Consider the following 114,884-nt stretch of genomic DNA (forward strand, 5'->3'; position numbering starts at 1 on the left):
TCCATGCAGCGCATCGTCTGGATGGAGTCGATGACCACGAGATCCGGCTTTTCTTTTTCGATCAGGCCGCAGATCTCGTCCACATCATTCTCCGCTGCCAGAAAGATGTTATCCTGCGGCACTTTCAGCCGGGCAGCGCGCAGCTTGACCTGCCGCACCGATTCCTCGCCAGTGATATACAAAACGCTGTGCTGGTTGGAAATGGCACCGCACAGCTGCAGAAGCATAGTAGATTTGCCCACACCCGGCTCACCGCTCAAAAGCACAACGCCGCCCAGCACAATGCCGCCGCCAAGTACACGGTCCAGCTCCGAAATGCCGGTCAGAATACGGCTTTTTTCTTCGGTCATGCTGATCTCAGAAAGGCGTTTTGCGGTCAGGGTGGTCACCCCTTCCGGGCGGGCGGCTGCCGCCTGTTTGGCTGCGGCAGTACCTGCTTTGGGGGCTTCCGCTACAACGTCCTCGTTCATCGTGTTCCAGCTGCCGCAGCTTGGGCAGCGGCCCATCCAGCGGGGGCTTGTCTCGCCGCAGTTGGAACACACATATACAGTTTTCAGTTTTGGTTCCTTCATCAAAAAAGCTCCTGTTACATTGTCTTGGCTTTATTATTCTCTATTGTAGCATATAACAAGCAAACCCGCAAGAAAAGCCCTTGCTCAAAGCCTGCTTCCAATGCTTGCAAGCGCTGCAGAAATGCCGCACAGCGGCACAAATAACGTCAGCGTCAGCAGATACTGCCGGATGAATCCATGTGGCCGGACGATCTCCCGGTCAGGCCCTGCTGCAAAAAAGGAACAGACGCGGATCTGGCTGCTCACCCGCAGAGAATCTGTGCCGAGCGTGCACAGCCCTGCAGAAGCAGCTGCCGCAGGCAGAAATGCAAGCAGCAGAAGCCACGTTTCCTTTTTCAGTGCCGTGTCGGAAAGCAGCTGCACAAACAGCGTCCCGTTTCCCAGCCCATAGAACATCGTAAACAAAAAGATCAAAACCGGCCCCAGTGCGGAAAAGCCCATCAGGAACAGAAGGGTCGCGGCCGCAGCCAGCGTAAGATATTCCATTCCGAAAAGGCTGGCCGCAGTATGTGCATTTGCAGCAGCAAACAGGCCGCGCCAGCTTTGCAGGTAATATTGCAGCCAGTCCGGCCGCTGCTTTTCGCAGAAAGCCAGAAGCACGCCAGCTGAGCCAGAGCCGATCAGAAAGGCACAGACGAGCAGCCAGCAGGTTTTCTGCCGGGTTTCCGTGTGATGTCTCTGCAGCGGTGAAGGCACTTCCGGTGCGGATCGTTCTGGCGGCAGTGTTTTCTGCGGCTGCGGCAGAAGCGCAGCTTCACCTGTGGGAAGCTGCTGCGCGGCTTCTGGCAAATGCGCTGGCGTTCCTGTTTGCTGATAGACCCACATGATCGAACCTCCTCGTTTTATTTGTTCAGCTGCGGCGCTTTTTCTCCCGGGTCACCATGCCCAGCAATCCGCCAATACTGCCGCACAGGATCAGCACAGCAAACCGCAGCAGCGGCGGCTCTTCCGTAAGCGTACCGGAAGGAACGCTGAGCACCACGAGCAATGCCGCATAAAACAGGCCCTGTACAAGCCCGCACAGCAGGCCGCGTTCCTTTTTGCAAAATGCAGCGATCCAACCGCTGCAAAGGCTCCCTGCACCAACGGCTGCTGTTGCCAGCGGCGGTGCGGCGGCACCAGAATAACCCTGTGCTGTCATCAGCGCTGCCATTGCGGCCAGCCAGCCCGCTGTGACCATAACGCCGACTGCCCCCGCCAGCAGAAGAACCCGGAGTTCCGCCGGGAAAAGTTTTTTCTCAGACATAAAAACGCGCCTCCCTGCCAGTAATCTATGCAGGAAGACGCGTTTGATATGCTTTTAATTGTTTGAAGAAAAAGCTTACTTCTTGTCAGCCTTGTCCATGTTCAGCTTTTCAACAGCGGAAATTGCAGTCTTGGTGAAGCGGATCTTCACACGGTCAGCACCGGTCTCCAGAACAAAGGTATCGTCCTTGATTGCAACAACACGGCCAATGACACCGCCAATGGTGGTGACCTGATCGCCGATCTCCAGGCTGCTGCGCATTGCGGCATCCTTCTTCTCCTGCTTCTTCTGGGGACGATAGATCATGAAGTACAGCAGAACCAGCATCAGAGCCAGTGTGAAGAACAGGCTGATGTAGCCTTCGGAAGTGGTAGTCAGAAATTGCATGGGGCAAAATCTCCTCTCAAAATTCAGATAAGCTTATTATACCTTTTTAAACGACCTGTTGCAAGGCTTATTCTCAAATTCGGGTATCCAGAAGCTTTACATATTTATCGTGGAAAGCCGTGAAGGTGCCTGCATCCAGCTCATCCCGGATGCGCTCCATCAGATGGTTATAGAACCACAGGTTGTGCATGACGGCAAGGCGCATTCCCAAAATCTCCTCCGCTTTGAACAGGTGGCGGATATAGGCACGGGAATAGCTGCGGCAGACCGGACAGCCACAGGCAGGATCAATAGGGCGTTCATCGCGCTCATACTTTGCATTCTTGATGTTGATGATACCGCCCCAGGTATTCAAGTGGCCGTGGCGTGCATTACGGCTGGGCATCACGCAGTCAAACAGATCCACGCCGCGGGAAACTGCCTCAATGATATTGCCCGGCGTGCCCACGCCCATCAGGTAGCGGATCTTATCCTTGGGCATGTGGGGCTCCACCTGACTGATCATTTCGTACATCACCTCGGTGGGCTCGCCCACAGCCAGACCGCCGATGGCGTAACCGTCCAGATCAAGATCTGCGATCTGCTTCATGTGCTCCACACGCAGATCAGCAAAGGTGCAGCCCTGATTGATGCCAAACAGCAGCTGATCGGGATTCACGGAAATGCCCTCGTGCTTCAGGCGGGCCATTTCAATCTTACAGCGTTTCAGCCAACGGGTCGTTCGTTCGCAGCTGGCCTTGGAATAATCGTGCTGTGCGGGGTTCTCTACGCACTCGTCAAAGGCCATGGCGATGGTAGAACCAAGGTTTGCCTGGATCTGCATACTCTCTTCCGGGCCCATAAAGATGCGGTGGCCGTCCAGATGGGAGGCAAAGGTCACGCCCTCTTCGGTGATCTTGCGCAGCTTTGCCAGACTGAATACCTGAAATCCACCGCTGTCGGTCAGAATGGGGCCGTTCCAGCGGGTAAATTTGTGCAGACCGCCCATATCGGCTACCAGCTTGTCGCCGGGGCGCAGATGCAGGTGGTAGGTGTTGCACAGCATGACCTGTGCGCCAATGTCTTTCAGGTCCTGAGCAGACAACCCGCCCTTGATGGCACCGGCGGTAGCCACGTTCTGAAAAGCGGGCGTCTGCACCGTGCCGTGCACGGTCTTGAACTCGCCCCGCCGGGCGTCGTGTTCCTGCTTGAGCAGCTTATAGGTCGTCAAAGAAGGCATAGTTTTTGTTCCTTTCTGTGCACGGAAAACAGCCGTGCGATCTTCATGAAAAAGCCCGGGATCAGGCTCATCAACAACAGAATAGCGGGAAAAATAATCAAAGAATCAGCATCGCATCGCCAAAAGAGAAGAATCTATAGCGTTCCTCCACAGCCACCTTATAGGCCGCCATGGTCTTTTCGTAGCCATACAGGGCCGACACCAGCATGATAAGGGTGCTTTCCGGCAGGTGGAAGTTGGTGATCAGGCCGTCGATGCAGTTGAACTTCACGCCTGGATACAGGAAGATAGAAGTGTTGCCGCTGCAGGCGCGGATCTCGCCGTACTTTGCGGCAACGGCTTCCAGCGTGCGGCAGCTGGTGGTACCCACGGCGATCACACGATGACCGGCGGCTTTGGTATCGCGGATCATCTGCGCCGTTTTTTCGTCGATGCAGTACCATTCGCTGTGCATTTTGTGATCCGCGATCTCGTCCTCCTGTACAGGGCGGAAGGTGCCCAGACCCACATGCAGGGTCACTTCGGCAATGTTCACGCCCTTGGCACGGATGGTATCCATCAGCTCCGGTGTGAAATGAAGGCCGGCCGTGGGCGCTGCAGCACTGCCAAGCTCCTTTGCGTAAACAGTCTGATACTGGCTCTGATCCTCCAGCTGCTTTGTGATGTAGGGCGGCAGAGGCATTTTGCCAAATTCGTCCAGCTTTTCATAAAGGGTCTCGGTATCGTAATAAAATGTAACGTACTTGTTGCCGTCCTCCATGGTCTCGTCTACCACGGCGGTCAGGCTGCCGTCACCAAAGCTCACCTTCGTGCCGGGCTGCATCCGCTTGCCGGGCTTTGCAAGGCATTCCCACTGGTCGCCTTTGACCTGACGCAGCAAAAGCAGCTCACACACAGCACCGGTTGGCTGCTTGACGCCCACGATGCGGGCAGGCAGGACCTTGGAATTGTTTACCACCAGCAGGTCGCCCGGCTCTAAAAATTCCGGTAGATCGTGGAAGATCTTGTGCTGGATGCTGTCGTCTTTCTGGCTCAGCACCATCAGCCGTGCAGAGTCTCTGGGGTCAGCCGGCTCCTGTGCAATGAGTTCTTTGGGTAAATCATACCAAAAATCTTTTTTTAACATAGCGTGCAATTTGCCTTTCCGATGATTGACACGGACACCGTATCAATGATATCATAAAATCTGTATAAACAGTATCTATTATATTGCATCGCTGTCCGGTTTGCAAGCCGTGAATCTATGTAATAGAAATATTTATTGAGTTCGCTTTCACGAAAGGAAAGGTGCTGGAAATGGAAAAACAGTATAAAGTGGGTATCGTAGGTGCGACTGGTATGGTCGGTCAGCGTTTTGTGACGCTGCTGGAAAATCACCCCTGGTTCAAGCTGACCGTTCTGGCTGCATCCGGCCGCAGCGCCGGCAAGACCTATGAGGAAGCTGTCGGTCCCCGCTGGGCCATGACCTCCCCCATGCCGGAAAGTGTCAAGAAGATGGTAGTTTTGGATGCATCCAAGGTGGAAGAGGTTGCTTCTCAGGTGGATTTTATCTTCTGTGCAGTCAACATGCCCAAGGATGAGATCAAGGCTCTGGAAGAGGCCTATGCAAAGGCTGAGTGCCCGGTGGTGTCCAACAACAGTGCAAACCGCTTTACCCCGGATGTGCCCATGGTGGTGCCCGAGATCAACGCCGACCACATCGAGATCATCCCCGCACAGCGCAAGCGTCTGGGCACCAAGCGCGGCTTTATTGCCGTCAAGTCCAACTGCAGCCTGCAGAGCTATGTTCCCGCCCTGCACCCGTTGATGAAGGATTTTGGTGTCAGCAAGGCTCTGGTGTGCACCTATCAGGCCATTTCCGGTGCAGGTAAGACCTTTGACCGTATGCCCGAGATCGTGGACAACGTGATCCCCTACATCGGCGGCGAGGAAGAAAAGAGCGAGCGCGAGCCGCTCAAGCTGTGGGGCCACATTGAGGGCGACCATATCGTGAACGCCGAAAAGCCGGTGATCACCGCACAGTGCTTCCGCGTGCCTGTCTCCGACGGCCACACCGCTGCCGTGTTTGTAAGCTTTGAGAAGAAGCCCACCAAGGAGCAGATTTTGGAGGCATGGGCAAACTTCCGCGGCCCCGCACAGGAGCTTGACCTGCCCAGCGCACCCAAGCAGTTCCTGCATTACTTCACCGAGCCGGATCGTCCGCAGCCCAAGCTGGACCGCAACACCGAGAACGGCATGGCTGTGTGCATCGGCCGCCTGCGCGAGGACACCCTGTTTGATTACAAGTTTGCCTGCATGAGCCACAACACCCTGCGCGGTGCTGCAGGCGGCGGCGTTCTGCTGGCAGAGCTGCTGGCCGCAAAGGGCTATTTCGACTAAGTATATTTTGCGCAAAAGCGCATACAAAGGAGTTTTTAGTCTATGAAGAATCCTGTCTTTACCGGCGCGGGTGTTGCCATTATCACCCCGATGTACGAGGACGGAAGCATCAACTTTGACGAGCTGGGCCGCATTATTGAGGATCAGATCGCGCACCATACCGATGCCATCATCATCTGCGGCACCACCGGCGAGTGCTCTACTATGACCGATGAGGAGCAGCTTGCCGCCATCAAGTATACGGTGGAGGTTGTCAACCACCGCGTGCCCGTCATTGCAGGCGCTGGCTCCAACGATACTGACCACGGCTGCGCACTGGCCGCAAAGTCTGCCGAATGCGGCGCAGACGCTCTGCTGATGGTGACTCCCTATTACAACAAGACCACGCAGGCTGGTCTGGTTGCTCACTTTACCGCCATGGCTGAGGCCGGAGGCATCCCGGTGATCATGTACAACGTGCCTTCCCGCACCGGCCTGAACATTGCCCCGGAGACTGCTCTGGAACTGAGCAAGCATCCTCTGATCAACGGCATCAAGGAAGCTTCCGGCAACATCTCTCAGGTAGCCAAGATCGCACAGCTGTGCGGCGACGAGCTGAACATTTATTCCGGCAACGACGATCAGGTGGTTCCCCTGCTGGCTCTGGGCGGCAAGGGCGTGATCAGCGTCGTGTCCAATGTCAAGCCGGAGCTGGTGCACAACTGCTGCAAGGCATTCTTTGACGGCGATACCGCAAAGGCCCGTGAGCTGCAGTTGGAAATGCTGCCGCTGGCAGATGCTTTGTTCTGCGAAGTGAACCCCATTCCGGTGAAGTACGCCATGAATGTGCTGGGCTGGGAAGCTGGCGAGTGCCGTCTGCCTCTGGTAGAGCCGAGCGAGGCACACAAGGAGTATATTGAAAAGGCTCTGCGTGCAGAGGGTCTTATTACAGAATAAGTTTTTGGCTGCAAAATGCCCGGCGGAGCGCTCTGTCCGGGCATTTTGCGATATGCCGATATGCAAAACGGGCAGGAAAGGATAAAAATTATGACGGATATTGTGATTCAGGGCATCGGCGGCCGCATGGGCCATGTGCTGTGTGATATGATCGCACAGCGCGAGGACTGCCGTGTGATTGCAGGCATCGACATAAAGGATGGCGAACAGAACGGCATCCCTGTGTATGACAGCCTGGAAAAGCTGGACGGCAAGGGCGATGTGATCATCGATTTCAGCTCTCCGGCCGCTGTGGAAAAGGCTCTGCCCTACTGTGAAGCTCACAAGTTGCCCATCGTGGTGTGCACCACCGGCCTTTCGGAAGAGCTGCAGCTCAAGGTGGTGCAGCTATCCCGCACGGTGCCGGTGTTCAAGAGCGCTAATATGTCCATGGGCATCAATGTGCTGTCGGAGCTGTGCAAGCGCGCTTCGGCTATTCTGGGTGTGAACTACGATGTTGAGATCGTGGAGCAGCACCACCACAACAAGCTGGATGCACCCAGCGGCACCGCTCTGATGCTGGCCGATGCCATCAATGAGCAAAACAATGGCGAATATCATTATGTTTACGACCGTTCTTCTGTCCGCCAGAAGCGCGACCCGAAGGAAATTGGTATCAGTTCCGTGCGCGGCGGCAGCATCGTGGGTGATCACGAAGTGCTGTTCTGCGGCCCGGACGAGGTGATCACTCTCAAGCACACCGCTTACTCCCGCAATATTTTTGCAAACGGCGCCGTGAATGCAGCAGTTTACCTTGCAAAAAAGGAGCCGGGCCTGTACAATATGGGTGATATGATCGCTGCACTTTAAAAAGCCTGATTGCTTTGCTTTTGGCAGAAACATGGTGGAAGGATGTGGACGCGGATGAGCAAACAATCCCCGCAACAGCACCGGCGCAGACCGACTGCAAAACGCCGTGCCAGAAGGCAGGCTTTCTGGACAGCCGGAGCGATGCTGATCGTATTTCTGTTCTGCCTGCCATTGCTGCCAAAGTTCTTTCTGCAGGAAAGCATACCGACGGCAGAACCGGTGAGCACGGAAAGCTCTTCTGCAGGTTCTGCCACTGTATCACAGCCGGAAGAAGCAGAGCCTGCGCCAGAGCCGGAACCGCAGCCGCTGGTTCAGACTGTCCGCTTTTCTGCAACAGGAGATAATCTGATCCACGCTCCCATTTATAAGCAGGCGCAGCGCCGCGCTTCCGGAGAGGAAGCTTACAGTTTCGATTACTGTTACGAACATATTGCGCCTTTTTATGCACAGCATGATGTGAACTGGATCAATCAGGAAACACTCTGCACGGATGAATTGGAACCATCCTCCTACCCGTGCTTTTCCACTCCGGGCGATTGCGCCCGTGCGCTTTACCGGGCGGGTGTGCGGGTGTTCAGCCTGTCCAATAACCACACCCACGATAAAGGCGCTTCCGGCATTGCCGCTACCCTGCGCTTCTGGGGCAGTATGCCGGAGGATGTAGTGACCACCGGTTTGTGGAAGGGAGAAAGCGACTACGGTCATATCCCGCTGCAGACTGTCAATGGTGTAACGATCGCATATCTTTCCTACACAGAGCATACCAATGGCATCCCGCAGAACAGCTCCATGCAGGCCAATGTGATCTATACCAGCCAGACCGATGTGATCGAGCAGCAGGTAAAAGCGGCACGTCAGCTTGCAGATTTTGTGGTGGTGGGTGTGCACTGGGGCGTAGAAAACAGCCATGCCATCGCAGATCCGCAGCGAACTCTGGCGCAGAACCTTGCAGACTGGGGTGCAGACTTGATCATTGGCACCCACCCGCATGTGCTGCAAAATGCACAATGGCTGACTGCAGCAGACGGCAGACAGGTGTTCACGGCCTATTCTCTGGGCAATTTTATCAGCACGCAGGAAAAGCCTGATCAGCTGGTCGGCGCAATTTTATCGGTCCAGCTTGAAAAAACGACCGAACCGGACGGCACTGTCCGTTGCAGCGTGCTCTCTCCCAGACTTCTGCCGACGGTGACCCACTATGATGCAGGCAAATCCAATGTGCGTACCTACCTGTTCCGCGATTATACCGAAGCCCTTACAAAGGCCCACGGAGTACGGCAGGCGTATCCAGATTTCAGCCTGGAAATGATTCAGTCCATTGCCCGGGAAAATATCGACCCGGAGTTTTTGCAGCTTACCTGAATATTTTTGTATTGTTGAAGCCCGCCTTTCGGGCAGAACGGAGGATCCTTATGTACGGAGTATCGAAGATCAATATTGAGCCGAGCCTCATGATGATCAGTGTGCAGGATGTAGAGTTCAAGGGCAACAGCCTCGCACGTTACCTGCAGATCTTTGCAGATAACGGTGTGGTCGTAGATATGATCAGCCAGAGTGCACCCCATGGCACCACCATCGATTTCAGCTTTACCGCTTCCAGCAGTGATCTTCCGCTGGTGATGAAGGCTATTTCCGTTGCAAATCTGGACAAGGATGCCAAGGCTTCTCCGCTGATCAGCGTGGGTTATTCCAAGCTGAACCTGTTTGGTGAAGAAATGGTCACCAGCTGCGGCGTGGCTGCCCGTGCACTGAATTCTCTGGCAATGGCCGGCATTGAAGTACTGCTTATCACCACCAGCGATCTGGATATTTCCCTGCTGGTCCACGCAGAGAATGAGGATGCAGCTTACGAAGCATTGAAGAAGGCTTACGAGCTGTAAATTCTGCAAGCAAGCGAGCAATCCTCCATCAAGTGAAAAAATGCCGGTGCACTCCAAAACAGAGTACACCGGCATTTTCATGTTCAATATTTTTACAGAGTGACTTTGTGGTAGATCTTCTTGCCCTTCTTGATCACAATACCCTTTGCCAGCTGCTCAGCAGAGAAGCCAACGGTGGGAGCGGCTACCTTCTCGCCATCCACCAGAACACCGCCCTGCACGACCAGACGGCGTGCCTCGCCGTTGGATGCTGCCAGACCAGCCTTGACCATCAGGGTCAGGATACCGATGGAGCCATCGGTCAGGTCGGCCTCGGTCAGCTGAGTAGAAGGCATGTGCTCGGTATCCATTGCGCTGCCGCTGAACAGTGCGCGGGCAGCATTCTGGGCCTTTTCGGCCTCTTCTTTGCCATGGACCATGCTGGTCAGCTCGTAAGCCAGAATTTCCTTAGCTTCGTTCAGGCGCTGATCCTTCCATGTGCTCATCTCGTCGATCTGCTCCAGCGGCAGGAAGGTGAGCATACGGATGCACTTCATCACATCGGCATCGCCCACATTGCGCCAGTACTGGTAAAACTCGAATGGACTGGTCTTGTTGGGGTCCAGCCAGACAGCATTGCCGGCAGTCTTGCCCATCTTCTTGCCCTGAGAGTCGGTCAGCAGGGTGATGGTCATAGCATAAGCGTCCTTGCCCAGCTTGCGGCGGATCAGCTCGGTGCCGCCCAGCATGTTGCTCCACTGGTCGTCGCCGCCGAACTGCATGTTGCAGCCGTAGTGCTGGAACATGTAGTAGAAGTCGTAGCTCTGCATGATCATGTAGTTGAACTCGAGGAAGGACAGGCCCTTCTCCATGCGCTGCTCGTAGCACTTGGCGCGCAGCATGTTGTTCACGGAGAAGCAGGCACCCACATCACGCAGCAGTTCCACGTAGTTCAGGTTCAGCAGCCAGTCTGCATTGTTCAGCATCAGTGCCTTACCCTCAGAGAAGTCGATGAACTTTTCCATCTGCTTTTTGAAGCATGCGGCATTGTGGGCGATATCCTCTTTGGTCAGCATCTTGCGCATGTCGGTACGGCCGGAGGGGTCGCCGATCATGGTAGTGCCGCCGCCAATCAGGGCAATAGGCTTGTTGCCTGCCATCTGCAGGCGCTTCATCAGGGTCAGGGCCATAAAGTGGCCTGCGGTCAGGCTGTCGGCAGTGCAGTCAAAGCCGATGTAAAAGGTTGCCTTGCCATTGTTGATCAGGTCGATGATCTCTTCATCAGTGATCTGGGCTACCAGGCCGCGGGCCTTGAGTTCTTCGTACAGAGTCATGATTTTTTCCTCCTGTTTGTGGGCAGAGGGAAAAATAAAACACCCCCTGCCAAAAATGAATTTGGCAGAGGGCGAGAAAATTCGCGGTACCACCTCTGTTTGCCGCTTCCTCACAGAAACGACCTCACGAGTGCACACCCCAGAGTAGAGAGACACTCCTGCGTTTGTAACGCTCGCACGCGGCACAGCCTACTAACCTGAACGGCATTCAGCCTGCAGCTCCGGGAGGTACTTCCCCTGCTGCTCTGCGGCCCCTTACACCAACCGGGGTTTCTCTGGGCAGAACACTTCAAGGTACTTGTTCCCTTCATCGCCATTAACAAGGACTACTTTATCACAATGCTTCGGGCTTGTCAACCCCTTATCTGCAGCGGCTTATTTTGGCTTATTTTGCGCCAAGACCCAGCATTTCGCGGGCATTGGCACGCGAAAGCTCGGTAACGTGGTCGCCGGAGATCAGCCGGGCCAGTGCTTCCACCCTGCCCTCCTCATCCAACGGATGGATCTCGGTATAGGTGCGGTCATTGGCTACATTTTTCTGAATCAGCAGATGGCAGTCCGCCAGTGCAGCGATCTGGGCTGTATGGGTGATGCACAAGATCTGGTGGCCCTGTGCGCTCTGGCGCAGTACCTCACCAATACGCCCGGCGGCTTTGCCAGAAACACCGCTGTCGATCTCATCATAGATCACGGTAGGCACGGCATCCCTATCGGCCATTGCATTTTTGATGGCCAGCGTGATGCGGCTCAGCTCGCCGCCGGAAGCAATTTTTGCAAGGGGTTTGGGCGCCTCACCGGGGTTTGTGGAAATGTAGAACTCGATGCTGTCCTGCCCATGGCTTGCCAGCGGGCCGCGGGTATGGCGCAGTGTCATGCGCACGCCCGGCATGTTCAGAAAATCCAGCGTGCCGGAAATACGCTTGTTCAGCTCTTCAAAAGCGCGCAGGCGCGTCTGGGTCAGTGCTTCTGCCTTTTCGCGGGCCAGCGCATAAAGGCGGAGCTTTTCTGCCTGCAGGTGGTCATGCCGCTCCTGCGAGGACTGGATGCGCTCCAGTTCTTCCCTTGCATTCTGTCCAAAAGCGATCACGTCTTCTACCGTATCACCATATTTGCGCTTGAGCTTGTAGATCAGATCCAGACGCTGTTCAATCTCGTCCAGCTCCGCATCGTTGGTATCATAGGAATCCAGCCGACCGATCAGATCTGCGGCAACATCCTTTGCATTGTAATACAGATCCAGCAGCTGACTGGATGCACCGGCAAGTGCATCATCCAGCTGCGCGGCAGCATCCACTGCATTGGATGCCTCGCCCAGCAGATCGACTGCGCCGGAGGCCTCGTCATCGCCCGAAAGCAATGCATAGCTCTGTGCGATCTTATCCCGGATGGCAGATGCATTGGCAAGGATCTTGCGGCGGCTTTCCAGCGTCTGTTCCTCTCCGGCGGTCAGCCCGGCATCCTCGATCTCCTGCACCTGATAGCTCAACAGATCGATTCTGCGCTGCTTTTCAGCTTCGTCGGTGATCATGGCATCCAGCTCCCGCTTGATGCGCACAAGCTCCCGGTACAGGACATAATAGTCCTGAAACTCCGCGCTGTTCTGCGCATAATCATCCAGAATGCCCAGATGTCTTGCCGGGTTCAGAAGGCCCACAGAGTCGTGCTGACCGTTGATATTGATAAGTCCTCCGCACAGCTCCCGCAGAACCGCAGCCGTTGCAGGCATTCCGTTGATGCGGCAGGTGCTTTTGCCCTCGGCTGTGATCTCGCGGCTGAGCATCAGTGCATCCGAGCGCTCGTAGCCCGCCTTCTCAAGGCTGTCCAGTACCGTACCGGGCACCTCCTCAAAGGCTGCACGGATCACCGCCTTGGAGGCCCCTGTGCGCACAAGATCCTTTGAAGTGCGGTTTCCCAGGATCGCATTGATGGAATCGATCAGGATCGACTTGCCGGCACCAGTCTCACCGGTAAGAACATTCAGGCCCGGCTTGAAATGTACTTCAGCCTTCTGGATCACAGCAACATTTTCAATTTGCAGGCTGCTCAGCATATCTTTTCTCCCGCGTTATTTTTATCCAATGTGTCTCGTCAGTTCCGAGCAGATCGTTTTTGCATCACGCTCCGACCGTGCAACGATCAGGAACGTGTCGTCGCCCGAAAGCGTGCCGACCACATTTTTCCACTGCAATGCGTCAAAAACCTCGCATGCGGCGTTGGCCATGCCAGAATAGCACTTTACCAGCACAACATGTCCGGCGTAATCCACCCCCAGCACGGATTCATGAAAGATCGTTTCAAACCTTCCCTGCGTTTTGGGGTTGAAGCTTTCGTTCCGGCTGGAGACATAGCGATACCCCTCTGCCGTGGCAGCTTTTACCAAACACAGCTCCCGGATATCGCGGGAAACGGTGGCTTGTGTTACCTCGAATCCCTCTTTGGAAAGGTGATCCAGCAGAACTTCCTGCCGGCTGATCGGGTGTTCCTGCACAAGCCGGAGAATCACCTGCTGACGTTCTCCCTTGCTTTTTACATCTTCCTTACGGCTGCGCGCCATCGTAAACTCGCCTCCCCTTTATCGTCTGCTGCGAAGCTTCTGGTCAATGGCCTGGAACTGATCTGCTTTTCCGAAGGTGATCAGCTTTACCACCTGATCGGAGAGCCTTACTTCAGCCGTTGCGCCGGCCTTGAGCGGACAGCCAGCTCTGCCATCGCAGCTGATAAACACTTCATCATCGGCCACCTGTCCCACACAGATATTCAGCTTGCGCTCCTGCGCAAACACCATGGCCGGGCTGGCCAGACTGTGCGGACAGATAGGCGTTACAACAACGCCCTTCGTCTGGGAATCCAGGATCGGCCCGCCCGCCGCCAGCGAATACGCTGTGGAGCCGGTGGGCGTTGCAACGATCACACCGTCCCCACGGTAGTGCTCTACTAAAATATCATCGCAGTAAATGCTGAAATCGATTGCCTGCTGCAGGCGGCCCTTTGTGACCACCACGTCATTCAGGGCGTGGCCCTCCCAGCCATCGTGGCCAAGAACGCGGACATACAGCAGCATCCGGTTGTCTACGCTGAACTCTCCCCGTGCAACAGCGGAGAGCTTGGCTTCCATCTCGCTGACTTCGCAGGTAGCCAGAAAACCACAGCGTCCCAGATTGATGCCCAAGATCGGCTTTGCGTACCGAAGCGAAAGATTTGCCTCATGCAGAATGGTGCCGTCGCCGCCAATGGTCAGGATCACATCTGCCTGCTCAAGGCATTCCTCCAACGGCAGATAAACCACTCCGGCCGTGCTGCAGCTTGTGCGTGGCTGTTCACACATCAGAACAGCTGCACCATGGTTCATTAGAATCTGCGCCGCGCGCAGTGCGATCTCGTTGGCAGAGGTCTTGCCGGGATTCGGCGAAATATAGATCGTCATGCGGGAAGCTCCTTTTTCTGGTCTGATGGCAGCTCAGCGGTCCAGCGTGCTGTGGCTTGCCGCCACCACCTGCTCTGCAACGCTGTCGTCCAGCACGGAAGGTTCACCGCTCTTCTGCACGAACATCAGGTATTCAATGTTGCCCTCAGGTCCCTTTACCGGGCTGAAATCCAATCCGCGTACAGCAAAACCGTTTGCAGCAGCATAGCCCATGGCATTGTGCAGCACTTCACGGTGGGTAGCAGGGTCGCGCACCACACCGTTCTTGCCAACCTTTTCGCGTCCAGCTTCAAACTGCGGCTTGACCAGACAAACGCCCATGGCATCCGGCGTTGTGATTGCCTGTGCCACCGGGAAAATATGGTGCAGCGAGATAAACGAGACATCCACACTGAAAAACTCGATCTGCTCGGCAAGATTCTCCGGTTTGACATTGCGGATGTTCGTGCGCTCCATGTTCACTACGCGCTCGTCTGTGCGCAGACTCCATGCAAGCTGTCCATAGCCGACATCCACCGCATAGACCTTGACGGCACCATTCTGCAGCATACAATCCGTAAAGCCGCCGGTAGATGCTCCAATGTCCATGCAGACCTTGCCATTGGGTGTAAGCGGGAAACACTTCATAGCTTTTTCCAGCTTCAGGCCGCCGCGGCTGACATAGCCAATGTCGTGTCCGCGCACTTCCACCTTGGCATCTTCCTTGATCATCTCTCCGGCCTTGTCAACCTTTTGCTCATTGACAAAAACGATGCCGGACATGATCAGCGCCTTTGCGCGCTCACGGCTCTGTGTCAGACCATGCTGAACAAGATATTGGTCCAATCGAATCTTCACAGTAAATTTTCTCCTTTCGTCACGGCCATCTGCACGGCCTGTACAAGATGCGCTGCATCCAGACCGGTTGCCTGTTTGATCTGTGCCACACTGGCATGCGGAAGACACGCGTTCCGCACTGCACAATGGATAAAGCGCCCATTCCATCCGTTTTGCTGCAAAGCATATTCCAGATGTTCACCAATGCTTCCGTTTGCAATGCATTCTTCCGCAAACAGGATTATTTTATATTTCGACAGATCAGCGATTATTTTATCTGTAAAGGGATACAGCTTTACAGCCTTTATCACATCACACGCAATACTTTTCTGCTGTAATTCACGTTCTGCCTGCAAAAGGTCGGCCAGTTCGTCGGCGTAACTCACCAGAACGATTGTTGCATCATCCGCTTTGCGCAGGAAATCATAATCTTCGCCGGTGCAGCCAAATTCCGCCAGAGCTGTATCCTGCCCACCGCGGGGATAACGAATTGCCCGTGGACCATGGAAGCGGTCACTCAACAGCTGCTGCAGCCAGTAATTCAGTTCCTGATAATTGGAAGGCGCATACAGCGGCATTCCAAGCTGGCTCAGGAAAGCGGGATCGTAAATGCCCTGATGCGTTTCGCCATCCGCTGGGACAAAACCGGCGCGGTCGATGGCAAAAACTACATTCTCCCGCAGCAGATTTACGTCGTGGATGATCTGATCATAGGAACGCTGCAGGAAGGTGGAATAAATGCATACCACCGGCAGCATGCCCTGACTTGCAAGCCCGGCAGCAAAGGTCACAGCGTGCTGCTCTGCCATACCGACATCAAAAAAACGCTCCGGGTGGCTGTGCGCAAAAAACTGCAGGCCGGTGCCATACTTCATTGCTGCAGTGATGGCGCAGATATTCGGGTTCCGGTCGCCTTCCGTCACAAGAGCATTGCCAAATACCGTCGAGAACGATTCCTTTGGTGCCACCTCCGGGTCGGGCATTCCATCCGGATCAAATGCCGACACGCCGTGATAGTTGCCGGGGTTTACCTCGGCCGGCTGATAGCCCTTGCCCTTTTTTGTGATCACGTGCAGAAAATGTGGTCCTTGCCGGTTGCGGATGGTGCGCAGTGTGCGTTCCAGCTCTTCCACGTTGTGGCCATCCACCGGCCCGATGTACTGGAAGCCCATATCCTCGAACATGGTAGAGTGGTACATTGCCCGACGCAAAAGCGTCTTACACTCGGTGATGTTTTTTTTCAGTGGAGCGCCCACCAGCGGTACTCCATCCAAAAAGCTGCGCACATTATCCTTGGCATCAAAATAGGCCGTGGTCGTGCGCAAATGAGTCAGATAGCGGGCAAGTGCACCGACATTTTTAGAAATGGACATCTTGTTGTCGTTCAGGATCACAAGAAGGTTGTCCAGCTGTTCAATGTTGTTCATGCCCTCGTAGACCATGCCGCCGGTAAAGGCACCATCGCCGATCACCGCGACCACAAGCCCTGCTTCATGATGCAGCTTTTTGGCCCACGCCATGCCGATCGCAAGCGAAAGCGCCGTGTTTCCGTGCCCGGCAATGAATGCATCGTGTTCACTCTCGTTCGGGTTCGGGAAACCGGAGATTCCGTCGAGCTGGCGCAGTTTATCAAACTGTCCGCGCCGACCCGTAAGGATCTTGTGTGTGTAGCACTGGTGACCGACATCAAACACGATTTTGTCCTGTGGTGTATCCAGAACACGGTGCAGCGCAACGGTAAGCTCTACCACGCCAAGGTTTGAGGCAAGGTGGCCGCCCGTCTTGGAAATATTCTCCAGCAGAAACTGGCGGATCTCCGTGCACAGCTGTTTCACCTGCTGTTCATTCAGTTGCTTTAAATCTCTGGGCTGATTGATGCTGTCCAGCAGCAATGCTCCCATAAATCACACGTCCTTCAAATGAAGATTTTCTGTTGCTGCAGTGCGTTCCTGCGTGAAAAAAGAATGTCTCAAGCCAGCGGATACAGGAAGCCGACGGCTGCGCCAACCAGTACGCCTGCCACGACCTGCAGCGGCGTATGGCCGACCATCTCCTTCAGATGCATGTTCTGCAGGAAAGGAGCATTCTTCTCGCTCACTTCGATCCACTGATCGATCATCTGGTTCAGGACCTTGGCCTGCTCGCCAGTCTCATGCCGCACGCCCATGGCATCGTGCATGGTAATGATTGCCACCACGCTTGCCACTGCAAAAATGGCAGAGTCAACACCCACACAGCGTCCGGTTGCAATGACCATGGCACAGACCGTTGCGCTGTGGGCACTGGGCATACCGCCATCACCCCACATGCGTTCCAACTGGAACTTGCCCAGCAGGATAAAATTGATGATGGTTTTAAGCACCTGCGCCACAAGCCAGCCGAGCAGTGAAACCGTAAGGATCTGATTGAAAGACAGGATGTTTTGAATAAGCTGCATAATCTTTTTCCTTTATTCTGTATGGATTATTTTTAGTTTTTACGCACAAGAAGCTGCTGCGCAAGCTGTTCCAGAAACGCAGCTTTTTCGCCAAAATTCCGGTGCAGTTCCGTGCAGGTCTCCTGATTCAGGTCATGTGCAAGCTTCATGGCACCTTCCGCACCATAAAGGGTCACAAAGGTAGTCTTTCCATTTTCGCTGTCGCTGCCAATGGGCTTTCCCAGCTGTTCCGGTGTGCTGGTAACATCCAGCACATCGTCCACGATCTGAAAAACAAGGCCCAGACCATAAGCATACTGTTCCAGCGCTCTGCACTGTGCTTCATCCGCTTTGGCCGCAGCCGCACCCATCTGAATGGCTGCATTGATCAGCGCACCCGTTTTATTGCGGTGGATCAGCCGAAGCTGGTCTTCTGTTGCGGCCAACGCTTCGTATTTCAGATCCAGTTCCTGCCCATAGACCATGCCGCGGCTGCCAGCGCCTGCACCCAGTGCCCGCGCTGCCTGTACACAGACAGACGCATCTGCCGGGGCATTGGCGACTGTCTCAAATGCTTCTGTCAGCAGCACATCACCGGCCAGCATGGCAGTTGCTTCGCTAAACGCCTTGTGGCAGGAAGGACGGCCGCGGCGCAGATCATCATTGTCCATGCAGGGCAGGTCATCGTGAATGAGCGAATAGCAGTGCAGCATTTCTACAGCAGCTGCAAACTGCTGTGCCGCCTGCATACTGCCGCCCAGCATATCGCAGACGCTGAGAACAAGAACTGCACGGATCCGTTTGCCGCCGCCCATCAGGCTGTAGCGTGCCGCACGGCACACCTCGGATTCTTCCGGCAGAAAACGGCCGCAGGCCTTTTCCAGCGCGGCCATTGCCTGCGCCAGATAATTCTGATACTGCTCCTGATAGTCCATTAGCTTTCCTCCTGCACTGTGCCCGCAAGCTTTGCGTCGATCTCGTCAATCTGCAGCGATGTTTTTTCCAGTGCAGCATGGCAGTACTCCATCAGAGAAGCGGCCTCTGCATACAGTTTGACCGAATCTGCAAGGGTCGTATCCTCGCTCTGCATCTGTGCAAGGAGCGTATTCAGCCGTTCCATGCCTTCCTCAAAACTTTTGGGTGTTCTCATTGATCTCCTCCACCGCTTCCACCCTGCACTTTGCACGGCGGGAAGCGCTGCGAACATAGATTGTTTTTTCCGGCTGCAGATCATCTGCATTTAAAATAGTACCGTTGGCTGCTGTGACCATCGTGTAGCCGCGCGCCAGCACCTTGTATGGATCCAGCGAACCAGTAAGTGCTGCCGCATGACCCAGCTGCAATTCTGCAGAATGCAGGCGTTTCTGCATCTGCTGACGGATGGCATCCTGCACCTGCTGCAGCTGACCCTGACTTTTTTGCCAGTTTCGGCGTGCAAGGCCCTGCTCCAACACAAAGTTGTATTGTTCCAGACCATTATAGCATAAATCAAAACGTTTTTGCATATTTTTGCGAATATTTTGCTGCAAATCCAGCAATATCCGTTCCTGCTCTGCCCGATCCGGTACAGCCAGCTCTGCTGCAGCCGAAGGTGTTGGGGCACGGCAGTCTGCCACAAAATCCAGAATGGTATAGTCGATCTCGTGGCCGATTGCGCTGATCAGTGGTTTTTTGCAGCGGTATGCAGCCCGGGCGATCATCTCTGCGTTAAAGACCCACAGGTCTTCCCGGCTGCCGCCTCCGCGTGCAACGATGATCTCGTCCACCTCTTTGCGCTGATCCAGCTTTTTGATGGCATCGGCCACCTGCTGCGCGGCTTCAAACCCCTGCACTGTCACCGGACACAGCAGCAGCCGTACCGATGGCCAGCGCCGTGTGAGCACATTGCGGATATCCTGCAATGCGGCTCCCGTCTTGCTGGTGACAACACCAATGCATTTAGGGAATGCCGGCAGCGGCTTTTTATGTTCCAGGGCAAACAGGCCCTCCTGCTCCAGCTTTGCTTTGAGCTGCTCCAATGCAAGCTGTGCGGTGCCAATGCCATCCGGGAACATATCGTTCACGTACAGCTGAAATGCGCCATCGCGCTCATAAAGGGTAGCGCGGCAGCGCACGACTACACGCATTCCCTCTTCCGGGCGGAAAGCAAGGCGGCGTGCATCAGTGCGGAACATTACCGCTTTGACGCTGCAGACATCATCCCGCAGAGAAAAATAGCAGTGCCCGCTGCGCGCATTCTGTACAAAATTTGCGATCTCGCCGCGCAGGGCAAGGTCAAACAAAGCATCGTTGGCATCCAGCAGCGTTTTTACATAACGGTTGAGTGCTGAAACGGTAATCACTTCAGCCATAATCCGGCCTCCCGCGCTGCCAGGATCGAAACACCGATGGCATTATCGCTAGAATACTGTCCCGGCACAAAGTAGACCTGCGGCAGACGTTTCTGCACCCATGCACGGATGATATCGCTGCTCATCACTCCGCCAGCACATACCACCGGCAGGCCGGGGTATTCCTTCTGTGCAGCTTTGGTCATTTTTACCACTGTATCCGCCACACAGAGCAGGCAGTACTTGCACACATATTCCGGCGTTTTGCCTGCGGCAAGCAGGGCATTGCACTGGTTTTCCAGCCCGGAAAGGCTGCATTGCATCCCCTTCACGCTGGATTTTGGCTTGATCTCCTCAGTGCACTGTGCAGCCAGACGGGAAACCTCGGCACCCGCCGGGAAGCCAAAGCCAAGCCTGACCCCCACACGGTCCACAGCCTGTCCGGCATAAAGGTCTGTGCTGGTGCCAAGCGTTGTGATCCGGCGCACCTGATCGCAGAGCAGCAGGTCCGTGGTGCCGCCGGAAATATGGAACAGCAGAACTTTTTCAGCAAACAGCTGTTCCCCCTTAGCTGCAAACAGCGCTGCGGCAGCGTGACCCTGCTGATGGGTCGTCAGCACAAGTGGGATCCCTTTTGCATGTGCAAAGGCCGTTGCAGCATTGACACCTGCAAGAAAGCAAGGCATATAGCTGCCTTCTACCGGGCGGGGCTTTTGCGATACGCCCACAGCATCGATCTGCGTCAGATCAAATTCCTGCGCCAGTTCCTGCATCATCTCCGGCAGCGCGACCGTATGATGAAACAGTGCATCGCTTTGCCGCAGGCCCAGCTGGCCCGCTTTTACCGGCAAAAAGCGCTTCTTTGCGCAAACAACCTCTCCAGCTGTATCAAACACTGCCAGAGAGGTTGCATAGTTGCTTGTATCAATGCCAAGCGTATAACGGCTCACTGTTCGGCTTGCTCCGCATCCAGACCGTGATCCCGGGCCACTGCGCCAAGCAGACCGTTCACGAACTGGTAATCTTCGTCCGCACCATACTTTTTCGTCAGTTCCACCGCCTCGTTGATGGCAACACCGGGCTTATTCTCGCCGCCAAACAGCATCTCGGCAACTGCCAGACGCAGGATGGTCAGGCTGACACGAGGCAGGCGCTCCATGGTCCAGTTGCGCAGATGTGCACGGATCTCATCATCCACCTCGGCAGAATGATCGTAGTATGCGTTCAGCAGATGCTTGCTGAAACCATCCACAGGGTGCTCTTCATCGTTTTCTTCATGGCTGGTAATGGCCTCTGCCAGCGGGATATCACCAAAGGTCTGCGAAAATGCCAGCAAAAATGCATTCTCGCGTGCTTCTCTACGGGGCAAAATATTTTCCATAATGTTCCTCTCGCAGCACGAAGCCTCTCCGGCCAGAGCACAGAGAGGATCGGCTTCCAATTCTGAATTTTATTTTACTTCTCTGCTGCAGTGGTTTCTGCAAGGCCGGCAATCACCAGATTGACGCGGCTCACAGTGACATTGGTCATGTTCTGCACAGCGTTCTTCACGTTTTCCTGCACCTTTTCGGCCACAGCAGGAATGCGTGCGCCAAAGCTCATCATCAGGTTCAGAGTGATGTTTGCGGTACCATCCCGCATTTCCACCACGACCGGAGACTGGATGCTGGATGCTTCCAGCAGATCCTTGAGCTTTTTATTTTGTCTGCCGCAGGAAACCTCGGCAACGCCGTCAATTTCCAATGCTGCGCAGCGTGCGATCTTGCCAATGACTTCGGTGGAGATCTGAAGGCTGCCGCCCCGAAGATCTGTATTCTGAAAATCCATTGTGTTGTCCTCCATTCAAAAGCGGGCACAGCCTGCTTTTTCTTGTTTGAAATGGTCCTGCCTGAAACGATCAATGCCATACGCAGGACAACATCATTCTTTATTGATAGAGTTATTATACCATCAAAGCGGGTGCGATTTCAATACTTGTTTCGGAAAACTCTGCCGCACCTTCTTATTTGACCTCCACCACCGTGATGTTCTGGGCAGTCACAGTGCTTTTGTTCAGCACCACATCCCGGATCTGTGCCACCTGTGCCGCTGTGAGCGGTTCACCGGAGGTCATCACGGTAAGGTCTGCCCGGCCGGACTGCAAAAAGCACAGGCAGTCTGCAAAACCTTTGGCTTTGATCAGCGTTTCGATCTCATTCTCCGCATTCAGATCTTCCAGATTTGCGGTCATCTGGGCGGTATATTCCTTCTTTTCCTCTGCGGAAAGCGACGAGGATTTCATCGTTTTCTTGATGGAATCCATCGCCTCATCGTGGGCCTTCTGTCGCTTAAGCCGAGCCTGCTCAAAAAACTTTGCACCGCTGTCACTGGCAACGCTTACAAGCTGCGCTTCACCATAGTTTTTGTTGGCGCTGGACACCGCTTCGGCCTCTGTGGGCAGCTCATCCAGAACCGTCTGCGCCTGTACCGGGACATCCTCAGCCTCTGCCGCGACCATTGCAGCATTGTCCGGCAGCTCCGTGGGCACATCGCTGCGGGCGTACTGCCAGTTCAAGTATACGGCGATCACCAGTGCGGCAGCCAATGTAACAGCTGTGGCCCTGCGGGTATTTCTGGAAAGTGCTCTCATAAATCGTTCCTCCTTATAAAAGCTGCAGGGTCTCAGCCCTTGCGCTGTTCCACACAAATGCGGTTGGATGGCAGATCCAGCAGTGCGCTTACCAGTTCGGTGATCCGGGCAGCAACGCGGATGTCTCCGCCGCCCTCGCACAGCACGGCCACACCGCACACCTGCGGCAGACATACCGTTTCGGTCAGGGCTGAACCATCTTCCAGCAGGACATGGGTCTGCTGGGACTGCATTTCTCCGGACTGTGTATCCAGCGCATAAATGGCTTCTTCCCCAGTCTCCAGCGTGACCATCACGGTCGTTTTGCCCGCACCGCTCATCTGTGAGATCAGATGTTCCAGCCGGTTCTCCAGCTGTGCCTGATATTCCGTGCTGCTCTGGGCAGACTTTGTGTTTTTTGTGCTGCCCGCTGCCGTGTTCTGCGGAAAAAGTTCCGACAGCAGGATCAACAGCATTGCCAGAATGCCTACTGCCGCAGCAAGCCTTGCTCTGCCCTGTTTCCCTTTACATTTCCGGGCAAAATCTTTCACGGAATCTCCGAACGAAATGCCCCCTGCTTGTTTCATTCGGTGCCCTCCTGTACTTCCAGTATCGGTGCCATGCCAAGCTCCTGCTGCAGATATGCCGCGATCCGGCTCTGCTCTGCGGATGTGCACGCCGCCGGGAGGATCACAAGCACCTTTTCTGCCCGAACGGTCTGTTCTGTCCGGGTCAGTGTGATCTCCAGTTTCACCTTTGTACCAAAGCGCCGCTCACACTCTGCGCAAAGATCCGCTTCCAGCCGTTCCTGCGTTCCCTGTAAGAGCGATGTCTCCGTACTCTGGATGCTGACCGCTGCCGGAGCAGCCGCCGCTGCACTTTTCAGTTCCAGCTTCATCTGCGGAGCCAGCCGGAACAGGATCACTAGAATATATAGCCCGGCAACGGCTTTTATGCATCTGCCCGCCCAGCCTGCGCCCGCCAGCAGCGTCGTGATCTCCGCACAGATACAGGCAATGCAGAACGCCGATGCCGCCGTCTGAAATGCGTGCATTTCCTATCCGCCTCCCGTCATCATCAGAAGCCCCACGCCTACCGTCAGCAGTTCAAAAAACAGTGCCGTTACTGCTGCCATGCATTTTACCGCTTCGGCCATGCAGTCAAACAGCGCCTGACAGCGCCGGTTCTCCGCAAGGCCGCACAGAAGCCTGCATCCTGCAAGGAATAGCAAATGGAGCAGAAGCTGCAGATACAATGGCAGAAATTCGGCCCCGATCACGGCAAGCGCCGCAAAACCCAGACTGCTTTTGAGCAGCTGCATCCCGGCAAGAAATACTTCTGCCGTATCGCTCAGAGCCTGCCCGATCACCGGCACGCCGCCGGTAAGCAGCTGGCCCAACCGCAGTGCAGAACGGTCCAGCTGAACTGTTACCGCTCTTTGCAGCCCTAACAGCACTGCAAAAATCCGCCCAGCCCAGACAAGCCCCCTGCGCAGCAACGCGCCCATGGCACGGCACGTTTCCGAAAGCCCCTGCTGGGTGCTGATGCAGCACGCCATGCTTACCGCAAGGTAGCTCTGCAGCAGCGGACTGACCACAAGCACCGTACCCTGTGCCAGAAAGCACAGTCCGGTCAGCAGCAGACCGCTTGCCGCTGTGCTGGCATTTACCTCTCCACCGGCAGCGAGCACACCGCTGTACACCGGAAGAAAACCCAGAAGGTAGTTTTTCCACCCCTCCATCCGCTCACAGATCAGCTGTGCAAGGCTGATCAGATCTCCCCACAAAAGAGTGCCGCAGCCCACAGCCGCAGCTAGCTCCAACAAGGCGCTGTCGGCTGCTCCTCCCACCAGAAATGAAAGCACGATCAGCAACAGTAAAAACAGCAGAACATCCGCATAGCAGTGTGCCATCTGCCGGATCATCTCTGCCGGTGATCCCGGCAGGAGCGCGAGCAGAGATTTGAGCGGATCTTTGGCAAAGGACTCTGCACTTTGCGGAGCTTTTTCCAGATAAGGCTGCCAAAGCTCCTGTCCGGGTAGGCCCTGCAGCTGTGCCGCAGCGGCATCAGGTGCAAAAGCCAGAAAGCATACGGTGCACAATACAAACGCTGCCGCTTTTTGCAGGAATTTTTTTATCATGCGGCAAGCCCCCAGATCTTCTGGCAGATCTCTTCCAGCAGAGGAAATGCTGCCGCCAGAACCAAACATCGGCCCGCAAACCCGGCGCACCATGCCAAAGTATCCGCACCAGCTTCTTCACACAGGGTCCGCGCGTAATCGGTCAGCAGCAAAATTCCGGCACAGCGCAGCAGGCAGGCAAATGCAGGCCCGTCCACCCGGCGGCTGAAAGCCAGTACATTCCGAAGCAGCTCCTGCACCGCCGCTCCAAGCTGCAGCAGCACAAACAATGCTGCGCCAACGGACAGCAGAAACGCATAGGCCGGTGCATCCTTCCGCAGCAGAAGCTGCGCCGCTGCAAAGACGACCACTGCCCCCAGAATGGAAAAAGATGTACTCATAGTGCAAACAGCGACTTGATGATAACGAACAGTGCGCTGATCTGCTTGACAAGGATGGAAAGCACTACCACAAGACCCGCAAGGGTCGTCATCATGGCCTGATCCTCCCGGCCGGAACGGATCAGCAGCTGGTTCAGGACGGCCACGATAATACCGATCGCTGCAATTTTGAACACAAGGTCGATCTCCAAGTTTTCGTCCTCCTGCCACTACAAAAGAATCAGTGCTGCCACCGCGCCGGCTGCAAGGCCAAGCCTGCACGGTAAGCCCTGCCCGGATGCCGCTTTCTGCTGCGCCTGGTGCAGGAATGCTTCAAAACGGGCAGAGTAATAATCCAGTCGTTCGCATTCCTGTGCCGCTTCGCTTTGGCCAAAGCCGGCAAAGCACTGCTCAAAGCAAAGGCGTTCCGCATCATCAAATCTTTCCGGTGCCGGAATTTCCTGCAGTTTTGGTGCTGCATCGCTTTCCAGCAGCTTTTCCTGCACGAGACACCGCTGCAGCTGTTCCAGATCCAGCCTGCGGTAAGCAATCTCCTGCCGGATGCGCTGCAACAGCTCCACGGTGCGCTGCAGCTGCAGGATATGCTGCTCCGTTCTGGCCTGAAATGCAGAACCGGTCAGCCACCCGCACAGCAGGAGCAGTGCAGCCGCTGCCCAATGAAAAAGCCGCATCATACCGTGCAGACCTGCCGGACTTTTCCCGGCGCTGTGCAGCCGTGCAGCAGTACAAATACACGCAGCATTCCATGCCGCTGCAGCGCCTGCACCTGCGGCCGCCGGGCGGCTTCTTCCACGCTTGCGGCATGGACGCTTGCAACAAAGTCCACCCCGCTGTAAAAGCCCTGTTCCAGCGCTGCAGTTTCGGCAAGCGTGCCCAGCTCGTCCAGCAAAATGACCTGCGGCGAAAGCGTGCGCAGTGCCATCTGCACGGCCCGTTCCTTAGGGATGCCGGATAGCAGATCCAGCGGCGGCATCTTCTCGGAATCACCCGGCGGAAAGATCTCGCAGCGCTCGTCCACCACGCAGGCTCGCCGCTGCATCCCGGCCAGTTCTCGTGCGATCTGACGCAGCAGCGTCGTCTTGCCGCTGTCCGGCTCGCCGACCAAAAGCATCCCAATAAAATGCTTTTTCAGTTGCACCAGAAGTTCGTCCGGCAGCTGTACCGGAACCGCCCTTGCAATGCGCAGGTTCAACCCCTGCACCTGCTGCAGAACCGTCTGGCCGTCGCGATCCACATAGCGTCCTGCCACACCCACCCGGCAGCCGGAGGGTGTGGTCAGAAATCCATGCGCAAGCTCCGTCTGGTGCGCATGTACCGCGCCGCCGCACAGGGTGTGAAAGATCTCTTCGATCTGAAACTGATCCAATACACACTCCCTCAGCTGCAGCGGGCACTCCGGCAGGTCCTGCAGCGGGAGCTGCCGACCCGACAGTGTAACAAAAACACCACAGCCTGTCCGGAACCGAAGTTCATGGATCTGCGCTGCCGTCTGTGCTGGCAGCTGGCCCAATGGCCCGGCCAGCCATGAGGGAAGCAGGCGTATCGCCCGATAATACTCATCCACACTGTCCTCTCCTTTTTCAGGCTCATTGCCTGCTATGAGTATATGCCTGTCCCTGCCGGATAGAACCTGCGGACATAAAAATATCCCCGCAGCACAAAACTGCGGGGATATCCATTGGAGCGGTTTTATCAGGTGTTTTCGTCGCTGATCATTGCCAGAAATTCTGCCTCGGTCAGTACCGGGATGCCAAGCGCCTGCGCCTTGGTCAGTTTGGAGCCTGCTGCCGTGCCTGCCACGACATAGGCCGTTTTCTTTGAAACAGAACCGCTGGCCTTACCACCGTTTTTCACGATCAGTGCTTCCGCCTCATTGCGGGAAAGAGTTTCCAGCGTGCCGGTGACCACCAGCGTTTTTCCTGCCAGCTTATCACCCTTCGGTTCGCCCTTCCACTGCATATTCAATCCGGCATCGGCCAGACGATGGACAAGGTCGGTCGTTCCCTCTTTTGCAAAGAATTCTACGACGCTCTGCGCCATTACGCCGCCAAACCCATCGATCTCGCTGATCTGCTCTGCACTTGCTTCCCGGACAGCCTGCAGCGTACCGAAATGCTCTGCCAGCAGGGCTGCAGCTTTATCGCCAATGTTGCGGATGCCAAAGCCGAACAGGAGCTTATCCAGATTGTTCTGCTTGGAAGCCTCGATGGCGTTCAGCAGGTTATCGGCGCTCTTTTCCTTGAACTTATCCAGCGTCAGCAGCTGTTCCCGTGTCAGCGTGTAGATATCCGCTGCGGAGTGCACCATGTCCTTCTCCACCAGCTGGGTGGCAACTGCTGTGCCAAGGCCCTCGATATCCATTGCATCGCGGGAAGCAAAATGGATGATATTGCGCAGTGCCTGTGCCGGGCACTCGGGGTTAACACAGCGCAGAGCTGCTTCATCCTCCAGATGAACGACTGGTGCACCGCAGGAGGGGCAGACCGTGGGCATCTCATAGGGCTGTGCATCCTCTGCGTGATGGGTAACACCGATCACTTCCGGGATGATATCACCCGCCTTGCGCACCTGAATGGTATCGCCGATGCAAAGGCCGAACTGATGGATAAAATCCTCATTGTGCAGGGTCGCGCGGGCAACGGTAGTACCCGCCAGAAAGACAGGGTCAAAGCAGGCCGTCGGGGTAAGAACACCGGTGCGGCCAACTGCGACCTCAATGCTGCGCAGCGTTGTCTCCTTTACCTCTGGCGGATACTTAAACGCAATTGCCCAGCGTGGGAATTTGTTGGTGGAACCCATCAAATCGCGCTGTGCAAAATCGTTCACCTTGATCACTGCACCATCCATATCAAAATCCAGTTTGGCACGGTTCTGGCCGATCTGCTCGATCTCAGCAATGGCCTGCTCAATGTCATGCACGATATGATAGCGCGGCGAGACCGGCAGGCCAAGGCTCTTGAGGTAATCCAGGCTTTCGGCATGTTTGGTAAGCGTTTTGCCGCGGATCTGCTGCACATTGAAAACAAAGATAGAAAGGCCCCGGCTTCCGGTGATCTTTGCATCCTTCTGGCGCAGCGAACCGGCAGCCGCATTGCGCGGATTCTTAAAGGGTGCCGCGCCCTGCAGCTCCTGCTCTGCACACAGCTTCTGGAACGCGCCATGCGGCATATATACCTCACCGCGCACTTCCAGAAATTCGGGTGCATCCTTCAACTTTTTGGGAATGCTGCGAATGGCGCGGACATTGGCGGTCACATCCTCGCCCACCACGCCATCGCCGCGGGTAGAGGCACGAACCAGCTCACCGTTTTCGTATTCCAGACTGCAGGAAAGGCCATCGATCTTGATCTCCACCACATACTCCGGCTCTATGCCGGCTTCCCGCACGCGGCGGTCAAAATCCCGCAGCTCATCATACGAAAATGCATCCAGCAGGCTTTCCATTTTTACCGCATGGGTCACCTTGGGCAGCTTGCTGCTGGCCGTGCCGCCTACCTTCTGGGTAGGCGATGATGCCGTGACCAGCTGCGGAAACTGCGCTTCCAATTCTTTCAGTTCCCGGGTCAGAGCATCATACTCAAAATCTTCAAGCTCCGGGGCATCCTGGTCATAGTAAAGCCGATTGTTTTTCTCAATCACAGCGCGCAATTCTTCCACGCGCTTTTTTGCCTGTTCCAACTCCAAAAGTTCCACTCTCCCGCTATCCGGTTTCTCCCGCGCTGCCGTCCGGCACTACCGCCTGAAAATGCATCGCAGAAAACTATTTTGATTATAACACATCCAGCCGCGCTCTGCAAAGAGAAAGCGGATACAATTTGTATAAGTGCTTTGAAATCTGCACGTGTAATCGTTTTCAATCATCGCTGCAGATTGATTTAAAATCAACGCATGGAGATACTCTTTGTTTATTCTTTTGATAAAGCAACGTATTATCGTGTGATTTCTCCACATCCATGACGAGTGAATCGTCCTGTGGTATCGTTAAGTCGCCAGCCTAAACACACACAGAAAGGGCAACGCATTCGTCGTGAATGCTTTAGGCCTTTGCCCCCCGGCATCGTCCTCATGATGGTCGTGTTCCGTTCGTCACCACGGCAAAGAAAGCCGGTGTGGATGAGCATGTCATTAAAAAGATTGTCGGCCACTGTATTGATGATGTTGCCGAAAAGTCGTATACTAAAAGAGGCATTGAGTGGATTCGTCATTTCATGCAATGCATCGTACCATCCTAGATTTTGTACTATTATTTTAGGAGAAAAGCTGTTCCGATTTGTGAATTAAGTATCATACCGTTTCAAGAGGAGATCAAGCCGCCATGGATTGGGAAACATTAAGATCAAGCTGTCTTGCCTGCACCCGCTGCGAGCTGTGCAAGACCCGCACCAATGTGGTGTTCGGTCAGGGTGTGGAAGATGCCGAAGTTCTGTTTGTGGGCGAAGGCCCCGGCCAGAATGAGGATGAGCAGGGTCTGCCCTTTGTGGGGCGCAGCGGCCAGCTGCTGGACAAATATCTGTTTGCCATCGACCTTGACCGCACGAAGAACTGCTATATTGCAAACATCGTCAAGTGCCGCCCGCCGCAGAACCGTGACCCCCAGCCTGCTGAGAGCGAAGCCTGTATGCCCTGGCTGCGGGAGCAGTTCCGCCTGCTGAAGCCAAAGATCGTGGTCTGCCTTGGCCGCATTGCCGCCCAGCGGATGATCCGAAAGGATTTCTCCGTGACCAAGGAGCATGGCCAGCTGTACGAAAAGGGCGGCATCCTGTTCATGGGAACCTTCCACCCTGCCGCTCTGCTGCGCAGCCCGCAGAACAAGCCTGCAGCCTTTGCTGATTTTACTGCCCTGCGGGACAACATTGAAACGGTATGCAAACATACCTATCATAAAGACTGAATCATTCCCGTTGCAAGAACCAAACACCTTCCTTTTGCATACTCTAAAACAAAAAGAGAGGTGTTCGATTATGGAAACTGCACGACATGATTCCATTGATTTCTTTCTGGGTGCCACAACGCCTGCCGGTTTCAAGGGCTATTTTGAACCGCTGCGCCACGAACCCGGTATGCAGATGTACCTGATCAAAAGCGGGCCGGGCTGCGGCAAATCCACCCTGATGAAGCGGCTTGCCCGTGCTGCCGAACAGCGCGGCGAACTGACGCAGCGCATCCACTGTGCCAGCGACCCGGACAGTCTGGACGGCGTGATTCTGCCCGGGCAGCACAGGGCTATCGTGGATGCCACTGCACCCCATGTGGTGGAGCCGGATGCTCCCGGTGCAGACGAAGTGGTGGTGAGTTTGTACCACACCATCGATGCAGAAAAGCTGCACCAGTGCACCGATGAGGTCAAGGCGCTGTTTGCCCGCAACGCCCTGCTGCGCAGCCGCGCTGCACGATATATTGCATCGGCAGGCAGCCTTTTGCTGGACAGCCGCCGCGCCGAAGCCTGCAGCGCCAATTTTGACAAGGTGCGCCGTTATGTCAAACGGCTGTGCACCCGGGTGATGCCGCGCACGGAAGGCATTGGCAGCGAAGAGCTGCGCCTGCTTTCCGCCGTCACCCCCAAGGGTGAAATGTTTTATCAGGGCACTGCACAGGCATTGGCGGATAAGTTTATCGTGTTCCGGGATGATTACGGCGCGGTGTCCCGCCTGCTGCTGGAGCTGATCCGCGCCGAAGCCCTGACGCGGGGCTACCACATTATTACCTGTCCATGCGCCATGCACCCGGAGGATAAGATCGACCATATCCTGATCCCGGAGCTGAAGCTTGCCTTCCTGACGGATAATCGCTGGCATCCGGTGCATCTGCCCAGTGTGCAGGCTGTGCGGTGCACCCGCTTCCTTGACAGGGAAAATCTGGCAGCGTACCGGGCACGGCTGCGCTTTAACGAGCGTGCTGCCGCCGAACTGCTGGAACAGGCCAGTGCCCTGATGGCACAGGCCAAGAGTTGCCACGATGAGTTGGAGACCTATTACCGTGCAGCGGTGGATTTTGGCAAAGTGGATGAAGCGGCAGCAGAATGCATGGAGATGTTCGGCCTGAAATAATCAGTTTACGTCGACGAACCGGGAGTTTCTCTGAAGACCGTCCGCTGAGGTGGGACCCTGTTGCCGTGAGGCAATAGGGCGGGCGATGGAATGGCCCGAATCGTGTCTGAAGAGAAATTACCGGTTCGTCAGTGTATCCCAAAAGCGGAGGTGAAATGCTTTGGCAACGGTTCATCTGCCCATCCGGCAGCTGGTGGAATTTCTGCTGCGGACCGGCAGCATTGACAGCCGGTTTACGGGGTTTGACCGTGCACTGGAAGGTGCCCACATCCACCGCAAATTGCAAAAAGCTGCCGGAGACGGCTATCAGGCTGAGGTATTTCTCTCCGTAGAGCGGCAGGCAGAGGGCATCACTTTTACCCTTGAGGGCCGGGCTGACGGCATTTTTACCGATGAGACTGGCACGGTAGTCATTGACGAGATCAAGACCACCGCTGTGCCGCCGGAAGAGATCACTGAGGATATGAACCCCTGCCACTGGGCACAGGGCATGGTGTACGGTGCCATTTATGCCGCACAGCAAAGCCTGCCGGAACTGAACGTCCGGCTGACTTATTATCAGATAGACACCGATCAGATCATTCGCTTTATCCGCCGCTTTACGCAGCAGGAGCTGGATGAATTTCTTGACAAATTATTGTGTCAGTATGCTCCGTGGGCGCAGCGCCGGATAGAGTGGGATGTAAAGCGTACTCAGAGCCTTGCGGCACTGCAGTTCCCGTTTGCGCAGTACCGGCCCGGACAGCGGGCTATGGCGGGCGAGATCTACCGCGCCTGCCGCGCTGGCAAGACCGCCGACTGCAAGGGCGGTACGCGGCTGTTCTGTCAGGCTCCTACCGGCATTGGCAAGACCATGAGCGCGCTTTTCCCCGCGCTGAAAGCCATGGGCGAAGGCAACGGAGAAAAGCTGTTCTATCTCACGGCCCGCAACACGACCCAGACTGCCGCCGAGGATGCCTTGACCCGGCTGCATACGGCCCAGCCAGAGCTTGCCCTGCGCAGTGTGACGCTGACCGCCAAGGAAAAGGTCTGCCTGCATCCGGACGCAGAGGGACATCCCGCCTGCCTGCCGGAGCTTTGTCCCTACGCCAACGGCTACTACGACCGCATCAAGGATGCACTGACAGCTCTGCTGGACGGTACCGGCAGCTTTGACCGCGCAGCGCTGGCCGGGGCGGCAAAGCGTTTTTCGGTGTGTCCCTTTGAACTGGGGCTAGACCTGAGCGAGTGGTGCGATGTGGTCATTGGGGATTACAATTACCTGTTCGATCCGGTGGTGCACCTGAAGCGGTTCTTTGATTCTTCCGGCGAATGGTTGTTTTTGGTCGATGAAGCACATAATCTGCCCGACAGAGCCAGAGCAATGTATTCTGCACGCTTTTGTAAAAGCAGCCTGACCGAGGCAAAACGCGCATTGGGCAAGGGCAAAAGTGCTTTAAAGACCGCTCTGACCAAAGCAGACAAAGCCCTGCTGGAAGCCCGGAAAGCCTGCATACAGCTTGCACCCCGGCACAGCAGCCAGACCGATGCCGCAGACCCGGCACAGACCAGTCTTTTGCCTGAAAACACTGCCCCCGCACTGGAACTGCCCGAACCGCTGTATGCACAGGACAGTACTGTATTTTTGCAGGAGCCGCCCTCTGCCCTGCTCAGTCCGCTGCGGGCCGTACAGGCACCTTTGCAGGATTGGCTGGAAGCGAACCCGGATGCCGAAGTACATGCACAGTTGCTGGAGCTTTATTTTGCTGTACAGGACATCGCCCGTGCTGCCGAACGATACGACAGCCACTTTGTCACTCAGCTTACCGCGCGCGGCAGAGAGCTTGAATTGCAGCTGCTGTGTCTGGACCCGGCACCTTTTGTGGATGCCAGCCTTGCCGCAGGGCGCAGCGCAGCGCTGTTCAGTGCAACACTGGCTCCGCCCTCGTTCTACCGCAGTGTTCTGGGCTGCAGCGATGCACGTGCCGTCGCACTGGACAGTCCCTTCCCGGCTGAAAATCTGGGGCTGTATTGCCTGCCGAATATCTCTACCCGCTACCGCGACCGCGAAGCCAGCGTGCAGGCAGTTTCAGATGCACTGGCCCGGCTGGTGCAGGCCAGAACGGGAAACTACTTTGCCTTTTTCCCAAGCTACGCATATCTGCGGCAGGTACACGAAGATTTTGCAGCACGTTACCCGGGCATTCGCACCCTTGTGCAGGAAAGCCGTCTGGATGATGCCGCTCGGGCTGAATTTCTGGCTCAGTTTGTGCCGGACCCGGCCGAAACGCTTCTGGGTTTTGGCGTGATGGGCGGCATCTTTGGTGAGGGAGTTGATCTTGCAGGCAGCCGCCTGATCGGGTGCGCCATTGTGGGTGTGGGCCTGCCGCAGGTAAATCCGCAGCAGGAAATGCTGCGCCGTTATTATGACGCACAGAACGGCTTTGGATTTGATTATGCCTACCGCTATCCCGGCATGAACAAGGTACTGCAGGCCGCAGGGCGCGTGATCCGCACGCCGGAAGACAGAGGTGCGGTGCTTTTGCTGGACGACCGGTTTGCCCAGCAGGAATACATCCGGCTGTTCCCTCCTCACTGGCGGCATATCCGCTATCTGCGCAGCTGCGAAGAACTGGCCGCTGCCCTGCAGGACTTCTGGAATAAATGAGACCCAAACAAAAAGGCACTGCCGCACCCAAAACAGGAGCGGCAGTGCCTTTGATTCTTTTTTGTTTTATTTTGCTGCTTTCCGGTTCTGCAGGCTATCCCACGAGGGCATTTCATTGCGCAGCTTTTCCCACATGGGCATTGCCGTGCCGGTCTGCCTGCGCAGAGCATCGAACGCTTCGTCCAGATACTTCATTTCGGACACTGCGTGCATGGCGTGATCCGAAACGCACAATCTGCCCAGCGATGTTTTTGTCATGGTAAACACCATCGCTTCCATCTTACGGCGGGCCGATGTGCCGGGCTGGAAATTATCGGTGTTGTTGGCATCGTTCACCGGGATGCCCGCATCCTTGAGCATCAGGCAGGCTTCATAGGCGGCATCCAGAATGGCGCCGCGCTGCTGCTTGGTGGCCCGGTGCAGATCGCCGTTGCAGGCATAGCACACATAGCACGCCGGCAGAACGAATGCAATGTGGCACTTGAGCCATTCATCCATATCGCCATAGAAGGTCAGCTTGTATTTTGCACCGTCAAAGGCGGTCTTGAGCCGGGTTCGGAAGGTGCCAGAAAGCGGAGTTGTGGCACCGCCCACCGTCATGCCAGCACTGGCGTACACACTGACCACATGGTCGTGTTCACGGCGGCCTGCCGTGCCCTGAAAGCCGAATGCGATCTTATCCGCCGGGCGCTGCATGAATTCCAGCACCTGCTTTGCCTGCGGGTTGTTGCCCACAAACACAAAATACTGGCTCTTGTTGGCCTTGAGCACAGGAAGCACATCCGGCAGCTGGCCCGCCTGCACGACCACAAAGACGAGATCATAATAATCATCCGGGGCAAGAGTGTCCACGGTTTTGATCCGTTCCGTTGTGGTCTTGCGCTGCACCCAGTGGCGAATGACCAAACCCTTCTGGTCGATCATTTCCTTCCACTCTCCGCGTGCAAGCAGCGTGACAACGTTCTTTTTGTTCTGCATCAGCACATGGGCCAGCTCGCAGCCCAAAACGCCCGCACCGTAAACCAGAATCCTCATCCAGATACGCCTCCCTTATGTGTGTTAAGGTTTGCTTACTTTTTCAAAAACGAGAAAAAGCCTTTTTTCTCGTAAGGTGCACTGCTTACGCCCCTGACCTCATAGCCGGTTGCATTGATGGCATCCAGCAGCTTCTGCTCGTCCAGCGGCTGTTCCGAGTGGATCACCGTCTGGGCTTTTGCCTGCGAGGACGACACCTTTTTTACCTCCGGGAAGGCCTTGCGCACGGCTTCGTTGACATGGCTCTCGCACATGCCGCACATCATACCATCTACTTTTACGATCGTTTCAATCATTTTATTCCCCTCCAGATCTTCTGCGCGCATCGGCCCGTTGACGCGGAATCTGTTAGGAAACGCTAACCGTAGTTTCAAACAAAACGCCGTCGGGAACTGCCCGGCAGCGGTGCGGAGCGGTTCCCTGTTCTGTGGTGGGTCTGCTCAGAAAATGCACGCATGATTTCTTGTCTTCATCATATCACACCAGTGGGCTAAATGCAAGATGAAAAATACCCCATCCCGGTTTTTGCGCTTTTCACTCATGCACCCGGTATCCTGCTGCCGTGGTCAGTATTCAATGCCCTGCCGGGCGGAAATTCCCCTCTGGTAAGGGTGGCGGTGGCACTTCATCTCGGTGGCATAGTCGGCGGCATCCAGCATCCACTGCGGCGCAGCATGGGCAGTAAGCACGCATTCCTGCTCTGCCGGGCGTTCCAGCACAGCCTTTTGCAACAGGGCTTTATCCACCATATCCAGTTCCCATGCGCTGCCTGCTTCGTCCAAAATCAGCAGGTCGGCAGGGTCGGCCATGGCAGCTGTGAGGTTCGCATTCTGCAGCTGGCGGGTGGCTTCCTTTTCCGCTTCGTTCATCTGGAACACGAATTTCTGCCCCGCCTTGCCGCGGTACACCTTTGCACCCAGCTGTTCCAGCAGCGGCACCTCGCCGCTTTTGCCGCCTTTGAGGAACTGCAGGATCACCACCCGCTTTCCGCTGCCCATGGCCCGCAAAGCAAGGCCCATGGCAGCGGTGGTCTTGCCCTTGCCATCACCGTAATATAGATGTAACAGCCCTGTACGCTTCATGGTCATTTCTCCTTTTGTCTTTGCGTTTATGGTAACACAAACCCAGCAAAAAAGGAAGAGGAAGCACCCGAAGGCGCTTCCTCTTTCAAACAATGCGATATTTACTGATACAGAGGGAAATCCCGGGTCAGCTTCAGCACACGGTCACTGATCTCGTCCTTCTTCTCGTCGTAGTGCCAGATGCAATCGGCGATGCAGTCGGCGATCACCTTCATCTCGGCCACGCCCATGCCGCGGGTGGTAACAGCCGGGGTGCCCAGACGCACGCCAGAAGTCACGAACGGGCTGCGAGTCTCGCCGGGGACAGTGTTCTTATTGGCGGTGATGTGCACGCTGTCCAGACGTGCTTCCAGCTCCTTGCCGGTGCACTCCTCGTCACGCAGGTCGATCAGCATGAGGTGGTTATCCGTACCGCCGGACACCAGCTTGACACCGCGTGCCTGCAGCTCTACTGCCAGAGCTTGTGCATTCTCCACGATCTTGCGGGCATATTCCTTGAACTCCGGCTTCAGTGCTTCACCAAAGCAGACAGCTTTTGCGGCGATCACATGCTCCAGCGGGCCGCCCTGGGTGCCGGGGAACACGGCAGAATTGATGCGCTTTGCAAGAATGGGATTGTTGGTCAGGATCAGACCGCCGCGGGGGCCGCGCAGGGTCTTGTGGGTGGTGGTGGTAACAACATCAGCATACGGCACAGGGCTCTGGTGATAGCCGCCTGCCACCAGACCGGCAATGTGGGCCATATCCACCATCAGATATGCACCATAGCCGTGGGCGATCTCAGCGATCTTCTCAAAATCGATGGCACGGGGATATGCAGACGCACCGGCCACGATCAGCTTGGGGCGCACCTTCTTAACCTGCTTTTCCAGCTCAGCATAGTCGATCACGCCGTCGGCATTGACACCGTAAGAGACAAAGTTATAGTTCTTGCCGGACATGTTCACCGGAGAACCGTGGGTCAGATGGCCGCCCTGAGACAGGTCCATGCCCATGACAGTATCGCCCAGATCCAGCAGAGCAAAATAAACTGCCAGATTGGCCTGTGCACCGGAGTGGGGCTGAACATTGGCATATTTTGCGCCGAACAGCTTGCAGGCACGCTCGATGGCAATGTTCTCCACCTCGTCCACATAGACACAGCCGCCATAGTAGCGCTTGCCGGGCAGGCCCTCGGCGTACTTGTTGGTCAGGATGCTGCCCATTGCGGCCATGACGGCGGGAGAGACGATGTTCTCACTGGCGATCAGTTCAATGTTCTGGCGCTGACGGTTCAGCTCGCGATCCATGGCTGCGGCCAACTCCGGATCAACGGTATTGACCAGACCGATGGTGTCCATCATTTCATTGTACATAATATTCTACCCCTCTCAATTTCCGGAGAAAGCCCCGGATCTCTGGATCTCTTCAAGCCACCCTGCTCCGCGCACGAACCGAATTGCTTTCTTTTATCATAGCAGAAAGCTGTAGAATCTTCAACTTCCATTTTGACAAAAGGCTTGCTTTTTTCATCTGAAGTGTTTATTATACTTGTATAAAAATGCAATGTCGTTTTTGTATATTTTTCAAGTCAGTCAACCTTCAGATGAAGCGAGGTGTTCTCTGGTGACGGTCAGTGAAGCAAAGCAGTCCCAGCGCAAAGCGGGCCGTGCCGCACGCAAGGCTCTCGGCCCGGAAGAACGCAAGGCTGCAAATGCCGCTTTGTGCGCATTCCTCTGGCAGCTGGCTGCCGTGCAGAATGCGCAGACCATCCTGCTGTACGCAGCGTTTGGTTTTGAAGCCGACCTTGCTGCCTTTGCCGCCGAAGCAGCAGCTCAGGGCAAAACGCTGGCCTATCCGGTGTGCGGCGAGGCGTATTCCCTTACAGCCGCTGTGCCCGGCCCGGACGGCTGGGAGATGGGACAGTACGGCATCCGCACCCCCATCCTGAGCCGGTCGGAGATTCTGCTGCCGGAAGCGCTGGATCTGGTCCTTGTACCCTGCACGGCTTTTGATGCAGACTGCTTCCGGGTCGGCATGGGCAAGGGCTATTACGACCGGTATCTTCCCCGCTGCAAAAACGCGGTAAAGATCGGCATTGCATTTGAGGCACAGCGGGTGGAACATGCTGCCGTAGACGAGCACGACCAGCGGCTGGATGCCTATGTAACAGAGAGGGGTATTTACAAATGGAAATGACTAAGCTGAGCTGTGAGAAATTTCTCGCAGAGCTGGCCAGCAAAGCCCCCACGCCGGGCGGCGGCGGAACGGCGGCGCTGGTGGGTGCTGCCGGTGTAGCGCTGGGCAATATGGTGGGCAACCTGACCACCGGCAAAAAGAAATATGCCGCCGTGGAAGCAGACATTCAGGCCCTGAACACAAAGGCCGATGCCCTGCGCAAAGAGCTGGAGGTGCTGGTGCAGGCCGATGCCGATGCCTTTGCGCCGCTGGCTGCGGCCTACGGCCTGCCCAAGGACACACCAGAGCAGGCTGCACACAAAGCCGCCGTGCTGGAAAAGGCGCTGGATGCCGCCTGTGCCGTGCCACTTGAGATTATGGAAAAGTGCGCCGAGGGCATTGCTCTGGTGGAAGAATACGCCGCCAAAGGCAGCGTGATGGCCGTCTCGGACGCAGGCTGTGCAGCCGCTCTGTGCAAGGCAGCCTTGCAGGCCGCAAGCCTGAATGTGTTCATCAACACAAAGCTGATGGCAGACCGTGAGCGCGCTGCTGCGTTGGACGCAAAAACAGACAAACTGCTGGATGAATTTGTGTCGCGGGCAGACGCTGTTTTTGCATCCGTGACGAACAAATTGCGGAATAAGTGAGGAAAAATATTATGGCAACGATTTTGAAGGGCGCACCCGTTGTAGCCGCTATGAACGAACGCAATGCGGCGCTGTGTGAGCAGCTCAAGGCAAAAGGCATCACTCCCACGCTGGCCGTGGTGCGTGTGGGTGAGCGGGAGGACGACCTCTCCTACGAGCGCGGCGTGATCGCCCGCTGCGGCAAGGTGGGTGTGGAGGTAAAGCAGTTTCTTCTGCCCGCCGATGCTTCGCAGGACGATCTGCTGAAGGTGATCGCCGAGGTGAACGCAGAGGATACCATCCACGGATGCCTGCTGTTCCGTCCGCTGCCCAAGCAGTTCAATGACCGCACTGTGCGTGCGGCGCTGGCTCCGGAAAAGGACATTGACGGCATCACGGACGATTCTCTGGCCGGTGTGTTCACTAATACCGATCTCGGCTATGCTCCCTGCACCGCGCAGGCCTGCCTTGAAATCCTGAAGTATTACAACATTCCGCTTTCCGGCAGGCGCGCTGTCGTAGTGGGCCGCAGCCTTGTGGTAGGCAAGCCCGCAGCCATGATGCTGGACCGCGAGAACGCCACCGTGACCATCTGCAATTCCCGCACGCAGAACCTGCCCGCCATCTGCAAGGAAGCGGATGTGGTAGTAGTGGCCATGGGCAAGATGGGTGCCGTGGGTGCCGACTGCCTGCGTGAGGGCCAGATCGTGGTAGACGTGGGCATCCATGTGAACGAAAAGGGCAAGCTGTGCGGTGACGTAAAGTTCAGCGAAGCAGAGCCGGTAGTGGATGCCATCACGCCGGTACCCGGCGGTGTGGGCACTGTGACCACCTCGGTGCTGGTGGGCCATGTCGTGCAGGCTGCAGCAAAAAAGGCCGGGCTGTAACGAATGATAGAACTATAAAATAAAAGACGCTTGATACACTGCTGTATGCTTCCCTGCCGGGAAAACATATTCAGACAAGACCAAGCGTCTTTTTTGATTGCTATATTTTAGCCGCGGACAATGAGCAGCAGCAAAGCCGAAGCCACACACTGCATGATCAGCCAGCGGGCCACCACCTGCTCGTCGCTCCAGCCCTTATTCTTGCGGGCGTGGTCGTGCAAAGGGGTGCGGGTGTTCTTGAGGATGGAAATGTGCAAAAAGCGCTTCAGGCTGATCTTCAGGATGCCCAGACTGCCATCCACGATGAACACGATGGCTGCCAGCAGGAAGGCAAACGGATGGCCGCATTTGAGGGACAGCATTGCGATAAAGAAGCCCATTGCGCGGCTGCCGGCATCGCCCATCAGCAGGCTGGACGGCTTTGCGTTGGACCACAGATAGGCCAGCAGCGCGCCCATGAACACAACGCCTGCGGTGCCGTACTCGGCCAGCTCTGTTTTATAGGCCAGCAGGTAGGTTCCGATGGTCACCACTGCAACACTTGCCGAAAGGCCGTCCACGCCGTCGGTGCAGTTGACCACATTGATGCTGGTCCAGATCAGAATAACGATCAGCAGCAGGTACACAGCATACGGCAGAGTGAAACTCCACTGCAGGAAATTCACACCGCAGCCGTTGAAGTTGAGGTAGGTCACACCTGCAACAATGGCAATGGCAAAATCAATGATACCCTTTTTATACTCGTTCCATGCAGTTTCAGCAGCATCATCAAAGTAGCCGGACAGCATGGATGCAATGAGCAGGATGGTGTAGATGACGTATTCCACCTTGAACGGCAGGAATGCCAGCGATACCAGTGCGATGCACAGCACGAAGATCAGGCCGGAACCACGGGCCTTACCCTTGGAAAGCGCACCGTTCACCGCAAACTCGCGGCCATGGTCGTGCGGAAGCTTATCGTGAAAAACGGAGTCCATCAAAGCCGTAAGGGCAAACGCCAGCAGGAATGCCAGAGCATCGACACCGCGCTGTCCTACGACCGAAAGCAGTGATTCGATCATATTCAAAGTTCCTCTTTCTTTTATGTTTGTGAGAGAAGTGTATCACGCTATCCATAAAAAATCAATCATTCCCGGAGAAAAATCCACGTTTGATTGACTTTCTGCAGCACCGCACTTATAATAGTATATCAGTCTGTCGAAAAAGTTTTTGTTTCTATAAAAGGAGAACTCATGTCCATCTCTCTTGAGCAGCTTTCGGCGCAGATGCGCCGGGGCGAACAGGTGCCGCTGCGGCACACCATGCAGGTGGTGCTCACACTGAGCATCCCATCCATCCTGCAGCAGATCGTGGTAACTGCGGTAGAGTACATCGACGCAGCCATGGTGGGGCATATCGGTGCATCTGCTACGGCATCCATTGGCATCGTCAGTTCCAGCACGTGGCTCATGCATGGAATGCTGGCCGGTCTATATATGTCCTTTGCCATTCAGGTGGCACAGTATCTGGGTGCAGACCGGCAGGACGATGCACGCGGTGTATTGCGCCAATCTATGATCTTCAACCTTGTGGTGGGCCTTGCAGCTGCGGCCTTCGGCATTGGCATCAGCCGCTTTCTGCCCGGATGGCTGGGTGCCGACCCTTCCCTGCAGGCGGATGCTTCGGCCTACTTTGCCATCTGGTCGGCTTCCCTGCCCTTTTTGATGATCATGGGAACCTACTCCTCCATGCTGCGTTCCTCCGGCGATGCCCTGACACCGGGCCTTATCAGCGTGCTGACCTGCGTGCTGGATGTGATCTTTAACTTCTGCCTCATCAATCCCACCCGTGAGATGGTGGTGTTTGGCCGCACAATGACCGTCTGGGGCCTTGGCTGGGGGGTACCGGGCGCAGCACTGGGCACCGCCCTTGCTACCGCTATCAGCGGTGTGCTGACCCTTGCCATCCTACTGCTGCGGGACGGCCCGCTGTGCATCCACAAGCCCGGCTCCTGGCACATTACCAAAGCCTGCCTGCAGAACCTGTGGAAGGTAGGCGCACCGCTGGCTGCAGAGCGTGCAGTTCTTTCCTCGGCGCAGGTGCTGCTCATCCGCATCGTATCCGGCCTTGGCACCACCGCCATTGCTGCCAACAGTCTGGGCGTGAGCGCCGAAAGCCTGTGCTACATGGCAGGCTATGGCATTCAGGATGCATCCCTTGCACTGGTGGGGCAGGCCGTGGGCGCAAACCGTCGGGATATGGCAAAAAACTTTGCCTGGCTGTGCACCGGCATGGGCATAGGCATCATGGCGCTGACCGGTGTTGGCATGTACATTTTTGCGCCAAACCTGATGGGTATTTTCACCGCAGATGCGGCAGTTATTGCGCTGGGCGCACAGGTGCTGCGCATTGAAGCACTGGCCGAACCGATGTTCGGTGCCAGTATCGTTGCCAGCGGTGCCATGCAGGGTGCCGGAGACAGCACGGGATGCTTTGTGCTGAACCTTGTCAGCATGTGGGGCATCCGGCTCACGCTGGCTTCCCTGCTGGCTCCGCATTTTGGGCTGATGGGCGTATGGATGGCCATGAGCTTTGAGCTGACCATGCGCGGTGTGCTGTTCCTTGTGCGGCTGGTACGCGGCAGGTGGCTGGACAAAGGGGCATTAGCCTGATCGACCGCTGGCGGATATATTTTCCTCTAAATAACAGCTCCCCGGCCGGGAACCGCACTGCGGGACCTGACCGGGGAGTTTTGCTGTGGTTATATGATTTGAGAAGAAGAAAAAATGGAGAACAAGTTACTTTCTGCCGTGCAGGATGGGAGACAGCGGCTTGTAAATCAGCATGCACAGCACTGCATCCAGCAGGCCTTTGACCAGCGTGAAGGGCATATTGAAGATGACAAGGCACTTGATGAGGCTGTCTGCAGAAGGCAGGATGGCCTGATACATGCCGAGGATGGCTTCCAGCGGCATGTGGTAGAACTGTACATAGGCCGGATAGGTGATGAAGTAGTTGGACGGTACGCTGAACACAGCCATGGCTGCAGCGCCTGCAATAGCACCAATGATGGCGGTCTTGCGGCTCTTGTGGTGCTTATAGATAACGCCTGCCACAGCGGAGAAAACCGCACCCAGCATGAAGTTGCACAGCTCGCCCACGCATGCAGTGGAAGTGCCCTTGATAACGATGTGCAGCAGGTTCTTCATAAAGCTGATGACCACACCGTACACCGGGCCGAGAGCAAAGGCACCCAGCAGAGCCGGCAGGTCAGAAAAGTCCATCTTGACGAAGGACGGAATGAGCATCGGAATGGGAAACTCAATGAACATCAGGATAAAGGCCACCGCACTGAGCATGGCGGCAACAGTAAGATTATGAGTCGTGCTTTTTTTCATGGTAATGATCCTTCCCGGGGTAAGATGCCCCTTACAAAAATTGTTCCGAAAGCTCTTTTCGTATCTTGTTTTTTGGAACGGGAAGGACAAATAGAAAAGCGCCCTGTTGCAACAAAAACACTGCAACAGGGCGCGTAGACAACGATTTGCCTGCCGTTTCTTGCATCCGGACTATACCGTTGGTCCCGGAGTTGCACCGGGTCAGCACCCTTGCGGGTGGTCGCGGACTTTACCGCCAGTGGGGAATCTCACCCCGCCCTGAAACGAACTTTCTGGCACAAAGTATAGCGTGGCAGGCCCAGCTTGTCAAGAGGGCATCTTAAAATTTGTGCAAAAAATGTCAAAGTAACTCTTTCAAGCTCCCTTCTCTGTAAGCTCTTGCCCGGGTGGGTGCGGTATGGTATCATAGATGGGTCGTATAAAATTCAGGAGGTTATCATGATCTTTTCTATTCGTGATCTTTCGTTTGAGCTTGGCTCTGTACTGCTGGAGGGTTGGTTTGCACTGGCTGCGCGCGCAGGGTGCGCGCTGCTCATTCTGCTTGCCGCATGGCTGGTACGCCGCTGGCTGAGCAAAAAGGGCATTCCGGCACTGCTGGCCCGCAAGTGGCACTTTAACGGCACTCCCATCCTGCTGCGCAGCTTTGCGGTACCCATCCAGCGCATGTGCACTGCGGTTGGCGTATATCTGGCGGCAGCTTCCCTGCCCTGGGCCATTCCCGGCATTGCCAAGCTGCTGTTGGTCTGCTTCCGCCTTGTCATGACCCTGCTGGTCTGCGAAGGCCTGTATGCGGCATCGGATCTGGCCGACCTGCTGCTGGCTTCCTGCAGCCCGGAGATCCGCTCCAACAAAACACTCTGCTCTTTGCTGGACACCGCCTACAAGGTGCTGGTGATCGTGCTGTGCGTGGCAGCGTTGGCACAAGAAGTGGGCTTTCCCATCGGCAGCATTGTCGCCGGTGCCGGTCTGGTTGGTCTGACCATCTCGCTGGCCGCACAGGAAAGCGCCAGCAACCTGTTTTCCGGCATCGTGATTCTGCTGGACAAGCCCTTCTCGGTGGGCGACTGGATCACTGTGGGCGATGTGGAAGGCGAAGTGATCGACATCAACTTCCGTTCCACCCGCATCCGCTCGCTGGATAAAACCATCAATGTGGTGACGAACAGTAAGATCTGCTCTTCCACCGTGCAGAACGCCGCCCTGCGCACCATGCGGCCCTACAAGTTCAATCTGGGTGTCACCTATGGCACCACCCGCCCGAAGCTGGAACAGCTGATGAAAGACTTGCAGACCATGCTGGACGCAAGCCCTTACACCAACAAGGGTACCAACATCGTACAGCTTGCAAACTTTGGTGATTCCAGCATCAACATTCTGGTCTCCGCCTACCTGCTGACCAACGCCTACGCGGAATTTTTGCAGATGCAGAACGACCTGAACCTGAACATTATGGACATCATGCAGGCCGACGGTGTGGATTTTGCGTTCCCCTCCACCAGCGTGTATATCGAAAAGAACTGAGCAAACCTGTAAAGGGGCTGTTGCAAAATAGCGCCAACGAAAAGCGGAAAGCAAAAATCTCATCTTTTTCCCTCAAAAAGAGTAGAATTTTTCGGAACTGAAAATGCAAAAAGCTGAGCACCTGCTTTTTCACAGATGCTCAGCTTTTCTATACTCATTTTTTGAAATCTGCCTTTGAGGCCTCAACATTCTGCCCGTTTTGTACGGTGAATGCGGCGGCTATTTTCAATCAGTCAGCTCAAGACTGGCAGGCAGTGATCAGGCTCATCTTGTAGACCTCGTCGGCGTTGCAACCACGGGACAGGTCGTTGATGGGAGCGTTCAGACCCTGCAGGATGGGGCCGTAAGCTGCATAACCACCCAGACGCTGAGCAATCTTATAGCCGATGTTGCCGGCCTCGATGCAGGGGAAGATGAAGGTGTTGGCCTGACCAGCCACCTTGCTGCCCTTGCACTTGACCTGTGCAACTTCGGGAGCAACGGCAGCGTCAAACTGCAGCTCACCGTCCACAGCCAACTCGGGATCCATTTCCTGAGCCTTGATCACAGCGTCATGGCTCAAAGCAACGGTGCCGCCCTTGCCGGAGCCCTTGGTGGAGAAGCTCAGCACAGCAACCTTCGGATCGATGCCGAACAACTTTGCGGTCTTAGCGGTCTCAATAGCAACCTCAGCAAGCTTTGCAGAAGCGGCGATCTTGACCTCGCCGGTAGCCTTATCAATGGTATCGGTATAGTCGATGTTAACAGCGCAGTCGCCCATGGCAATGCGCTTCAGGCCCTCTTCACCGCAGTCACGGTCCAGAATGAAGCAGGAGCTGACCAGATGTGCGCCCTTCTTGGTCTTGACCAGCTGCAGAGCGGGACGAATGGTGTCGGCAGTGGAGTAAGTAGCGCCGCCCAGCAGGCAATCAGCCTTGCCCATCTTCACCAGCATGGTGCCGAAGTAGTTGGACTTCTTCAGCAGAGCGGTGCACTCCTCAGCGGTCTGCTTGCCCTTGCGCAGCTCCACCATGGTGTTGACCATCTCATCGAAACCGGCATAGTTCTCGGGGTCGATGATCTCGGCAGCGGAAATATCAAAGTTACCGGCGGCAGCAGCAGCCTTGCACTCAGCCTCGTTGCCCACCATGACGACCTTCAGCACGCCCTCGGCCAGCAGCTTTGCAGCGGCCTCCAGAATGCGGGGATCATTGCCCTCGGTGAAAACGATCGTCTTGGGATTTGCCTTCAGCTGTGCTACCAGCGGTGCAAACATATCAGCCATTGTGATTACCTCCGAATTTACTTTCCAATATTCACATCCAGATATCTGTTGGACACAAGGATGCCTTTCTCTTTTATTCTAGCACATACGGCAAAAAGTTCAAGACAAAATTGGCTTTTTGTGCTACAATTTTTGCCTCACGCATAATCGTTATTTTCCTGCCAAAGTAGTAAAACACGCCCTGCGTATTCCTCCACAATTTCCCGTAAACCACCTTCCACAAATTTCAATTTTAAGCTATGCACTTTTCATTCACGATTTTTCTTTTTTTAACTGCAGAAAGTTCCAGTCAGTTCATATATTTTTTGCGTTAAAACGCAAAAAAAGAGCCATCCTCCCGATTCTTCGAGAGAACAGCTCCATAGTATTGGCTTTATAAATATCAGATAGAAATGGTGTTACACACGTCGATCAGCACCGGGTCAAGCGTCTTGGTCATTTCAAGAGCTTCATCCACAGGGTAATCCACCAGCTTTTCGCCCTTCATGCCGACGATGCGGTTATACTTGCCCTGCTCCAGCAGGCACACGGCATGGTAGCCCATTGCAGAAGCGTTCACACGGTCACGCAGAGTGGGAGAACCACCGCGCTGGACATGGCCCAGAATGGTGGCGCGGGAGTCGATGCCGGTGCGTGCCTGAATCTCGTTTGCGATCTCCTGTGCATGGCCGACACCCTCGGCAACGATAATAATGAAGTGACGCTTGCCGGTCTTCTGAGTCTCAGCGATCTTATCCAGAATATCACGCTGCATGTCAAATTCCTTCTCCGGCAGTAGAACAGCCATAGCGCCGGAAGCAATTGCAACATTCAGAGCAATATAACCGGCGTTGCGGCCCATGACCTCGACCACACTGCAGCGGTCGTGGCTCTGGGTGGTATCGCGCAGCTTGTCGATCATCTCCAGCGCGGTATTCATGGCGGTATCGTAGCCAATGGTGTAATCGGTGCAGGAAATATCGTTGTCAATAGTGCCAGGCAGACCGATCATCGGAATGCCGCGGTGGGCCAGCTCACGAGCGCCGCGGTAAGAACCGTCGCCGCCAATGACCACCAGCGCATCAATGCCCAGTTCGCGGCACTTCTCTGCACCCTTGTCCTGACCTTCCTTGGTCTTGAATTCCAGACAGCGGGCGGTATACAGAATGGTACCGCCTGCAGAGATGATGTTCGACACACTGCGCAGGTTCATTTCAAAGCATTCGCCGTTCAGCAGGCCATTGTAGCCACGCTGAATGCCGATCATGCGGTAACCCTTATGCAGGCCGGTACGGACTACGGCGCGCACGGCAGCGTTCATGCCAGGAGCATCACCACCGCTCGTCAATACGCCAATCGTTTTGATCTGCTTTTCCATACGAGAGTTTCCCTCCAATTTGTTTCTTCATTTACCCAATGGTATCACAGCGTTCTCCGTTTTAACGCTGTCCAAAGCACTTCATTTGCCTTGAATCATTATAACACAAACGCCTTATTTTGGAAACAGCCATCCCGCCGGATTTGCGTTAAGATTCGTGCACGGAAATGTCATTTTGTTGCAATGTTGTCCGTTCCGACCAGCCTTTCCAGCTCTTTGAACAGCAGCGGATGGCCGGATGCGTACAGATGGCGCGGCACACGCAGATACTGCTTGGTATCGGTCAGATACAGGAGCACCGGCATGTCCCCATCAAAAATGCCAAGCAGATTGACCACCTTTGCATATTCCCTGCTGCTGCGGGAAGGCACACGGATATACAGCTTCTTTGCTGCCGTTTTCATCGGGTCCGGCCTGCCGTTATCCAGTCGGGCCGGATCGTAATTTTCGACCGGGACGATGCTCTCTGCCAGCAGCTTGGAAGCTTCATCCTCCCGTACCGACAGTCTGCCATCGATCACGACGACTGCATTTTCGTGCAGTGAATCCCGGAAAGCATCCAGCACCTTTGGGAATACGATCACTTCCATGGTGCCGGTCAGGTCTTCTACGCTGGTAAAAGCCATCATGCTGTTGGACTTTGTGGTCATTATGCGGCTTTTTACCACCGCGCACACAATGCGCACTTTTTCTCCATCCTTCACATGGGCATCTTCCCCTGTAAGATCCTTGATGGTGTGGGATGCAATGCGTGCCGATTGTTCCCGGTAAGCATCCAGCGGATGACCGGACAGATACAGACCGCTGACTTCCTTTTCCTGCTGGAGCAGTTCCTTATGGCTGTACTCCGGCAGCTGCTTTATTTCATAGTTATCCTCGGAAGCACCGCTCTGTGCTTCCCCGCTCATCACCGAGAACAGATCCAGCTGTCCATCCAGATTGCGCCGAGAGTCGGTCTCAATGCTCTTCAGAATGCCCTCTACGGCCTCCACATGGCTGTGGCGGTTGTTGCCCAGATGATCGAATGCGCCGGCCTTGATGAGGCACTCCACTGCCCGGCGGTTCAGTTCATTGCCATGCATCCGCTTGCAGAAATCGTACAGGCTGGTGTAAGGCTTATTCTGCCGCCCCTTCACCACATTCTCGATCAGGTTGCGGCCCACATTTTTGACCGCATTCAGGCCAAAGCGGATCTGACCGCTTCCATCCGCCGTAAAGCCGCCGTTGGAAACATTCACATCCGGCGGCAGCACCTTGATGCCAAGGCGGGCACACTCGCCGGAATATTCAATGACCTTATCCGTGTTATCCAGCACACTGGTCAGCAAAGCCGCCATGAACTCACTGGGATAATGGCACTTGAGGTAGGCCGTCTGGAATGCCACATAGGCATAGCAGGCCGCATGGCTCTTATTGAACGCATATGAAGCGAAACTGGACATTTCATCGTAGATCTCATTGGCCACTTTCTCAGAGATGCCGTTTGCCACACAGCCGGGGCATTCGTTGCCGGGATCGGTGCAGCCGTACACAAAGTGCTCTCGCTCGGCCTCCATGACGGCATGTTTCTTTTTGCTCATGGCACGGCGGACATTGTCTGCCTGACCAAAAGAAAAACCTGCCAGCTCCCGGAAGATCTGCATGACCTGCTCCTGATAGACGATGCAGCCATTGGTCACATCCAGAATGTGGGCCAGCTGTGGGGTCTTATAGCTGATTTTGTCCGGCTCGTGGCGGTTGCGCAGGTAGGTGGGGATCGAATCCATGGGGCCGGGACGGTACAGGCTGATCAGAGCGATAATGTCTTCTAGGTTCTGCGGCTGCAGGCCCACAAGCACCTGCTTCATGCCGGAAGATTCCAGCTGGAACACACCCTCGGTGTCTCCCTGTCCCAGCATCCTGTAGGTGTCCGGGTCGTCGTAATCCAGCTTCTGGATGGAAAACTCCGGGTGGTGCTTCTGCACAGCAGTTTCCGCGTCATGAATGACGGTCAGCGTGCGCAGGCCCAGAAAGTCCATCTTCAAAAGGCCAAGTTCTTCGATCTCGGTCATGTTGAACTGGGTCACAGGCAGGCCGTCGTTGGTGGCCAGCGGCAGATAGTAGTCCGTAGGCTCCGGGGTAATGACGACACCCGCCGCATGGGTGGAAGCATGGCGGGGCATGCCCTCCACCTTCAAGGCCGTGTCGATCAGCTCTGTGACCTGCGGGTCGGTATCGTACATCCGCTTAAGTTCCGGCGATACCTCCAACGCACGCTTCAGCGTCATTTTCAGCTCCATGGGCACCTGCTTTGCCACAACATCTACCTGCTGATACGGAATGCCCATCACGCGGCCCACATCGCGGATGGCGTTGCGGGCGGCCATGGTGCCAAAGGTGACGATCTGAGCCACATGGTCGGCACCATATTTCCGGTTGACGTAATCGATCACTTCCTGACGGCGCTCGTAGCAGAAGTCCACATCAAAATCTGGCATACTGACGCGCTCTGGGTTCAGGAAGCGCTCAAAGATCAGGTTATAACGGATGGGGTCGATATCCGTGATGCCCACGCTGTAAGCCGCAATGCTGCCTGCGCCGGAGCCACGGCCCGGGCCTACCGGGATACCCTGACTCTTGGCGTAGTTCACGTAGTCCCACACGATAAGATAGTAGTTCGTGTAGCCCATCTTTTTGACCACGCCGATCTCGTATTCCAGACGGTCTTTGTTGGCCTGCGGAACATTGGGGCCGTAGCGGCGCTCCAGACCTTCCCAGCAGAGCTTTTCAAAAAACGCCTGATTATCCATACCGTTCGGCGCTTTGTAATATGGAATTTTAGTGTGTCCAAAATCAAAATCAAAGTTACACTGTTCGGCAATTTTGGCGGTATTCTCGCAGGCTTCCGGCACCATGGAGAACAGCTCGTACATTTCGTCTGTCGTTTTGACATAGAACTCGTCGGTCTGGAACTCCATTTTATCCGCATCCTGAATGGTCTTGCCGGTCTGGATGCAGAGCAGGATGCCCTGCATTTTGGCATCCTCCTTGCGCAGATAGTGGGAGTCGTTGGTGGCTGCCATGGGAATGCCGGTCTCCCGTGCAAGCTTGATGAGCTGCGGCAGCACAGTATTATCCTCTTCCAGACCATGGTCCTGAAGCTCGATATAATAGTTTCCCTCGCCGAAGAGGTCTCGATACCACAGCGCTGCTGCTTTGGCGCGCTCATAATCGCCCGCCAGAATAGCCTGTGGAACTTCGCCTGCCAAACAGGCCGACAGGCAGATCAGACCTTCGTGATATTTTTCCAGCAGTTCCTTATCAATGCGGGGCTTGGAATAAAAGCCCTCCACAAAGGCGGCCGACACCATTTTGATCAGGTTTTTGTAGCCGGTCTCATTTTTGCACAGCAGGATCAGGTGGTTGTTGCCGTCGATCTTATTTACCTTGTCAAAGCGGGTGCGGGTGGCCACATACACCTCACAGCCGATGATGGGCTTGATGCCAGCCTTTTTTGCAGCCTTATAAAACTGCACGCAGCCGTACATCACGCCGTGGTCGGTGCAGGCAATGGCGGTCTGTCCGCACTCTTTTACGCGATCCATCAGCTGGTCAATGCGGCAGGCACCATCCAGCAAGCTGTACTCTGTGTGGATGTGCAGATGGACAAAAGGCCGGGTATTGGCTAATGCTTCGCTCATGCTTTTGCCTCCTGTTCCAGATTCTGCCGCAGATTTTCGGCTAATGCCTCCAGCTTCTTCATCCGGTGCGACAGGCCGGATTTGCTCACGGGTGGCTCAAAGCAGCCGCACAGCGCTGTGAGCGAAAGATCCGGGTACTGCATCCGCTTGGCAGCGGCCTCCTGCAGTACCTCCGGCAGAGTGCTAAGGGCATCCTGCTCTTCCAGAAAGCGGATGGCCTTCAGCGTCTGCGCATTGGCGCGGGCCGTTTTGCCGAGGTTTGCGGTGTCGCAGTTGGTCTGTCGGTTGGTCTGGTTGCGCACCTGTTTGAAGGCTTTTTGTGCATGCATTTCCTCTGCAGCGTTTCCAGCGCCCATAAAGCTGAGCAGCCGTTCCACATTGGCCCCGGTCTTGACGTAGATCAGGTTCACGCCGTTGCGGCGGGTGCGGTGTGGTGCAAACTCATGCTCTGCCAGCAGCGCTTCAAAGTCCCGTGCCAGATTGGTGCGGGAGGTAAGAAATTCCAGATTATATTCTTTCTGCGGATCAATGACCGTTCCACTGCACAAAAAAGCTGCGCCAATGTACGCACTGACGCAGGTCTGACAGCGGATAAGGCGGGGATCGATCTGCAGGCTGGTCTCGCTGCCCGTGGTGCCGAACAGCTCATGCACCCGGGCCACCTGCTCCGGCGCGCGGATGTTGAACTCATACAGCACGCCGCTAGGTCGCTGCTTGTGCAGGATCTCGCCCTGCACGCCGCAGCGTGCGAACAGCTGCTGGGCAGCCTGCACCGTCTCCTGCTGCTCGGTCTGCACCACCAGACCCTTTGCATCAAAATATTTGGCAAAGCACGCAATGCCATAAGCTGCCGCACGCACACAGCAATCCTTCTGGATGCTGCGCTGCGCGATCTCCTCCCGCGCGCGGGATGCAAAACTACTCATACTTCCTCGAATTCTGTCAGCGCTTGGCATCGCGGTGCTGCACGCCCGGCTCGTAGCCGAGTTGCGTGCAATACTCCGCGATCTTACGCGCAAATGTAATGGAACGGTGCTTGCCGCCGGTACATCCCACCGCAATGGTCAGCTGGCTTTTGCCCTCCTTGACGTACAGCGGCAGTGCATACTGCAAAAAGTTCTCATACCGCTTGAGCAGTTCCTGCGCTTCCGGGTGGCTCATGACAAAATCCACCACATCCTGATCAAGGCCGGTCTTATGCTTGAGTTCCGGCACGTAGAAGGGGTTGGGCAGGCAGCGCACATCCAGCACAAGGTCTGCCTCCGGCGGGATGCCGAATTTGAATCCAAAGGACATCACGGTCAGGCGCATGGCACCCTTGGCTCCACCATTTTTTGCAAAAAGATCGCAGATGCGTTCTTTGTTTTGTGCTGTAGAAAGCAGAGCAGTATTGATGACGTAATCTGCACGCTCCTGCAAAGGCTTCAATATTTTGCGTTCCTTTGCAAAGGCCTCCCGGGTGGAAATGCCCTCGGCAATGCTGATGGGGTGGCGGCGGCGGGTCTCGCTGTAGCGGCGCATGAGTACATCGTCCGGGGCATCCAGAAATAGAATTTTATAATCCACACCCTGCTCATCCAGCTTGTCGAGCGCACGCTCGATCTCTTCGCTGGTGCGGCAGCCGCGCACATCCATGGAAAGAGCCACCCGCTCCAGCTGGCTGTCGCCCGCTTCCGAGAATGCAGTGATGCTGGGCAGCAGTCCGGCCGGAACATTATCTATACAGAAAAAACCGATATCTTCCAGCGCATTCATAGCCACCGACTTGCCTGCACCGGAAAGTCCGCTGACGATCAACAGCTCCATAATCTGATCTACCGCTCCTTTTTTGCTTTTTCCGTTATCGGACGACCCGGATCTCTTTTTCAAGGTCGTAGCCCGTCTTTTCCTTTACGATGGCGCGCACCTCGTCACAGAGTGCCAGCACATCAGCACAGGTAGCGCCGCCAAGGTTTACCACAAAGCCGCAGTGCTTATCGCTGACGGCTGCGCCGCCGTGGCGATAGCCGCGCAGGCCGCACTGGTCGATCAGCGCAGCCGCAAAAGCACCCGCCGGGCGCTTGAAGGTGCTGCCGGCGCTGGGCTTATCCAGCGGCTGCTTTTCCACACGCTTGGCCATCAATTCATCCATTTTTGCACGGATGTCCGCTGCGTTTCCGGGCTGCAGATGGAACTGTGCCGAGAGGATGCAGCCGCTGTTCTCTTCAAAAATGCTGTGGCGATAGCGGAGATCCAGCTCTGCGGCAGGCACTTCTCTGACCTCGCCTTCTGCCGCCAGATACCGCACTGTGGTGAGCACGTCCTTCATCTCGCCGCCGTAGGCACCCGCATTCATATACACTGCGCCGCCCACCGTGCCGGGGATGCCGTAGGCAAATTCCAGCCCGGACAGACCATGCTTCAGTGCCGCCTTACACAGTGCCGCAAGGCGGACACCTGCGCCTGCGGTCAGGACTGTATCTTCCACCGCGATCTCTGCGTCCAGTGCCGAAACATCGATCACCACGCCGGAAAAGCCTTCGTCCGCAAACAGGATGTTGCTGCCGTTGCCCAGCAGGTAATAGCGGACAGCCTGCTCTTTGCAAAGAGCAACTGCACTGCAGAGCTGCTGCTCGTTTTCCGGCATGACAAACAGCTGTGCCGGGCCTCCGATTTTAAAGGTACAGTGCGCCGCAAGCGGTTCATTCTCCCTGAACGGGATCGCTTCTGCCTGCAGTTTCTGCTTGAATCGTTCCATGATAACTTGCTCCTTTTGCGGTGTGGGATCAATCCATTTTATCGTCCAGACCCAGACGGATCAGCAGTTCACGCGCTGCGTTGTAACCCATCTTCTTCTGGCGGTTGTTGATGGCTGCAGTTTCCAGCACGACAGCCAGATTGCGGCCCGGTGAGACCGGAATGCTGGTGCTGGGAATGCTGACGCCCAGAATGTCGTAGTATTCGTTTTCCAGACCGGTGCGCTGGTAGTTCTTAGTGGGGTCCCATGCTTCCAGCTGAACCACAAGGTCAAGGCTTTCGCTCAGCTTGACCGCGCCCACGCCGTACACACGGGCCACATTGACGATGCCAATGCCGCGCAGCTCAATGAAGTGGCGGATATTCTCCGGGGCAGTACCCATGATCTGGCGGTTGGACACCTTGCGCAGCTCCACCGCATCATCTGCCACAAGGCGATGGCCGCGCTTGACCAGCTCGATGGCAAGCTCGCTTTTGCCAATGCCGCTGTCGCCCAGGATCAGGATGCCTTCGCCGTACACTTCCACCAGCACACCATGGCGGGTGATACGCGGTGCCAGTTCCAGATTCAGCACACTGATCAGGCTGCCCATCAGAGTGCAGGTGGTCTCATTGGAACGCAGCAGTGCAACACCATGCTTCTGGGCCAGCTCCTGCATCTCCGGGAAGGGAGTCAATTCCTCGCTGCGGCAGACGATAACAGCCGGCGGCTGCTGACGGAACAGCTGATCCAGCGCTTCGTAGCGTTTTTCCGGTGAAAGGCCGGACAGAAAGTTCATCTCGGCCAGACCCATGATCTGCAGACGCAGCTTATCAAAATAATCGTAATAGCCCGCCAGAAACAGACCCGGGCGGTTCACTTCGGCGATCTCCACACAGATCTGATCCAGTTCCTTCGGCGTATAGACAACTTCCATGCTGACACGGTCGGTCAGCGTTTTGAGCGAGACATTGAATGTGCCCATTCTTGTTCCTCCTGTGCTCCCTTTTGCTGCACAGCCCTGCCTGCTGTCAGGTACCGTGCAGGATTCCTTCTTATTATTATAATAGAACGATCGGTAAAAAACAATATTGTGCGGGCGGCTTTTTCGCAGCCCGGCAAGAATGCACGCAGCAGCGCAGCCATGTACTGATTTTTTACATTTTTCTTACCTTTACACGGATTTTACATTCCCTCGATTTTGGATTTTACATTGCATCTGTATACTCAAAATCAGGAGAAACACATCAAAAACACGTCAAACCAAAGTGAGGAAATCTTTATGACCATCTTCAATGTCTTTTCCCTGCTTGGAGGTCTTGCCCTGTTCCTGTTCGGCATGGACATCATGGGCAAAGCACTGGAAAAGCAGGCCGGCGGCCAGCTGCAGAAGATCCTGAGCAAGCTGACTGACAACCCCCTTAAAGGCTTTTTCCTTGGCCTGTGCGTCACCGCTGTGATCCAGAGTTCCAGCGCTACCACGGTCATGGTGGTCGGCTTTGTCAACAGCGGCATCATGGAGCTGCATCAGGCCATCGGCGTGATCATGGGCAGCAATGTGGGCACCACTGTCACCAGCTGGATCCTGAGCCTTTCCGGCCTGCAGGGCGACAGCCTCCTCATCAATCTGCTCAAACCCACTTCTTTCAGTCCTTTGCTTGCATTTATCGGCATTTTGCTGTATATGTGTAAGAGTGAGAAGAAAAAAGGCGTGGGCACCATCCTCATCGGCTTTGCCGTGCTGATGACTGGCATGACCACCATGTCTAACGCCGTCCTGCCCCTGCAGAACGAGGCATGGTTCACCAGCCTGTTCACCCGCTTTTCCAACCCTCTTCTGGGCGTTCTGGTGGGTGCCCTTGTTACCGGCATCATCCAGAGCTCCAGCGCCAGCGTGGGTATTCTGCAGGCATTGAGCGCCACCGGCGTGATCACCTACGGCAGTGCCATTCCCATTATCATGGGTCAGAACATCGGCACCTGCGTTACCGCGTTGATCTCCTCTGTGGGTGCCAACAAGAATGCACGCCGTGCTGCCATGGTCCATCTGTACTTCAACATCATCGGTGTGACCATCTTCCTTGTCGGCTTTTACGGCCTGAATACGGTCTGCCACTTTGCTTTTGTGAACACCACCATCGAGGCATGGGGCATCGCTGTGGTGCACTCGGTGTTCAATATCGTGGCAACGCTGGTGCTGCTGCCCTTTGCAAACCTGCTGGAAAAGCTGGCCATCCTTACCATTCCGGATTCGCCGGAAAAGGAAAGCTTTGCGCTGCTGGATAACCGCCTGCTGAACACCCCTGCCGTGGCCGTGGAGCGTGCACGCTCTGCAACTGCTGAAATGGCAGAGCTTGCCCGTGTGGGCGTGATGCAGGCCATGAGCCTGACTCATGATTGGAACGACACCCTTGCGCAGAAAATCCGCGAGGAAGAGACGCAGGTAGACCGTTACGAGGACGCTCTCGGCACCTATCTCGTCAAGCTTTCCAGCCGTGAGCTGAACCATGCCGACAGCCAGAGCGTAAATACCCTGCTGCACACCATCAGCGATTTTGAGCGTATCAGCGACCATTCCGTAAACCTGATGGAATCTGCCGAAGAGATGCACACCAAAGAAATCCAGTTCTCGCAGGATGCCCGCGACGAGCTGCAGGTGCTGGAGGATGCGGTGCAGGATATTCTGAACCGCACCACTGATGCTTTCCGCAAGGGTGATCTGCATCTTGCCAGCAAGGTGGAACCGCTGGAAGCCGTGGTCAACGAGCTGGTACGTGCCATCAAGGCCCATCACATTGCCCGCCTGCAGGCCGGCAGCTGCTCCATTGAATATGGCTTTGTGCTGGACGACCTGCTGACCAACTATGAGCGTGTGTGCGACCACTGCAGCAACGTAGCCGTTGCACAGATCGAGGTTGCACAGGACAGCTTTGATACCCACGCATACCTCAACGAGCTGCGTCACGGCAATGACACCAAGGAAAGTGAGGAATTCCATCGCCGTCTTGACCGTTACCGTGAACGCTATCTCTTCCCTGAAAATCAATCTGCGGAGGATTTTGACAAATGATCTATATTGTTGAAGACGATGCCGCCATCCGGGAGCTGGAACAGTATGCCCTGCAGTCCAGCGGATACGAAGTGACCAGCTTTGAAAGCTCTGAGCCGTTCTGGCAGGCCATGCACGCTGCAGAGCCGGAACTGGTGATCTTAGACGTGATGCTGCCCGGTGAGGACGGTTTTTCCATCCTGAAAAAGCTGCGCAACACCCCTTCCCTGCGCAGGCTGCCCGTCATCATGGTGACTGCAAAATCCAGTGAGCTGGACACCGTGCGCGGGCTGGACTGCGGTGCCGATGATTACATCTCAAAGCCTTTTGGCATCATGGAATTTTTGAGCCGGGTGCGCGCCGCCTTGCGCCGCTCGGCTCCGGAAGCACGTCCCAACGTACTCAGCTTTCACGAGATCCTGCTGGACAATGCCCGTCACAACGTGACTGTGAGCGGAACGCCGGTGGAGCTGACCTACAAGGAGTACAGCCTGCTGCGTTTGCTGCTGGAGAACACCAATCTGGTGGTGACACGCGAGACCATTCTGCAGGTGGTGTGGGGCACCGACATTTCGGTGGAGAGCCGCACTGTGGATATGCATATCCGCACCCTGCGCAAAAAGCTGGGGGATGCCGGCAAATACATCTGCACTGTGCGCAAGGTGGGTTACAAGCTGACCGATGAAGAGGAGGCCGGTGAAGAATGAAGCTGCGCAGCATGGAAGAAAAGATCAGCTACCGCCTGTTCCTGATGGGCTTCCTTGGTCTGCTGTTCACGGCGGCGCTTTGCATCTTTGTTTTTCACAAGGCATTCACGGCTCAGGCATGGACCAGCCTTGAGCGGGAAGCCGATCTGGTAAGCGCCGGTTATGATCTGGTGCAGGACCCGCAGCAGCTTTCGTCCTTTGTTACCAATGATCTGCGCATCACCCTGATCTCGCAGGACGGCAGCGTGCTGTTTGAATCTGCTACCGATCAGCCCATGGAGAACCATCTCTCCCGCCCGGAGATCCGTCAGGCCATGACCGAAGGTGTGGGCCGGGACATCCGCGACTCCCAGACCATGGGCTACGAGACCTATTACTATGCCGTACTGTTGCCCAACGGTGAGATTTTGCGCATGGCACAGGATGCAGAAACGGTCTGGTCTATTTATGATTCGACCCTGCCTGCCATCGTGCTGAGCTGCGTTGCACTCATGCTGGCCGCCGCTGTGCTGGCAGCTCTGCTCACCCGTGCATTGGTCTCCCCTGTGCTGAGCATGACCGAAGATCTGGATCATATTCAGGACAATGTTCCCTATAAGGAGCTTGTCCCCTTTGCCGAAAGCATCCACTCTGACCGCATCCTCCGTGAGAACAACGAAAAGATGCGGCAGGAGTTTACTGCCAATGTCAGCCATGAGCTGAAGACCCCGCTGACCAGTATTTCCGGCTATGCGGAGCTGATCGAGACCGGCATTGCAAAGCCTGAGGATGTGCCGGGCTTTGCCCAGAAGATCCATGTGGAGGCCAGCCGTATGATCCAGCTGGTGAACGATATCCTGCAGCTTTCCAGTCTGGACAACGCCAGCGAAGCCGGTTCTGAGCCGGAGATGGAAACAGTGGATCTGCTTACCGTTGCCAAGGACTGCGTAGAGCGCCAGAAGCTGAATGCCCGCCGGGCTTACATCTCGCTGAACTGTCTGGGCGAAAGTGCTCTTGTGCACGGCAACCGTGCCCTGCTGGACGAGCTATGCCAGAACCTGTGCGATAATGCGATCCGTTATAATCGTCCCGGCGGTAAGGTACAGATCACCACAGCCTGCAGCCGCGACGGACACTGCACCCTGACTGTGGCCGATAACGGCATCGGCATCCCGAAAGAAGCACAGTCCAGCGTGTTTGAGCGCTTCTATCGTGTGGATAAGAGCCGCAGCAAGGCTACCGGCGGTACCGGTCTGGGCCTTGCCATCGTCAAGCATATCGCACGCATCCACAACGCACGTATCAAGCTGGAAAGTCAGGTGGATGTGGGCACTACCATTACTGTCACCTTCCCCACTGCCAACTGAATCACATCGGTAAAAATCTCACGTCTGCCTTCAATTGCGGGCAGGCGTTTTTTATTGTGATCTTTTCTCTGCCCACACCGTTCTGCAATGCACTGCGCTGCTGCAGATGCACAAGGTCGATGCCCTGCTGCCAGAAAGACTGCACCGTCTGCGTGCACAGTTCTGCCAGCTGTTTGCACTGTGCGGCGCTGGGCTGCGGCGTATCATAGCTGCGCTGACAGTCCAGCCGCAGACTGGCAGTTTCTTCCCGCAGGGTGACAGACACGCTGCATCGGCGGACCGTTACCGGCTCACCTTCCAGCCAGAAAGTATGCACGCCTCCCATTTCCAGCAAAAGCCGCGCTGTTTCCGCCTGCCGGGCCTCCAGCTCAATGCTGTTTTCCACTCGCCAGAGGATGCTTGTATCTGCAAGTGCCACTTCCTGTTTCTCTGCCCGCAGCTGCGGCAGAAGCATTCCGTCCTGATACTGGTAAAGCCTCGGCATCTGGTCTGTGCACTGCTTGAGCAACTCAAGCAGTTTGTTCGGAAATTCCTGCTTTTCCGCTGGAAGTTCCTCCAAAAATCCATCGTCCATTTCCAGCACAGAAACTTTTGCCGATACCCTGCCCTGCCTGTTTTCCAGCACCGTACGCTCATACGCTGCAAGCAGCTCTGCCGATGCATCTTGATCGATCAGCAGATAATCGCACAGGCGGTAATCCGCCTTTTGCGGCAGTTGCTTTTGAGCCGCCGCAAGCGCTTTTGCCAGCGTGTCCGCCTGCGCCAACTGCAGCTGCACAGCCCCAGAAGCCTCGGATGCATCGGCGGCGGCTTCCGGAGCCTGATACAGCAGCCCTACGGTGATGGACTGTTCCTTCTGAGCAAGATACAGCGCACGAACCATGCTTTTTTCGGTGGTCTCGCAGCGCAGAAAAATCAGGCACCACCCGATCAAAAGCACCGCACTGAGAGAGCGCAGTTTCTTCTGCTTCATTTTACCGCTCCTTTCCCGCACTGCACCGCGCGCTGCCACACGGTACGCACTGCCGCACAGAGAAAGCCGGTGCGGAAGATCGCGCAGGTGAGCCAGATGAGCAAAAGCAGTGCATCCATGCGGGAGAAAACATCTGCACTCCATGCCCGCAGCAGTTCCTGTTCCGGGTAATCCGCTGCGCCAAATACGAGGCACATCCCGGCAGTAAGACCCGCCTGTGCCAGAAAGGTGAGCCATGGCAGCCAGGACATGCTGCGCGGCTCTTCATAACCTGCAAGAAGCGGCCAGAACAAATACTCCGCATACAGCGGAACACGCGGCCAGCGGGCCAGTTGCACAGCATCTGCCGTCAGCAGGTGCGCCCAGTCCATCTGCCCGGCAAGCCCTGTCAGACAGACCAGCCCACCCAGCAGCACGAACCACCACAGCACCCGTGCCGGAGCATCCCAGCCGGAAGGCGGAATACACCACCCTGCCCAGAGCAAAAGCGGCAGCAGGCCGATCAGCGCCATGGAGCGGAACTCCTGCTGGCAGATGTTCTGGGCCTGCATTACGGTTCCAAACAACTCTGCCAGAAACCATGCTCCTGCGGAAAACAGCCAGACCCACTGCATGGCTGCCCGCTGCCAGCAGGCAGAGAACACCCCACTGATGCATGTGAGCAAAAGAGCCTGAACCGCTCCATGAATGATCATCCCACGCGGAGAGATACCGGTCTGCATTTCTTCTGCCAGCGCAGCTGTCCACACGCTCAGTGCCAGCACGGGAGCAGAAAAGCCTTTCTGTTTTTGTATCATTTTCCCTCCCGTTTCTGCCAGATATTAAAGTCGTGCGCTGAAAGACGGCGGTAGTTGCGGCGGATGATGCCATCCTCTTCCATGGGCCGCTGCGGGAACGGATGCGCCGCCAGATATGGCACCTGCAGGCAGGCTGTGCCGGAAAGACTGAGCAGAACTGCAAAAAAAGCCCCCGCAAGGCCCACCGGCCCGGCAAGACCTGCAGCCAGCACCACACCCAGACGCAGCAGCGTAGCAGGCTCGTACAAAGAGGGCGTGACGAACACCGCGATGGCCGTGATGCTTGCCACAAAGATCACCGGCGTGCTCATAAGCCCGGTGGCAATGGCAGCATCGCCGATGATCAACGCGGACACCAGACTGACCGAATGCCCCAGCGACTGCGGCATCCGCAGACCTGCTTCCCGGATGACCTCCAAAATGAGTATGACCAGCAGCATTTCCGCAAACAGCGGCAGCGGTGTGGCCTTCTCCGCCGCTTCGATCTTGTACAGAAGCTGCGGTGGGATCAGCTCCGGCAGGTAGACCGCCAGACAGACGAATACACCCGGCAGAAATACTGTGAGGTAGAACGAAACATATTTGAGGATGCGCAGAAAAGAGGAAAACACGGCGGTGGATGCATAATCGTCCAAGCACTCAAAATTTTCGCAGAAAAGAGCCGGAAGCACCATGGCAGAGGGACTTCCGTTGACCAGCACCACGATCTTGCCCTCACAGATCTTTGCCGCCGCCACGGCAGGCCGCTCGGTGTAGCTTACCGGCGTGAACAGCCGCGCCTTGCCCGGCAGCAGCCACGGCACAAAGTAACTGGAATCCAGCAAAAGCTCCGGCTTTGCAGCGGCAAGCGCTTTGCGCACACGGATCACCATGGCGGAGTCTGCCCTGTTTTTGCAGTAGCAGATGGCGTATTCCGTTTGCATTTCGGTATCGGCCTGCGCCACCTCCTGCACCAGATGTTCGGTACGGATGAGCCGCCGCAGCAGGCTCAGATTGACCCGCAGCAGGTCGGCAAAGCCTTCGCGGGAGCCGCGCAGATTGCCCTCCCCGGAAGGCTCGTCTACCGAGCGGAACTTCAGTCCCTGCACCGAGAAGGCAATGCCCTTTGCGCAGCCGTCCAGCAGTAAGACCGCCATGCCTGCCGTCATTCGTTTGATCAGATCAGCCAGATCTGTTACCGGCTCACTTTCTGCCGGAAATGCTGAGCCGTGCAGGATCAGCTCAAAGACCTGCGGCCCGGTGCAACGCTGGCCTGCCTGCTGCGGCGGTGCCTGACGGCTGGCCGCATCCAGTAAAAGCTCCCACAAAGAATTCAGGCTTGCCATGCCGTCAAACAGCAGGATGCTTCCCCTGCAATGATAAATCGTGATCTCCTTGGCATAATAATCCGCAGAGGTGCCAAACATTTTGTCCAGCACCGCAAGATTTGCCGCAAGGCTCTGTGATAACTGCCGCATCCAACCACTCCTTTGCACAGCAGTATGCCCGGCTGCAGCGGCATCCATTCCGCCAGAAACGACAGGAGGTCTTGTTACTTGAAGCTTCTGATCTGCCGCACTATCATCATTTATCTGTGCGTTCTGTTTGCCATGCGGCTGATGGGCAAGCGCCAGCTGGGCGAACTGCAACCCGAAGAACTGGTGTCCACCATTCTCATTTCCAATCTGGCATCCATCTCCATTGAATCGGAAGAGGTGCCCATCACATCCAGCCTGATCCCACTGTTTCTCATTGCAGCGCTGGAACTGCTGGGCTCCGTGCTGAGCTTCCGCAGCCAGAAATTCTTCAACTTTCTTTCCGGCAGACCAAAGACGGTGATCTTGGACGGGCAGATCGATCAGAAAGCCTTGCGGATGCTGCGGCTGACCACAGCTGACCTGATGGAAGCGCTGCGCGGTAAAAATATTTTTGACCCACGGGAGGTCTCCTACGCAGTGATCGAGACGAACGGCACCCTTTCGGCAGCACTGCGGCCAGAAAAAGAGCCAACCCGTCTTGCTGACCTGCAGCTGAAGGTGACCCATACCAACGCCACCATTCCCTTTGTGCTGGACGGACAGGTGCTGGAAGACAACCTGCGCTGGTGCGGCAAGGACCGCACGTGGCTGGAACGCACGGCGCAGGCCAACACCCTGCTGCCGGAAGAAATTTTGCTGCTGATCGGCAACGAGACCGAGGATTATTTTTTGCTAAAAAAAGAGAACCGCCGTGCCGGCGGCTCCCATTGAGGTGAGCGGATGAAGCGGATCTATGCATGTATCGCCATTGTGGCCGTACTGTTGAGCGTGGCCTTTTACAGCAGCTGGAAGGTGCAGAGCTTTGCGGATGTGATCTCGGCAGACCTTGACACCGCCGCCGAAGCCATCCGCAATGCCGACTACCCTGCCGCCCGGCAGGCGCTTGCTGATGGTGCCGACCGGTGCGACCAAATGCGCACCAAAATGAACCACCTGCTGCGCACAGCAGATTTTACCGAGCTGGAAGCTGCGCTGCGGGCGGCGGACGGACACCTGGAAATGGGTGCCCCAGAGGAAGCCTTTGGTGAGCTGCGCCGCGCACAGGTACAGGTGGAAACACTGGAATGGCTCTCGCACCGGCTGGTATAAACAAAAACACCGGCCCTGCCCCATTGGGCGAAAGCCGGTGTTCTGATGCGAATTATTTCTGTGGTTCCTTGCGGTCGCCCATCAGCTTTTTCAGCTCATTGAAAAAACTTTCCACGTCTGCAAACTGACGGTAGACCGATGCAAAGCGAACATATGCCACTTCGTCGATCTTTTTCAGTTCCTGCATGGTCAGCTCACCGATGCGCACGCTGGGGATCTCACGGTCGTAGGAGCTGAGCAGCGTCTGCTCAATGCTGCTTACCGCACGCTCCAGCGATTCGTAGCTGACCGGCCGCTTGGCGCAGGCACGCACCATGGCGTTGAGCAGCTTCTGCCGGTCGAACGGCTCACGGGAGCTGTCCTTTTTGATGACCACAAGCGGAACAGTCTCCACGACCTCATAGGTCGTAAAGCGCATATGGCAGCTCAGGCATTCGCGGCGGCGGCGGATGCGCTCACTGTCTTCGGTGGGGCGGGAATCGATCACTTTGGATTCCTCGGCTCCGCAATAGGGACACTTCATGTTCTGTTCCTCCTGTCCGGTCTGACCGGGCTGTGTTTTTAGGCTTTGGTCTTGGGCTTGCGCTCACTCCACAGCACCCACGCAGAGGTGGAAACGCACAGCGAAGTGTACACGCCGCTGATCATGCCCATCATCAGTGGGAACGCAAAGGTAAAGATGCTGTCCAGACCATACAGCTTTGCCACGATGCACATAACGCCCAGCGCCATCACCGTGGTAATGGTGGTGATCAGGGTGCGGCGGGCGGACTGGTTCACCGAGTGGTTCACCAGCTCTTCAAAGGATGCCTTTTTGCCCATCAGGGTGCGGTTCTCGCGGATACGGTCGTAGACCACAACGGTATCGTTGATGGAGTAGCCAAGAATGGTAAGCATGGCGGCAATGAAATTGCCGTCCAGCGCGGTGCGCAGCAGCACGAAGGTGCCAAACACCACCATCAGGTCGTTCACAAGCGCCAGCACTGCCATCATGCCGCCGGTCAGGCCGCCGATGTTCTTGAAGCGCAGGGCGATGTACAGCAGGATCAGCACCAGTGCAAACACCACGGCAACCAGACTCTTCTGCAGGAACTTGGTGCCCATGGCAGCGCTGACGTTGCTCAGCGACAGTTGTTCAAAATTGTTGTTCGGGCAGCTTTCGTTCAGGCTGTCCAGCAGCTTGGCCACCTGCTCGGTAGTCACTGTTTCGGTACCGGGCATCGAGATTTTCAGGGTCTGGCCACCGGTAGCAACATTCTCGCCGGTCTGCAGGGTCAGGCCGTTATTCTCCAATGCAGTGGATGCAACCTTCTGCACATCCGACATGGTAAAGCTGCCCTCGTAGCTCAGGGTGATCATGGCACCGCCGGTGAACTCGGTATCCAGATGGACACCCAAAACCACAGCGCACAGCACGATGGCTGCCATCAGGCAGGAGGAGATCGTCAGGAAGCGCTTGCGCAGGCCCACAAAGTCGATGGGCTTCTTCTCGGCTTTTTCCTTGCCGGGCTTTTCCGCACCGTAGAGCCAAGGGTTGCGCAGTGCCTTGATGGATGCCGCACCGCGGATCATCACACGGGTAGCAAACACGCCAAACACAAAGTTCAGCAGCACGCCGGTGAGCAGCGTGTAACCGAAGGCATAAATAGTGCCTGCGGTGGAGGGGCCAAAGGCAAAGAACACAAAGTGGAGTGCCTTTGCAAACATGCCGTCCGAGGGGCCAAAGGCACCCATCAGCACGATGGCCACGATGACGATGGTCACGTTGCCGTCAACGATGGGGGTCAGGCCGCGGGCAAAACCGCTCTTGAGCGCGCCATCCAGAGACTTGCCGTTTTTCAGCTCTTCCTTGATGCGTTCTGCCGTGATAACATTGGCATCCACGCCCATGCCGATGGCAAGGATGATGCCTGCGATGCCGGGCAGGGTCATGGTAAAGCTTTCAAACACCGGGAAGTAACCGGAAACGAACGCCAGTGTTGCTGCCACCTGACCAGCCAGTGCAATACATGCAAGGAAGCCCGGCAGACGGTACAGCATCGTCATGAACACCACGATCAGTGCAAAGGCGATCAGGCCGGCCAGAACCATGGCGCTCAGGCTGTTCTCTCCCAGACTGGGGCTGACGGTGGAATAGCTGTCCACCGTCAGTGCAAAGGGCAGTGCGCCGGAGTTGATCTGGCGAGCCATCTTGACGACCTGCTCCTGCGTGAAAGGATTGGAAGCCGAGCTTGTAATGATGGCAGAGCCATCGGTAATAGCAGTATTGACCGTAGCCGTGCTCACGTTTTCATCGTCCAGCCAGATGCTGATGGTGCCGCCCGATGCAGCCAGTTTTGTGGTAGCATCGCCAAATGCCTTGGCACCGTCATCGGTGAACTTCAAGGAGACGAAATATTCCGAAGCACCGCCATTGCTGACGGGGCCATACTGAGCTGCGGCGCTCTCAATCATGGAGCCGTCCAGGATCAGCTCACCGTCCGCACTGCTTCCCCCGCGGAAGGTCAGATAGGCGGTGGTACCGATCTCATCGATCGCAGCTTCCGGGTCAAAATCTGTCTCACCGGACTGCCACGGGAATTCCAGGATCAGGCTGTCGGAATTGTTGTCCACATACAGCTCATAGTCGGTCACGTTCAGCGCTACGAGACGGTTCTCAATGACGAGCTGGGCTGCTTCCAGCTGTTCTTCGGTAGCATCGTAGCCATCCGACGGCACAAAGGTGACGTTGACACCGCCCTTGATATCCACACCGAAGCGGATATCCTTTGCACCTTTGATGTAGGTCGTGGTCGTATCGCCGTACTTGGCATACACACCGAAGAACGCAGTATACACAAATACCACGATCAACAGCACTGTGGCGATCAGATGCCATGCTTTTCCTTTTGTTTTCATAAAATTCAGGGAACCTCCAAAAGCAGCAGTTCTTGCAGCTGCCGCCCGTATTCTAGTGCGGACCGCCTGCTCCGGCGGGCCTTATCATTTCCGCAAGGGGGCCGTCGTGCCGGCTTTCTTGCGACAAAACTCCCCTGACGGCCCAAACGGGCCGCACAGAGGAGATAAAATCAAAAAATGTTAGTCTGCCTTGTCAGCCAGCAGTTTTTCTGCCACAGCCAGACGCACACAGATGCACAGCAGTTCGGAAGCGGTTTCCACCTCGTCCAGACTGGGATAGGTGGGCGCAATGCGCAGGTGAGAATCCTCGGGGTCCTTGTGATAGGGATATGCAGAACCGGCACCGGTCAGGGTCAGGCCCGCATCCTTGCACAGACCCGCCACGCGCTTTGCACAGCCGGGCATCACATACAGGCTGATGAAGTAGCCGCCCTTGGGGTCCGTCCAGTGGGCAATATCCCCGCAGGGGATGAGGTTGTTCTTGAACGCGGTCTTGACGGCATCAAAGCAGGGCACCAGACGACGACGGTGCTTTGCCATGTGGGCCAGCACACCTTCCTTGTTCTTCAGGAAGCGGACGTGGCGCAGCTGGTTCATCTTGTCGTAGCTGATGATCATGACCGAGAAGCGCTTGCAGATATACTTCATGCTGCTCTCGCTGCAGGCAATGGCAGAGACACCTGCGCCCGGGAAGGTGATCTTGCTGGTGGAAGTGAACATGAACACACGGTTTTCGTTGCCGTACTTCTTGCTCTCGTTCAGCAGCACCGGAGTCTCGATGATCTCATCGGTCAGGTGATGGACGATATAGGCTTCATCCCAGAAGATCTTGAAATCAGGCGCAGCGGTCTTCATCTTGGCAAAACGCTCGATGGTCTCATCGCTGTAGGTGTAGCCATCGGGGTTGGAATACTGCGGCACACACCAGATGCCCTTGATGTCAGGATCCTCGGCCACCAGCTTTTCCACAATGTCCATATCCGGGCCATTGGGGGTCATAGGCACGCTGATCAGCTCAAAGCCAAACTCCTCGGTAATAGCAAAGTGACGGTCATAGCCGGGCACCGGGCAGAGGAACTTGCGCTTCTCCACCTGAGACCAGGGGCACGGAGACTCCGGGAAACCGAACACATAGCCGATATTGACGAGGTTATACATCAGCTGCAGGCTGGAGTTGCCGCCCACGAACACTTCCTCCGGCTTTACGCCAAAGACATCCGCAAACAGCACGCGGGCCTCCTGCAGGCCTTCCAGCTCGCCATAGTTGCGGGCATCCGTGCCAGCATCGGTGGTGTAATCGTTCATCTTCAGCAGGTCCATGGCCAGATCCATCTGGTGAGGGCCGGGCTTGCCGCGGGCCATATTCAGCTTGAGGCCCTTGGCCTGAAATTCCTTGTACTTTGCTTCAAGCGCTGCCTTTTCGGCAGTGAGTTCATCACGATTCATTGCAAGATAATTTGCCATTGAAAACACACTCCTTTATCGTACTTCCTGTTACCCATAGCGCCAGAGCGGCATTTTGCGGAGCATTCCTGCCAGGGAGCGTTCCCCATGCCATTCCAGACCTTAATATTATAGTACATTTTGCCCTCGGAAACAAGAATAATAAAGCAAAAAGCCCTGCCAAAAGCAAAAAGCTTTTGAAACAGAGCTTGAATGCCGGGTCTTTGCTCCCCTGCTGTACGCTAAAAGCGTCAGCTCAGAGCGACCTGATTTTTATAGCGCTTGCGCACCGCGCCGTATTCCAGATGTGCTTCGCCGCCTTCCACGGTATCTTCATCCACAGTTACGCGGATGATGGTAGCATCGGTGGGCACCTCGTACATGATGGGCAGCAGAATGCTTTCCATCACGCTGCGCAGGCCGCGGGCACCGGTCTTGCGCTCGATCGTCTTGCGGGCAATGGCGTGGAGTGCTTCGTCAGTGAAGTTCAGTTCCACATTATCCATGCTCAGAAGTTCCTTATACTGCTTCACAAGGCTGTTGCGCGGCTCCTTGAGCACGCGAACCAGAGCGTCCTCGTCCAGATCGTCCAGCACGGTAATGACCGGCAGACGGCCGATCAGTTCCGGGATCAGGCCGAACTTGACCAGATCGTGGGGCTCCACCTTGCGCAGCAGAGCCTTCTCCGCTTCGCTGGAATTATCCTTCAGGCTGCTGCCGAAGCCCAGTGCGGACTTATCGGTGCGGCGCAGGATATACTTATCCAAGCCATCAAATGCACCGCCGCAGATGAACAGGATGTTGGTGGTGTCGATCTGGATGAACTCCTGCTGCGGGTGCTTGCGGCCGCCCTGCGGAGGAACATTGCTCACAGTGCCCTCCAAAATCTTCAGCAGGGCCTGCTGCACGCCCTCGCCGCCCACATCGCGGGTGATGGAGGGGTTCTCACTCTTGCGGGTGATCTTGTCGATCTCGTCGATATAGATAATACCGATCTGTGCCTTCTGCACATCAAAATCCGCTGCTTGGATCAACTTGAGCAGAATGTTCTCCACATCCTCGCCCACATAACCGGCTTCGGTCAGGGTGGTGGCATCGGCAATGGCGAAGGGAACGCCCAGCATTTTTGCCAGAGTCTGTGCCAGCAGGGTCTTGCCCACGCCGGAAGGACCCAGCAGCAGCACGTTGGACTTCTGCAGCTCCACATCGCTGCCCTTGCCGCTGAGGATGCGCTTGTAGTGGTTGTAGACCGAGACGGCCAGCACACGCTTTGCCTCGTCCTGACCGATCACATACTGATCCAGACCTTCCTTGATCTCGGCCGGGGTCAGGATGTTGATATCCAGATCGTCCGCAGGCTGGATGTGTGCACGGTTTGCACCGCGGGCCGGTCGGGCGCTTTTGGGCTGATCCGGCTTGTCGGAAAGCAGGTCGTGGCACAGGCCGATGCATTCGCTGCAGATATTGACACCGGGGCCGATGATCATACGCTCCACTTCGTCCTGATGCTTTCCGCAGAAGCTGCAGACCAGATCCTTTTCGTTTTTGTCTCTGCCGGAATTGTTATTTGCCATAGCTGTTTTTCCTTATCCTGGGTAAATTAAATGTCGGCGGCTCAGCGGTGGGCAATGACCTCATCGATCAGGCCGTATTCCTTTGCCTGCAGTGCGGACATATAGTTGTCGCGCTCGGTATCCAGCTGGATCTTTTCCAGCGGCTGGCCGGTGTACTCGCTGAGCATGCGGTTCATCTTATCGCGGATATACACCATGTGCTCGGCATGGATCTTGATATCGGTGGTCTGGCCGGAAAGGCCGCCGCCCTGCCCGCCGATCAGCGGCTGATGGATCAGAATTTCCGAGTTGGGCAGTGCAAAACGCTTCCCCTTGGTGCCGCTTGCCAGCAGGAAGGCACCCATGGAAGCTGCCATGCCCATGCAGATGGTGGAAACATCGCACTTGATATACTGCATGGTATCGTGGATGGCCATGCCGGCGCTGATGGAGCCGCCGGGGCTGTTGATATACAGGCTGATGTCCTTGTCCGGGTCCTGCCCTTCCAGATACAGCAGCTGTGCCACAACAAGGCTGGCGGAGGTATCGTTGACATCCTCGCTCAGAACGATGATGCGATCGTTCAAAAGACGGGAGAAAATATCATAGGAACGCTCGCCATGGGACGACTGTTCCACAACGTAAGGAACAAAACTCATAAAGTTCGCCTCCTGAAATGGAATATAGTATTTGCAAAATTGACCGATACGGTTTCCCTGCCGGTTCTGCCGTATCGGTCAATTTTTACAACCTTTGATTGAAACCGTGCAGCATACTGCCCGCTTCAAAGGAACACAGGAGCTGATTACTCAGCGTCTGCAGCCTTCTCTTCCTCAGCAGCCTTCTCCACGATGTTTGCGTGGCTCTTGATGAAGTCGATGGCCTTGTTGATGGCCAGATCCTTCTTCAGGTCGTCAACATTGACCAGCTCACGAACCTTGTCCTCTTCCATCTTGTACTGGTCAGCGATGCGCTTGATCTCAGCGGAAACTTCCTCCTCGGAAGCCTCGATGTTCTCAGCAGCAGCAACAGCCTCCAGAGCCAGACGGATCTTGACCTGCTTCTCAGCCTGCGGCATGAAGGAAGCGCGGAACTGCTCCATAGTCTGGCCCATATACTTCAGGTAGTCCTCGAGGCGCAGGCCCTGCTGCTCCACGCGGAATGCAAAGTCGTTGACCATCTCGTCCATGCGGGTATCATACATTGCCTGGGGGATCTCACCCTCCATGCTCTCGATGACCTGATCCACCAGAGCGTTCTCAACAGCCAGATCGTCCTGCTTGTCCAGCTGCTCCTGATTGTTCTTGCGGATGGAAGCCTTGAACTCGTCCAGAGTGTCGTACTCAGAGCAATCCTTAGCCAGCTCGTCATCCAGAGCAGGCAGCTCCTTGTACTTCACTTCGTGCAGCTTGATCTTGAACACAGCAGCCTTGCCAGCCAGTTCGGCAGCCTGATACTCGGTGGGGAAGGTAACATTCACGTCGAACTCTTCGCCAGCGGAGTGGCCCACGATCTGATCCTCAAAGCCGGGGATAAAGCTGCCGCTGCCCAGAGTCAGGCTGTAGTGCTCGGCCTTGCCGCCCTCGAAAGCCACGCCATCGACGAAGCCCTCGAAGTCGATATCAGCGATGTCGCCGTTCTCAGCAGCGCCCTCACGGGTCAGCTCACGGGCATTGCGCTCCTGCACACGCTTCAGCTCAGCTTCAACAGCCTCGTCAGAAACAGTATGGACAGTCTTTTCAACCGTCAGACCATTGTAGCTGCCAACCTTGACTTCGGGCTTGACAGCGACCTTGACGGTCAGGGTGACACCGTTGGTCTCATCAGCAGAGTCAACAGTGACCTCCGGACGGCCGACCGGCTCAACGCCAGCTTCCTTGACAGCAGCCTCGAAAGCCTCGGGGAACAGCTCATTGATGGCATCATAGGTAAAGACATCAGCGCCGTACATCTTCTCGATCAGAGCGCGGGGAGCCTTGCCCTTACGGAAGCCGGGAACAGCGTACTTCTTGCCTTCCTTCTTGAAAACATCGGCAACAGCCTTCTTGAAAGCCTCTGCGTCGATGGAGAACTGCAGTTCTGCCATGCTCTTCTCGAGCTTTTCACACTTGATGAAATTCATTTGTTTTTCCTCCACTCAAAAATTCTATTGCGCAGGGCAGGAAGTTTTTGCCCTTTGCAACCGCGCACTGCGTCCTGGATGAACTTGCTTTTGCAATATGCGGGGACGCGCGCGCTCAATTGGGTGCAACAATCGCGTCAAAAACTATTATAGCACGCTCCTGACACAATTGCCAGCCCAAATTGTTAATTTTTATTGGTTTTAACGGTTCAATTGATGCGGTACGGGCAAAAACGCAGCCCATCGGCACTGACCAGCTTGTAGTGGATGCCATCCACATCGCCCTGCACCGCATAGCGGATGGCATTGCCGTGCAGATGGCCATAGTAGCAGGTCCTGATGCTGTATTCCTTTAAGGTGGCCACGATCTCCGGCGCACTGGTGCCGGTATACACCGGCGGATAGTGCAGGAACACCAGCTTTTCCAGCCCGGGTTCGGCGGCATCAAGGCTCATGCGCAGCCGTCCGATCTCGCGGTTCATCACCTTTTCGTCGTGGGCCTCGCCTGCATCAAACAGCCAGCCGCGGGTACCGCACAGTGCATACCCCTCTACACTGTAGGAGTTGTTGTGCAGAATGTGCAGGGTATCAAAGCCTTCTGCTTTGAGGTAGGCATTCATCTTGTTCACGGTAGACCACCAGTAATCGTGGTTGCCCTTCATGATGATCTTCTGCCCGGGCAGGCTCTGCAGAAATTCAAAATCCTTACGGGTATCGGTCAGGCGCATGGCCCAGCTGATATCGCCCGCCAATACAATGGTATCCTCTGGTTTGATGAGCTTGCGCCAGTTTTTCTCAAGGCGCTCCACATAATCATTCCAGCCGGGAAAAATATCCATCGGCTTGGAAGCGCCCAGAGAAAGGTGGGTATCGCCAAGCACAAAAAGTGCCATGTTTTTTCTCCTGTTCTAAATGCAGCAGGATGTGTTATTCCTGATAGCCCAGCGCCACCTCGGCGATCTGCGCAGGATCGATCACGGTGTTAAAGCGCTCCGGCTTCTGGCGCAGTGCGGCAAGGCTTGCCGGTGCGGTATGCGCGGTAGCTGCTTCCAGCTGCTGCATTGCTTCAAAATCATTTTCCGGGGCGGTGCGGCCCAGTGCTTCCAGCACACTGCGCGGGAACTTGAAGGGAGACGCGGTGGACAGCACCACCATGGGCACGCCCTCGCGCTTTTTCTGCGCTGCCACATGGAACGCAACGGCGGTGTGGGTATCACACAGGTAATTGTCCTTCTCGTAGCGGACACGGATCTCCCCTGCCACTTCTTCCTCACTGCTCCAGCCGCAGGAGAAGTTCTCCTGAATGGCAGCCAGCGTCTCCGGACGCACAGTATAGCTTCCGGTCTCGGCAAGGCTCTTCATCAGGCCCGCCACCTCGGCATCACTGCCGGTGACATGGTACAGAAGGCGCTCGAGGTTCGAGGACACCAGAATGTCCATGCTGGGCGAGGTGGTCTTGAAAAACTCCCGCTTTGCGGTGTAGGTGCCGGTGGTGAGGAAATCGGTCAGCACGTTGTTCTCGTTGGAAGCGCAGACCAGCTTGCCCACGGGCAGGCCCATGCGCTTTGCATAGTAGCCTGCCAGAATGTCGCCGAAGTTACCGGTGGGTACGCAGAAGTCCACTTCATCGCCGAAGGTGATCCTGCCCGCCTTGAGCAGCTGGGCATAGGCGGCAAAGTAATAGACGATCTGCGGCACCAGACGGCCCCAGTTGATGGAGTTGGCGCTGGACAGGCGGATGTTCCGCTTGGCAAGCTCTGCTGCAATGGCAGTGTCACCAAAGACCTTCTTCACACCGGTCTGTGCATCATCAAAGTTGCCGCGCACAGCGTACACTGCCACGTTGGCACCCTCCTGCGTTGCCATCTGCAGGCGCTGGATCTCGCTGGTGCCGCCCGTGGGATAGAACACTGCGATCTCCACGCCCGGGATATCATGGTAGCCGTCCAGAGCTGCCTTGCCGGTATCGCCGCTGGTCGCCACAAGGATCAGGGTCTTTTCCGTGCGGCCCAGATTCTTTTTGGCTTCCACCAGAAGCTTCGGCATCAGCTGCAGAGCATAATCCTTGAATGCACAGGTAGGGCCATGCCACAGCTCTAAGGCATAGGTGTCCCCTTCCACCGGGGCAAGATAGCCTGCCTTGCCGCCAAAGGCCTCTCCGTAGGTCTTGTGGGCAGCTTCGGTCAGGAAATCCTGCGAGTAGTCGGTCAGATATTCTTTGATGACGGCAGCTGCCATGGCCGGGTAGTCCAGCTCGCACAGTGCCTTCACATCCACCTGCGGAAAGCTTTCCGGTACAAACAGACCGCCCTCGTTGGACAGGCCCTGTGCGATTGCTTCCGAGGAAGTCACTTTGCGGTTTTGGTCTCTGGTACTAAAAAACTGCATTGTTGTCGCTCCTTTTTCGCCGTAGAACGTGAAAAGCACGCTCTTCTGCTGTGGCAGAGAAGCCCTCTGCCCGTACATTTTCCCACCGGGGCCGTTGCTTTACGTGAGAAAAGCGCCCCTTATAATATGTACCATCCAGCGCCCGCTGTCAAGAGGGAACACTTCTGCCACGTCAAATCGTACCGGTGCATCGCTCAGGCCGTTCTGCTGCAGATAATACTGTGCCGCACAGATCAGGCGGCGCTGTTTGGGCCGGTCCACCGCTTCTGCCGGGCTGGCCAGAGAGCCTTCCGCACGGGTCTTGACCTCACAGATGACAATGGTCCCATCCGGCTCCTGCACCACAACATCCAGCTCACCCATCCGGGTGTGGAAGTTGTGTGCCAGCAGCCTGCAGCCCTGCTTCTGATACCAGCGGGCCGCAGCTGCTTCTCCCCTGCGCCCTGTCTCGGCGCGGTTCACTTTCCGTTCTCCGGCCAGTAGCCCTGCTTTTTGAGGAAGCTGCGGCGGTAGAACGGCTGGATGCCGTACTGGGCAATCATCTCATAGTGGAGCTTGGTCGGGTAGCCCTTGTGCTTTGCCAGCTGATACTGCGGATACTGTCTGTCCAGTTCCAGCATATAGCGGTCACGGCTGACCTTGGCAAGGACGGATGCTGCGCCGATGCTGGCACTGGTGGCATCGCCCTTGACCACCGGCTGTGCCGGGACCAGCAGCCCTGCCGGGGTGCGGTTTCCATCCACGAGAACAAGGTTCGGCACGATGTCCAGCTCTTCCACAGCCTGCTTCATGCCGCCCATGGTGGCGTTGAGGATGTTGTCCCGGTCAATGATCTCCGGCCCCACAAAAACAATTTTGTAGGCCAACGCCTTTTCAATGATCTCATCAAACAGAGCTTCCCGCTTTTTCTCGGTAAGCTTTTTGGAGTCGTTGATGCCAAAGACCGGATTCTCCGGGTCCAGAATACAGGCCGCTACGCACACCGGGCCGCACAGAGGGCCGCGTCCGGCTTCGTCCACGCCTGCAAAGCAGCCGTACTGACTGCGTACAGCGGCATCGTATTCATACAGCGGAGCCGAGATCTCCTCGTCGGAACGGCGCTTCATTCGTCATCCTCCTCGGCAAAATCAGCCAGATCATCCCGCTGCGGCGGACGCTCCAGCGAGATGCGGCCCCACTTGCAGGCGCGGAACTCGTCCACCAGCATAATGGCGCAGCGCTCGGTGTTCACCTCGCCGCCGCGCACCAGCAGACCGCGCTTGCGGCCGATGGCTTCCATCAGCTCGTAGGGCGGCAGGGCCAGCGTTTCGGCATCCAGCTTGTAGCGCTGGGCCACAAGGTCGGGGTAGTTGCGGCGCACCTCGTCCAGCAGGTTCATGGCCAGCTCTTCCACATCCAGAATATCATCCTTGATGGAGCCGATAAAGGCCAGATTGGACGCAATGGTCTTGGAGTCGAACTTCTTCCACAGTACGCCGGGCATATCCAGCAGATCAAATTTGTCGGTGCTGACCCACTGTTTGCCCTTGGTTACGCCCGGGCGGTCTGCCGCCTTGGCGCGGGCAGAGCCTGCAAAGGTGTTGATGAAGGTGGATTTGCCCACATTGGGGATGCCGCACAGCATCACCTGTGTTTTGGCACCGCCCATGCCGCGGTTCTGGCGGCGTTCCAGCAGGCCCGCCAGTTCTTTTTCAATGGCAGCCTTTACCGCATTGGCACCGCCCTTCTGCTTGGCGCTGATGGCCACACAGCCAGCATCTGCCGCACGGAAATACTTGATCCACTCTTCCGTTACAGCCGGGTCTGCCAGATCGGCCTTGTTCAGCGCGTATAGTTTCGGCTTGCGGGCCGTGATGCGCTCGATCTCCGGGTTCAGGCTGGAAAGCGGGATGCGGGCATCCAGCAGCACAAGGCTTGCATCCACATGCTGGATCTCCTGCTCCATCATGCGCAGAGTCTTGGTCATGTGGCCCGGGAACCACTGAATATTGTACTGGTTTGCAAAGCGGGTATCCATTTCGTTCATTTTACCACCCCAAAATCTGTAAAGGGCATAAAGCACACAAGCACCTTGCCCAGAATATCCCGTTCGTCGATGCAGCCCACATAGGTGGAGCGGCTGTCCAGCGACTGGTTGCGGTTATCACCCATCACGAACACCGTGCCCTCCGGCACCGTATACGGGAAAGTTACATCATAGCCAAGATAGGTAGGTTCTGCAATGTAGTCCTCCTGCAAGACCTCACCGTTCACCGCCACGGTGCCGGTCGCATAATCGATGGAGACCGTATCGCCGCCTTTGGCGATGACACGCTTGACCAGCGGTTTACCGTAGGAGGTATAACTGTCCACAATGACCACGTTACCACGCTGCGGTGTATAGCCTGCTCCCCACACGATGAGCTTATCACCGTTCACCAGTGTGGGCACCATGGAGCTGCCGTCCACCTGAATGATGCGGAAGAAAAACGAAAAGATCAGCACCAGCACCAGCGCTGCCGAGATCAATGCCTCGTACCATTCCAGCAGGTTCTGCCCACGCACGGGCTTTGCCTGTTCCTGTTTTTCCATATCCGGTACACCTCACCTTCTGGTTTTACACTGCTGACCCGATTATACCGCAGCCGACAGGCTCTTCGCAAGAACGGTGCCTGCAAAAAGCCGCATTTTTTCCGAAATTTTGATAAAGAAAAAAGGGACAACAAGGTTGTCCCTTTTCTCCCGTTTCAAATCGGGGATAATCAAATATCGCTCTTGACCTTGGCAGCCTTGCCCGTACGACCACGCAGGTAGAACAGCTTTGCGCGGCGGACCTTGCCCTTGCGGACAACGGTGACCTTCTCAACGAAGGGGCTGTTGATGGGGAAGACACGCTCGATGCCAACACCGTAAGCAACGCGGCGAACGGTGAAGGTCTCAGCAACGCCACCGTGCTTTTTTGCGATCACAGTGCCCTCAAAGGCCTGAATGCGCTCACGGTCGCCTTCCTTGATACGAACATCAACGCGGACGGTATCGCCAACGTTGAACTGGGGCTTTTCAGCCTTGATGCTGCCTTCAGAAATAATCTTCAGTGCGTCCATTTTTGAATCCTCCATTTGTTTTTAGACGTTCATACACGGCACTTTGCCGTCAGAGGACCGCCCGTTTAATGATATTGTCATTAACCCCGCTGTGGTCTCAGCGGACACTAACGCCTAAATAGGATATCACAAAACCTGCGTAAATGCAAGCGTTCTGACCAAAATAAATGCAAAAATTTTCTGTTTTGCCCAACAGACGGTCTTTCACGCTCCGATCAGACAAACAGCTGCTTATCTGCCGTCAAAAACTTTTTGCGCAGGATGTTGGCGCTGACGGCAGGCAGACCGAATTTTTCTTCCAGAAAGCCGGTGAGCAGCGAGGGGTTCAGGTTCAGCTCCTGCGCAGCGGGCAGGCACAGCTCAATGTGCAGGCTGTCCCCCTCCGTGGTGTACTCCACCTGCGGGATGTGATCCTTCAGCTCAATGATCTTGTTGCCTTTTTTGCCGTGCTTTTCCACCGGAGCGCTTTCCAGCGCATTGTACGCATCCAGCGCCGCAGCCGCTGCCGCCGGGTAGGTGATGCGATAGCATGCGTAGGCAATGAGGTCCGCCTTCATCTGCACCGGGCCAACGTGCGTGATCACGATGCCTGCGGGCATGATGGCATTGAGGGCCGCTTTCCACTGTTCAAAATCCGGGGCTTCCGCTTCGGTCTTGACGTCCACGCACTCGCACTCGCTCTCCTGCCCCAGCGAAAGCGGGCAGGCAAAGGTCATATAGATGTGGGGATTGAAACCCAGCGTATGCCACACCGGCAGGCCGCTGCGCTTGAGCACCCGCTGCATCACCCGCTGCAGGTCCAGCAGGGAGATGTAGGAGGCCTCATTCTTTTTCTCAAACGAGATTCTGACTGTAATCAAAGCAGGGACCTCCTAACAGGTGATTTGCACCGCAGCCGTGGCAGGCACGGTTGCAGGGCTGGGTGGTCTGGGCGGCAAGAGCCTTTTGGTACTCCCGCACCAGATATTCATGGGTGACACCGTAATCCATGTGGGACCAGGGCGTCACTTCGTCCAGACCGATGGGACGCTGGCAGTAGAACGCCGGGTCGATGCCCAGATCAGCAAAGGTCTGCAGCCAAGTATCGTACTTGAAGCACTCCTCCCAGCCGTCAAAGTAGCAGCCGCGCTTGTAGGCTTCCACAATGACCGGTGCCAGACGGCGGTCGCCCTTGGCAAACACGCCCTCCAGAAAGCTGGTGGTGCTGTCGTGATAGTTGACCTTGATCTTGCGGCTGCGCACACTTTCCAGCAGATGCTTCTGCTTGGCGCGCAGCATTTCTTCGGTGTCCATAGGCACGAACTCAAACGGCGTATGGGGCTTGGGCACAAAGCAGGCACAGCTGATGGTCACCTGTACACCCTTGCCCTTGCCGCGCTTGGGCAGCGAATAATAGAGGTCTACCACCTTCTGCGCCGTCTCTGCGATGCCCTCAATGTCCTCCATGGTCTCAGTGGGCAGGCCCATCATGAAGTAGAGCTTGACCGAGGTGTAGCCCGCATTGAATGCAATGGTGCAGGTCTTTTCGATCTCGTCCCATGTGACATTCTTGTTGATGACGTTGCGCAGGCGCTGGGTGCCGGCTTCGGCGGCGAAGGTCAGGCCGCTCTTGCGCACCTTGGTGGTCTTTTCAATGAGGCTCTGGGAAAAGTTGTCCACGCGCAGCGAAGGCAGCGACAGACTCACATGCTCCTTGGGTGCCCACTCGTTCAGATCGTCCAGCAGCTCTTCCAGCTGGCCGTGGTCAGAGGTGGACAGGCTGGAAAGGCTCAGCTCCTCATAGCCAGTGTTAGCGCACAGCTCCTGCGCCGCCCTGTTCAGAAGGCCCGCGTCACGCTGGCGCATGGGGCGGTACAGAAAGCCCGCCTGACAGAAACGGCAGCCACGCACACAGCCGCGCAGCACCTCGATGCTGGCGCGGTCCTGAATGGCACCCACCATGGGCACCACGAAATTCGTGGGCGGGGCAAACTCGTTCAGGTCCTTGATGATCGCCTTGGTGATGCGCGCCGGGATGCCCGGCTCATTGGGTGCGATGGCCTTGACCCGGCCATCTTCGTAATACTCCACATCGTAGAATGCCGGAATATAGACGCCGGGGATCTTTGCAATGCGCAGCAGCAGCTCCTTTTTGGAGACGCCGCCCTCCTTCTTGGCCTTTTCGATCTCGGCGCAGATGCCGGGCAGCTGGTTTTCGCCCTCGCCCAGCTGGACCACATCAAAAAAGTCCGCAATGGGTTCCGCGTTGCAGGCGCAGGGGCCACCCGCCACGATCAGCGGCCAGCTTTCATCGCGATCCTTGGAATAGAACGGGATGCCTGCCAGATCCAGCATAGCCAGAATATTGGTATAGGAAAGCTCGTACTGCAGGGTGAAGCCCACTGCATCAAAAGCGGTGAGCGGGTCCTTGCTCTCCATGGTGTAGAGCGGCAGACCAAGACGCTCCATCTCGGCCTTCATATCCAGCCACGGCATAAAAGCACGCTCGCACCACCAGTTTTCGTGGCTGTTGAGCAGCTCATACAGGATCTTTTCGCCGAGGAAGGACATACCTACCTCATAGGTGTCCGGAAAGCAGAACGCAAAGCGGACATCCACTTTTTCTTTGTCCTTATATACACTGCCGGGTTCTCCGCCGGTATAACGGCCGGGCTTCTGTACCCGTCCCAGTGCTTCTTTCAGTTTTGGATCAAACATCGAGTCCTCCAATAAACAGTCCATTTTTACACGTCATTTTATTGTACCCGAAATGAGCTGTTTTTTCAATCATTTCCCTTAAACTTTTTGCCTGCACGCCGCATTTCACACAGGCAGGATGCCAGCTGCGCCCCATCCAGCGGTGGAACGGGCAACAGATTGAATCCCCCGGTCAGCAGATTTGCCGCCCAGAAGGCACTGCCGCGGATGGTCAGTTCCTGTTCCAGCCGCAGTGCCCAGATGCCTGCCAGCATGAAATTGACCGCCGGGCCTACAGCAGCCAGCCAGAAGAGCCGCCCCGGTGAAAGGCCCCGGGCCGGAGCGTCCATCCGCATACAAAAGCCGGTCATGGTCACCTCAATGACCGGAAAGCGGCGCAGCAACGCACAATACACCAGAATGTGCCCGCACTCGTGCAGGAACGCCGCCAGCAGCCCCAGACGCAGAAAGCCGCTTGCATCAAAGTAGAGCAGAAAATACAGTGCGCTACACAAAAGCAGCGGGTCGCGGAACACCAGCGGCCCCAGCTGCCGGGAATCATGCAGCTTCATGAGGAAAGGCCCAGCGCATCCGCCGGGTCACAGGCTGTTCCCTGCCGGTACAGTTCAAAATGCAGGTGCGCTCCCGTAGCGCGCCCGCTGCGCCCTGCTGCGCCCAGCAGCTGCCCTGCTTCCACCACCTCGCCCGGGCGGACATAGGCGTACTGCAAATGGGCGTAAAGTGACCCGCTGCCATCTGTATGGAGAACACGCAGACAGGTGCCATAGCTTGTGCTGCGGTATGCCTGCACCACCGCACCGCCTTCCGCAGCAAGCACTTCTGTTCCCTCTGCACAGGCAAGATCAATGCCCTTATGGAACGTCCTTTCCCCGGTAAAAGGATCCTGCCGCCAGCCGTATCCGTCCGAAACACGGTACTGTGTGGTGTCCAGCGGGAAACAGAGCTTCCCCGTTTTTTTCTGCGCCCGCACCGGAAGCACCAAGCACACCAGCAGTCCGGCTAAAACTGCCAGAAAAATCACCCTCCGTCTGGGCTGCTCCCTGCCGTGCCCGGCTCGTCCCCATCGCTTTGCCCGCACCTTCTGCCTCCCGCCTTCCGTTTGCTTTTTATTTATGCAGGCAAACACGCAAAAAGACCCGACAGAGGGTTTGCTCTGTCGGGTCTTGCAAATATTATCTGCGTAACTTGAAAAAATCCAAAATCCGTTTCAGGCGGCTTCTGGGGGCGGGTGTCTCCACCACCACCGGCTTTATCGGCTTGGCTGCAGGGGCAGGCTGTGGCTCTGTACGCTTTTTATGATTGACCATCTGTTCCAGCTGGTCAAAATGGTCGCCGCTTTCCGGTGCCGCAGCAGATTCCGGGTGAGAAGCTTCTGCCTGTTTTGCAGCGGGAGCCGCTTCCGTTTTCGCAGGTTCTGGCTTTGCTGCTTCGGCAGAAGGTTCAGGCTGTTTTTCCTGCACAGCGGCAGAAAGCTTCCAAGGCTCCGGCTGCGTCCAGTCATTTTTCAACAGCTCATACATGCCCATCTGGCCGTTCACCAGTGCTTCGCCCTCAGCGGGCTTTACCTTCTGGTAGCTGCCGTCCGGGCGCATCTCGCGGGCATTGACGTTATCCCGCAGCTGCAGCTGCAGAATGTCGGTAAGCTTCCGCACCAGCACGGGATCCTCCACGCGCACGCCCACCTCCACGCGGCACTCGGTGTTGCGGGTGAGAAAATCGCCGGATGCAATATAGATGCGGGTATGTGCACCATCGAAGAAGCTGTAAATACGGCCATGCTCCAGATAACGACCCACAAGGCTGCGAATATGCAGGTTCTCCGTCTTGCCGGGCACACCGGCGCGCACGCAGCAGATGCCGCGCACGATCATATCAATGCGCACACCGGCACAGCTGGCTTCCTGCAGCTTGAGGATGATATCCCGGTCGCTGATGGAATTGTTTTTCAGGATCATGGATGCCGGACGGCCCATGCGGGCGGCGGCAATGACACGATCCATCTCTTCCAGCAATACGCTCTTGAAGCGCAGCGGTGCTACCAGCATCCGGTCGCTCTCCTCAGTCAGCTTCTGCACGGCAAGGTTCTGGAACACATTGGAAGCTTCCTCGCCAATGCCATGGTCTGCCGTAATGAAGGAGTAGTCCGTGTAAAGCTCACTGGTTTTTTCGTTGTAGTTGCCGGTGCCGATCTGGGTGATATAAGAGTAGCCCTCTTTGCTCTTTTTGGTGATAAGGGTCAGCTTGGAGTGCACTTTGTAATCATCAAAGCCATAAATGACCGTACAGCCTGCGCTTTCCAGCTGCTTCGACCAGTCGATATTGTTCTGCTCGTCAAAGCGGGCGCGCAGCTCCACCAGCGCCACCACCTCTTTGCCGTTCTCAGCGGCTTCCATCAGCGCCTGCACGATCTGGGACTCCCGCGCCATACGGTACAAGGTCATTTTGATGGAAATGACCTCAGGATCATGAGCAGCCTTTTTGAGCATGGCAATGAAGGGCCGGATGGACTGGTACGGGTAGCTGAGCAGCACATCGTGCTTCTGCACTTCAGCGGCAAGGTCGTAGTCCGGCGGCGGCAGCATGGGCCGTGCAGCCGGGTAGAACAGTTCCGGCCGCCCCTCCGCTTCCATGCGGCCGGTGAGCTTGTAGAAAAAGCTCAGATCCAGCGGGCTTTTCTGCTCGAACACCCGTTTATGGGTGAGCAGCAGACGGTTGCACAGCAGGCGTTCTACCTCCGGGGCCGGGGCAGGCGTGATCTGCAGACGCACCGCAGCCAGCTTGCGGCGGCGCTTGAGCAACTCGGTCATGATCTCGCGGTAGTCGATATCATGATCCATCATGCCCTCTTTTACGTCGATATCCGCATTGCGGGTAACACGGAAGAGACATTTTTCCTGAATCGTCTCTTTGCCAAAGATGCTGGCCGCAAAGTGCAGCACCAGCTCTTCGGTAAGTGCAAACTGCGTTTCGCCGTCTTTTTTTACAACGTGCATCCGTTCCATCTGGCTGGAAATGGGAATGATGCCAAGGCTCTGCCCTGCCGGGTGTTTTTCCTTGAGCAGAACGCCAAGGTAAATCTCCTTATTGCGCAGGAATGGGAACGGATGGCGGTTATCCACGATCTGCGGGCTGAGGATGGGGAACAGCTCCGTTTGGAAGTACTTCTTCCAGAAGTGCTCGTCCTCCTTGGACAAGTGGTCAAGATCCACCTTGCGCCAGCCGCACTCCGCCAGTGCTTCCAGCGCCTTTGCGTAGTATTTATCGCACTCCTCCTGCAGCTGTGCCGTTTTGGGCATGATGGCAGTCAGCTGTTCCGCCGCGGACATGTTGGTCTTGTTTTCCCTCTTGACCTTTTTGCCCTGTTCCTGTTCCAGATTGGCGCGCTCCTGCAGAGAACCCACGCGCACCATAAAAAACTCGTCCAGATTGGAGCCGTAGATCGCAAGAAATTTGACCCGCTCTGCAAGCGGAACATTTTTATCTTTGCCCAGCGCAAGAACGCGCCGGTTGAAATCCAGCCAGCTCAGTTCCCGGTTGATAAAAATGGTATCGTCACTCATAATCATTCCCCTTTTTGCTGCGCCGGGCCGCCGGCTGCGGCTCAGCTCACGGTTGCCATTCCTGCCCAGGAATCCACAATGGTCTGTGTCAGGCCCGGAACATTGGCTGCATCTTCTACCCGTTCAAACGGGCCATTCTGCGTCCGGTAATCCAGAATCGTCTGTGCGCGCTTTTCCCCTACGCCCGGCAGTGTGCACAGCGCAGAGAGATCAGCAGTGTTCAGATCCACCAGCACATACTGTTCCAGCCCGGTCGTATCCGGCAGGACCTGCGGTTCGGCAGCCTGCAGCGGCACGGCAAAGCCAAAGGCCAGCACTGTGCACAAAACCACCGCCGCCAGCGACAGCGCAAGAAAGAGTTTTTCCTTCTTTTGCAGGGCCAGAAGATGCGTTTCTCTCATTGTACCTGACTTTCCTCCAAAAAGAAAGGCTTCTGCGAAAGAATTTGCAGAAGTCTTGCACAAATTTTACGCCAAATTTTCAGCATCCCGCACCATACGGTACAGCACTTCCACTGCAGAACCTGCCGCAGCATCGGTCAAAGTGACCTTTTGGGCAGCAAGACGCAGCTCAGCCGGGGCATCCGCAGCTGCGGTGCTCTGGCTGGAAGCGCGCACCATGTCCAGCATAGGCAGCCCTCCGGCAAGTACCAGCACATCTTCCGGGTCGATGCCCACCGGCATACACACGGCATCCAGCATTTCACGGCCAGAGACGGTTCTGGGGGTCAGGATCAGCGTATCCGCTGCGGCACGCTCGCCCAGCAGCACCGCTGTGCGGTCGCCCAGAGATTTTTCCAGCAGCGAGATCATGGGCACTGCCTTGCTGTCCTGATACAGCAGCACCCGCAGCACTTCTTCCCCCTTGATGTCTGCCGCGTTTGCCAGCAGATAAGGGGTCCATTCCTGCCGCAGATGACGCTCCAATGCCTCGCTCATGCGCAGCACGCGGGTAGTACCGTCGGTCATCTGCAGGGCAATGCCCACGCCCTCTGCCACCGGCAGGCGGGCGAACAGGTCGGCATCCTGCCCGGCAAAGGTGCACAGCGGCTGACGGGTGCCATCGGAAAAATGGTAGGCCATGGCACCGCCGCACACCAGCGCAGGAGCGCTGAGCCGCACACTGCCCAGAATGGACCGCACTGCCCGCGGCGTGCGCTGGGAAAACACCGTAAAACGTCCGCCGCGGCGGACGAACAGCTGCAGCACATCCCGCACCACCTGCGTCAGGTTGCCGTCGGCACCCAAAAGCAGATGGTCCAGATCACACAGTACAAGCGTTGAAGAAAGATGGTTCATACCGTTCCCCTCCTGAGCGTTGCAAGAAAATGAGTGAAGTATTCCGGCAATTCCGAATCGAACCGCAGATGTTCGCCGGTGATCGGGTGCACAAAGCCAAGCGTTTTGGCGTGCAGGCACTGGCCGTGCAGGCTGGTGATGCAATTGTGCGGGCCATACACCGGGTCGCCCGCCACCGGGTGCTGGATGGATGCCATGTGCACGCGGATCTGATGGGTGCGGCCGGTCTTCAGGCGGCATTCCAGCATGGTAAAGTTGTTCAACCGTTCCAGCACCTGATAGCCGGTATAGGCATATTTGGTGTGCGGCTCACTGGCCGGGTAGACCGCCATCTTTTTGCGGTCGGTCTTGCTGCGGCCCAGATTGCTTTCCACAAAGCCCTCATCTTGTGCAAAGCCGCCGTACACGATGGTGCGATACGCGCGCTCCACACTGTGCACCGCCATCTGCTGGGAAAGGCCGATGTGCGTTGCATCGTCCTTTGCCACCACCAGCAGTCCGCTGGTGTCCTTATCGATGCGGTGCACGATGCCGGGGCGGATCTCGCCGCCGATACCGGACAGGCTTCCCTTGCAGTGCCACAGCAGTGCATTTACCAGTGTGCCGTCCGGGTTGCCGGGAGCCGGGTGCACCACCATGCCCTTGGGCTTGTTGACCACCAGCAGATGCTCGTCCTCATAGACGATTTCCAGCGGGATGTCCTGCGGCACGGCCTCAATGGGCTTTGCGTCCGGAATTTCCAGAACGATGGTGTCGCCTGCCTTGAGCTTCAGGCTCTTGGCCACCAGCCTGCCGTTGCACAACACATGACCGTCGGCCACCAGCGCCTGCAGAGCAGACCGGGAAAGGCCGGTGTCCTCGCCGCTCAGAAAGCGGTCGATGCGCTGGCCTGCCGTCTCCTGCTCCACCACAAATTCACGCTGTTCCATGGCTCACTGCTCCTTCGGGGACTGCCCGTTCTCAGCGTGCAGCTCTTCCAGAAAAATTACCAGCACCCAGAGGCCCACGCCCACACACACGCAGATATCCGCAAAATTGAACACCGCAAACTGCATGAACAGCAGATTGATGTAGTCCACAACCTCGCCGTTGAGCACACGGTCGATCAGGTTGCCGATGCCGCCGGCAAGGATCAGCAGCAGCGCAGCCTGCTGCAGGTATCTGCCGCGGCTGCGGAAGAACAGCCCATAGGCCACAAAGATCAGCGCTATGCTGGTAGCGATGATGAGGAACAGCTGCTTGCCGCTGAGCAGGCTGAACGCCATGCCCGGGTTGAGCACGAACCGCAGCTCCACCACATGGGGGATCAGCGGCATTGCACCAATGGGCTGCAGCACATTGGTGGCCCACAGCTTGATGGCCTGATCGATGCCAATGAGTGCCGCAGCCGCGAGCAGATTAAAAACAACAAATGCCATAGGATACTCCCAAAATCATTCAGTATAAAAAACGGCGCTCCCCGGTATAAGGGAGCGCCGCCCTTTAAAACATTGTTTTATGCGGAACGCTTAGGCTTCCACAACGCTGGCGCAGCGTGCGCACAGGGTGGGATGTGCGGCATGGCTGCCGATGGAAGAAGAATACTTCCAGCAGCGCTCGCACTTTTCGCCGGTGGCATGTGCAGCAGCAACGCCCAGGCCTTCAACAGCACTTGCAGCGCCGCCTTCGCCCTTGACCAGCTCTACCTGAGAGACGATCATCAGGTCGGCCAGCTCGTCCATGGGGATGCTGTTGAGCAGGCTGTACACAGTATCATTGCAGTACAGGGTGACGGCAGCCTCCAGAGAAGCACCGATGACCTTTTCGGCACGGGCCTGCTCCAGAACCTTCTTCACCTCGTCACGGACGGCGATCAGCTGAGCCCACTTTGCCTTGAAGGCTTCATCGGCGGCATACTGGCCGGCCTTGGGCATCTCCTCAAAGACAACGTACTTGTTCATGCCCTCAGTCTTGGGGATGAAGTCCCAGATCTCCTGACTGGTGAAGCACAGGATGGGCGCAATGATCTTGTCCAGAGCCACAAGGATCTTGTACATGGTGGTCTGAGCAGCCTTGCGGCCTGCGCCGTTGGTGCAGTACAGACGATCCTTGGTCACATCCAAATAGAAGTTGGACATTGCAACAACGCAGAAGTTGTATACTGCATGATAGACCTTGTTGAAGTCGTACACAGCGTAGCCTGCGCTGGTATTGACCATCAGGTCATCCAGAGCAGCCAGTGCCCAGCGGTCGATCTCCTGCAGCTGATCGTCAGCCACACAGTCGGTGTTGGGATCAAAGCCGTCCAGATTGCCCAGAATGAAGCGAGCGGTGTTGCGGATCTTGCGGTAAGCCTCGCTCAGCTGCTTGAAGATATTCTTGCCGGCACGCACATCCACGGTGTAGTCGGAAGAAGCCACCCACAGACGGATGATATCAGCGCCGTAGTCCTTGATGATCTCGCTGGGCTCCACGCCGTTGCCGGCGCTCTTGTGCATCTGCTTGCCCTGCTCATCCACGACCCAGCCGTGGCACAGAACAGACTTATAGGGTGCGCAGCCCTTGCTTGCAACGCTGGTCAGCAGGCTGGACTGGAACCAGCCGCGGAACTGGTCGCCGCCTTCCATATACATATCAGCCGGGAAGCGCAGTTCCGGACGCTCCTCCAGCACAGCGGCGTGGGTGGAACCGGAGTCGAACCAGACATCCATGATGTCGGTGTCCTTGGTCCACTCGGAAGCACCGCACTTTTCGCACACTTCGCCTGCGGGGATGATCTGCTCGGCTTCGTACTTATACCATGCATCGGAACCTTCCTTGCGGAACAGGTCGCTGACAGCCTTGATGGTGGCATCGGTGATGTGGTAGGTGCCGCACTTCTTGCAATAGAATGCGGGGATGGGCACGCCCCAGGTGCGCTGGCGGCTGATGCACCAGTCGTTGCGGTCGCGCACCATGCCCTTCATGCGGTCATGGCCCCAATCCGGCATCCAGGTAACGGTGTCGATGGCCTTGTAGACATCCTCGCGGAACTTTGCGATGGAGCAGAACCACTGTTCCGTTGCACGGAAGATGATGGGGTGATGGCAGCGCCAGCAGTGCGGGTACTGATGCTTGATGTGCACCTGACCCATGACAGCACCGGACTCGGTCAAATCGGCCAGAATGGTCTTGTTGGCAGCCCACACGCGCTGACCTGCATACTTACCGGCCAGCTCGGTCAGATAGCCGCCATCGTCCACGGGGACGGTGATGGGCACCTGCGGATACTTCTGGCAGACGTTGAAGTCGTCCACGCCGTGGCCGCCTGCGGTATGGACACAGCCGGAACCGCTTTCCAGTGTGACGTGATCGCCCAGAATGACCCAGCCCTCCTTGGGCAGGTAGACGTGGTTGTAGCGCATCAGCTCAAACTCGGCACCGGAGACCGGCTCACCCACGATCTCGTAGTTCTCGATGTGGCAGGCATCCATGACGCTCTTGACCAGTTCGGTGGCCATGATGTGGAACTCATCGCCGATTTTGACGAAGGAGTACTCGAACTGGCCGTTCAGGCAGATCGCCTCGTTAGCGGGCAGAGTCCAAGTGGTGGTGGTCCAGATGACGAAGTAGGTCTTGTCCATCGGGATGCCGTGCTTTGCCAGCACACCGTTGGGGTCCTGAGAGACGTGGAAACGCACGAAGATGGAATCGCAGTCGTCCTCGCCGTACTCGATCTCGGCCTCTGCCAGAGCCGTGCGGCAGTCCGGGCACCAGTACACGGGCTTCAGGCCCTTGTAGATGTAGCCCTTCTTTGCCATCTCGCCAAAAATCTCGATCTGGCGTGCCTCGAACTCAGGCTTCAGGGTCAGATACGGATGCTCGAAATCGCCGATAACGCCCAGACGCTTGAACTGGTCGCTCATGATATCGATGTGCTCGGTAGCAAACTTTTCGCAGATCTGGCGCAGTTCCAGCTTGGAAATGTCCTTCTTCTTATCACCGACGGAGGACAGAGCCTTCAGCTCGATTGGCAGGCCGTGGGTATCAAAGCCGGGCACATAGGGAGCCTGGAAACCCTCCATGTTTTTATCGCGGATAATGATATCCTTGATGATCTTGTTCAGGGCAGTACCCATGTGGATATTACCGTTTGCGTACGGAGGGCCGTCGTGCAGGATGAACTGCGGCTTGCCCTCGTTGTGCTTCATGAGCTGATTGTACAGGTCGTTGTCGTCCCAATCCTTCAGCATGACCGGCTCCTTCTTGGGCAGGCCGGCACGCATTTCAAACAGGGTCTTGGGCAGGTTCAGAGTACTATCGTACTGCGATTTGTTCTTAGCCAATGGTTTACACTCTCCTCTATATTTCCTTATGGGGTTGCCTTACTCGCTGAACTTGACACCCTGAAAAGCATCGTAGTCCGGCTCGTCCGGCTTAAAATCAGCAGGAGGCGCGGGCGGCGGGTCCAGCTTGAGCTGGCTCTCATCCTTTGCCCAGAAATCCTCGCTGCTGTCAGCTGCCTTGTCGTCGTCATTTTCAACAACGGCAGCAGGTTCTGCATCTTCCTGTGCGGGCTGTGCAGGCTCTGCTTCCGGCTCCTGCACGTCCGCTGCCTGCGGCTGGGCTGCAGCGGCAGGCTCACTTTCCTCTGCAGCAGGCTCTGCCTGTTCGGCATCCTGTGCAGCCGTTTCCTTCTGGAACTCCGGCAGACGGCTCAGCGACTCCACATGGCTGCGGTACAGGTTGAGCACATCAGACTTGAAGCGGGTCACTTCCAGACGCACGCGGTCATACTCGCGCTCCTCTGCAAGGCGCTTCTCGTTTGCTTCGTTCTCGATCTCGTCTGCACGGTCGTTTGCCTTCTGCAGCAGTTCGTTGGCATCGCGGATGATATCATCACCGCGCAGATTTGCACGATGGATGATCTCTTCTGCTTTCTGGTTTGCTTCGCGGATGACATTTTCGCCCATGCGTTGTGCATTGATCAGCGCGCTCTTGAGCATTTCACCATCTGCCTCAAAGCTCTTCAGTTCATCGTGCAGCTTCTGGTTTTCAGCAGTCAGGTCCGTAATCTGCTTGCGAAGCTGTTCCGCCTGCGCATCGTCGTCCCGCAGCTGTTCTTCCACCTTATCCAGAAAACGGTCTACGTCCTCTGTGCGGTAGCCGCGGAGGTTTTTCTCAAATTGCACAGAACGGACATCCTGCGGAGTCAGCATAGTCATTTCCTCCCGTTGCTTTTAATATTGAAAAAATTCGATGATTGACCGATCTTTTCTGCTTTTGCCGGGCAGTGCAGTCAGGTTGAAGCGGCCCTTGCCGCGCACCGTGAACACATCGCCCTCATATACCTGCGCATGAGGTTTATCCGCCGGCAGGTGGTTGATCTCCACCCTGCCCGCCTCGATCAATTCCGAAGCCTGTCCTCGGCTGCAGTGCAGCATAGCTGCCAGCACAGCGTCCAGCCGCAGGGACGATACCGTTGCACTGTGCATCTCACGCTCCGCCTGCGGAAACTGCGGCACCTCGTCCAGCGTCAGCAGTTCCGTGGTCAGCTCCGTGTGTCCAGCCTGAAACAGTTCCCGGCAGATCAACTGTGCTGCCGGTTCCAGTGCAAACACATAAGCTGTGCCCGGCTGATCCTCCGGCAGAACGATATCTCCCAGCGCCTCGCGCCGCAGCTCAAGGCCCATCAGACTGCCCAGGTAATCCTTGTGGGCGGGCAGCGCAGCCCCCGCCTGTGCACGGCATTGCAGCCGCACACAGCAGATGGGTGCTTCGCCGCAGCTGTACTCCGGCTCGATACAGAGCACCCTGCGCTCCGCATTCAGCCAGCCGCCCTCAAACCGGAAGCCCTCCTGCACACCGGCACGGCCCAGTGCCGCGCGGGCCAAGTCCTGCTCGCGGTCACTCAGGAAAGCCGAATACCGCGCAATGTCCCGGGAAAAGGCCGTGTGGGCCAAGTCCTCGATATGGCGCATGAGATAGCGTTCTTCATCGGTACGCGCAGGGATGAACCCGCGCGCCGCCTTGGGCTGCGGATCAATAGAACGCGCCATTGTTCTCCAGCTCGTCCAGCAGATCGCCCATGATATCCACGTTGTACGGAGTGATGATGAAGGTGCTGTTGGCCACGCGCTTGATCTGGCCATTGTTTGCATATGCAACACCGGACAGGAAATCCACCAGACGGCGGGACACTTCCTTGTTGGTAGACTCCAGATTGAGCACCACGGTGCGCTTGTTGTTCAGGTGGTCAGCAATGGTACTGGCATCCTCAAAACGCTCAGGCTTGACCAGAACGACCTTGAGCTGAGTGGTGGCATTGATGTTGACCACCTTGCCGTTCTTCTTGGCACCCTCAACAGGCTCTTCATTTTCGTCATCAGCACCAAGGCCGATGCCATTGTTATTGTTTACCATCTGGGGGCCATCGTCAATGTACTGATCCTCGTAATCGTCTTCCTGGTCAAACAGACCTTTCTTAATGCTGTCAAGCAAAGACATACAATCTGCTCCTTTCATTCGGGCAGCATGGCGCTGCCTGGCGTTCTTTGCAAATAGATGCAAATAATAGCTTTATCTATTATCGGATTTTTTGCCTCAGATGTCAATAACTACAAAAGCTTTCCATCATACAAATTTTGTCCGGAAACGATTATTTCGTCATAAAGCCTCACCTTGCTGACCGAGCCCTCGGTCCCTTCGGGCAGAACAAGGATGTAATCGCCGTCCGTGATGAGGGGATGGTCTGCGTCCACCGGGTCGATCGGGCAGAAGCGGGCAATGTTGCCAAGTTTCACGTACACACCGGGAAGGTAGTTTTCGCCCTGCGTTTGTGCCTCGGTGCCATCCTCTTTTAAATAGTGCACAGCCGCAGCAGGCACCCGCAGGCCGCTGCGCTCTCCTACCGAGATGCGTGCTGCAGCCCGGTTCAGGCAAAGCACATCGCCGTTGATGGAGTTGCAGGCAAGCACAAAGCGGGCAAGGCCGCTGTCCTGATCGATCTCCACCTCGGTGACGGTGGCCTTGAGGCTGTTCTCCACCTGACCCGGGAAGCTGATCTCCACCGCTGTGCTCAGCGGCTTGCCGTTCTGACCCAGCAGCTTTTCGCCCTGCTTTGCAGTGCACACGCCCACATAGCGCCATGTGAACCCTGCCACGATCTTACCGGCGCAGCCGTCCAGTGCCAGCACTGGGTCGGACTGCAGATAGCCCTGCAGCTCCTGTGCGTTCAGTGCAAGGATATCATCGGCACTGGCATTGAGCCGTCCGCTGCTGGAAGAGCGCACAAAATAGCCGGTCTGCGGTGCAGTGATCTGCGCCGGGCTGCCCAGCTGCGCCTGCACGCTCTGGGACTGCTGGACCAGCGCAGTGATCTGATCGGTAAAGTTTGCAGCTTCGCCCGTTACCACCCAGAGCTTGTTCTGGGCCAGCAGGTAGGCATTGGCATCATCATCCACCGCTTCATAATCGCTGTCGTCCAGCGTATCCAGCAGGTCATACAGCGCAGAAGAACGTTCTTTTAAAAGGGTATCCAGCTGCAGCGCAGAAGTGTTCTGCGATTTCTGCAGCAGGTCGATCTGATCATTCAGCTGGTTCAGCTGCAGGCGCAGCGAAGCCTGCGAAGCGTTGCTGTACACCTCTGCCACTGCGGTGCCCGCTGAAACGCGCTCGCCGTCGGCAGCAAGATATCCAAGGTTTCCGCTGCCTGCCACATAGCTTTCGTCGAACAGCAGAACTCCGTCGGCTTCCACCGTATCCGAAATGACCGCAGGCAGCGCAGTCTCATAAACATTCTGCGGGAACAGGATATGTGCGGCCTGATACACCACATAAATTGCTGCCAGCAGCAGAAACGCGATCAGCACGCCTGCCAGAGTGGTAAGCACATGCGGCGCATGGCGTTCCTTCTGGGTCTCATCCGGCATATCGATCATCCTTTCGCTAAAAATTCGCTAGTTTTGCGGATGGCAGTCTGCACTGCATCCGGTGCACCGGCATCCAGCCAAACCACACCGTCCATATGGCGGAACCAGGTCAACTGGCGCTTGGCATAGTTGCGGGACGCCTGCTTGAGCTTTTCCGTGCAGGCTTCCAGTGGAGCCGTCTGCTCAAAATACGGAAAGAGCTCCTTGTATCCGATGGCCTGCGCTGCCGTGCGGAAGCTTTCCCGGTTCTGCCAGACATGCTCCGCTTCCTTTATAAGGCCCGCTTCCAGCATTTTGTCCACACGCAGGTCAATGCGGCGGTAAAGTACCGCGCGCTCTGGGAAATCCAGACCGAGGATCAGGCTGCGGTAGGGCCGCTCCGGTGGGAGAGACTCCGCCTTCTGTTCGCTCAGCTTTTTGCCGGTGGCACGATAATGTTCGAGTGCGCGCAGCACCCGCACCTGATTGTTCGGGTGGATAGCCGCAGCAGCTTCCGGGTCGGCCTGCTTCAGTTCTTCGTACATGGCAGCACCGCCTTTTGCAGCCAGTTCCGCCGCCAGCTGCTCCCGCAGACCGGCAGGTGCTTTTTCCTCTGTAAAGCGCACCCCATACAGAAAGCTCTGAACATACAGCCCTGTGCCGCCCACAAGGATGGGCAGCTTCTTCCGGGCAGAGATCTCTTCTTCCAGCTTTCCGGCCATGGCGGTAAAGTCTGCCACGCTGAAAGCCTTGTCCGGCGTAAGGATATCCACGCCGTGATGCGGGATACCGCAGGTCTCCTCCGGTGTCACCTTTGCCGTGCCTATGTCCAGACCTTTATAGATCTGCATGGAATCACAGCTGATGACCTCGCCGGAAAAATGTTTTGCAAGCTCTACGCCCAGCGCTGTCTTCCCGGTTGCGGTAGGTCCGACGACGGCCACCACGGGATGTTTATACGATGCGTCCAAACTGCTTTTCCAGCTCCTTCCGGGTCAATTTGAGTACGCAGGGGCGGCCATGCGGGCAGAACGGCGGCACCTCGCCGGAAAGGATCTTTTCGGCCAGCGCCAGCAGTTCCTGCGGCGAGGACTTGTCCCCCGCCTTGATGGCTGCACGGCAGGAGATAGAATGCAGCACCCACTCGGTGTGCTCGTTCAGCGCATCATGGCCGCCCTTGAGCAGCTTATTTGCGATCTCCACCAGCAGGCTTTCGGCATTCTGCGGCTCCACATCTGCGGGCACCGCGCGCAGCACCACGGTATTGCCGCCAAAGTCCGCGATCTCAAGGCCCGCATTTTCCAGCAGAGGAATGTTATCCAGCAGGGCCTGCTTTTCCTCCGCAGCAAGGTCGATGGCAGCAGGCTCCAGCAGCATCTGGCTGGGCACATTGCCGTAGTTCGCGGCCAGTTTTTCGTATAGCTGGCGCTCGTGGGCAGCGTGTTTATCGATCAGGCACAGCTCGTCGCCGCGTTCTGCAAGGATATATGTTCTGAACACCTCGCCCACATAGCGCAGCGGTTCCGGCTGATCCGCCGTCGGATCAAAGTTCATCTGTTCCGGCTCGGCCAGTACAGTTTCCTGTTCTGCCGCTTCCGGCGCATCCGGTTCTGTTTCTGCACAGGGTGCACTCTCAGGTTCTTCCTTTGGTGCTTCCTGCGCAGGGTTCCACGCTGCCATATGGTCCTGAGGCGAATGCAGTTTTGTCTCTCCAAATTCCGGTTCCACATCCAGCTGCGTTTCACTTGCCGCCGCACGGAACGGCTCTGGTGCCTTTGTCGTTTCCAGCTTCGGGCTGTGAAGGGTCACGAACGGATCCAGCATATCCTCGTTCTGAACACTGCCTTTCCAGCGCGGCACACAGGGTGCTGTCGGTATTTGCATTGCAGCAGACGGGGCAGGCTGCTGCGGTGCTGCGGCGGGTTTTGCCGGTTCCCAGTGCTGCTGTGGCAGAACGCCCGGGTCTGCCTGCCCCCGAATGATCGCAGAAAGGCCTGTAAAGTTATTGTTCTTTACATCATTTTTGATTATATCAGCGTCTTTTTTTGAATTTTCAGCTTTTTCTTCTTTGTCTGCTTCAAAGGTAAAAAGCCGTTCACCGGTGCCGGGCTGAACCAATGCCAGCTTGACGGCATGATACACCACATCAAAAACATCATTTTCGCGGGCAAAGCGGGCTTCGATCTTGGCCGGATGCACATTGACATCCACAAGGTCGGCCGGCATTTCCAGCAGCAGAATGCCGCCCGGGAACTTGCCCTGCATCATGGTACCCTTGAACGCCATCTCCATACCGGCCATCATGGTGCGGTTGCGTACATAGCGGCCATTGATGTAGAAATGCTGCATACTTCGGCTGGCGCGGCAGCTTTTGGGCGGGGTGACCAGACCGGTGATGCGGTACACGCCCTCCTGATTTTTCAGCTCAATGAGGTCCCGGCTGAACTCCCGGCCCAGCACCGCATAGGCTGCACCGCGCAGCTGGCCGTCGCCGGGCGTGACATACTGCAGCTTGCCCTCACGGATGAACTTGACGCTGACTTCCGGGTGGCTGAGCGCTACATGGGTAACTGTATCCGACACAAAGGTGCCCTCGGAGGAGTCCTTTTTGAGGAACTTCATGCGGGCAGGCGTGTTGTAAAACAGATCCTTTACCCGGATGGTGGTGCCCACAGCTCTGGCACCCGGCTCACGGGAGACCTCTTCCCCGCCCTCAATGCGGTAGACTGTGGCAAACTCGTCCACCTCGGTTCGGGTGGTCAGCTCTACACGGGCCACGCTGGCAATGGATGCCAGTGCTTCACCGCGGAAGCCAAGCGTATGGATGTTGGTCAGATCGTCCGGTGTTTCAATTTTGCTGGTGGCGTGGCGGATAAACGCCGTGGAGATATATTCTGCCTCGATGCCGGTGCCGTTATCGCTGATCTCGATCAGCTTGACGCCGCCGGATTCAATGCTGACGGTCACCTGCGTGGCACCGGCATCAATGGAGTTTTCCAGCAGCTCCTTAACAACGGATGCCGGACGCTCGACCACCTCACCGGCTGCGATCAGCTCGGCTGTGTGCTTATCCAGAACATGGATCACTGCCATGGTGTTTTCCCTCCTTGTATGGTCTGGGTCAGGTAGAGCAGTTTCATCTGTTCAGGCTGCCCTTCAGGGTCTTTTTCAGCTCGTAGAGGAAGTTCAAAGCCTCAATGGGGGTGAGCGTTTCCACATCCAGAGCTTCCAGCTTGTCCATCATCTCGCTGGGCACAGCCGGAGAGTTATACTCCTGCAGGGCATCAAAATCCATCTGCTCTACTTTATTTTTAGGTGCAGTTGCTTCCAGCGCGCGCAGCACCTCGTGGGCGCGGCGGGTCACGCTGCCGGGCAGGCCTGCCAGCTTTGCCACCTCGATGCCGTAGCTGTCATCCGCCGGGCCGCGCACGATGCGGCGCAGGAAGGTGATGTCCTCGCCGCGTTTTTTTACTGCAATATTGTAGTTTTTTACGCCGTCCACGCCGCCTTCCAGCTCGGTCAGCTCGTGGTAGTGGGTGGCAAACAGAGTCTTGCAGCCAAGGCCCTTGGCGGGGTCTGCAATGTGCTCCACTACGGCGCGGGCAATGCTCATACCGTCAAAGGTGGAAGTGCCGCGGCCGATCTCGTCCAGCACCACAAGGCTTTTGGCGGTAGCATTTTTCAGGATCTCCGCTACCTCGGTCATCTCCACCATAAAGGTGGACTGACCGGCAGACAGGTCGTCCGACGCACCGATGCGAGTGAAAATGGCATCCACCACACCCACATGGCAGCTGGAAGCCGGTACAAAGGAGCCGATCTGCGCCATCAGCGCGATCAGTGCATTCTGGCGCATGTACGTGGATTTACCTGCCATGTTGGGGCCGGTGATGATCAGGCAGCGGTCTGCACCACAGTTCAGGGTGGTATCATTGGGTACAAACATGCTGCCTTTCAGCATCTGCTCCACCACAGGGTGACGGCCCTCGGTGATGGTCAGCTCGTCACTGTCGTCCACGATGGGACGGCAGTAGTTGTTTTCCGCTGCCACCTGCGCCAGCGCCGTGAGCACATCCAGCTGGGCCACCGCATTGGCCGTGCGCTGGATGCGGTCCAGCTGAGCGCTGATGCTTTCCAGCAGTTCGCTGAACAGGCGGTGCTCCAGCGTGATGAGCCGTTCGTGGGCACCTAGGATCTTGCTTTCCAGCTCTTTCAGTTCCTGCGTGATGTAGCGTTCGCCGGAAGTCAGGGTCTGCTTGCGGATGTAGGTCTCCGGCACCATGCTCTTATAGGAGTTGCTTACCTCGATGAAGTAGCCAAACACATGGTTATAGCCGATCTTCAGCTTGGGGATGCCGGTCTCCTGCCGCAGGCGGGCTTCCAGCTGCGCCAGAACGCCCTTGGTATTGTCGCGGATGGAACGCAGCTCGTCCACCTCGGCATGGTAGCCTTTGGCAATGACACCGCCATCCTTGAGGGTAGAGGGCGCTTCCGGGTCCACCGCCGCATAAATACGGGCCTTGATGTCCTCCAACGGATCGATCTGTACTGCCAGTTCAGCAAGCTCCGGGCAGCCGCAGGCCTCAGCCTGCCTGCGCAGGCCGGGCAGCCGGTCGCAGGTCTGGGCCAGCGTATAGATCTCCTTGGGTGTGGCAGAGCCGTAAACCGTGCGGGTCATCAGGCGTTCCATATCCGCAATGTAACCCAGCTCTTCGGTCAGGTCGCCGCGGGCCATGGTCTGCTTGACAAGGCTCTCCACAGCGTTCAGGCGGTGGTTGATGAGTGCACTGGAAATAAGCGGCTGCTCGATCCAGCTGCGCAGCATACGCTTGCCCATAGATGTACTGGTCTTATCCAGCACCCAGAGCAGCGTGCCCCGCTTTTCGCGGCCGCGCAGCGTCTCGGTCAGCTCCAGATTGGCGCGGGTCACGGGCGAAAGACGCATGAACTGGGCCTTATTATAGGTTATGACCGTTTTCAGACGTTCCACGCCCTTGATCTGGGTATCGTGCAGATATTCCAGCAGTGCCGCCATGGCAAAGCGCACAAGGCCGTCCGCTGCAATGCCGGTGGTCTGCGCCCAGTCGCGGCCAAACTGGTTTTCCAGCGATGCCGCCACAAGGCCCGGTGCATAGCGCTCCTCTTCGATCAGCTCCACCGAACAAGTCATATTCTTTTTGATGTACGCCGTCACCTCGCGGCAGTCCAGCAGACCCGGATTCATCAGCACTTCGCTGGGATGGTAGCGGCACAGCTCCGTAATGACCGCCGGGGCAATCTTGTCTGCATTCAGCTCTGTGATATGGGCCGTACCGGTAGAGACATCCGCAAAGCACAAACCTGCTTTCTTTCCTTTGAGGAAGATACTGGCAATGTAGTTATTGCGGTCATCCTGCAGCATACTGCTCTCAATGACCGTGCCGGGTGTGACCACGCGGATGATATCCCGCTTGACAAGGCCCTTGGCCTTGGCCGGGTCTTCCACCTGCTCACAGATGGCTACTTTGTAGCCCTTGGCGATCAGCCGCGCCACATAGCCCTCGTAGCTGTGGAAGGGCACGCCGCACATGGGTGCCCGCTCTTCCATGCCGCACTGCTTGCCGGTCAGGGTCAGATCCAGTTCCTTGGATGCCGTCAGGGCATCGTCAAAGAACATCTCATAAAAATCGCCGATGCGGTAAAACAGAATTTCGTCCTTATGTTGTTTTTTGATCTCAAGATATTGCTGCATCATGGGCGACAGCTCTGCCATGGTTTACCCTCTCTCCCGTTCTATGGTTCTGTGCACAAGTTTGCGGCTTGTAACCGCTTTTGCAAACAAAACGCGGTCTGTTTTGCACAGCCGCGTTTTGTTTTTGCCGGTTTTAGTGGCAGCCGCCGCAGGTGGAGCAGCTGCCGGTGCAGGAAGCAGAAGGCTCCTGTACCGTCATGGGGTCGCCGCCATTCATGGCAGTGTTGATGATGGCATCGATATAGTTCACGAGGTTCTCGCAGTCACGCTTGGCCTCGTTGTAAGCCACCATGCCCTCGTTGCCCATGATCTGGCCGTACAGGCTGTTCACCTTTTCGTTCAGTTCGGCGATGCGGGCATCGTTGCGCTCGCTCTTGCCGATCTCATTGTTCAGATCCATGCGGGCGAGGTTGAACTCGCCGATCAGGTTCTGCAGCTCTTCGTCCTTATCGTTTGCCTTGCGGGTCTGATCCAGAACGAGGTAGCGGCTATCGGTCTGCAGCGCAACGGCTGCGCGCTTGAAAAGATCAATGCAATCCATTTGAATGGTCTCCTTCTTATTTATACGTTCAGGGGCACTGCCCCGGAATCACTCAGGCAAGCTCACCCAGCAGCACAGTCGCCCGTGCGCCCGTGAGATGTACGTTGGCATAGCTGCCCATCAGGGAAGCGTCTGCCGTGAACTCCACCGTCAGGTTGTTGTCCAGACGGCCGGAGAGGGTGCCCTCATTGCGGCCAAAGCCCTCTACCAGTACCTTCACAGTCTGACCAACCTGCGCCTTGACCAGCGCCATGGCGATCTCGTCCTGCACCTTGAGCAGGCGGGTCATGCGGTCGGTCTTTTCCTTACGGGGGGTGGGGTCCGGCATTTCGGCAGCCTTGGTGCCGGTGCGCTTGGAATAGATAAAGGTGAACAGCTGCATATAGCCCACCTTCTGCACCAGTTCCAGCGTCTTTACAAAGTCCGCTTCGGTCTCGCCGGGGAAGCCAACGATGATGTCACTGGAAAAGGTGATGCCGGGCACCGTTTTGCGAGCGTATTCGATCAGTTCCATGTACTGCTCCACCGTGTAGTGGCGGTTCATCTTCTTCAGCAGTTCATCGGAGCCGCACTGCACCGGCAGGTGCAGGTGCTTGCACAGCTTCGGCTGGGCGGCAATGGTGTCGATCAGCTTGTGACTGGCATCCTTGGGGTGGCTGGTCATAAAGCGGATGTGATAATCGCCGGGCACCGTGCACAGCAGGTTGAGCAGATCAGAAAAGTCCACCTTTTCTTCCAGACCCTTGCCGTAGCTGTTGACGTTCTGTCCCAGCAATGTGATCTCCTTATAGCCTGCCTCCACAAGACCGCGGAACTCGGCAAGGATATCACCAGGCTTGCGGCTCTTTTCGCGGCCGCGCACATAAGGCACGATGCAGTAGGTACAGAAGTTGTCGCAGCCGTACATGATGGGCAGCCATGCGCGGAACTCGCTCTCACGCCGGATGGGGATATTCTCCACGATGACCGGGCGCTGGGCGGGCTCCATCAGCACACGCTTATGCTTCTGCAGCTTCTGGGCAATGAGCTGCGGCAGGGTGTCGATGCCATCCACGCCAAACACAAGGTCTACATAGGGGTAACTCTTGCGCAGCTTTTCCACCACATGCTTCTGGTTGGCCATGCATCCGCACAGGCCGATGATGAGATCATGCTTTTTTTCCTTGAGTCCCTTCAGGGCACCCACATTACCGAATACACGCTGCTCGGCATGCTCACGCACGGCGCAGGTGTTGAAGAGGATCAGATCTGCATCCTCGGGCTTGTCGCACAGGCCGTAACCGATGTCCATCAGCACGCCCTTGATCCGCTCGCCGTCGTTCACGTTCTGCTGACAGCCATAGCTGTGCACAAAGGCCAGCGGCGGCGTATCATAGGCCTGTTTTACCAGCTCAGCGGCAATGTTATTATGTTCAAAACTAATGTATTCCAATCAAACCATCCTTCTCCGCCGGGCCGAAGCGCCCTGTGCGGCGAAAATCTACTTGCACTTTCTGAAAAGAGCCTTCTCTATAGTATACCCTGTTTATACGCTCCGGGCAAGAGGTTCCGTGTAAATTTTATGGTTCAGTGGGCGTTTTCCTGCGCCTGCTTCTCGCAGCAGGCCTCGCATACGCCGATCAGCACAACAGCGCAGTCCTGCACATGGCCCTTCTGGTTTTTCACCAGCTTCATCACCTGCTTTTCGTCCACCTCGGCATCGGCCACGCTGCCGCACACGGTGCAGTACAGATGGCTGTGCCAGGGCAGCGTGTGGTCAAAGCGGTCAGCCTTGCCTGGAATGGACACCCGGCGCACCCGGCCCGCATCCACCAGACTATTCAGGTTACGGTATACGGTGCCAAGGCTCAGGCCCGGGCATTCCTTGACCGCAGCATCATAAATTTCCTCGGCGGTGGGGTGGTCGCACAGGTTCTGCACCGTCTGCATGACCAGCTCACGCTGTTTGGAATATCGCATATCGTTCTCCTTTTTCTTTGTTTTTGGGTTTTGGGTGTAAGGCGTGGTTCAGACGTTCTCTTCGCCCTTGATCTTTGCCCAGTAGGCACGGGCCGCCTGCTCATTTTTGTTATCGCCAAAGGTGTAATATTTTACGTCCTTGATGGCATCTGGCAGGTACTGCTGTTCCACCCAGTGGTGGGCGTAATCATGGGCGTATTTGTAATTCTGTCCCTTTACCAGCGCATCCTCACCGTCGTAGTGCTTGTTCTGCAGTTGGCGCGGGATCGGCCCGGTACGGCCCGCCTGCACATCCGCAATGGCCGCGTTGATGGCATCATGGGCACTGTTGGACTTGGGACTGGTGGCCACCAGAATGACGGCATCTGCCAGCGGGAGCCGTGCTTCCGGCAGGCCCACCATGTTGGCGGCATCAATTGCCGCCTTCACAATGGGGATGATCTGTGGATAGGCAAGGCCCACATCCTCGCAGGCACATACCATCAGGCGACGGCAGGCCGAGGGCAGATCTCCTGCTTCCAGCAGACGGGCCAGATAATGCAGCGCCGCATCCGGGTCGGAGCCGCGCATGGACTTCTGGTAGGCTGACACGATGTCGTAGTGGTCATCGCCCTCCCGGTCATACCGCATGGCAGTGCGGCGGGTGACCTGCTGGATCATTTCCAGCGTAATGTGCTTTTCCCCATCCTCAATGGGAGCTGCCGTCACCGCAAAATCAAGACAGCCCAGCGCCTTGCGCAGGTCGCCGCCTGCGCTCTCGGCAAGGTAGGCACAGGCATCCTCGTCCATGCAGACCTTTGTGCTCTCCCCTTCCGAAAGCTTTTTCAGTGCATTGTGCACCCCACGCTCCACATCCGCTGCCGAAAGTGATTTGAACTCAAACACCGTACAGCGGGACAGCAGCGCATTATAAATGTAGAAGTATGGATTTTCGGTGGTGGATGCAATGAGCGTCACCGAGCCGTCCTCAATGCATTCCAGCAGGCTCTGCTGCTGTTTTTTGTTCAGGTACTGGATCTCGTCCAGATACAGCAGGATGCCTCCCGCACCTGCCAGCGTGCCGATATCCTTGAGCACCGCCTTGATGTCCCCGGTGCCGCAGGAAGTGCCATTGAGCTTATGCAGCGTCATACCGCTGTTTTCTGCAATGATGCGTGCCACCGTCGTTTTTCCGGTACCGGACGGGCCGTAGAAGATCATGTTCGGGATGCGTCCGCTCTCGATGGTACGGCGGAACACCCTGCCCGGTGCCAGCAGATGCTGCTGACCGCAGACATCTGCCAGTGTTTTGGGCCGCAGACGCTGTGCCAGTGGTTCGTTCATCGTGTTTTCCTCCTCCTGTACCGAGGCGCGATTCCCCCAGCATTTTTCTATAGTATATCGCATTTTGGCAGTAAGAGCAAGGTTTTATCTGAAAATCATTCTCAGATAATTTTTGCCCGCAGTTTACAAAAAACGCAAAACATGGTATTATCGTATCAGCTTTTGTCGATGGGAGTGGATGAAATGCCTGTTCGTAAAAAAGCACCAGAAGACCTTACTGCAAAAAAGGCGCTGGCGCTGGAAGTGATCGACCGGTTAAAAAAAGAATACCCAGATGCCGGCTGTACATTGGATTATGACCATGCCTGGCAGCTTCTGGTCAGCGTGCGTCTGGCAGCCCAGTGCACCGATGCCCGCGTGAACATTGTGGTGGAAGACCTGTTTGCCAAATATCCCAATGTTGCTGCGCTGGCTGCTGCAGAACCCGAAGACATTGAAGCCATCGTCAAGCCCTGCGGGTTGGGACACTCCAAAGCGCGGGATATCTCCGCCTGTATGCGGGTGCTGCGCGATAAATACGGTTGTCAGGTGCCCACCACCTTTGAAGAGCTGCTCGCCCTGCCCGGCGTAGGCCGCAAGAGCGCAAACCTTATCATGGGCGATGTGTTTGGCAAGCCTGCTATCGTAACAGACACCCACTGCATCCGGCTGTGCAACAAGATCGGCCTTGTGGACGGCATCAAGGAACCGCAGAAGGTGGAAATGGCCCTGTGGAAGATCGTTCCTCCGGAAGAAGGCAGCGACCTGTGCCACCGCTTTGTGATGCATGGTCGGGCAGTGTGCAATGCGCGCAAACCAGAATGCGAAAAATGTTGTTTGAAGGATATTTGCCGCTTTGCCCGGGAAACCGCCGGGCAGAGCGCAGAGCTTTAAAACTCAGGAGGTAGAATATTATGTTTGGTTTTATTTTCAGTCTGCTGATCGGCGCTCTGGCTGGTTACATCGCCGGCCGCATTATGGGCAGCGAAACTTCCACCGTGCGCAATATCGTGCTGGGCATTCTGGGCGGTTTTGTAGGCAGCATCGTGTTCGGCCTGATCGGTCTGAGCGCTACCGGCATCGTGGGTGAGATCCTCGTTTCCGTTGTGGGTGCCTGCATCTGCATTTGGATCGGCCGTAAGCTGTTCAACTGATTATTCTTGTGTGCAAAGCTGCTCTTCGAGTTTTTCTCGGAGGGCAGTTATTTTTTTGCGTCACAGACTATTTGCACCTGTTCTGCCGCAAAATCAAATCTTGACAGCGCACAGGAAGTATGATAGAATATTTCTCGTTGCAGAACATGCAAGAAAATTTTATCTGCTACTGTGGCTCAGCTGGTAGAGCAGCTCACTCGTAATGAGCAGGTCGCCTGTTCGAATCAGGTCAGTAGCTCCAAAGAGAAATCCCCAAAAAGTGGCTTTGTGCCTAGCTTTTTGGGGATTTTTCTTTTTATAGCCGTCCTTCGGTTTTTAGAAAAAAACGCCTTAATTACCCTTATTTTACCACAACTTCCCTAAATCAGTGGCGCAAAAAGTGGCGCAGAATGGCACACAGCATCAGATTATTTTCGTGCTCTGTATCGCTGTGTATACTTTCCCTGCGCCTTCAGCTTGTCGTAGGTCTGGCCTGCCTGAAGGGCTGCTGCTATACTATGACTTTGTTGGCGTTAACATTTTCGTGATGCCGCGAAAACATCACATATAGGTTTTCTGGCTGCGCACCTGTGCTTCGATCATCGGCTTCAGGTAGCTGTCGAGGTCGCCAAAGGTCTCCTTGATGAACGTGATGGTCTCCTGCGTCAGGGCTTTCTTCGCTGCAGCCAGTGCGCGGTTGTAGGCAATGCGCTGCGCAGCCTCGTCGAACTTGTCCTGTTCCTTCAGGGCATCAACGTAGGTCTGGTTGACGTACTGGACGGCGTTGAACACCGCGTTGGCGGCATTCTGGAGACAGGTCTGCGCAAACTTGTTGTTGATGTAGCCGTTTGCAATGCTGACACCTTTGTTCAGGCCCCAGCCGAAAATGACGGTCATTGCAGGGATGCAGGCAGTAAGAGCGACTTTCAGGAATTCATTCATAAGAGCTTATCCTTTCTGCTCGGTTTCCGAGCGCTGCTTTAAAATGTCCACGGCCTTGGTGATCGCTGCCGGGATTGGCAGTCCCATCAAGCCCGCGTTTTCGATGATGGAAATGGTCTCGTTGCAGATAAAGCCGATCACAACGGCATCCCGCACAAAGGTGGAACCCATCACGGCATCCAGCCTGCAGGCCACCAGCACGATCAGCAGCGTTTCGCCCTTGCGGCACAGGCCCTTCCAGCCTGCGCGGCTTTCCAGCGTGCCGCTTTTGGTCTTGGGGCTTGCATGGAACACTCCTGCCACGATCAGCCCGGTGATGTAGTCGATGGCCATAAAGATGATGAGCGTCTGCAGCGCTGCGTCCCACCCGCCAAACAGGCTGGAAAACGCAGCGCCCAACGCACCCACCGCCATGCAGAAATAATCTTTCAAAACGTCACCCCCCTCACAGTGTCCACCGGCTCTTGTTCGGGCGGGTGTCTACATGCACCCAGCCCTTTGCCCGGCCTGACTTGACCGGGTAGCGGCCCACGCCGCCCCAGCCGGGCATCAGGCTTTCGGCGTAGGCGGCCACAGCCAGTGGGTCGGTGTCCTGCACCTGAATGTCAGCGGCCCGGCCCAGCAGGTGCTGGCTGGATCTGGAGCCGCCCACCTTGGTGTTGTGGCTGGCGGTGCGGTAGCCGCTGGTGATGGTCACCGGCTTGCCGAAGTGCTCCCGGATGCACTGCAGCAGCACCACAAGACCCTCGTCAATGAGGATGGTGTCGGTGCCGTCGCGGCAGCGGAATTCCCGCACACGGAACGCGGGAGAGAGCTGCTTTGCACCATCATTCTTCAAACTGTACTGCTTGATTGCCATATGTATCACGTCCTTTCATAGGATCAAGCCACGGGCTTATTTTTCCAATTCTGCCTTGATGGCTTCCAGATCGTCCGTGGTCAGGGACGGGTAGTCGGCGGCGATGTCTTCAAAGACTTCACCGGCGGCAATGCGGATTTTGAAAGCGCGGGTCATAATGCGAAGTTTGAGTGCGTTCAGGGTTTTCATAAAAATCAGCCTCCAATCAAATCAGCCATCATCAAAATAATATCGTTGTTTGCGGCTTCCAGCGCGTCCACGCGCTCCGGCAGCTTCTTCCGTGCTTCGGCCTTTTTGCGTGCTTCTTCCTGCGCGGCCAACTCTTCGTCCGTATAACGGATGTATCTCTGCACCGGCACCTGTTCGGTCCATGCGGCCTGCGCAGGCACGCCCGGCACATCCACCACCCGCTGCACGTCCTTGCCGCCGTTGGGGTACTCCGCCACCGTCTCGTAGTGGCTCACTTCCTCCACGCCTTCCACGGCGGGATGCTCCACTGGCTCGGTGTCGTCCACCAGATACCCAAGCGTCAGGTCAGGGTTTTCAATGGCTGCACCGTTCTCGTCAATGATCTTCATGGTTCAAAACCTCCTTTCTCAGGCCACGCGCCGCCAGATGTGCACATAGTAGGCGGCAGGCTGCACGGTGGCGCTGCGGCCGTAGATGGCATTAGACTTGGACGCATCCAGACTGAACTTATATACATCAGAAAAGGAATTGTATTCGCCCGTAGATGCGATCAGATCGCCGGCAGTGAATGCGCCGGATACCTTATGTTCACCCTTTTTTACATCCGCGACAAAAGAGCCTGTGATGTTCGGCAGTCCGGCCTCCACGGTGGTGCCCGCTGCGTGGCCGCTGCCAGCACCCATCAGTACCCGGTTCTGCGCAATCTCCTGCCATGTACCGCCGAACAGTGCGGCAGGGCTTGTACGTGCGGTGCTCTGGTAGATGCTGCCCACGGGAAAAGGATCCACGCTTTTCAAGCTTTTCAACAGCGCATCCACCTCGGCACGGGTATAAAAGCTGCCACCCCTCATGGATTCGATCACGGCCTTCCACTGCTGCACCAGCGTGCCGGTGGGGATGCNGACTGAACTTATATACATCAGAAAAGGAATTGTATTCGCCCGTAGATGCGATCAGATCGCCGGCAGTGAATGCGCCGGATACCTTATGTTCACCCTTTTTTACATCCGCGACAAAAGAGCCTGTGATGTTCGGCAGTCCGGCCTCCACGGTGGTGCCCGCTGCGTGGCCGCTGCCAGCACCCATCAGTACCCGGTTCTGCGCAATCTCCTGCCATGTACCGCCGAACAGTGCGGCAGGGCTTGTACGTGCGGTGCTCTGGTAGATGCTGCCCACGGGGTAAGGGTCCGGGGCAGTACCGCCCGCCAGATGCAGCGTGCCGTCTGCATCTGCCGTGAAGTCGTCACTCAGCTTGACACCGCCCAGCGTGGTGGTGGTGGCGGCGGGGAGGGTGTAGTGCACGGTGTCGCCGCTGCCAAAGGTCAGCACCAGTTCTCCGTTTTGCAGCTCTGCACTCTTCAGGTAGTCACCGCTTCCCTTTTCCACCGCACCCACGTCGTCCGCAGTCAACGGGGTATTCTTTCCGGTGCCGCCATGTGCTGCGGGCAGGATGCCGGTCATGTTTTCCAGTGCCGTGGTGTCCTTGGTCTGCATGGTCTTCGTGCTTCCGTCGCCGAAGGTCAGTGTCAGGGTGCGGTCTGTCAGCGAAATGCTCTTCACGTAGCCCGCGCTGTTCGCTCCCACCGCACCAAGATCCTCCGCCGTCAGAGTCACAACGCCGCCCCTGCCGTTCACGCTTACCACCGCGCCATCTTCGGGCGGCGCAAAATTCTCGGCACGATCTGCAGCCCGCTGCGCCCGCTCCGCATCGCCTTGGGCGCTGCCTGCCGCTTCCTGTGCCATTTTTGCCGCCCTTGCCGCGTTCGCTCCGGCTGTCGCTGCAGTGTCTGCGTCCTGCTTTGCTGCTGCGGCCGCGTTCCGCGCTTCCTTTGCGCTTTCCTGTGCCCCGGTCGCATATCCCAGCACCCGCGCCACAAAAAGCTCGTACTGCGTCGGGCTGATCTCTGCATCGCCGTCTGTGTTCAGTGTTTCATAGCAGTCATACCGGGCCGGTCGGGTCAACGCCCGGTATCCGTCCTCACCCAGAGCCAGCAGCATCCAGCTGCCGCAGGGGCTGGCGGTAAATTCCTTGCCCACTGCTGCGCTGTGCTCCTCGTCCAGCAGGATCGGTGTCGGCAGTGTGCCGTCCTGCCGCTGGATGTGCAGCGTCACGGCACATCCGGCCCACTCCTGCGGCAGCTCAAACTTCAGCCTTTCCACATTGGCGCTGCTCTGCCCGCCCAGATGCAGCACCCGCATCTCCGGGCCAAACTCCACACCGCCAAAGTTTTTCCGAATAATTTTCACCCGCATCCCGCTGCCTCCTTCCGTCCTTCTCAGCCTATCACACAAACGTCCGTAATAACACTGCGGACTTTTTTCAAACTTTTCCATTTCAAAAGAACCACATATACAAATCCCACGGCGTGAAATTCATCGCGCCGGGGGATTTTTCTTTTCTTACCTCACTGCCGCATACGGGTCCGGTTCCGGTCCTTCCTCTGCTTTCTTTTCTGCCTCCTTCACCCACTGGGCAAAGTTTTTCTCCGTGTACAGCTCTTTGCCGTCCGCGTCCTTGAGCGCCAACAGCATTTCTTCCATCTGCTGCCGGTCTGCATCACTGCCCGCAAGGTATTCCGGCTTTGCCGTCTCGGTGATCTTGCTTTTAAGTGTCGTCGCGCTCTTGCCCGCCTTCGCCAGCCTGTCATATTCTTCCTGCACAGCACCTGCGTCCCAACTGTCCACAGCTTCCACAAGGTCATCTGTCGCGCTGGCGTTGTCGCCCTTCAGCTGCGTTTCGGCCAGCTGGTTCACCGCGCCGGTCACGCAGTCCACCACATCCCCGCGCTTTCCCTTCGGCAGGCCCAGCACTTCGCTCAGCTGTTCGATCATCTCGTTTTCCAGCTCGTACCGCTTCTGGTCGTTTCCTGCATTCTGCTCTTCAGCAGCCTGCCGCACCCGCACGTCGTACTTTACAAGGCGGCTCTTCAGCTGGCTGTACATTTTGTTTTCCGCAATGGTTCCCGCTTCCACCATAGCGTTCAGCTTCTCCACTGCGGCCTTTGCTTCGTCGCTGTCGCCGCCGGCATAGGCGTTGTACAGCCGGTCATACTGGCCGGTGGCGCTTTGCGGCACAGAATTAAAGCTGAACTGTCCTCCGTGCGCAAGATTTTCAAGGTCACCATAGTAGCCCTTTACCGCTTCTACAATCTTCCGTCCATTGCCGTAGGGTACACCCGCCACTTCAAAGCTGTCCTCCAGCAGCGTCATGCTGCGCTGCATCAGCTTATTGTGGTGCTTTTGCAGCTGTTCTTCGTCCATTTCACTGGTGTCTTTCCGGAACTCCGCAAAAAACTTCTGCACATCTCCGGCCAGATCATTCACCACGCTGATGCTTGCTGCACTCAGCACGTCGTAATCCTTACCGTTCACAGCATTGTCGATCAGACTGTATAACTCACTTCCGTACAAAAAGTTTCCCGCAAAACTTTCTGTGTACAGGCTTGCAAACCGTTTCCACATGCTCTTCACGGTCACATCGCCGTTTTCGTCCTGCTCCCGGTCCCACCGGTGCAAAAGGAAATCTGCGCCAATCTTCATGATCGCAAACACCGCCGTCTGTGCCGCCTGGCTCACAACAGCCCGGTTTCGCTGTGTTTTTGCCCGCTGCAATTCCGCTTTGTTTTCATCGCTCTGGTTCTGCCGGTAGCGTTCCGCCTGTGCCCTGTAATCGCCAATGGCATCCGCCAGAATGCCGTAGTTCTGGAAACGTTGGGTGGTGAACATGGTCAGCTGCTTCAGCAGTTCGTTAGGGTTGCGCTGAATGCCCGCCCGCTGCATCACGGTGTAGTTGGGCTGTGTCTGCTCGATCACCTTCTGATAGGTGCGGTTCACCGCTTCCCAATAGGCCGGGCTGCCTGTCACCTCCGCGCCTTCAAACTCGGCCGTGTGGTTCTGCACGTATCGCTTGCTGCCTTCCCACAGGGCTGCTACCGTCACTTCGTCCATCCCGTTGATCCAGCCGGTCAGCCAGTTCGGCAGCTTGTCCATGCCCTTTTCCGCCAATGTTTCCTGCTTGCCAATGCTGGCAAGCTCGCCGTTCTGGCTGCCGCGCTTGCGCCAGTCCAGCAGCACGTCTCCGTGCTCTTTGATCTCCGTTTCCAGCGCTGTCCGCGCCTTGGGCGAAAGGTTCTTCACAAAGGGTACCACTGCCGCCATGGTGTCGCCGCCCAGTACGGCCGCTGCTGTGGGCAGGCTTGCCGCCTGCGCAATGGCAACGCCCGGGTTCAGCGTCAGCACTGCGCCTGCATAGTTTCCGCGCAGGTTTCCCAGTACTTTGTTAAAGGTGCTGGGCCGCTTGCGCTGGGTAGTCTGCAGGTCGGTCAGCAGGTCATCGATGTAGCTCACCGCATCCTTGCCCCACTGTTCCTTGATGATGCCGTTCTTCAGGTTTGCAAGCCTTTCCCGCGTCTCCACGCCGCTGTTCAGGATCTTCTGCACGTCCCGGATGGGCGCGGCCAGGCCCGCATACGCCGCCGTGTCCCGCAGGCTGCGCTGCACCACATTTGCGCATTCTTCCAGCAAAACGGGCTGTCCGCTCTTCACGCGGTTCTTCAGGAAACCGCGTCCCTCAATGGTCGCGTCCAGATTCAGGCCGTCGATCTGGGTCGCCAGCACCGATTTATCCACCGCAATGGGATAGTAGTTTTTCACGGTTGCCCGCTGGTAGCCCACCAGCTGCAGGCTCGTCTCGTTGATGAGCTTCGTGGTGTAGTTGTCGAAGAACTCTTTCATGTCCGCGCACCATGCCCGGTCATAGTCAGTCATGGCCGCTTCCACCGTCTGCAGGATGCTATCCGCTGTCGGGGTCCCGTCCGCATCCGTCAGCATTCCCAGATGTACGGTCTGTCCCTTCTGGTAAGCCTGCTCAATGTCACCTTTGTTGTACAGCTTTGCATCCGGAATCACAAGTCCGCCGTTCATCAGGTGGTTCAGGCTGTCGGTGTTGTGCAGGTGCATGTACAAACTGCACAGCTGTGCATGGGTCAGTTCGGCTTTCTTTCCCTTCACATCGGTCAGGCCCACGTCCACAAGGTCTGCGCCCGGGCCTGCAAAGTTCTGCATTTCCTTCACGTGTTCTTTTCCGGTCACGTTGGCAAACAGCTTTTCGCCTTCCACGGTGATCTTCGTCTGCCGGTACTGGCCGTCGTTCAGCATTTGGGCCATCTTTTCCATCTGGCCGTTCTTCGCGTAGCCGCCCAGCATACGGAACACCCGCTCCGCGCCCAGCATATCCAACTGATACTTTGTCAGCAGATTGTGCACGCCGTCCAGCTTTCCGCCGGGGTGGTTGCCCTTGCTGGCATTCACCTCGCTGGCTGCGCCTTCTGCGATTGCGCTCACTTCTTCAGCCTTTGCAAGACTCACCGTCTTGTTTGCATTGCGGATCACATGCAGCGTCGAGCTGGTAATAGCCTTCAGCATCCGCATCTGATCCACCGTCATGGGCAGATAGGTGCGGTTCTCCGTCTCCTTGATGCGTTTGCGCAGCCGTTCCTGCAGTGCCCATGCTTTCTCGCTGTCCGGTAAAACTTCTGCCTCGGCCAGCTGCTCGTGCAGTTTGGTCAGCTTTGTGTCCTTTGTCGTCTGCAGGTCGTCCCGCAGCGTCTGGATCAGGGTATCCACGCCGGTCTGCTTCCATTCTTCGGTCATGGCGTTGGGGCTGTTCTCGCTGCCCGCACTCTGCCGGATCCGGTCCTGCAGCCTCGTCAGCTGGTTCACGGCCCGTTCGTTCAGAATGGTCATGTCCGCCAGCTTTGCCACCTGTGCTGCCGCATCGATCAGCCCCGGCTGTACATACTTGTCCTTGCTGGGCCGCAGCAGCATCTGGTTCAGCTGTGCCGCGTTCTGACGGATGCTGCGTTTCAGTTCATCCATCTTCCGTGCATCCCGCGCCCGCTGCACTCGCTTTTCCGCTACTGCCTTCGCAACGGCAATATCTTCGTCCCGCTGCTGTCGGGCTGTTTCAATGGCAAGGGCATTCCGCTGCGCCTGTTTCTGCTCCCATGCGGCCCGCTTACGTTCGTTATCCGCCTCCCATTCCATGATCTCATTTTCCTGCACGATCAGGCTGTATTCTGCCTTGTCCGCGCGCCGCTGCTCTTCCCGTAGCCGCATACTCAGATCTGCATTTTCCTCCCGCAGTTCTCCCATGCGTTCCCGATACCACAGTTTTGCTTCATCCAGCATTTCCTGCCGCTCGGCCTTCAGGCGTTTCACTTCCTGCTTCATTTCCCGCTCATAGCTTTCCCGCAGCACTGTCAGCTTTTCGTTCAGGTTGCCCACATTGGAAACATCCACACCAAAGGTTTCAAGGTTCTGGTCCAGCAGCTTTTCCGCTCTTGCGTTCTGCCGTTGCAGTTCGGTCATCTGCTGTACTTCGGCGTTCTGGTTTGCAGTGCGCCGGTTTTCCTGCATTCTGCGGCCAAACTCCCGCTGCTGTGCTTTCTGTACGCCGCGCAGTTCCTTTGCCACCTCTGCAGCACGTTCTTTGCTGCCTGCTGCGGCTCTTGCCACATCCATATTGTGTCGCTGGATGCCCTCAAAGATAGCCTGCGCGTCAGTCATCTCCGGTGTCGCCATAATGTCACCGATGATCCTGCCCGCCAGTTCGATCTTTGCATCCTCATACTCTGCATCGTCTGCAAACCGGCTCATAGTCGCAGGCTTGATGGCATCGTGCAGGTTCATCAGCACATTCAGCCACTCGGTGCTTTCCATGCTCATTGCACCATCCACACCCGCCTGCTGCGCTGCAGCTTTCCACAATGCCTTTGCACCGTCGCTGGTGCCGTCCACAGCGCGGTTGTCGTTGATCACGCTTTCGTACTGCTGTGCCGGGTTGCCGTCCCGCACGCTTTCGGCCTGCCGCAAGGTCACGCCGTGCCTGCGCGCTTCGGCCACTGCTTCGCTCCAGCTGCCGTATGCTTTCACCAGTTCTGCCTTTGCCTGTCCGCTTCTGTTCACGGTATATTCCAGCTTGTGCAGTTCCGGGTATTCGTCCCACAGCTCACTGTTGCGGTAAACTGCCCCGTCCAGAATTTCTCCCGCCAGCGTTTCGGCCAGCGCATTGGCTTTTTCCATGTCCGCACCGTCGGCTTTCAGGTAGTCCACCAGTACCTCGGTCTCCCTCGCAAGCTTGGCCCGGTCCGCCTTACTGCCGTTCGCCTTTGCCCAGCGGCTGGCCAGTCCTTCAATGGCCGTCCGGCTCACCTTCACACCCCGTGTCAGCCCAAAGAACTGGCTCAAGGTGTCCAGTGCTGCAGCCTTGTCCGCAATGGTGCGGCTTGCCATCTGCTGGTCGTTCCGTTTTGCATCCCGGTCGGCCTGCTCTGCCAGCTGATAGCGGAACTTTGCAAGGTCGCTTTCTTGTGCCAGTTCACCGGTCTGGTAATATTCCCGGATCTCCCGCACTATGCGGTCAGCATCCACACGTCCGCTGTATTCCTTGCCGGCTGCCACCCGACCATCTGCTGTGGAGATGTCCAGTGTGAACTGCCGTTTCTCGCCGCCCAGCTCCTGCACCATTCGCCAGATCTGTTCCAGCTGCTGCGTGGTGGGTGCTGTGTCTGCCGAGAGATCCACTCCCGGTGCTTCAGCCATCACGCGCACATTGCCGTCCAGCAGAAATTCGTTCAGCGCTTCCGTTCCATTTTTCACCTCTGCCGAACCGAACACGCTCATGATCTCCCGGTGATCGGTATCTCGGGTTCGGTCATTCTGGGCAAAGTCCAGCATCTGGCCGTCCGGCAGAATGTACCCGGCTCGTCTGAAGTCCTCTGTCGTGCCAAACCGTTCTTTTGCCAGTACGCGGCGGTATTCTGCCTTTCCGCCGTGGGCTTCGGCCTTGGCATCATATACCGCCTGTTCTGCTTTGCCTTTTTTTGCGTTCTGCTGCTGCATCCGGGCACCGGCCTCTTTGATCCGGCCGTTCAGCACAGCGCTCTGGTCTTCCAGCTGCGCCATACGGGCATTGTAGTCTTTGCGCTTTGCAAGATAATTCTGGTATTCTTCGCTGTCCCGGTAGGCTTTTGCTTCTGCAGAAAAAATCCCCAGTGCCTTCTTCTTCGCCTCGATCTCTTTCACGGCGTCGCTTCCCAGCCAGGCACTGCGTTCTTCCTTCAGCTCCCGCCGCTGCTCGTCCAGCCGCTGCTGTTCGTCGCGCAGCTTCGTCAGCTCGTCTGCCTCGCTCAACTGATATCGTACATTTTTCTTCAGCGTCCCGTCATTTCCCTTGTTTTCAGCGGCTTCCTGTGCTATACTCTGGTTAGAGATCTTCGACCCGCTGCTCCCCGAATCTTCGGATTCCATGTGGGCTTTGCCGAAGGTCTCCGTAAAGCTCTCCGGCAATCTACTCCTTGAATCTTCGGATTCTACGTGGGTACCACCGGAGGGCTTTATTTTTGTTTCTTTGATGTTAACAATATCATAAAAAATCTCCCGTGTATCCGGTTTGATGGCTGTCAGCACATCTGCCTCATACGCGTTTTCGCCCACGCGGATTTTAATTCTTCCGCGGTTGAAGGCTTCCGCATTTTTGTGATTTGCGGGCTCGCGGTACACCTCATCCGCAGTTGCAATGATTTCATCAAGATTGGCAGCCATGCGCATCTTGTCCGCATACGCTGTGGCATTTTCCCACTGTAATGCCTTTGAATACTTCGACCAGACAAACTCATTGCGTCCATCTTTGCTGTTCAGAATTGTCCAGCCGTTTCTTACAAAGCCATCCGGGAAACGTTCTCTGATTGCCTGCTTGACTACCGATTTCCAGTTTTCCTGCGGGATTCCTTTCAGAATATCCTCGTCGATCTGAATGTAAGTTTCTCCCTCGGCATCTTTCTTGATTTCAAACCTTGTCCCTTCCGCCGCGCCCTTGTTCTCAAGGGCTGCGGCGTTTTCTTTTGCGGCGCGCAGGCTGTCCATAGCCCTCTCCGCATGGGCAAAGTATTCGTCCTGCAGCACCCGCTTTTCTGCCACCGCAAGGCGCTGTGCTTTCAGAGCGGCCTTGTTCTCCGGGTCTCTTGCCAGCACTTCCTTTGCGCGGCTCACGATGTCGCTCAAAAGCTCCTTCACCTTGGTCATCACCTTGTGGATGCTGCCTGCCTTGCCTGCGTTCTTTTCAGCCTGCCCGCGCTGGAACTCCACCCAGCGCTTAAAGCTCGCTTCATCGCTGAAGATGCCGCGCCATGCGTCCGCCACAAGTTCTTCTGCGGCTTCCTCGTAGCTCAGCCCCTGCTGTGCATAGTCGGAAAGCTTCCCCCGGATCATCTCGTCAATGCCTTCAAAGCCCTCGCTCTTTGCCAGAAATTCCAGTGCATGCTGCTGCAGTGCCTGCGCACCCTCTGCATCAAGTGAGTTGTACCAGTGGTAGTCCTCGTGCAAGATTGTGCCAAACACATCCTCTGCCCGGTCGCTGAAGAAAATGCGCGCCGTCTCGGTGTCCACATAAGCCCTCACCCGGTCGCTGCCCTGCAGTACCGTTTTCAGCACCGCATCGGTGTTCGTGGCCTTCGTATTCAGTTCGATCAGCTGCGTGCCCACCTCGTTTGCCGTGCGCATCGTTCCCTTATACAGCACCCGGCCGCTGCCGCTGGTGCTTTCCGCCGTCAGCCTTCCGCCAAGGCTTGCGCGCTGCATCTTTCCGGCTTCCAGTTCTCCGTGTCCCTGCAGCCATGCCAGCTGCAGCGCTTCCCGTCCACCGTCCTGTGCCAGCACGTAATCGGTGTTCACAGCAAGGCCGCTCATGCCTTGCGCCAGCTCCATAGCCTTGTCAAAGGTGTGCACATCTTCCATCTGTCCCAGCCGGTACAGGCTACTGGCTGCAGCTGCATACCGCCCGGCATCTCCAATTTCTGTCGGCATGTTCCTGCTGATGGTCGCACTTGCCCCATCCGATACCTGCCATCGGGTCAGCTCATGCTGCACCTCCCGCTGCTTTGTGGTCAGGCTCTGCTGTTCAAGGCCGTAAGTTTCCCGCATCCCGCCAGACTGTTCCGCCGGGCTGCTTTCCACCCTTTCCCCGGTGTTCTCCACGGCAGCTCCGCTCCGGCCCAGCTCACTTTCCGTCTGTGCCTGCCGCGCAGATCTGTCAGCTTCCATTTTTTCTACAATTGCGGCCGTATTTTGTGCTTCAACTGTCGCATTTTCGGTAGCTGTGGCCGGAGCCTGTGCTGCCCGCTGCTGTGTTGTCATTTCCCGCAATACCTGCCGGGTCTTTGCTTCCGTTTCCGGCAGCTCAACACCGTATTCTTCCGCAAAGGCAGCGCGGTTCGCTTCATTGGCCGCATTCGGTGTAAATAGGTTGATGGTCTTGCTCGTAAGCTGCCCATCCTGCACAGCTGCGGCAAGCTGCTGCACAGCCGGGTTTTCGCTCTGTACCATCGGCGCAGTATCCTGCATGGTCGCAAATCCGCTTGTCGTCCCCGTCACTTCCGGCTGCACCGTTTCCTGTGTAGCAGCCGCAGGTTGTCGGGTGCCTGCCGCAGCTTCTTCCGGTGTCTGCTGCATCGCCGTTCCCGGCTCCTGTGCCCGCACTTCGTCCTGCAAT

Annotated in this window: 105 protein-coding genes, 1 tRNA gene, 1 riboswitch and 1 other annotated feature (2 of these 108 cut by a window edge); of the genes, 21 read left to right on the plus strand and 85 right to left on the minus strand. The window is 56.5% G+C overall.

What is annotated here, in order from left to right; translation table 11 throughout:
- From radA to queA, 6 genes are all read right to left on the minus strand, one after another.
- Positions 1–572: the 5' end (the start) of a DNA repair protein RadA gene (gene radA / locus GKG36_RS06600; RefSeq protein WP_082210849.1), read on the minus strand. 841 nt of this gene lie to the left of the window's left edge; the window shows 572 of its 1,413 coding nt (coding positions 1–572); the start codon lies at positions 570–572; its stop codon lies off the left edge, out of view.
- A gap of 84 nt (positions 573–656) precedes the next feature.
- On the minus strand, positions 657–1,397 hold the full coding sequence (locus GKG36_RS06605; protein ID WP_154259834.1) for a hypothetical protein: 741 nt from the start codon (positions 1,395–1,397) through the stop codon (positions 657–659).
- Between the two features lie 25 nt (positions 1,398–1,422).
- The gene (locus tag GKG36_RS06610) at positions 1,423–1,818 is read right to left on the minus strand and encodes a TIGR04086 family membrane protein (protein WP_154259836.1); all 396 of its coding nucleotides are present in this window, start codon (positions 1,816–1,818) and stop codon (positions 1,423–1,425) included.
- 75 nt (positions 1,819–1,893) lie between these two features.
- Positions 1,894–2,205 (minus strand): preprotein translocase subunit YajC, encoded by a 312-nt coding sequence (gene yajC / locus GKG36_RS06615; RefSeq protein ID WP_005942086.1) that lies wholly within the window; start codon positions 2,203–2,205, stop codon positions 1,894–1,896.
- Between the two features lie 73 nt (positions 2,206–2,278).
- Positions 2,279–3,424 (minus strand): tRNA guanosine(34) transglycosylase Tgt, encoded by a 1,146-nt coding sequence (gene tgt / locus GKG36_RS06620; RefSeq protein ID WP_005942084.1) that lies wholly within the window; start codon positions 3,422–3,424, stop codon positions 2,279–2,281.
- A gap of 97 nt (positions 3,425–3,521) precedes the next feature.
- The gene (queA, locus tag GKG36_RS06625) at positions 3,522–4,550 is read right to left on the minus strand and encodes a tRNA preQ1(34) S-adenosylmethionine ribosyltransferase-isomerase QueA (protein ID WP_005942082.1); all 1,029 of its coding nucleotides are present in this window, start codon (positions 4,548–4,550) and stop codon (positions 3,522–3,524) included.
- A 170-nt stretch (positions 4,551–4,720) separates the two neighbouring features.
- Here queA and asd point away from each other — a divergent pair, with 170 nt between their 5' ends.
- The 5 genes from asd (at position 4,721) to GKG36_RS06650 (ending at position 9,468) form a co-directional block, all read left to right on the plus strand.
- Positions 4,721–5,803 (plus strand): aspartate-semialdehyde dehydrogenase, encoded by a 1,083-nt coding sequence (gene asd, locus GKG36_RS06630; RefSeq protein ID WP_005942078.1) that lies wholly within the window; start codon positions 4,721–4,723, stop codon positions 5,801–5,803.
- Between the two features lie 42 nt (positions 5,804–5,845).
- A complete protein-coding gene (dapA, locus tag GKG36_RS06635) occupies positions 5,846–6,739 on the plus strand; it encodes a 4-hydroxy-tetrahydrodipicolinate synthase (protein ID WP_154259838.1) in 894 nt (297 codons plus the stop codon).
- A gap of 90 nt (positions 6,740–6,829) precedes the next feature.
- Positions 6,830–7,588 (plus strand): 4-hydroxy-tetrahydrodipicolinate reductase, encoded by a 759-nt coding sequence (dapB, locus tag GKG36_RS06640; RefSeq protein WP_097775500.1) that lies wholly within the window; start codon positions 6,830–6,832, stop codon positions 7,586–7,588.
- 54 nt (positions 7,589–7,642) lie between these two features.
- On the plus strand, positions 7,643–8,950 hold the full coding sequence (locus tag GKG36_RS06645) for a CapA family protein (protein WP_243139005.1): 1,308 nt from the start codon (positions 7,643–7,645) through the stop codon (positions 8,948–8,950).
- A gap of 50 nt (positions 8,951–9,000) precedes the next feature.
- The gene (locus tag GKG36_RS06650; RefSeq protein ID WP_097775498.1) at positions 9,001–9,468 is read left to right on the plus strand and encodes an ACT domain-containing protein; all 468 of its coding nucleotides are present in this window, start codon (positions 9,001–9,003) and stop codon (positions 9,466–9,468) included.
- Between the two features lie 92 nt (positions 9,469–9,560).
- Here GKG36_RS06650 and tyrS read toward each other — a convergent pair whose 3' ends face one another.
- From tyrS to ligA, 22 genes are all read right to left on the minus strand, one after another.
- On the minus strand, positions 9,561–10,781 hold the full coding sequence (tyrS, locus tag GKG36_RS06655) for a tyrosine--tRNA ligase (protein WP_154259842.1): 1,221 nt from the start codon (positions 10,779–10,781) through the stop codon (positions 9,561–9,563).
- Between the two features lie 64 nt (positions 10,782–10,845).
- Positions 10,846–11,101 (minus strand) — a binding site (T-box leader).
- A gap of 65 nt (positions 11,102–11,166) precedes the next feature.
- Positions 11,167–12,831, minus strand: coding sequence for a DNA repair protein RecN (gene recN / locus GKG36_RS06660; protein ID WP_154259844.1), 1,665 nt, complete (start codon positions 12,829–12,831; stop codon positions 11,167–11,169).
- 21 nt (positions 12,832–12,852) lie between these two features.
- On the minus strand, positions 12,853–13,335 hold the full coding sequence (locus GKG36_RS06665) for an arginine repressor ArgR (RefSeq protein WP_005942062.1): 483 nt from the start codon (positions 13,333–13,335) through the stop codon (positions 12,853–12,855).
- 18 nt (positions 13,336–13,353) lie between these two features.
- A complete protein-coding gene (locus tag GKG36_RS06670) occupies positions 13,354–14,205 on the minus strand; it encodes an NAD(+)/NADH kinase (protein WP_005942060.1) in 852 nt (283 codons plus the stop codon).
- Between the two features lie 33 nt (positions 14,206–14,238).
- Positions 14,239–15,042, minus strand: coding sequence for a TlyA family RNA methyltransferase (locus GKG36_RS06675; protein WP_173012908.1), 804 nt, complete (start codon positions 15,040–15,042; stop codon positions 14,239–14,241).
- On the minus strand, positions 15,039–16,922 hold the full coding sequence (dxs, locus tag GKG36_RS06680) for a 1-deoxy-D-xylulose-5-phosphate synthase (protein ID WP_154259846.1): 1,884 nt from the start codon (positions 16,920–16,922) through the stop codon (positions 15,039–15,041). Before dxs ends, GKG36_RS06675 begins: the two co-directional genes overlap by 4 nt.
- A gap of 68 nt (positions 16,923–16,990) precedes the next feature.
- Positions 16,991–17,458 (minus strand): divergent PAP2 family protein, encoded by a 468-nt coding sequence (locus GKG36_RS06685; protein WP_005942054.1) that lies wholly within the window; start codon positions 17,456–17,458, stop codon positions 16,991–16,993.
- Between the two features lie 32 nt (positions 17,459–17,490).
- On the minus strand, positions 17,491–18,372 hold the full coding sequence (locus GKG36_RS06690; RefSeq protein WP_120079276.1) for a polyprenyl synthetase family protein: 882 nt from the start codon (positions 18,370–18,372) through the stop codon (positions 17,491–17,493).
- Positions 18,372–18,587, minus strand: a complete 216-nt coding sequence (xseB, locus tag GKG36_RS06695; RefSeq protein WP_223387585.1) for an exodeoxyribonuclease VII small subunit — start codon at positions 18,585–18,587, stop codon at positions 18,372–18,374. Before xseB ends, GKG36_RS06690 begins: the two co-directional genes overlap by 1 nt.
- Positions 18,565–19,788: an exodeoxyribonuclease VII large subunit gene (gene xseA / locus GKG36_RS06700; RefSeq protein WP_154259848.1), complete on the minus strand. Its 1,224-nt coding sequence runs from the start codon at positions 19,786–19,788 to the stop codon at positions 18,565–18,567. Before xseA ends, xseB begins: the two co-directional genes overlap by 23 nt.
- The gene (locus GKG36_RS06705; RefSeq protein ID WP_097781770.1) at positions 19,776–20,717 is read right to left on the minus strand and encodes a glycoprotease; all 942 of its coding nucleotides are present in this window, start codon (positions 20,715–20,717) and stop codon (positions 19,776–19,778) included. Before GKG36_RS06705 ends, xseA begins: the two co-directional genes overlap by 13 nt.
- Complete coding sequence (gene nusB / locus GKG36_RS06710) at positions 20,714–21,148, minus strand: transcription antitermination factor NusB (RefSeq protein WP_005942043.1); 435 nt, start codon at positions 21,146–21,148, stop codon at positions 20,714–20,716. Before nusB ends, GKG36_RS06705 begins: the two co-directional genes overlap by 4 nt.
- Before the next feature lie 74 nt (positions 21,149–21,222).
- Positions 21,223–21,594 carry an Asp23/Gls24 family envelope stress response protein gene (locus GKG36_RS06715; protein ID WP_242702820.1) on the minus strand — a complete coding sequence of 124 codons (372 nt, stop codon included), beginning with the start codon at positions 21,592–21,594 and terminating at the stop codon, positions 21,223–21,225.
- A 175-nt stretch (positions 21,595–21,769) separates the two neighbouring features.
- Complete coding sequence (locus tag GKG36_RS06720) at positions 21,770–22,396, minus strand: SpoIIIAH-like family protein (protein ID WP_005942037.1); 627 nt, start codon at positions 22,394–22,396, stop codon at positions 21,770–21,772.
- A gap of 32 nt (positions 22,397–22,428) precedes the next feature.
- Entirely contained in the window at positions 22,429–22,962 is a 534-nt protein-coding gene (locus tag GKG36_RS06725) for a stage III sporulation protein AG (protein ID WP_154259850.1), read from the minus strand.
- Positions 22,959–23,429, minus strand: coding sequence for a hypothetical protein (locus GKG36_RS06730; RefSeq protein ID WP_154259852.1), 471 nt, complete (start codon positions 23,427–23,429; stop codon positions 22,959–22,961). The genes GKG36_RS06725 and GKG36_RS06730 overlap by 4 nt, the downstream gene beginning before the upstream one ends.
- Before the next feature lie 3 nt (positions 23,430–23,432).
- Positions 23,433–24,515 carry a stage III sporulation protein AE gene (locus GKG36_RS06735; protein WP_154259854.1) on the minus strand — a complete coding sequence of 361 codons (1,083 nt, stop codon included), beginning with the start codon at positions 24,513–24,515 and terminating at the stop codon, positions 23,433–23,435.
- A complete protein-coding gene (locus GKG36_RS06740; RefSeq protein WP_120119865.1) occupies positions 24,512–24,895 on the minus strand; it encodes a stage III sporulation protein AD in 384 nt (127 codons plus the stop codon). The genes GKG36_RS06735 and GKG36_RS06740 overlap by 4 nt, the downstream gene beginning before the upstream one ends.
- A complete protein-coding gene (spoIIIAC, locus tag GKG36_RS06745) occupies positions 24,892–25,086 on the minus strand; it encodes a stage III sporulation protein AC (protein WP_154259856.1) in 195 nt (64 codons plus the stop codon). Before spoIIIAC ends, GKG36_RS06740 begins: the two co-directional genes overlap by 4 nt.
- A gap of 18 nt (positions 25,087–25,104) precedes the next feature.
- Positions 25,105–25,569 carry a hypothetical protein gene (locus tag GKG36_RS06750; protein ID WP_154259857.1) on the minus strand — a complete coding sequence of 155 codons (465 nt, stop codon included), beginning with the start codon at positions 25,567–25,569 and terminating at the stop codon, positions 25,105–25,107.
- Positions 25,566–26,459 (minus strand): ATPase, T2SS/T4P/T4SS family, encoded by an 894-nt coding sequence (locus GKG36_RS06755; protein WP_173012909.1) that lies wholly within the window; start codon positions 26,457–26,459, stop codon positions 25,566–25,568. Before GKG36_RS06755 ends, GKG36_RS06750 begins: the two co-directional genes overlap by 4 nt.
- Positions 26,460–26,587: 128 nt before the next feature.
- Entirely contained in the window at positions 26,588–28,588 is a 2,001-nt protein-coding gene (gene ligA / locus GKG36_RS06760; RefSeq protein WP_173012910.1) for an NAD-dependent DNA ligase LigA, read from the minus strand.
- A gap of 622 nt (positions 28,589–29,210) precedes the next feature.
- Here ligA and GKG36_RS06765 point away from each other — a divergent pair.
- From GKG36_RS06765 to GKG36_RS06775, 3 genes are all read left to right on the plus strand, one after another.
- Positions 29,211–29,786 (plus strand): uracil-DNA glycosylase, encoded by a 576-nt coding sequence (locus GKG36_RS06765; protein WP_005942018.1) that lies wholly within the window; start codon positions 29,211–29,213, stop codon positions 29,784–29,786.
- 70 nt (positions 29,787–29,856) lie between these two features.
- On the plus strand, positions 29,857–30,942 hold the full coding sequence (locus tag GKG36_RS06770) for a hypothetical protein (protein WP_097781765.1): 1,086 nt from the start codon (positions 29,857–29,859) through the stop codon (positions 30,940–30,942).
- A gap of 160 nt (positions 30,943–31,102) precedes the next feature.
- On the plus strand, positions 31,103–33,589 hold the full coding sequence (locus GKG36_RS06775) for an ATP-dependent DNA helicase (RefSeq protein ID WP_154259861.1): 2,487 nt from the start codon (positions 31,103–31,105) through the stop codon (positions 33,587–33,589).
- Between the two features lie 66 nt (positions 33,590–33,655).
- Here the strand turns inward: GKG36_RS06775 and GKG36_RS06780 are convergent, their stop codons facing one another.
- From GKG36_RS06780 to glyA, 4 genes are all read right to left on the minus strand, one after another.
- Positions 33,656–34,624: a 2-dehydropantoate 2-reductase N-terminal domain-containing protein gene (locus GKG36_RS06780; protein WP_154259862.1), complete on the minus strand. Its 969-nt coding sequence runs from the start codon at positions 34,622–34,624 to the stop codon at positions 33,656–33,658.
- A 35-nt stretch (positions 34,625–34,659) separates the two neighbouring features.
- Positions 34,660–34,920, minus strand: coding sequence for a cation transporter (locus GKG36_RS06785; RefSeq protein WP_154259864.1), 261 nt, complete (start codon positions 34,918–34,920; stop codon positions 34,660–34,662).
- 270 nt (positions 34,921–35,190) lie between these two features.
- Positions 35,191–35,706 (minus strand): cob(I)yrinic acid a,c-diamide adenosyltransferase, encoded by a 516-nt coding sequence (locus GKG36_RS06790; RefSeq protein WP_097775481.1) that lies wholly within the window; start codon positions 35,704–35,706, stop codon positions 35,191–35,193.
- Positions 35,707–35,807: 101 nt separating this feature from the next.
- Positions 35,808–37,061 (minus strand): serine hydroxymethyltransferase, encoded by a 1,254-nt coding sequence (gene glyA / locus GKG36_RS06795; RefSeq protein WP_154259866.1) that lies wholly within the window; start codon positions 37,059–37,061, stop codon positions 35,808–35,810.
- Positions 37,062–37,311: 250 nt separating this feature from the next.
- Between glyA and GKG36_RS06800 the strand changes: the two genes are divergently transcribed.
- The 3 genes from GKG36_RS06800 to GKG36_RS06810 are packed head-to-tail and all read left to right on the plus strand — an operon-like array spanning position 37,312 to position 39,376.
- On the plus strand, positions 37,312–37,884 hold the full coding sequence (locus GKG36_RS06800) for a 5-formyltetrahydrofolate cyclo-ligase (RefSeq protein ID WP_173012911.1): 573 nt from the start codon (positions 37,312–37,314) through the stop codon (positions 37,882–37,884).
- On the plus strand, positions 37,875–38,510 hold the full coding sequence (locus GKG36_RS06805) for a cyclodeaminase/cyclohydrolase family protein (RefSeq protein ID WP_154259869.1): 636 nt from the start codon (positions 37,875–37,877) through the stop codon (positions 38,508–38,510). The genes GKG36_RS06800 and GKG36_RS06805 overlap by 10 nt, the downstream gene beginning before the upstream one ends.
- Before the next feature lie 11 nt (positions 38,511–38,521).
- On the plus strand, positions 38,522–39,376 hold the full coding sequence (locus GKG36_RS06810) for a tetrahydrofolate dehydrogenase/cyclohydrolase catalytic domain-containing protein (protein ID WP_154259871.1): 855 nt from the start codon (positions 38,522–38,524) through the stop codon (positions 39,374–39,376).
- A 107-nt stretch (positions 39,377–39,483) separates the two neighbouring features.
- Here the strand turns inward: GKG36_RS06810 and GKG36_RS06815 are convergent, their stop codons facing one another.
- Positions 39,484–40,437 carry a phospho-N-acetylmuramoyl-pentapeptide-transferase gene (locus tag GKG36_RS06815; RefSeq protein WP_005941994.1) on the minus strand — a complete coding sequence of 318 codons (954 nt, stop codon included), beginning with the start codon at positions 40,435–40,437 and terminating at the stop codon, positions 39,484–39,486.
- 171 nt (positions 40,438–40,608) lie between these two features.
- On the opposite strand from GKG36_RS06815, the gene GKG36_RS06820 reads away from it, so the two are divergent.
- Positions 40,609–42,027 (plus strand): MATE family efflux transporter, encoded by a 1,419-nt coding sequence (locus tag GKG36_RS06820; RefSeq protein ID WP_154259872.1) that lies wholly within the window; start codon positions 40,609–40,611, stop codon positions 42,025–42,027.
- A 126-nt stretch (positions 42,028–42,153) separates the two neighbouring features.
- On the opposite strand, the gene GKG36_RS06825 is transcribed toward GKG36_RS06820, so the two are convergent.
- On the minus strand, positions 42,154–42,753 hold the full coding sequence (locus tag GKG36_RS06825; RefSeq protein ID WP_005941988.1) for an ECF transporter S component: 600 nt from the start codon (positions 42,751–42,753) through the stop codon (positions 42,154–42,156).
- Positions 42,754–42,903: 150 nt separating this feature from the next.
- A riboswitch (FMN riboswitch) is annotated at positions 42,904–43,023 on the minus strand.
- Positions 43,024–43,191: 168 nt separating this feature from the next.
- Between GKG36_RS06825 and GKG36_RS06830 the strand changes: the two genes are divergently transcribed.
- Positions 43,192–44,274: a mechanosensitive ion channel family protein gene (locus GKG36_RS06830; protein ID WP_154259874.1), complete on the plus strand. Its 1,083-nt coding sequence runs from the start codon at positions 43,192–43,194 to the stop codon at positions 44,272–44,274.
- A 238-nt stretch (positions 44,275–44,512) separates the two neighbouring features.
- Here GKG36_RS06830 and pta read toward each other — a convergent pair whose 3' ends face one another.
- From pta to hprK, 7 genes are all read right to left on the minus strand, one after another.
- The gene (gene pta, locus GKG36_RS06835) at positions 44,513–45,538 is read right to left on the minus strand and encodes a phosphate acetyltransferase (protein ID WP_005941982.1); all 1,026 of its coding nucleotides are present in this window, start codon (positions 45,536–45,538) and stop codon (positions 44,513–44,515) included.
- A 382-nt stretch (positions 45,539–45,920) separates the two neighbouring features.
- Positions 45,921–46,895: a 6-phosphofructokinase gene (pfkA, locus tag GKG36_RS06840; protein ID WP_005941980.1), complete on the minus strand. Its 975-nt coding sequence runs from the start codon at positions 46,893–46,895 to the stop codon at positions 45,921–45,923.
- Positions 46,896–47,065: 170 nt separating this feature from the next.
- Positions 47,066–50,575 carry a DNA polymerase III subunit alpha gene (locus GKG36_RS06845; RefSeq protein ID WP_154259876.1) on the minus strand — a complete coding sequence of 1,170 codons (3,510 nt, stop codon included), beginning with the start codon at positions 50,573–50,575 and terminating at the stop codon, positions 47,066–47,068.
- Positions 50,572–51,501: a DNA-binding protein WhiA gene (gene whiA, locus GKG36_RS06850; RefSeq protein ID WP_005941975.1), complete on the minus strand. Its 930-nt coding sequence runs from the start codon at positions 51,499–51,501 to the stop codon at positions 50,572–50,574. The genes GKG36_RS06845 and whiA overlap by 4 nt, the downstream gene beginning before the upstream one ends.
- A gap of 16 nt (positions 51,502–51,517) precedes the next feature.
- Positions 51,518–52,381, minus strand: a complete 864-nt coding sequence (rapZ, locus tag GKG36_RS06855) for an RNase adapter RapZ (RefSeq protein WP_005941973.1) — start codon at positions 52,379–52,381, stop codon at positions 51,518–51,520.
- 34 nt (positions 52,382–52,415) lie between these two features.
- A complete protein-coding gene (gene murB / locus GKG36_RS06860; protein ID WP_097782127.1) occupies positions 52,416–53,312 on the minus strand; it encodes a UDP-N-acetylmuramate dehydrogenase in 897 nt (298 codons plus the stop codon).
- Positions 53,313–53,340: 28 nt separating this feature from the next.
- Entirely contained in the window at positions 53,341–54,276 is a 936-nt protein-coding gene (hprK, locus tag GKG36_RS06865) for an HPr(Ser) kinase/phosphatase (RefSeq protein WP_005941969.1), read from the minus strand.
- Between the two features lie 297 nt (positions 54,277–54,573).
- Here hprK and GKG36_RS06870 point away from each other — a divergent pair, with 297 nt between their 5' ends.
- The 3 genes from GKG36_RS06870 to GKG36_RS06880 are packed head-to-tail and all read left to right on the plus strand — an operon-like array spanning position 54,574 to position 58,393.
- Positions 54,574–56,361 (plus strand): Na/Pi cotransporter family protein, encoded by a 1,788-nt coding sequence (locus GKG36_RS06870; RefSeq protein ID WP_154259878.1) that lies wholly within the window; start codon positions 54,574–54,576, stop codon positions 56,359–56,361.
- A complete protein-coding gene (locus tag GKG36_RS06875; RefSeq protein ID WP_097777752.1) occupies positions 56,358–57,047 on the plus strand; it encodes a response regulator transcription factor in 690 nt (229 codons plus the stop codon). The genes GKG36_RS06870 and GKG36_RS06875 overlap by 4 nt, the downstream gene beginning before the upstream one ends.
- Positions 57,044–58,393: an ATP-binding protein gene (locus GKG36_RS06880; RefSeq protein WP_097775631.1), complete on the plus strand. Its 1,350-nt coding sequence runs from the start codon at positions 57,044–57,046 to the stop codon at positions 58,391–58,393. Before GKG36_RS06875 ends, GKG36_RS06880 begins: the two co-directional genes overlap by 4 nt.
- A gap of 1 nt (position 58,394) precedes the next feature.
- Here GKG36_RS06880 and GKG36_RS06885 read toward each other — a convergent pair whose 3' ends face one another.
- From GKG36_RS06885 to GKG36_RS06895, 3 genes are read right to left on the minus strand one after another with little or no spacing between them, the layout of a single operon-like run.
- Positions 58,395–59,366, minus strand: a complete 972-nt coding sequence (locus GKG36_RS06885; RefSeq protein WP_154259879.1) for a hypothetical protein — start codon at positions 59,364–59,366, stop codon at positions 58,395–58,397.
- Positions 59,363–60,163 (minus strand): hypothetical protein, encoded by an 801-nt coding sequence (locus GKG36_RS06890; protein WP_154259881.1) that lies wholly within the window; start codon positions 60,161–60,163, stop codon positions 59,363–59,365. The genes GKG36_RS06885 and GKG36_RS06890 overlap by 4 nt, the downstream gene beginning before the upstream one ends.
- Positions 60,160–61,620 carry a spore germination protein gene (locus GKG36_RS06895; RefSeq protein ID WP_243139006.1) on the minus strand — a complete coding sequence of 487 codons (1,461 nt, stop codon included), beginning with the start codon at positions 61,618–61,620 and terminating at the stop codon, positions 60,160–60,162. Before GKG36_RS06895 ends, GKG36_RS06890 begins: the two co-directional genes overlap by 4 nt.
- A 78-nt stretch (positions 61,621–61,698) precedes the next feature.
- Between GKG36_RS06895 and GKG36_RS06900 the strand changes: the two genes are divergently transcribed.
- Entirely contained in the window at positions 61,699–62,391 is a 693-nt protein-coding gene (locus GKG36_RS06900) for a DUF421 domain-containing protein (RefSeq protein WP_243139007.1), read from the plus strand.
- Positions 62,392–62,400: 9 nt separating this feature from the next.
- Positions 62,401–62,769, plus strand: a complete 369-nt coding sequence (locus tag GKG36_RS06905) for a DUF4363 family protein (protein ID WP_005941949.1) — start codon at positions 62,401–62,403, stop codon at positions 62,767–62,769.
- Positions 62,770–62,821: 52 nt separating this feature from the next.
- On the opposite strand, the gene nrdR is transcribed toward GKG36_RS06905, so the two are convergent.
- The 34 genes from nrdR to GKG36_RS07075 form a co-directional block, all read right to left on the minus strand.
- Complete coding sequence (gene nrdR, locus GKG36_RS06910) at positions 62,822–63,292, minus strand: transcriptional regulator NrdR (protein ID WP_044953681.1); 471 nt, start codon at positions 63,290–63,292, stop codon at positions 62,822–62,824.
- Between the two features lie 38 nt (positions 63,293–63,330).
- On the minus strand, positions 63,331–65,667 hold the full coding sequence (gene secF, locus GKG36_RS06915) for a protein translocase subunit SecF (protein WP_154259886.1): 2,337 nt from the start codon (positions 65,665–65,667) through the stop codon (positions 63,331–63,333).
- A gap of 180 nt (positions 65,668–65,847) precedes the next feature.
- Positions 65,848–67,131: an aminotransferase gene (locus GKG36_RS06920; RefSeq protein WP_005941939.1), complete on the minus strand. Its 1,284-nt coding sequence runs from the start codon at positions 67,129–67,131 to the stop codon at positions 65,848–65,850.
- Between the two features lie 230 nt (positions 67,132–67,361).
- Entirely contained in the window at positions 67,362–68,684 is a 1,323-nt protein-coding gene (clpX, locus tag GKG36_RS06925; RefSeq protein ID WP_097777745.1) for an ATP-dependent Clp protease ATP-binding subunit ClpX, read from the minus strand.
- Between the two features lie 41 nt (positions 68,685–68,725).
- The gene (clpP, locus tag GKG36_RS06930) at positions 68,726–69,322 is read right to left on the minus strand and encodes an ATP-dependent Clp endopeptidase proteolytic subunit ClpP (RefSeq protein WP_005941935.1); all 597 of its coding nucleotides are present in this window, start codon (positions 69,320–69,322) and stop codon (positions 68,726–68,728) included.
- Positions 69,323–69,468: 146 nt separating this feature from the next.
- Positions 69,469–70,785: a trigger factor gene (gene tig / locus GKG36_RS06935; RefSeq protein ID WP_154259888.1), complete on the minus strand. Its 1,317-nt coding sequence runs from the start codon at positions 70,783–70,785 to the stop codon at positions 69,469–69,471.
- 209 nt (positions 70,786–70,994) lie between these two features.
- On the minus strand, positions 70,995–71,678 hold the full coding sequence (locus GKG36_RS06940; protein ID WP_005941928.1) for a metallophosphoesterase: 684 nt from the start codon (positions 71,676–71,678) through the stop codon (positions 70,995–70,997).
- A gap of 34 nt (positions 71,679–71,712) precedes the next feature.
- Positions 71,713–73,173, minus strand: coding sequence for a threonine synthase (gene thrC, locus GKG36_RS06945; protein ID WP_097775638.1), 1,461 nt, complete (start codon positions 73,171–73,173; stop codon positions 71,713–71,715).
- 99 nt (positions 73,174–73,272) lie between these two features.
- A complete protein-coding gene (locus GKG36_RS06950) occupies positions 73,273–73,635 on the minus strand; it encodes a YraN family protein (protein ID WP_173012912.1) in 363 nt (120 codons plus the stop codon).
- A complete protein-coding gene (locus GKG36_RS06955; protein ID WP_154259891.1) occupies positions 73,632–74,279 on the minus strand; it encodes a ribonuclease HII in 648 nt (215 codons plus the stop codon). Before GKG36_RS06955 ends, GKG36_RS06950 begins: the two co-directional genes overlap by 4 nt.
- A complete protein-coding gene (gene ylqF, locus GKG36_RS06960; RefSeq protein ID WP_005941918.1) occupies positions 74,276–75,199 on the minus strand; it encodes a ribosome biogenesis GTPase YlqF in 924 nt (307 codons plus the stop codon). Before ylqF ends, GKG36_RS06955 begins: the two co-directional genes overlap by 4 nt.
- Positions 75,196–75,744: a signal peptidase I gene (gene lepB / locus GKG36_RS06965; RefSeq protein WP_154259893.1), complete on the minus strand. Its 549-nt coding sequence runs from the start codon at positions 75,742–75,744 to the stop codon at positions 75,196–75,198. The genes ylqF and lepB overlap by 4 nt, the downstream gene beginning before the upstream one ends.
- A 170-nt stretch (positions 75,745–75,914) precedes the next feature.
- Positions 75,915–76,256 (minus strand): 50S ribosomal protein L19, encoded by a 342-nt coding sequence (gene rplS, locus GKG36_RS06970; RefSeq protein ID WP_022257134.1) that lies wholly within the window; start codon positions 76,254–76,256, stop codon positions 75,915–75,917.
- A 215-nt stretch (positions 76,257–76,471) separates the two neighbouring features.
- A complete protein-coding gene (locus GKG36_RS06975) occupies positions 76,472–77,116 on the minus strand; it encodes a TIGR03936 family radical SAM-associated protein (RefSeq protein ID WP_154259894.1) in 645 nt (214 codons plus the stop codon).
- Positions 77,091–78,953: a TIGR03960 family B12-binding radical SAM protein gene (locus tag GKG36_RS06980; protein WP_154259896.1), complete on the minus strand. Its 1,863-nt coding sequence runs from the start codon at positions 78,951–78,953 to the stop codon at positions 77,091–77,093. Before GKG36_RS06980 ends, GKG36_RS06975 begins: the two co-directional genes overlap by 26 nt.
- A 65-nt stretch (positions 78,954–79,018) precedes the next feature.
- Positions 79,019–79,504 (minus strand): peptidase, encoded by a 486-nt coding sequence (locus GKG36_RS06985; RefSeq protein ID WP_154259897.1) that lies wholly within the window; start codon positions 79,502–79,504, stop codon positions 79,019–79,021.
- Positions 79,501–80,031, minus strand: a complete 531-nt coding sequence (locus GKG36_RS06990) for a M23 family metallopeptidase (RefSeq protein WP_243145076.1) — start codon at positions 80,029–80,031, stop codon at positions 79,501–79,503. The genes GKG36_RS06985 and GKG36_RS06990 overlap by 4 nt, the downstream gene beginning before the upstream one ends.
- A gap of 94 nt (positions 80,032–80,125) precedes the next feature.
- A complete protein-coding gene (gene ppk1 / locus GKG36_RS06995) occupies positions 80,126–82,513 on the minus strand; it encodes a polyphosphate kinase 1 (protein ID WP_243139008.1) in 2,388 nt (795 codons plus the stop codon).
- Positions 82,514–82,554: 41 nt separating this feature from the next.
- Positions 82,555–82,914 (minus strand): helix-hairpin-helix domain-containing protein, encoded by a 360-nt coding sequence (locus tag GKG36_RS07000; protein ID WP_120079340.1) that lies wholly within the window; start codon positions 82,912–82,914, stop codon positions 82,555–82,557.
- 66 nt (positions 82,915–82,980) lie between these two features.
- Positions 82,981–83,811, minus strand: a complete 831-nt coding sequence (locus tag GKG36_RS07005) for an HAD hydrolase family protein (protein WP_154259900.1) — start codon at positions 83,809–83,811, stop codon at positions 82,981–82,983.
- Positions 83,808–84,740: an RluA family pseudouridine synthase gene (locus GKG36_RS07010; protein WP_005941869.1), complete on the minus strand. Its 933-nt coding sequence runs from the start codon at positions 84,738–84,740 to the stop codon at positions 83,808–83,810. The genes GKG36_RS07005 and GKG36_RS07010 overlap by 4 nt, the downstream gene beginning before the upstream one ends.
- A gap of 3 nt (positions 84,741–84,743) precedes the next feature.
- Complete coding sequence (gene lspA / locus GKG36_RS07015) at positions 84,744–85,229, minus strand: signal peptidase II (RefSeq protein ID WP_005941866.1); 486 nt, start codon at positions 85,227–85,229, stop codon at positions 84,744–84,746.
- Positions 85,230–85,319: 90 nt separating this feature from the next.
- Positions 85,320–88,115 carry an isoleucine--tRNA ligase gene (ileS, locus tag GKG36_RS07020; protein ID WP_154259902.1) on the minus strand — a complete coding sequence of 932 codons (2,796 nt, stop codon included), beginning with the start codon at positions 88,113–88,115 and terminating at the stop codon, positions 85,320–85,322.
- 39 nt (positions 88,116–88,154) lie between these two features.
- A complete protein-coding gene (locus tag GKG36_RS07025; RefSeq protein ID WP_243139009.1) occupies positions 88,155–88,988 on the minus strand; it encodes a DivIVA domain-containing protein in 834 nt (277 codons plus the stop codon).
- Between the two features lie 21 nt (positions 88,989–89,009).
- Entirely contained in the window at positions 89,010–89,828 is an 819-nt protein-coding gene (locus GKG36_RS07030) for a S4 domain-containing protein (protein WP_097782147.1), read from the minus strand.
- Positions 89,812–90,276 carry a cell division protein SepF gene (locus GKG36_RS07035; RefSeq protein ID WP_044953672.1) on the minus strand — a complete coding sequence of 155 codons (465 nt, stop codon included), beginning with the start codon at positions 90,274–90,276 and terminating at the stop codon, positions 89,812–89,814. Before GKG36_RS07035 ends, GKG36_RS07030 begins: the two co-directional genes overlap by 17 nt.
- Positions 90,277–90,386: 110 nt before the next feature.
- Entirely contained in the window at positions 90,387–91,700 is a 1,314-nt protein-coding gene (locus GKG36_RS07040) for an HlyD family efflux transporter periplasmic adaptor subunit (protein WP_243139010.1), read from the minus strand.
- A 5-nt stretch (positions 91,701–91,705) separates the two neighbouring features.
- Positions 91,706–92,650: a tRNA (adenosine(37)-N6)-dimethylallyltransferase MiaA gene (gene miaA, locus GKG36_RS07045; RefSeq protein WP_154259907.1), complete on the minus strand. Its 945-nt coding sequence runs from the start codon at positions 92,648–92,650 to the stop codon at positions 91,706–91,708.
- The gene (gene mutL / locus GKG36_RS07050) at positions 92,634–94,772 is read right to left on the minus strand and encodes a DNA mismatch repair endonuclease MutL (protein WP_154259909.1); all 2,139 of its coding nucleotides are present in this window, start codon (positions 94,770–94,772) and stop codon (positions 92,634–92,636) included. Before mutL ends, miaA begins: the two co-directional genes overlap by 17 nt.
- A gap of 43 nt (positions 94,773–94,815) precedes the next feature.
- Entirely contained in the window at positions 94,816–97,431 is a 2,616-nt protein-coding gene (mutS, locus tag GKG36_RS07055) for a DNA mismatch repair protein MutS (protein WP_154259911.1), read from the minus strand.
- A gap of 112 nt (positions 97,432–97,543) precedes the next feature.
- The gene (locus GKG36_RS07060) at positions 97,544–97,951 is read right to left on the minus strand and encodes a YlbF family regulator (protein WP_097775655.1); all 408 of its coding nucleotides are present in this window, start codon (positions 97,949–97,951) and stop codon (positions 97,544–97,546) included.
- 52 nt (positions 97,952–98,003) lie between these two features.
- On the minus strand, positions 98,004–99,383 hold the full coding sequence (gene miaB, locus GKG36_RS07065) for a tRNA (N6-isopentenyl adenosine(37)-C2)-methylthiotransferase MiaB (protein ID WP_154259913.1): 1,380 nt from the start codon (positions 99,381–99,383) through the stop codon (positions 98,004–98,006).
- Positions 99,384–99,517: 134 nt separating this feature from the next.
- On the minus strand, positions 99,518–99,910 hold the full coding sequence (locus GKG36_RS07070; protein WP_154259915.1) for a transcriptional repressor: 393 nt from the start codon (positions 99,908–99,910) through the stop codon (positions 99,518–99,520).
- Positions 99,911–99,958: 48 nt separating this feature from the next.
- On the minus strand, positions 99,959–101,233 hold the full coding sequence (locus GKG36_RS07075; RefSeq protein ID WP_044953659.1) for a replication-associated recombination protein A: 1,275 nt from the start codon (positions 101,231–101,233) through the stop codon (positions 99,959–99,961).
- Between the two features lie 183 nt (positions 101,234–101,416).
- On the opposite strand from GKG36_RS07075, the gene nth reads away from it, so the two are divergent.
- From nth to GKG36_RS07090, 3 genes are all read left to right on the plus strand, one after another.
- Entirely contained in the window at positions 101,417–102,106 is a 690-nt protein-coding gene (gene nth, locus GKG36_RS07080) for an endonuclease III (protein WP_044953658.1), read from the plus strand.
- Positions 102,107–102,126: 20 nt separating this feature from the next.
- Complete coding sequence (locus tag GKG36_RS07085) at positions 102,127–102,366, plus strand: GlsB/YeaQ/YmgE family stress response membrane protein (protein ID WP_005941717.1); 240 nt, start codon at positions 102,127–102,129, stop codon at positions 102,364–102,366.
- 165 nt (positions 102,367–102,531) lie between these two features.
- Positions 102,532–102,607: transfer RNA gene (locus tag GKG36_RS07090), tRNA-Thr, on the plus strand.
- Between the two features lie 299 nt (positions 102,608–102,906).
- Here the strand turns inward: GKG36_RS07090 and GKG36_RS07095 are convergent.
- From GKG36_RS07095 to GKG36_RS07125, 7 genes are all read right to left on the minus strand, one after another.
- Complete coding sequence (locus GKG36_RS07095) at positions 102,907–103,287, minus strand: hypothetical protein (protein WP_154259916.1); 381 nt, start codon at positions 103,285–103,287, stop codon at positions 102,907–102,909.
- 6 nt (positions 103,288–103,293) lie between these two features.
- Positions 103,294–103,719 (minus strand): phage holin family protein, encoded by a 426-nt coding sequence (locus GKG36_RS07100; RefSeq protein ID WP_243139011.1) that lies wholly within the window; start codon positions 103,717–103,719, stop codon positions 103,294–103,296.
- Between the two features lie 13 nt (positions 103,720–103,732).
- Positions 103,733–104,146, minus strand: a complete 414-nt coding sequence (locus GKG36_RS07105; protein WP_154259918.1) for a D-Ala-D-Ala carboxypeptidase family metallohydrolase — start codon at positions 104,144–104,146, stop codon at positions 103,733–103,735.
- Between the two features lie 36 nt (positions 104,147–104,182).
- On the minus strand, positions 104,183–104,335 hold the full coding sequence (locus tag GKG36_RS07110; protein ID WP_005937343.1) for a DUF433 domain-containing protein: 153 nt from the start codon (positions 104,333–104,335) through the stop codon (positions 104,183–104,185).
- Positions 104,336–104,340: 5 nt separating this feature from the next.
- A complete protein-coding gene (locus GKG36_RS07115) occupies positions 104,341–104,724 on the minus strand; it encodes a hypothetical protein (protein WP_154259920.1) in 384 nt (127 codons plus the stop codon).
- 18 nt (positions 104,725–104,742) lie between these two features.
- On the minus strand, positions 104,743–104,982 hold the full coding sequence (locus GKG36_RS14570; RefSeq protein WP_173012914.1) for a hypothetical protein: 240 nt from the start codon (positions 104,980–104,982) through the stop codon (positions 104,743–104,745).
- 1,753 nt (positions 104,983–106,735) lie between these two features.
- Positions 106,736–114,884 carry the 3' portion of a hypothetical protein gene (locus GKG36_RS07125; protein WP_154259923.1) on the minus strand. The gene runs 1,418 nt beyond the window's last position, so only the last 8,149 of its 9,567 coding nucleotides appear in the window; the start codon falls outside the window, past its right edge — the gene reads right to left on this strand; the stop codon is at positions 106,736–106,738.

This window comes from Faecalibacterium sp. BIOML-A1, from assembly GCF_009679715.1.
Classification (GTDB): Bacteria; Bacillota; Clostridia; order Oscillospirales; family Ruminococcaceae; genus Faecalibacterium; species Faecalibacterium taiwanense.

What these genes read in the sequence shown, in the direction of transcription:
- GKG36_RS06895 (WP_243139006.1), bottom strand. Translation starts at nt 61,620, where the DNA reads ATGCGGCAGTTATCACAGAGCCTTGCGGCAAATCTTGCGGTGCTGGAC.
- clpP (WP_005941935.1), bottom strand. Translation starts at nt 69,322, where the DNA reads ATGAGTTTTGTTCCTTACGTTGTGGAACAGTCGTCCCATGGCGAGCGT.
- tyrS (WP_154259842.1), bottom strand. Translation starts at nt 10,781, where the DNA reads ATGACTCTGTACGAAGAACTCAAGGCCCGCGGCCTGGTAGCCCAGATC.
- GKG36_RS07085 (WP_005941717.1), top strand. Translation starts at nt 102,127, where the DNA reads ATGTTTGGTTTTATTTTCAGTCTGCTGATCGGCGCTCTGGCTGGTTAC.
- ylqF (WP_005941918.1), bottom strand. Translation starts at nt 75,199, where the DNA reads ATGAACGAAATGGATACCCGCTTTGCAAACCAGTACAATATTCAGTGG.
- GKG36_RS06780 (WP_154259862.1), bottom strand. Translation starts at nt 34,624, where the DNA reads ATGAGGATTCTGGTTTACGGTGCGGGCGTTTTGGGCTGCGAGCTGGCC.
- GKG36_RS06790 (WP_097775481.1), bottom strand. Translation starts at nt 35,706, where the DNA reads ATGAAGCGTACAGGGCTGTTACATCTATATTACGGTGATGGCAAGGGC.
- GKG36_RS07070 (WP_154259915.1), bottom strand. Translation starts at nt 99,910, where the DNA reads ATGCGATATTCCAAACAGCGTGAGCTGGTCATGCAGACGGTGCAGAAC.
- GKG36_RS07030 (WP_097782147.1), bottom strand. Translation starts at nt 89,828, where the DNA reads ATGGCGCGTTCTATTGATCCGCAGCCCAAGGCGGCGCGCGGGTTCATC.
- GKG36_RS07095 (WP_154259916.1), bottom strand. Translation starts at nt 103,287, where the DNA reads ATGAATGAATTCCTGAAAGTCGCTCTTACTGCCTGCATCCCTGCAATG.
- GKG36_RS06920 (WP_005941939.1), bottom strand. Translation starts at nt 67,131, where the DNA reads ATGGCAAATTATCTTGCAATGAATCGTGATGAACTCACTGCCGAAAAG.
- GKG36_RS06810 (WP_154259871.1), top strand. Translation starts at nt 38,522, where the DNA reads ATGGCAACGATTTTGAAGGGCGCACCCGTTGTAGCCGCTATGAACGAA.
- GKG36_RS06980 (WP_154259896.1), bottom strand. Translation starts at nt 78,953, where the DNA reads ATGTTTGATCCAAAACTGAAAGAAGCACTGGGACGGGTACAGAAGCCC.
- GKG36_RS06940 (WP_005941928.1), bottom strand. Translation starts at nt 71,678, where the DNA reads ATGGCACTTTTTGTGCTTGGCGATACCCACCTTTCTCTGGGCGCTTCC.
- GKG36_RS06905 (WP_005941949.1), top strand. Translation starts at nt 62,401, where the DNA reads ATGAAGCGGATCTATGCATGTATCGCCATTGTGGCCGTACTGTTGAGC.
- GKG36_RS06830 (WP_154259874.1), top strand. Translation starts at nt 43,192, where the DNA reads ATGATCTTTTCTATTCGTGATCTTTCGTTTGAGCTTGGCTCTGTACTG.
- secF (WP_154259886.1), bottom strand. Translation starts at nt 65,667, where the DNA reads ATGAAAACAAAAGGAAAAGCATGGCATCTGATCGCCACAGTGCTGTTG.
- whiA (WP_005941975.1), bottom strand. Translation starts at nt 51,501, where the DNA reads ATGAGTAGTTTTGCATCCCGCGCGCGGGAGGAGATCGCGCAGCGCAGC.
- GKG36_RS06765 (WP_005942018.1), top strand. Translation starts at nt 29,211, where the DNA reads ATGGATTGGGAAACATTAAGATCAAGCTGTCTTGCCTGCACCCGCTGC.
- GKG36_RS07040 (WP_243139010.1), bottom strand. Translation starts at nt 91,700, where the DNA reads ATGCCGGATGAGACCCAGAAGGAACGCCATGCGCCGCATGTGCTTACC.
- GKG36_RS07075 (WP_044953659.1), bottom strand. Translation starts at nt 101,233, where the DNA reads ATGAACGAACCACTGGCACAGCGTCTGCGGCCCAAAACACTGGCAGAT.
- GKG36_RS06730 (WP_154259852.1), bottom strand. Translation starts at nt 23,429, where the DNA reads ATGCACGCATTTCAGACGGCGGCATCGGCGTTCTGCATTGCCTGTATC.
- nusB (WP_005942043.1), bottom strand. Translation starts at nt 21,148, where the DNA reads ATGGAAAATATTTTGCCCCGTAGAGAAGCACGCGAGAATGCATTTTTG.
- dapB (WP_097775500.1), top strand. Translation starts at nt 6,830, where the DNA reads ATGACGGATATTGTGATTCAGGGCATCGGCGGCCGCATGGGCCATGTG.
- mutL (WP_154259909.1), bottom strand. Translation starts at nt 94,772, where the DNA reads ATGGCAGTGATCCATGTTCTGGATAAGCACACAGCCGAGCTGATCGCA.
- GKG36_RS06815 (WP_005941994.1), bottom strand. Translation starts at nt 40,437, where the DNA reads ATGATCGAATCACTGCTTTCGGTCGTAGGACAGCGCGGTGTCGATGCT.
- ppk1 (WP_243139008.1), bottom strand. Translation starts at nt 82,513, where the DNA reads ATGAGTGACGATACCATTTTTATCAACCGGGAACTGAGCTGGCTGGAT.
- nrdR (WP_044953681.1), bottom strand. Translation starts at nt 63,292, where the DNA reads ATGAAGTGTCCCTATTGCGGAGCCGAGGAATCCAAAGTGATCGATTCC.
- GKG36_RS06870 (WP_154259878.1), top strand. Translation starts at nt 54,574, where the DNA reads ATGACCATCTTCAATGTCTTTTCCCTGCTTGGAGGTCTTGCCCTGTTC.
- mutS (WP_154259911.1), bottom strand. Translation starts at nt 97,431, where the DNA reads ATGGCAGAGCTGTCGCCCATGATGCAGCAATATCTTGAGATCAAAAAA.
- GKG36_RS07105 (WP_154259918.1), bottom strand. Translation starts at nt 104,146, where the DNA reads ATGGCAATCAAGCAGTACAGTTTGAAGAATGATGGTGCAAAGCAGCTC.
- GKG36_RS07115 (WP_154259920.1), bottom strand. Translation starts at nt 104,724, where the DNA reads ATGAAGATCATTGACGAGAACGGTGCAGCCATTGAAAACCCTGACCTG.
- GKG36_RS06725 (WP_154259850.1), bottom strand. Translation starts at nt 22,962, where the DNA reads ATGAAACAAGCAGGGGGCATTTCGTTCGGAGATTCCGTGAAAGATTTT.
- nth (WP_044953658.1), top strand. Translation starts at nt 101,417, where the DNA reads ATGCCTGTTCGTAAAAAAGCACCAGAAGACCTTACTGCAAAAAAGGCG.
- yajC (WP_005942086.1), bottom strand. Translation starts at nt 2,205, where the DNA reads ATGCAATTTCTGACTACCACTTCCGAAGGCTACATCAGCCTGTTCTTC.
- GKG36_RS06985 (WP_154259897.1), bottom strand. Translation starts at nt 79,504, where the DNA reads ATGAAGCTGCATGATTCCCGGCAGCTGGGGCCGCTGGTGTTCCGCGAC.
- GKG36_RS06770 (WP_097781765.1), top strand. Translation starts at nt 29,857, where the DNA reads ATGGAAACTGCACGACATGATTCCATTGATTTCTTTCTGGGTGCCACA.
- pta (WP_005941982.1), bottom strand. Translation starts at nt 45,538, where the DNA reads ATGGCTGATATGTTTGCACCGCTGGTAGCACAGCTGAAGGCAAATCCC.
- lepB (WP_154259893.1), bottom strand. Translation starts at nt 75,744, where the DNA reads ATGGAAAAACAGGAACAGGCAAAGCCCGTGCGTGGGCAGAACCTGCTG.
- clpX (WP_097777745.1), bottom strand. Translation starts at nt 68,684, where the DNA reads ATGGCAAATAACAATTCCGGCAGAGACAAAAACGAAAAGGATCTGGTC.
- GKG36_RS06885 (WP_154259879.1), bottom strand. Translation starts at nt 59,366, where the DNA reads ATGAAGCAGAAGAAACTGCGCTCTCTCAGTGCGGTGCTTTTGATCGGG.
- GKG36_RS06750 (WP_154259857.1), bottom strand. Translation starts at nt 25,569, where the DNA reads ATGATGCGGCTTTTTCATTGGGCAGCGGCTGCACTGCTCCTGCTGTGC.
- GKG36_RS07025 (WP_243139009.1), bottom strand. Translation starts at nt 88,988, where the DNA reads ATGCTGACTCCGCAGGATGTCCGTTCTGTGCAATTTGAGAAAAACCTC.
- murB (WP_097782127.1), bottom strand. Translation starts at nt 53,312, where the DNA reads ATGGAACGATTCAAGCAGAAACTGCAGGCAGAAGCGATCCCGTTCAGG.
- GKG36_RS06805 (WP_154259869.1), top strand. Translation starts at nt 37,875, where the DNA reads ATGGAAATGACTAAGCTGAGCTGTGAGAAATTTCTCGCAGAGCTGGCC.
- GKG36_RS06875 (WP_097777752.1), top strand. Translation starts at nt 56,358, where the DNA reads ATGATCTATATTGTTGAAGACGATGCCGCCATCCGGGAGCTGGAACAG.
- GKG36_RS06720 (WP_005942037.1), bottom strand. Translation starts at nt 22,396, where the DNA reads ATGAGAGCACTTTCCAGAAATACCCGCAGGGCCACAGCTGTTACATTG.
- GKG36_RS06735 (WP_154259854.1), bottom strand. Translation starts at nt 24,515, where the DNA reads ATGATAAAAAAATTCCTGCAAAAAGCGGCAGCGTTTGTATTGTGCACC.
- GKG36_RS06610 (WP_154259836.1), bottom strand. Translation starts at nt 1,818, where the DNA reads ATGTCTGAGAAAAAACTTTTCCCGGCGGAACTCCGGGTTCTTCTGCTG.
- rplS (WP_022257134.1), bottom strand. Translation starts at nt 76,256, where the DNA reads ATGGACGCACTGAAGATTATTTCTGAAGGCAGCATCAAGGCTGAAAAG.
- lspA (WP_005941866.1), bottom strand. Translation starts at nt 85,229, where the DNA reads ATGGCATTTGTTGTTTTTAATCTGCTCGCGGCTGCGGCACTCATTGGC.
- GKG36_RS07005 (WP_154259900.1), bottom strand. Translation starts at nt 83,811, where the DNA reads ATGAACCATCTTTCTTCAACGCTTGTACTGTGTGATCTGGACCATCTG.
- hprK (WP_005941969.1), bottom strand. Translation starts at nt 54,276, where the DNA reads ATGGGCACATTCAATGTCTCGCTCAAAACGCTGACCGACCGTGTCAGC.
- GKG36_RS06845 (WP_154259876.1), bottom strand. Translation starts at nt 50,575, where the DNA reads ATGAGCGAAGCATTAGCCAATACCCGGCCTTTTGTCCATCTGCACATC.
- GKG36_RS06650 (WP_097775498.1), top strand. Translation starts at nt 9,001, where the DNA reads ATGTACGGAGTATCGAAGATCAATATTGAGCCGAGCCTCATGATGATC.
- GKG36_RS07035 (WP_044953672.1), bottom strand. Translation starts at nt 90,276, where the DNA reads ATGTCTTTGCTTGACAGCATTAAGAAAGGTCTGTTTGACCAGGAAGAC.
- GKG36_RS07000 (WP_120079340.1), bottom strand. Translation starts at nt 82,914, where the DNA reads ATGAGAGAAACGCATCTTCTGGCCCTGCAAAAGAAGGAAAAACTCTTT.
- dapA (WP_154259838.1), top strand. Translation starts at nt 5,846, where the DNA reads ATGAAGAATCCTGTCTTTACCGGCGCGGGTGTTGCCATTATCACCCCG.
- GKG36_RS06740 (WP_120119865.1), bottom strand. Translation starts at nt 24,895, where the DNA reads ATGAGTACATCTTTTTCCATTCTGGGGGCAGTGGTCGTCTTTGCAGCG.
- GKG36_RS06820 (WP_154259872.1), top strand. Translation starts at nt 40,609, where the DNA reads ATGTCCATCTCTCTTGAGCAGCTTTCGGCGCAGATGCGCCGGGGCGAA.
- GKG36_RS06605 (WP_154259834.1), bottom strand. Translation starts at nt 1,397, where the DNA reads ATGTGGGTCTATCAGCAAACAGGAACGCCAGCGCATTTGCCAGAAGCC.
- GKG36_RS06690 (WP_120079276.1), bottom strand. Translation starts at nt 18,372, where the DNA reads ATGGACTATCAGGAGCAGTATCAGAATTATCTGGCGCAGGCAATGGCC.
- xseA (WP_154259848.1), bottom strand. Translation starts at nt 19,788, where the DNA reads ATGGCTGAAGTGATTACCGTTTCAGCACTCAACCGTTATGTAAAAACG.
- GKG36_RS06785 (WP_154259864.1), bottom strand. Translation starts at nt 34,920, where the DNA reads ATGATTGAAACGATCGTAAAAGTAGATGGTATGATGTGCGGCATGTGC.
- pfkA (WP_005941980.1), bottom strand. Translation starts at nt 46,895, where the DNA reads ATGGAAAAGCAGATCAAAACGATTGGCGTATTGACGAGCGGTGGTGAT.
- GKG36_RS06880 (WP_097775631.1), top strand. Translation starts at nt 57,044, where the DNA reads ATGAAGCTGCGCAGCATGGAAGAAAAGATCAGCTACCGCCTGTTCCTG.
- rapZ (WP_005941973.1), bottom strand. Translation starts at nt 52,381, where the DNA reads ATGGAGCTGTTGATCGTCAGCGGACTTTCCGGTGCAGGCAAGTCGGTG.
- GKG36_RS07010 (WP_005941869.1), bottom strand. Translation starts at nt 84,740, where the DNA reads ATGGAACAGCGTGAATTTGTGGTGGAGCAGGAGACGGCAGGCCAGCGC.
- recN (WP_154259844.1), bottom strand. Translation starts at nt 12,831, where the DNA reads ATGCTGAGCAGCCTGCAAATTGAAAATGTTGCTGTGATCCAGAAGGCT.
- dxs (WP_154259846.1), bottom strand. Translation starts at nt 16,922, where the DNA reads ATGGGAGCATTGCTGCTGGACAGCATCAATCAGCCCAGAGATTTAAAG.
- GKG36_RS06665 (WP_005942062.1), bottom strand. Translation starts at nt 13,335, where the DNA reads ATGGCGCGCAGCCGTAAGGAAGATGTAAAAAGCAAGGGAGAACGTCAG.
- GKG36_RS06955 (WP_154259891.1), bottom strand. Translation starts at nt 74,279, where the DNA reads ATGAAGCGCCGTTCCGACGAGGAGATCTCGGCTCCGCTGTATGAATAC.
- tig (WP_154259888.1), bottom strand. Translation starts at nt 70,785, where the DNA reads ATGAATTTCATCAAGTGTGAAAAGCTCGAGAAGAGCATGGCAGAACTG.
- GKG36_RS06645 (WP_243139005.1), top strand. Translation starts at nt 7,643, where the DNA reads ATGAGCAAACAATCCCCGCAACAGCACCGGCGCAGACCGACTGCAAAA.
- tgt (WP_005942084.1), bottom strand. Translation starts at nt 3,424, where the DNA reads ATGCCTTCTTTGACGACCTATAAGCTGCTCAAGCAGGAACACGACGCC.
- GKG36_RS07110 (WP_005937343.1), bottom strand. Translation starts at nt 104,335, where the DNA reads ATGAAAACCCTGAACGCACTCAAACTTCGCATTATGACCCGCGCTTTC.
- thrC (WP_097775638.1), bottom strand. Translation starts at nt 73,173, where the DNA reads ATGCAGTTTTTTAGTACCAGAGACCAAAACCGCAAAGTGACTTCCTCG.
- GKG36_RS06715 (WP_242702820.1), bottom strand. Translation starts at nt 21,594, where the DNA reads ATGGATTTTCAGAATACAGATCTTCGGGGCGGCAGCCTTCAGATCTCC.
- GKG36_RS07060 (WP_097775655.1), bottom strand. Translation starts at nt 97,951, where the DNA reads ATGGATTGCATTGATCTTTTCAAGCGCGCAGCCGTTGCGCTGCAGACC.
- glyA (WP_154259866.1), bottom strand. Translation starts at nt 37,061, where the DNA reads ATGTACAATGAAATGATGGACACCATCGGTCTGGTCAATACCGTTGAT.
- queA (WP_005942082.1), bottom strand. Translation starts at nt 4,550, where the DNA reads ATGTTAAAAAAAGATTTTTGGTATGATTTACCCAAAGAACTCATTGCA.
- xseB (WP_223387585.1), bottom strand. Translation starts at nt 18,587, where the DNA reads ATGAGAACACCCAAAAGTTTTGAGGAAGGCATGGAACGGCTGAATACG.
- asd (WP_005942078.1), top strand. Translation starts at nt 4,721, where the DNA reads ATGGAAAAACAGTATAAAGTGGGTATCGTAGGTGCGACTGGTATGGTC.
- GKG36_RS06825 (WP_005941988.1), bottom strand. Translation starts at nt 42,753, where the DNA reads ATGAAAAAAAGCACGACTCATAATCTTACTGTTGCCGCCATGCTCAGT.
- GKG36_RS06890 (WP_154259881.1), bottom strand. Translation starts at nt 60,163, where the DNA reads ATGATACAAAAACAGAAAGGCTTTTCTGCTCCCGTGCTGGCACTGAGC.
- GKG36_RS06685 (WP_005942054.1), bottom strand. Translation starts at nt 17,458, where the DNA reads ATGCAGCTTATTCAAAACATCCTGTCTTTCAATCAGATCCTTACGGTT.
- GKG36_RS06670 (WP_005942060.1), bottom strand. Translation starts at nt 14,205, where the DNA reads ATGACGATCTATATTTCGCCGAATCCCGGCAAGACCTCTGCCAACGAG.